At 69.3% G+C, this 113670-nt stretch carries 106 protein-coding genes and 8 pseudogenes (2 of these 114 running past the window's edge); 68 read left to right on the top strand and 46 right to left on the bottom strand.

From position 1 onward, the window contains the following. The 19 genes in view from OG456_RS47680 to OG456_RS47590 are tightly spaced (at most 29 nt apart) and all read left to right on the top strand, a layout consistent with a single transcriptional unit that may run on beyond the window. Positions 1-818, top strand: the 3' portion of a protein-coding gene (locus OG456_RS47680; protein ID WP_266571342.1) for a glycosyltransferase family 4 protein. The gene continues 463 nt to the left of window position 1, outside the view; only the last 818 of its 1281 coding nucleotides appear in the window; its start codon lies beyond the left edge, outside the window; it ends in the stop codon at positions 816-818. Further along, a complete protein-coding gene (locus OG456_RS47675; protein WP_266571341.1) occupies positions 815-2182 on the top strand; it encodes a Wzz/FepE/Etk N-terminal domain-containing protein in 1368 nt (455 codons plus the stop codon). Before OG456_RS47680 ends, OG456_RS47675 begins: the two co-directional genes overlap by 4 nt. Continuing rightward, positions 2179-3699 (top strand): Wzz/FepE/Etk N-terminal domain-containing protein, encoded by a 1521-nt coding sequence (locus OG456_RS47670; protein WP_266571340.1) that lies wholly within the window; start codon positions 2179-2181, stop codon positions 3697-3699. Before OG456_RS47675 ends, OG456_RS47670 begins: the two co-directional genes overlap by 4 nt. 3 nt (positions 3700-3702) lie before the next feature. After that, positions 3703-5637: an asparagine synthase (glutamine-hydrolyzing) gene (gene asnB, locus OG456_RS47665; protein WP_266571339.1), complete on the top strand. Its 1935-nt coding sequence runs from the start codon at positions 3703-3705 to the stop codon at positions 5635-5637. A 29-nt stretch (positions 5638-5666) separates the two neighbouring features. Continuing rightward, a complete protein-coding gene (locus OG456_RS47660; protein ID WP_266571338.1) occupies positions 5667-7850 on the top strand; it encodes a bi-domain-containing oxidoreductase in 2184 nt (727 codons plus the stop codon). Then, positions 7847-9796 (top strand): alginate lyase family protein, encoded by a 1950-nt coding sequence (locus tag OG456_RS47655; protein ID WP_266571337.1) that lies wholly within the window; start codon positions 7847-7849, stop codon positions 9794-9796. The genes OG456_RS47660 and OG456_RS47655 overlap by 4 nt, the downstream gene beginning before the upstream one ends. A gap of 25 nt (positions 9797-9821) precedes the next feature. Beyond that, a complete protein-coding gene (locus OG456_RS47650) occupies positions 9822-11363 on the top strand; it encodes a right-handed parallel beta-helix repeat-containing protein (RefSeq protein WP_266571336.1) in 1542 nt (513 codons plus the stop codon). 1 nt (position 11364) lies between these two features. Then, positions 11365-12669, top strand: coding sequence for an O-antigen ligase domain-containing protein (locus OG456_RS47645; RefSeq protein WP_266571335.1), 1305 nt, complete (start codon positions 11365-11367; stop codon positions 12667-12669). 2 nt (positions 12670-12671) lie between these two features. Continuing rightward, on the top strand, positions 12672-13949 hold the full coding sequence (locus OG456_RS47640; RefSeq protein WP_266571334.1) for a glycosyltransferase: 1278 nt from the start codon (positions 12672-12674) through the stop codon (positions 13947-13949). Continuing rightward, positions 13946-15181 carry a class I SAM-dependent methyltransferase gene (locus OG456_RS47635; RefSeq protein ID WP_266571333.1) on the top strand — a complete coding sequence of 412 codons (1236 nt, stop codon included), beginning with the start codon at positions 13946-13948 and terminating at the stop codon, positions 15179-15181. The genes OG456_RS47640 and OG456_RS47635 overlap by 4 nt, the downstream gene beginning before the upstream one ends. Then, positions 15178-15972 (top strand): glucose-1-phosphate cytidylyltransferase, encoded by a 795-nt coding sequence (locus OG456_RS47630; RefSeq protein WP_266571332.1) that lies wholly within the window; start codon positions 15178-15180, stop codon positions 15970-15972. The genes OG456_RS47635 and OG456_RS47630 overlap by 4 nt, the downstream gene beginning before the upstream one ends. Beyond that, entirely contained in the window at positions 15969-16616 is a 648-nt protein-coding gene (locus OG456_RS47625; protein WP_266571331.1) for a PIG-L deacetylase family protein, read from the top strand. The genes OG456_RS47630 and OG456_RS47625 overlap by 4 nt, the downstream gene beginning before the upstream one ends. A 3-nt stretch (positions 16617-16619) precedes the next feature. Next, complete coding sequence (locus OG456_RS47620; RefSeq protein ID WP_266571330.1) at positions 16620-17645, top strand: NAD(P)-dependent oxidoreductase; 1026 nt, start codon at positions 16620-16622, stop codon at positions 17643-17645. Further along, a complete protein-coding gene (locus OG456_RS47615) occupies positions 17642-18940 on the top strand; it encodes a DUF4910 domain-containing protein (RefSeq protein ID WP_266571329.1) in 1299 nt (432 codons plus the stop codon). Before OG456_RS47620 ends, OG456_RS47615 begins: the two co-directional genes overlap by 4 nt. A gap of 5 nt (positions 18941-18945) precedes the next feature. Further along, positions 18946-20244 (top strand): hypothetical protein, encoded by a 1299-nt coding sequence (locus OG456_RS47610; protein WP_266571327.1) that lies wholly within the window; start codon positions 18946-18948, stop codon positions 20242-20244. Next, positions 20241-21188 carry a glycosyltransferase family 2 protein gene (locus tag OG456_RS47605; RefSeq protein WP_266571326.1) on the top strand — a complete coding sequence of 316 codons (948 nt, stop codon included), beginning with the start codon at positions 20241-20243 and terminating at the stop codon, positions 21186-21188. The genes OG456_RS47610 and OG456_RS47605 overlap by 4 nt, the downstream gene beginning before the upstream one ends. Further along, the gene (locus OG456_RS47600; protein WP_266571325.1) at positions 21185-22423 is read left to right on the top strand and encodes a polysaccharide pyruvyl transferase family protein; all 1239 of its coding nucleotides are present in this window, start codon (positions 21185-21187) and stop codon (positions 22421-22423) included. Before OG456_RS47605 ends, OG456_RS47600 begins: the two co-directional genes overlap by 4 nt. After that, on the top strand, positions 22420-22971 hold the full coding sequence (rfbC, locus tag OG456_RS47595) for a dTDP-4-dehydrorhamnose 3,5-epimerase (protein ID WP_266571324.1): 552 nt from the start codon (positions 22420-22422) through the stop codon (positions 22969-22971). The genes OG456_RS47600 and rfbC overlap by 4 nt, the downstream gene beginning before the upstream one ends. Positions 22972-22978: 7 nt before the next feature. Beyond that, positions 22979-24304, top strand: a complete 1326-nt coding sequence (locus tag OG456_RS47590; protein ID WP_266571323.1) for a glutamate-1-semialdehyde 2,1-aminomutase — start codon at positions 22979-22981, stop codon at positions 24302-24304. Positions 24305-24311: 7 nt separating this feature from the next. Here OG456_RS47590 and OG456_RS47585 read toward each other — a convergent pair whose 3' ends face one another. Next, positions 24312-24947 (bottom strand): phosphatase PAP2 family protein, encoded by a 636-nt coding sequence (locus OG456_RS47585; protein WP_266571322.1) that lies wholly within the window; start codon positions 24945-24947, stop codon positions 24312-24314. A gap of 315 nt (positions 24948-25262) precedes the next feature. Further along, positions 25263-25625, bottom strand: a complete 363-nt coding sequence (locus OG456_RS47580) for a helix-turn-helix domain-containing protein (protein WP_266571321.1) — start codon at positions 25623-25625, stop codon at positions 25263-25265. Positions 25626-25680: 55 nt separating this feature from the next. Here OG456_RS47580 and OG456_RS47575 point away from each other — a divergent pair, with 55 nt between their 5' ends. Continuing rightward, positions 25681-26907 carry an MFS transporter gene (locus tag OG456_RS47575; protein ID WP_266571320.1) on the top strand — a complete coding sequence of 409 codons (1227 nt, stop codon included), beginning with the start codon at positions 25681-25683 and terminating at the stop codon, positions 26905-26907. A 351-nt stretch (positions 26908-27258) separates the two neighbouring features. Here the strand turns inward: OG456_RS47575 and OG456_RS47570 are convergent, their stop codons facing one another. The 4 genes from OG456_RS47570 to OG456_RS47555 are packed head-to-tail and all read right to left on the bottom strand — an operon-like array spanning position 27259 to position 31115. Further along, complete coding sequence (locus tag OG456_RS47570) at positions 27259-28197, bottom strand: hypothetical protein (RefSeq protein WP_266571319.1); 939 nt, start codon at positions 28195-28197, stop codon at positions 27259-27261. A 13-nt stretch (positions 28198-28210) separates the two neighbouring features. After that, complete coding sequence (locus tag OG456_RS47565) at positions 28211-29806, bottom strand: GMC oxidoreductase (protein ID WP_266571318.1); 1596 nt, start codon at positions 29804-29806, stop codon at positions 28211-28213. After that, entirely contained in the window at positions 29803-30522 is a 720-nt protein-coding gene (locus tag OG456_RS47560; protein ID WP_323136475.1) for a DUF5987 family protein, read from the bottom strand. The genes OG456_RS47565 and OG456_RS47560 overlap by 4 nt, the downstream gene beginning before the upstream one ends. Then, a complete protein-coding gene (locus tag OG456_RS47555) occupies positions 30519-31115 on the bottom strand; it encodes a hypothetical protein (RefSeq protein WP_266571317.1) in 597 nt (198 codons plus the stop codon). Before OG456_RS47555 ends, OG456_RS47560 begins: the two co-directional genes overlap by 4 nt. 279 nt (positions 31116-31394) lie before the next feature. Here OG456_RS47555 and OG456_RS47550 point away from each other — a divergent pair, with 279 nt between their 5' ends. Continuing rightward, positions 31395-31934 (top strand): hypothetical protein, encoded by a 540-nt coding sequence (locus OG456_RS47550; protein ID WP_266571316.1) that lies wholly within the window; start codon positions 31395-31397, stop codon positions 31932-31934. A 179-nt stretch (positions 31935-32113) separates the two neighbouring features. Here the strand turns inward: OG456_RS47550 and OG456_RS47545 are convergent, their stop codons facing one another. Further along, positions 32114-32785 (bottom strand): DUF4097 family beta strand repeat-containing protein, encoded by a 672-nt coding sequence (locus OG456_RS47545; RefSeq protein ID WP_266571315.1) that lies wholly within the window; start codon positions 32783-32785, stop codon positions 32114-32116. 364 nt (positions 32786-33149) lie between these two features. Here OG456_RS47545 and OG456_RS47540 point away from each other — a divergent pair. Then, positions 33150-33569: pseudogene (locus OG456_RS47540) on the top strand (helix-turn-helix domain-containing protein); the annotation flags it as partial. A 259-nt stretch (positions 33570-33828) separates the two neighbouring features. Here OG456_RS47540 and OG456_RS47535 read toward each other — a convergent pair. Both OG456_RS47535 and OG456_RS47530 read right to left on the bottom strand, forming a co-directional pair. Beyond that, the gene (locus OG456_RS47535; protein WP_266571314.1) at positions 33829-35250 is read right to left on the bottom strand and encodes a lipase family protein; all 1422 of its coding nucleotides are present in this window, start codon (positions 35248-35250) and stop codon (positions 33829-33831) included. Between the two features lie 28 nt (positions 35251-35278). Beyond that, a complete protein-coding gene (locus tag OG456_RS47530; RefSeq protein ID WP_266571313.1) occupies positions 35279-36886 on the bottom strand; it encodes a GMC oxidoreductase in 1608 nt (535 codons plus the stop codon). A gap of 285 nt (positions 36887-37171) precedes the next feature. Between OG456_RS47530 and OG456_RS47525 the strand changes: the two genes are divergently transcribed. Beyond that, positions 37172-37783 carry a TetR/AcrR family transcriptional regulator gene (locus OG456_RS47525; protein WP_266571788.1) on the top strand — a complete coding sequence of 204 codons (612 nt, stop codon included), beginning with the start codon at positions 37172-37174 and terminating at the stop codon, positions 37781-37783. 558 nt (positions 37784-38341) lie between these two features. On the opposite strand, the pseudogene OG456_RS47520 reads toward OG456_RS47525, so the two are convergent. Beyond that, positions 38342-39861 (bottom strand): annotated as a pseudogene (locus OG456_RS47520) (glycoside hydrolase family 127 protein); the annotation flags it as partial. 11 nt (positions 39862-39872) lie between these two features. On the opposite strand from OG456_RS47520, the gene OG456_RS47515 reads away from it, so the two are divergent. The 3 genes from OG456_RS47515 to OG456_RS47505 all read left to right on the top strand — a co-directional run bounded on the left by OG456_RS47515 (position 39873) and on the right by OG456_RS47505 (position 44179). Then, complete coding sequence (locus OG456_RS47515) at positions 39873-40259, top strand: substrate-binding domain-containing protein (protein WP_266571312.1); 387 nt, start codon at positions 39873-39875, stop codon at positions 40257-40259. A 342-nt stretch (positions 40260-40601) separates the two neighbouring features. Further along, positions 40602-40943 (top strand): hypothetical protein, encoded by a 342-nt coding sequence (locus OG456_RS47510; protein ID WP_266571311.1) that lies wholly within the window; start codon positions 40602-40604, stop codon positions 40941-40943. Positions 40944-41542: 599 nt separating this feature from the next. Beyond that, positions 41543-44179 carry a PEP/pyruvate-binding domain-containing protein gene (locus OG456_RS47505; RefSeq protein ID WP_266571310.1) on the top strand — a complete coding sequence of 879 codons (2637 nt, stop codon included), beginning with the start codon at positions 41543-41545 and terminating at the stop codon, positions 44177-44179. Positions 44180-44826: 647 nt separating this feature from the next. On the opposite strand, the gene OG456_RS47500 is transcribed toward OG456_RS47505, so the two are convergent. Beyond that, on the bottom strand, positions 44827-46044 hold the full coding sequence (locus tag OG456_RS47500) for an MFS transporter (protein ID WP_266571309.1): 1218 nt from the start codon (positions 46042-46044) through the stop codon (positions 44827-44829). A 399-nt stretch (positions 46045-46443) separates the two neighbouring features. Between OG456_RS47500 and OG456_RS47495 the strand changes: the two genes are divergently transcribed. Both OG456_RS47495 and OG456_RS47490 read left to right on the top strand, forming a co-directional pair. Beyond that, complete coding sequence (locus OG456_RS47495) at positions 46444-46671, top strand: hypothetical protein (protein WP_266571308.1); 228 nt, start codon at positions 46444-46446, stop codon at positions 46669-46671. A 2-nt stretch (positions 46672-46673) separates the two neighbouring features. Next, a complete protein-coding gene (locus tag OG456_RS47490) occupies positions 46674-47954 on the top strand; it encodes an MFS transporter (RefSeq protein ID WP_266571307.1) in 1281 nt (426 codons plus the stop codon). Between the two features lie 388 nt (positions 47955-48342). On the opposite strand, the pseudogene OG456_RS47485 reads toward OG456_RS47490, so the two are convergent. The 6 genes and pseudogenes from OG456_RS47485 to OG456_RS47460 all read right to left on the bottom strand — a co-directional run bounded on the left by OG456_RS47485 (position 48343) and on the right by OG456_RS47460 (position 52573). Continuing rightward, positions 48343-48693: pseudogene (locus tag OG456_RS47485) on the bottom strand (SCO5918 family protein). 53 nt (positions 48694-48746) lie between these two features. Next, positions 48747-49151 carry a CBS domain-containing protein gene (locus OG456_RS47480; protein ID WP_266571306.1) on the bottom strand — a complete coding sequence of 135 codons (405 nt, stop codon included), beginning with the start codon at positions 49149-49151 and terminating at the stop codon, positions 48747-48749. A gap of 46 nt (positions 49152-49197) precedes the next feature. Beyond that, complete coding sequence (locus tag OG456_RS47475; RefSeq protein ID WP_266571305.1) at positions 49198-50709, bottom strand: DEAD/DEAH box helicase; 1512 nt, start codon at positions 50707-50709, stop codon at positions 49198-49200. 325 nt (positions 50710-51034) lie between these two features. After that, positions 51035-51238 (bottom strand): cold-shock protein, encoded by a 204-nt coding sequence (locus tag OG456_RS47470; protein ID WP_030980875.1) that lies wholly within the window; start codon positions 51236-51238, stop codon positions 51035-51037. 553 nt (positions 51239-51791) lie between these two features. Continuing rightward, positions 51792-51995 carry a cold-shock protein gene (locus OG456_RS47465; RefSeq protein ID WP_266571304.1) on the bottom strand — a complete coding sequence of 68 codons (204 nt, stop codon included), beginning with the start codon at positions 51993-51995 and terminating at the stop codon, positions 51792-51794. A 242-nt stretch (positions 51996-52237) separates the two neighbouring features. Then, positions 52238-52573, bottom strand: coding sequence for a MerR family transcriptional regulator (locus tag OG456_RS47460; RefSeq protein ID WP_266571303.1), 336 nt, complete (start codon positions 52571-52573; stop codon positions 52238-52240). An 819-nt stretch (positions 52574-53392) separates the two neighbouring features. Here OG456_RS47460 and OG456_RS47455 point away from each other — a divergent pair. Then, on the top strand, positions 53393-53896 hold the full coding sequence (locus tag OG456_RS47455) for a hypothetical protein (RefSeq protein ID WP_266571302.1): 504 nt from the start codon (positions 53393-53395) through the stop codon (positions 53894-53896). Between the two features lie 461 nt (positions 53897-54357). Here the strand turns inward: OG456_RS47455 and OG456_RS47450 are convergent, their stop codons facing one another. Further along, positions 54358-55140, bottom strand: coding sequence for a hypothetical protein (locus tag OG456_RS47450; protein ID WP_266571301.1), 783 nt, complete (start codon positions 55138-55140; stop codon positions 54358-54360). 295 nt (positions 55141-55435) lie between these two features. Between OG456_RS47450 and OG456_RS47445 the strand changes: the two genes are divergently transcribed. After that, positions 55436-56416: a threonine/serine dehydratase gene (locus OG456_RS47445; protein WP_266571300.1), complete on the top strand. Its 981-nt coding sequence runs from the start codon at positions 55436-55438 to the stop codon at positions 56414-56416. A 63-nt stretch (positions 56417-56479) separates the two neighbouring features. Here the strand turns inward: OG456_RS47445 and OG456_RS47440 are convergent, their stop codons facing one another. Together OG456_RS47440 and OG456_RS47435 are read right to left on the bottom strand one after the other, a co-directional pair. After that, the gene (locus OG456_RS47440; protein ID WP_266571299.1) at positions 56480-56941 is read right to left on the bottom strand and encodes a pyridoxamine 5'-phosphate oxidase family protein; all 462 of its coding nucleotides are present in this window, start codon (positions 56939-56941) and stop codon (positions 56480-56482) included. An 89-nt stretch (positions 56942-57030) separates the two neighbouring features. Further along, the gene (locus OG456_RS47435) at positions 57031-57417 is read right to left on the bottom strand and encodes a dihydrofolate reductase family protein (protein ID WP_266571298.1); all 387 of its coding nucleotides are present in this window, start codon (positions 57415-57417) and stop codon (positions 57031-57033) included. A gap of 219 nt (positions 57418-57636) precedes the next feature. Between OG456_RS47435 and OG456_RS47430 the strand changes: the two genes are divergently transcribed. The 4 genes from OG456_RS47430 to OG456_RS47415 all read left to right on the top strand — a co-directional run bounded on the left by OG456_RS47430 (position 57637) and on the right by OG456_RS47415 (position 60621). Then, on the top strand, positions 57637-58464 hold the full coding sequence (locus tag OG456_RS47430) for an LLM class F420-dependent oxidoreductase (protein ID WP_266571297.1): 828 nt from the start codon (positions 57637-57639) through the stop codon (positions 58462-58464). Positions 58465-58497: 33 nt separating this feature from the next. Then, complete coding sequence (locus OG456_RS47425; protein ID WP_266571296.1) at positions 58498-58932, top strand: TIGR03668 family PPOX class F420-dependent oxidoreductase; 435 nt, start codon at positions 58498-58500, stop codon at positions 58930-58932. A gap of 119 nt (positions 58933-59051) precedes the next feature. Then, positions 59052-59819, top strand: coding sequence for an IS5 family transposase (locus OG456_RS47420; protein ID WP_266571295.1), 768 nt, complete (start codon positions 59052-59054; stop codon positions 59817-59819). 217 nt (positions 59820-60036) lie between these two features. Beyond that, positions 60037-60621, top strand: a complete 585-nt coding sequence (locus OG456_RS47415; RefSeq protein WP_266571294.1) for a hypothetical protein — start codon at positions 60037-60039, stop codon at positions 60619-60621. 217 nt (positions 60622-60838) lie between these two features. Here OG456_RS47415 and OG456_RS47410 read toward each other — a convergent pair whose 3' ends face one another. The 4 genes from OG456_RS47410 to OG456_RS47395 all read right to left on the bottom strand — a co-directional run bounded on the left by OG456_RS47410 (position 60839) and on the right by OG456_RS47395 (position 64860). Beyond that, complete coding sequence (locus OG456_RS47410; RefSeq protein ID WP_266571787.1) at positions 60839-61990, bottom strand: MFS transporter; 1152 nt, start codon at positions 61988-61990, stop codon at positions 60839-60841. A gap of 59 nt (positions 61991-62049) precedes the next feature. Next, the gene (locus tag OG456_RS47405) at positions 62050-62625 is read right to left on the bottom strand and encodes a Chromate resistance protein ChrB (RefSeq protein ID WP_266571293.1); all 576 of its coding nucleotides are present in this window, start codon (positions 62623-62625) and stop codon (positions 62050-62052) included. A gap of 103 nt (positions 62626-62728) precedes the next feature. After that, positions 62729-64144, bottom strand: a complete 1416-nt coding sequence (locus OG456_RS47400) for a HAMP domain-containing sensor histidine kinase (RefSeq protein ID WP_266571292.1) — start codon at positions 64142-64144, stop codon at positions 62729-62731. After that, complete coding sequence (locus OG456_RS47395; protein WP_266571291.1) at positions 64141-64860, bottom strand: response regulator transcription factor; 720 nt, start codon at positions 64858-64860, stop codon at positions 64141-64143. The genes OG456_RS47400 and OG456_RS47395 overlap by 4 nt, the downstream gene beginning before the upstream one ends. Positions 64861-64977: 117 nt before the next feature. On the opposite strand from OG456_RS47395, the gene OG456_RS47390 reads away from it, so the two are divergent. The 6 genes from OG456_RS47390 to OG456_RS47365 all read left to right on the top strand — a co-directional run bounded on the left by OG456_RS47390 (position 64978) and on the right by OG456_RS47365 (position 71410). Beyond that, a complete protein-coding gene (locus tag OG456_RS47390) occupies positions 64978-65676 on the top strand; it encodes a DUF4956 domain-containing protein (RefSeq protein ID WP_266571290.1) in 699 nt (232 codons plus the stop codon). Continuing rightward, positions 65673-66542 carry a VTC domain-containing protein gene (locus OG456_RS47385; protein ID WP_266571289.1) on the top strand — a complete coding sequence of 290 codons (870 nt, stop codon included), beginning with the start codon at positions 65673-65675 and terminating at the stop codon, positions 66540-66542. The genes OG456_RS47390 and OG456_RS47385 overlap by 4 nt, the downstream gene beginning before the upstream one ends. Further along, positions 66539-67417: a phosphatase PAP2 family protein gene (locus OG456_RS47380; protein WP_266571288.1), complete on the top strand. Its 879-nt coding sequence runs from the start codon at positions 66539-66541 to the stop codon at positions 67415-67417. The genes OG456_RS47385 and OG456_RS47380 overlap by 4 nt, the downstream gene beginning before the upstream one ends. Before the next feature lie 8 nt (positions 67418-67425). Continuing rightward, positions 67426-68424, top strand: a complete 999-nt coding sequence (locus OG456_RS47375; protein WP_266571287.1) for a hypothetical protein — start codon at positions 67426-67428, stop codon at positions 68422-68424. 572 nt (positions 68425-68996) lie between these two features. Beyond that, entirely contained in the window at positions 68997-70142 is a 1146-nt protein-coding gene (locus OG456_RS47370) for a PLP-dependent cysteine synthase family protein (protein WP_266571286.1), read from the top strand. Continuing rightward, entirely contained in the window at positions 70139-71410 is a 1272-nt protein-coding gene (locus OG456_RS47365; RefSeq protein ID WP_266571285.1) for an MFS transporter, read from the top strand. Before OG456_RS47370 ends, OG456_RS47365 begins: the two co-directional genes overlap by 4 nt. An 11-nt stretch (positions 71411-71421) precedes the next feature. On the opposite strand, the gene OG456_RS47360 is transcribed toward OG456_RS47365, so the two are convergent. Next, complete coding sequence (locus OG456_RS47360; RefSeq protein WP_266571284.1) at positions 71422-71658, bottom strand: hypothetical protein; 237 nt, start codon at positions 71656-71658, stop codon at positions 71422-71424. A gap of 186 nt (positions 71659-71844) precedes the next feature. Between OG456_RS47360 and OG456_RS47355 the strand changes: the two genes are divergently transcribed. The 8 genes and pseudogenes from OG456_RS47355 to OG456_RS51010 form a co-directional block, all read left to right on the top strand. Further along, the gene (locus OG456_RS47355; RefSeq protein WP_266571283.1) at positions 71845-72282 is read left to right on the top strand and encodes a hypothetical protein; all 438 of its coding nucleotides are present in this window, start codon (positions 71845-71847) and stop codon (positions 72280-72282) included. Between the two features lie 147 nt (positions 72283-72429). After that, positions 72430-73311 (top strand): hypothetical protein, encoded by an 882-nt coding sequence (locus tag OG456_RS47350; protein ID WP_266571282.1) that lies wholly within the window; start codon positions 72430-72432, stop codon positions 73309-73311. A 117-nt stretch (positions 73312-73428) separates the two neighbouring features. Further along, entirely contained in the window at positions 73429-74634 is a 1206-nt protein-coding gene (locus OG456_RS47345; RefSeq protein WP_266571281.1) for a permease, read from the top strand. A gap of 85 nt (positions 74635-74719) precedes the next feature. Continuing rightward, positions 74720-75361, top strand: a complete 642-nt coding sequence (locus OG456_RS47340) for a class I SAM-dependent methyltransferase (RefSeq protein ID WP_266571280.1) — start codon at positions 74720-74722, stop codon at positions 75359-75361. 250 nt (positions 75362-75611) lie between these two features. Further along, positions 75612-75770, top strand: coding sequence for a hypothetical protein (locus tag OG456_RS47335; RefSeq protein WP_266571279.1), 159 nt, complete (start codon positions 75612-75614; stop codon positions 75768-75770). A gap of 42 nt (positions 75771-75812) precedes the next feature. Further along, complete coding sequence (locus tag OG456_RS47330) at positions 75813-76280, top strand: cyclopropane-fatty-acyl-phospholipid synthase family protein (RefSeq protein ID WP_266571278.1); 468 nt, start codon at positions 75813-75815, stop codon at positions 76278-76280. A gap of 91 nt (positions 76281-76371) precedes the next feature. Then, positions 76372-77586, top strand: a complete 1215-nt coding sequence (locus tag OG456_RS47325) for a transposase (protein ID WP_266571277.1) — start codon at positions 76372-76374, stop codon at positions 77584-77586. Between the two features lie 39 nt (positions 77587-77625). After that, positions 77626-77718 (top strand): annotated as a pseudogene (locus OG456_RS51010) (SAM-dependent methyltransferase); the annotation flags it as partial. Between the two features lie 21 nt (positions 77719-77739). Here OG456_RS51010 and OG456_RS47320 read toward each other — a convergent pair. The 6 genes and pseudogenes from OG456_RS47320 to OG456_RS47295 all read right to left on the bottom strand — a co-directional run. After that, positions 77740-78047, bottom strand: a pseudogene (locus OG456_RS47320) (transposase); the annotation flags it as partial. 53 nt (positions 78048-78100) lie between these two features. Further along, positions 78101-80131 (bottom strand): glycoside hydrolase, encoded by a 2031-nt coding sequence (locus OG456_RS47315; RefSeq protein ID WP_266571276.1) that lies wholly within the window; start codon positions 80129-80131, stop codon positions 78101-78103. Positions 80132-80189: 58 nt separating this feature from the next. Next, positions 80190-82238 carry a beta-galactosidase gene (locus tag OG456_RS47310; RefSeq protein WP_266571275.1) on the bottom strand — a complete coding sequence of 683 codons (2049 nt, stop codon included), beginning with the start codon at positions 82236-82238 and terminating at the stop codon, positions 80190-80192. Positions 82239-82292: 54 nt separating this feature from the next. Continuing rightward, positions 82293-83633, bottom strand: coding sequence for an ABC transporter substrate-binding protein (locus OG456_RS47305; RefSeq protein WP_266571786.1), 1341 nt, complete (start codon positions 83631-83633; stop codon positions 82293-82295). A gap of 65 nt (positions 83634-83698) precedes the next feature. After that, positions 83699-84631 (bottom strand): carbohydrate ABC transporter permease, encoded by a 933-nt coding sequence (locus OG456_RS47300; RefSeq protein ID WP_266571274.1) that lies wholly within the window; start codon positions 84629-84631, stop codon positions 83699-83701. Between the two features lie 5 nt (positions 84632-84636). Continuing rightward, positions 84637-85563 (bottom strand): carbohydrate ABC transporter permease, encoded by a 927-nt coding sequence (locus OG456_RS47295; protein WP_266571273.1) that lies wholly within the window; start codon positions 85561-85563, stop codon positions 84637-84639. A 254-nt stretch (positions 85564-85817) separates the two neighbouring features. On the opposite strand from OG456_RS47295, the gene OG456_RS47290 reads away from it, so the two are divergent. The 5 genes from OG456_RS47290 (at position 85818) to OG456_RS47270 (ending at position 89641) form a co-directional block, all read left to right on the top strand. After that, a complete protein-coding gene (locus tag OG456_RS47290) occupies positions 85818-86822 on the top strand; it encodes a LacI family DNA-binding transcriptional regulator (protein WP_266571272.1) in 1005 nt (334 codons plus the stop codon). A gap of 331 nt (positions 86823-87153) precedes the next feature. Next, positions 87154-87369 carry a hypothetical protein gene (locus OG456_RS47285; protein ID WP_266571271.1) on the top strand — a complete coding sequence of 72 codons (216 nt, stop codon included), beginning with the start codon at positions 87154-87156 and terminating at the stop codon, positions 87367-87369. Between the two features lie 82 nt (positions 87370-87451). After that, on the top strand, positions 87452-87787 hold the full coding sequence (locus OG456_RS47280) for a VOC family protein (protein ID WP_266571270.1): 336 nt from the start codon (positions 87452-87454) through the stop codon (positions 87785-87787). A 478-nt stretch (positions 87788-88265) separates the two neighbouring features. After that, the gene (locus OG456_RS47275; protein WP_266571269.1) at positions 88266-89099 is read left to right on the top strand and encodes a PIG-L family deacetylase; all 834 of its coding nucleotides are present in this window, start codon (positions 88266-88268) and stop codon (positions 89097-89099) included. Positions 89100-89494: 395 nt separating this feature from the next. After that, positions 89495-89641 carry a hypothetical protein gene (locus OG456_RS47270; protein WP_266571268.1) on the top strand — a complete coding sequence of 49 codons (147 nt, stop codon included), beginning with the start codon at positions 89495-89497 and terminating at the stop codon, positions 89639-89641. A gap of 117 nt (positions 89642-89758) precedes the next feature. On the opposite strand, the gene OG456_RS47265 is transcribed toward OG456_RS47270, so the two are convergent. From OG456_RS47265 to OG456_RS47255, 3 genes are all read right to left on the bottom strand, one after another. Then, positions 89759-90070 (bottom strand): hypothetical protein, encoded by a 312-nt coding sequence (locus OG456_RS47265; RefSeq protein WP_266571267.1) that lies wholly within the window; start codon positions 90068-90070, stop codon positions 89759-89761. Positions 90071-90573: 503 nt separating this feature from the next. After that, a complete protein-coding gene (locus OG456_RS47260) occupies positions 90574-91113 on the bottom strand; it encodes a DoxX family protein (RefSeq protein WP_266571785.1) in 540 nt (179 codons plus the stop codon). A gap of 189 nt (positions 91114-91302) precedes the next feature. Further along, on the bottom strand, positions 91303-92028 hold the full coding sequence (locus OG456_RS47255; RefSeq protein WP_266571266.1) for a metalloregulator ArsR/SmtB family transcription factor: 726 nt from the start codon (positions 92026-92028) through the stop codon (positions 91303-91305). A gap of 130 nt (positions 92029-92158) precedes the next feature. Here OG456_RS47255 and OG456_RS47250 point away from each other — a divergent pair, with 130 nt between their 5' ends. From OG456_RS47250 to OG456_RS47230, 5 genes are all read left to right on the top strand, one after another. Further along, positions 92159-92701 (top strand): DUF2231 domain-containing protein, encoded by a 543-nt coding sequence (locus OG456_RS47250; RefSeq protein WP_266571265.1) that lies wholly within the window; start codon positions 92159-92161, stop codon positions 92699-92701. Positions 92702-92773: 72 nt separating this feature from the next. Further along, positions 92774-93199 carry a hypothetical protein gene (locus OG456_RS47245; protein ID WP_266571264.1) on the top strand — a complete coding sequence of 142 codons (426 nt, stop codon included), beginning with the start codon at positions 92774-92776 and terminating at the stop codon, positions 93197-93199. A gap of 2 nt (positions 93200-93201) precedes the next feature. Next, a complete protein-coding gene (gene folE, locus OG456_RS47240; protein ID WP_266571263.1) occupies positions 93202-93852 on the top strand; it encodes a GTP cyclohydrolase I FolE in 651 nt (216 codons plus the stop codon). Positions 93853-93906: 54 nt separating this feature from the next. Further along, on the top strand, positions 93907-94263 hold the full coding sequence (locus tag OG456_RS47235; protein ID WP_266571262.1) for an arsenate reductase family protein: 357 nt from the start codon (positions 93907-93909) through the stop codon (positions 94261-94263). A gap of 343 nt (positions 94264-94606) precedes the next feature. Further along, entirely contained in the window at positions 94607-95011 is a 405-nt protein-coding gene (locus OG456_RS47230) for a nuclear transport factor 2 family protein (RefSeq protein ID WP_266571261.1), read from the top strand. 61 nt (positions 95012-95072) lie between these two features. Here OG456_RS47230 and OG456_RS47225 read toward each other — a convergent pair. The 3 genes and pseudogenes from OG456_RS47225 to OG456_RS47215 all read right to left on the bottom strand — a co-directional run. Next, positions 95073-95373, bottom strand: a pseudogene (locus OG456_RS47225) (transposase family protein); the annotation flags it as partial. A gap of 69 nt (positions 95374-95442) precedes the next feature. Then, on the bottom strand, positions 95443-96102 hold the full coding sequence (locus OG456_RS47220; RefSeq protein WP_266571260.1) for a response regulator transcription factor: 660 nt from the start codon (positions 96100-96102) through the stop codon (positions 95443-95445). Then, positions 96099-97415: a sensor histidine kinase gene (locus OG456_RS47215; protein WP_266571259.1), complete on the bottom strand. Its 1317-nt coding sequence runs from the start codon at positions 97413-97415 to the stop codon at positions 96099-96101. Before OG456_RS47215 ends, OG456_RS47220 begins: the two co-directional genes overlap by 4 nt. A gap of 74 nt (positions 97416-97489) precedes the next feature. Here OG456_RS47215 and OG456_RS47210 point away from each other — a divergent pair, with 74 nt between their 5' ends. Beyond that, complete coding sequence (locus tag OG456_RS47210; RefSeq protein WP_266571258.1) at positions 97490-98080, top strand: DUF308 domain-containing protein; 591 nt, start codon at positions 97490-97492, stop codon at positions 98078-98080. Positions 98081-98124: 44 nt separating this feature from the next. Here OG456_RS47210 and OG456_RS47205 read toward each other — a convergent pair whose 3' ends face one another. Continuing rightward, on the bottom strand, positions 98125-98268 hold the full coding sequence (locus OG456_RS47205; protein WP_266571257.1) for a hypothetical protein: 144 nt from the start codon (positions 98266-98268) through the stop codon (positions 98125-98127). 513 nt (positions 98269-98781) lie between these two features. Here OG456_RS47205 and OG456_RS47195 point away from each other — a divergent pair. Continuing rightward, a complete protein-coding gene (locus OG456_RS47195) occupies positions 98782-100101 on the top strand; it encodes a transposase (RefSeq protein WP_266571256.1) in 1320 nt (439 codons plus the stop codon). 42 nt (positions 100102-100143) lie between these two features. Here OG456_RS47195 and OG456_RS47190 read toward each other — a convergent pair whose 3' ends face one another. Further along, positions 100144-100716 carry a TetR/AcrR family transcriptional regulator gene (locus tag OG456_RS47190; RefSeq protein WP_266571255.1) on the bottom strand — a complete coding sequence of 191 codons (573 nt, stop codon included), beginning with the start codon at positions 100714-100716 and terminating at the stop codon, positions 100144-100146. An 81-nt stretch (positions 100717-100797) separates the two neighbouring features. Between OG456_RS47190 and OG456_RS47185 the strand changes: the two genes are divergently transcribed. Together OG456_RS47185 and OG456_RS47180 are read left to right on the top strand one after the other, a co-directional pair. Further along, on the top strand, positions 100798-101571 hold the full coding sequence (locus OG456_RS47185) for an oxidoreductase (protein ID WP_266571784.1): 774 nt from the start codon (positions 100798-100800) through the stop codon (positions 101569-101571). 35 nt (positions 101572-101606) lie between these two features. After that, on the top strand, positions 101607-101975 hold the full coding sequence (locus OG456_RS47180) for a VOC family protein (protein ID WP_266571254.1): 369 nt from the start codon (positions 101607-101609) through the stop codon (positions 101973-101975). Positions 101976-102109: 134 nt separating this feature from the next. Here OG456_RS47180 and OG456_RS47175 read toward each other — a convergent pair whose 3' ends face one another. Further along, the gene (locus tag OG456_RS47175; protein ID WP_323136474.1) at positions 102110-102265 is read right to left on the bottom strand and encodes a helicase; all 156 of its coding nucleotides are present in this window, start codon (positions 102263-102265) and stop codon (positions 102110-102112) included. A gap of 594 nt (positions 102266-102859) precedes the next feature. Further along, entirely contained in the window at positions 102860-103465 is a 606-nt protein-coding gene (locus tag OG456_RS47170; RefSeq protein WP_266571253.1) for a hypothetical protein, read from the bottom strand. Positions 103466-103976: 511 nt separating this feature from the next. Between OG456_RS47170 and OG456_RS47165 the strand changes: the two genes are divergently transcribed. Beyond that, positions 103977-105157 (top strand): IS3 family transposase gene (locus OG456_RS47165; RefSeq protein WP_266571252.1). Its coding sequence is split into 2 segments (ribosomal slippage): positions 103977-104244 and positions 104244-105157, totalling 1182 coding nucleotides; the frame shifts between segments, so codons are not numbered across the junction. A gap of 713 nt (positions 105158-105870) precedes the next feature. On the opposite strand, the gene OG456_RS47160 is transcribed toward OG456_RS47165, so the two are convergent. Together OG456_RS47160 and OG456_RS47155 are read right to left on the bottom strand one after the other, a co-directional pair. Further along, positions 105871-106833 carry a hypothetical protein gene (locus tag OG456_RS47160; protein ID WP_266571251.1) on the bottom strand — a complete coding sequence of 321 codons (963 nt, stop codon included), beginning with the start codon at positions 106831-106833 and terminating at the stop codon, positions 105871-105873. A 284-nt stretch (positions 106834-107117) separates the two neighbouring features. Beyond that, positions 107118-107309, bottom strand: a complete 192-nt coding sequence (locus OG456_RS47155; protein ID WP_266571820.1) for a hypothetical protein — start codon at positions 107307-107309, stop codon at positions 107118-107120. A 907-nt stretch (positions 107310-108216) separates the two neighbouring features. On the opposite strand from OG456_RS47155, the gene OG456_RS47150 reads away from it, so the two are divergent. Beyond that, complete coding sequence (locus OG456_RS47150; RefSeq protein ID WP_266571250.1) at positions 108217-108480, top strand: hypothetical protein; 264 nt, start codon at positions 108217-108219, stop codon at positions 108478-108480. Here OG456_RS47150 and OG456_RS47145 read toward each other — a convergent pair whose 3' ends face one another. Next, complete coding sequence (locus tag OG456_RS47145) at positions 108481-108993, bottom strand: MarR family winged helix-turn-helix transcriptional regulator (protein ID WP_266571249.1); 513 nt, start codon at positions 108991-108993, stop codon at positions 108481-108483. A 91-nt stretch (positions 108994-109084) separates the two neighbouring features. On the opposite strand from OG456_RS47145, the gene OG456_RS47140 reads away from it, so the two are divergent. The 3 genes from OG456_RS47140 (at position 109085) to OG456_RS47130 (ending at position 112063) form a co-directional block, all read left to right on the top strand. After that, positions 109085-109969: an alpha/beta fold hydrolase gene (locus tag OG456_RS47140; RefSeq protein ID WP_266571248.1), complete on the top strand. Its 885-nt coding sequence runs from the start codon at positions 109085-109087 to the stop codon at positions 109967-109969. 1044 nt (positions 109970-111013) lie between these two features. After that, positions 111014-111202: a DUF6381 family protein gene (locus tag OG456_RS47135; RefSeq protein WP_266569845.1), complete on the top strand. Its 189-nt coding sequence runs from the start codon at positions 111014-111016 to the stop codon at positions 111200-111202. A gap of 672 nt (positions 111203-111874) precedes the next feature. Next, a complete protein-coding gene (locus tag OG456_RS47130; RefSeq protein ID WP_266571247.1) occupies positions 111875-112063 on the top strand; it encodes a hypothetical protein in 189 nt (62 codons plus the stop codon). A gap of 353 nt (positions 112064-112416) precedes the next feature. On the opposite strand, the pseudogene OG456_RS47120 reads toward OG456_RS47130, so the two are convergent. Together OG456_RS47120 and OG456_RS47115 are read right to left on the bottom strand one after the other, a co-directional pair. Continuing rightward, a pseudogene (locus tag OG456_RS47120) lies at positions 112417-112645 on the bottom strand (Tn3 family transposase); the annotation flags it as partial. 69 nt (positions 112646-112714) lie between these two features. Then, entirely contained in the window at positions 112715-113122 is a 408-nt protein-coding gene (locus OG456_RS47115) for an STAS domain-containing protein (RefSeq protein ID WP_266571245.1), read from the bottom strand. Between the two features lie 382 nt (positions 113123-113504). Here OG456_RS47115 and OG456_RS50725 point away from each other — a divergent pair. Next, a pseudogene (locus tag OG456_RS50725) lies at positions 113505-113670 on the top strand (transposase) (its annotated part continues 70 nt past the right edge of the window); the annotation flags it as partial.

The raw sequence follows: 113670 nt of genomic DNA, 5'->3' as shown, positions 1-113670 counted from the left end.
ATCTGCTCTACCGCGCCGTGTGCGCGCTGGAACGGCTGACCTATCGGGCCGCGGACGTGGTGCTCGCCACGAACGAGAGCTACCGGGACGTCGCCATGCTTCGTGGCGGTCGACGGCCTGAGGACGTCTTCGTGGTGCGCAGCGCGCCCGCGATCGAACGGTTCCAACCGGTGCCGCCCGAGCCCGAGTTGAAGCGCGGCAAGCCTCATCTGCTGTGCTACCTCGGTGTCATGGGCCCGCAGGACGGCGTCGACTACGCCTTGCGCGCCCTCGCCAAGCTGCGCGACGAGTTCGGGCGCACCGACTGGCATGCGGTGTTCGTCGGAGCCGGGGACGCCTTCGACGCGATGGTGGAACTGTCCCGGCGGCTCGGGCTGAGTGAGCAGGTGCAGTTCACCGGACGCATTCCGGACCCCGACCTGGTGCGCTACCTGTCCACTGCGGACGTGTGCCTTTCCCCCGACCCGCGCAATCCGCTCAACGACGTGTCGACCATGAACAAGGTCCTGGAGTACATGGCCATGAGCCGGCCGATCGTCTCCTTCGACCTTCGGGAGGCGCGCGTCTCCGCCGGCGACGCCGCGGTGTACGCGCCCGCCAACGACGAGGCTGCGTTCGCCGAACTCATCGCGCTGCTCCTTGACGATCCGGAGAAGCGGGCCCGGATGGGCAAGATCGGCCAGGAGCGGGTCAGCGGGCAGCTCTCCTGGCAGAACTCGCAAGCGTCGCTGCTCGCCGCCTACGCCGCTGCGTGCCGTGACCACACTTCGGTGTCGGCGGGCGACCCGGTCCGGGCACGGGGGAGGCGGCGGCCTTGAACGACGACACGATACGTCTGGTCACGCTCGGGCGGATTCTCCGTCGGCGCTGGCGGCTCCTTGCCGTCCTCACCGTGGTGGGCGCGCTCGTCGGCTACGGCACCTCGGTGCTGTTCCCGCCGCGGTACACGGCGTCGGCATCGGTACTGCTGCCTGGGCAGTGGGAAGAGCGCGAGCTCCTGACTCAGGTGGACCTCGCGACCAGTTCGCCGGTGGTCGACCGCGCGGCGGCCGACCTCGGCTGGAGGGGCGTCAGCGGCAGCGACCTGCGGGATCGAGTGAGCGCCAAGGCAGCCGACGGGAACATCATCAAGATCTCGGGTACCGCCGACACCCCCCGGCGCGCGCAGCAGTTCTCCGACCGGATGGCCCAGGAATTCGTCCGTTACGCCGCGCGGATCGCGGGGGGCAGCAGCGACCCCGACCCGGCCACGGGGACCGAGGCGCTGCGGAAGAAGGTGGCGGAGACCGACCGCCGCATCACCGACCTGGCCGATGCGGCCGATCCGGGGCAGACCGTGGAGAGCGTGCAGGCCCGCACCGAACTCGAGAAGCTGCGCACCTCGCTGGAGGAGGCCATGCAGAAACTGGAAGAGGCCGACCCGGCGACCGACAAGGCCGGCATGGTCGTCATGGGCCCGGCAGCCCGGCCGACCGGCGAGGTGCCGCCGACGAGGACGCAGCTCATCGCCGCCGGGGCGTTGCTGTTCTTCCTGCTCGCGATCATCGGCCATCTCGTCGCCGCACGGGTGAATCGCCGGCTGCGCACCGAACCGGAGATCGAGGCGGCACTGGGCTCGGTACTGCTCGGCACCGTCGACGTACCTGCTGAACAGCGCGCGCACCAGCCGCGAGACCGTGGCCAACGGGCCCGTATCCGCAGACTCCTTGGCGCCGACACCCGGTGGGACACACCGACCCCGCGGACGTCCGGCGACGAGGCCGGCAGGCGGATCCGCTACCGGCGGGTGTGCGCTCGCCTCCGGGAACAGCTACCGGCCCCCGGGCGACTGCTGGTTGTCGTACCGGACGGCGACGAGATCGCCCGCCGGGCCGCCGGGCAGCTCGTCGCCGAGGCCAAGAGCGAACTGCTGCTACGGGTGGTGGAGGTCTCCGTGGACCGACCGACCGTGCCGGACCGCGACACCGAGTCCGGTGCCCTGGTCGTCCTCAGCGCGGGCAGTTGGACCGCAGAGGAGCTCGCCGGCATCGCCGAGGCGTGTGCGGACGGCAGGCACGAGGTCGTCGGCATCGTCGTCGCCGGCATGGTCCGGGCCCGTCCGACGCGGTCTGCCGGACATCCTCCGGATGCCGCCACTGTGGCCCTCGCGGTTCACGGCCACGCGACGGGAGGCTCAGCGTGACGACGAGCACGAGTTCGGAGTCGTCGGCAGCCGCTCCGCTCTTCGACCTGCAAGCGCTGGTGGTGGCGGTGCGCAGGCGCCGCCGCCTCTGGTGCTCCCTGGCGCTCGTGGGGCTGCTGGTCGGCGCCGCGGTGGCGGTCCTGCGGCCACCGCCGCCGAGCGCGGTGGCCAAGGTGCTGGTCGCGCATCAGGAGGACCAGCCCAACGACACCGGAACGCTGATCCGCACCGACGTGGAGCTGTTGCGGACCACGCGGATCGCCGACAAGGCCCTGCAGTCCCTCAACTCCCCGGAAAAGCCGGAAGACTTCATGCGGGACTACCAGGGGACCGGCCTGACCAACAACCTGCTGCAGATCGAAGTGACAGGTGACAGCGACGCGCAGGCGGTGGCCCGGGCCAAGGCACTGGCCGACGCGTTCGTCGCGGACCACGTGAGGCGGATGCAGGAAGCCGCGAAGGCCGAGTCCAAGGCCCTGGCCGACCAGCGTGACCGCATGCGGGGCGAACTCGCCCAGGTCAACAAGGAGATCGGAGACCGGTCGCCGGAGAGCGACCCGAAGGCGTCGGCGAGCATGGAGTCGCTCTTCGCCCGCCGGGCCGAGCTCAACTCACGGATCGCCGATTTCGACCAGCGCGCCGAGGAGGCGCGCACCGGCACACCCAAGGTCATCGCCGGCACGCAGATCGTCGACGCCCCGCGCGCCGTGCACCACTCAATGCCCATCGCCGTTGCCACCAGCGCCGCGATCGGGCTCGTCCTCGGGCTCGTCCTCGGTCTCGCGTCGGCCGCGGTCGGCACGGTGGTGGCGGACCGCCCCGTGCTGCGCCGGGACATCGCGGCGAACCTGGGCGCCTCGGTCATCGCGGAGCTGCCCGGCAGGTCGGGCAGGCGGTGGCAGCGCCGACGGACCCGGGCGACACGCGAACGGCTCACCGCGACCCTTGCCCGTACTGTGCGCGACTGCGCGGAGCCGGTGTCGCTGCTGGAACTGGGCTGTGCGCGCAGCACGAGCGTGATCGCCATGGACCTCGCCAGGGCACTGGCGGCGGACGGGCCAGTGGTCGTCGTCGATGGTCTGCCCGGTCCGCAGCTCGCAGGCCGCCGCCCGAAGCCAGGAGACCCAGCCGTGGTCGGCGGCGAGCGCGCCGAGACCGTGCCGCATCAGGAGCGCCGGCTCGGCGTCGGCTCGGTCGCGCCCGGCACCGCGTGGACCGACCTCCAGTACCTCGGCACCCAGACCGTGCTCGTCGTGCGGGCCGGGCACGGCAGCGCCGCATGGCTGCACACCGTGGCGCGGCAACTCGCGGACCAGCGTATTGCGGTGATCGGCGTGGTGCTGATCGACCCCGATCACCGTGACCGGACCGACGGCACGCTGTGGGACGGGCTGCACACCGCGCTGCGCGGCCGCAGCGAGCGGCCTGCCGCACAGAACGGGACGGGCCGGCGGCGCAGGGAGCGGCTGCCGGTGTGGGCGGCAGGGGTCCCGGACAACGACCAGGAGGCGCGGTAAGACATGTGTGGCATCGCAGGCACGTACCGATGGCCGGACGGGAAGGTCGTGACCGACCGGCTCACCGATACCCTCGCCCACCGCGGTCCGGACGGGGCGGGCCGGTACGGCCACCCCGTCGGTGACGGCGAAGTGCACCTCGGGCACCGCCGGCTGGCCATCATCGACCTGTCCGAGACCGGCGCCCAGCCGATGGTCAAGGACGGTCTCGTCCTCACGTACAACGGCGAGCTGTACAACGCGCCCGAGTTGCGCGGCGAACTGTCAGCCGCCGGGGTGCGCTTTCGCGGTACCTCCGACACCGAGGTGCTCCTTGAGGCCTGGCGGCGCTGGGGCACGGACTGCCTGCACCGGCTGCGCGGCATGTTCGCGTTCGGGATCTTCGACGAGCGCACCGGTGAACTGGTGCTTGTCCGTGACCAGTTGGGTATCAAGCCGCTGTTCCTGCTCCGGCGCGGCGAGGGCCTGGTCTTCGCCTCCGAGCTCAAGGCGCTCGCCGTCGCGACCGGCGGGACGCTGGAGGTGGACCATGCGGCCCTCGTGGCCTCGCTGCTCTACTACTGGGTGCCGGACTCACGGTGCGCGTTCCGTGAAGCGGAGAAGCTGCCGCCGGGGAGCTGGCTGAGGTGCCGGCCCGACGGCCGGGTGGAGCGCGGCCGGTTCTGGCACCTGAAGGACGTCGCCGCCGAGGGCCGGGAGCGGGCCCGGGCCGGTGAGCAGCCGGACCTCGCTGCCATCGTCGAGGAGTCGACCCGGCAGCACATGCTCTCCGACGTGCCCGTGGCGACATTCCTCTCCGGCGGCCTCGACTCCAGCTACCTGACCGCGCTGGCGGCCCGCGACCAACCCGGGATCTCCGCTTACACGATCGGGTTCCGCGCCGAGGACGCCAGGTTCGAGGCGATGCCGGACGACCTGCGCTATGCCCGGCAGGTGGCCGAGCAGTTCGGCGTCGACCTGCACGAGATCGAGATCGCTCCGAATGTGCTCGACCTGCTCCCGCAGATGACGTACCACCTGGACGAGCCGATCGGCGACCCCGCCGCGATCAACACCTACCTGATCTGCTCGGCCGCCCGCGAGGCCGGGGTCAAGGTGATGCTCTCGGGGATGGGCGCCGACGAGCTGTTCGCCGGGTACCGCAAGCACCTGGCCAACCTCCTCGCGCTGCGCTACCAGCGCGTCCCGCGACCCCTGCGGCGCGGCTTGTCCGGGGCCGTGAACCGGCTGCCGGTCGCCACCGCCCGCCGGGGGTACCGGTCGGTGCGCTTCGCCAAGCGGTTCCTCTCCTTCGCCGATCTGCCGGAGGAGACCGCGTTCCGGCGCAGCTACACCATGTACGACCAGGACGAGCTGCTCGCCCTGGTCGATCCGGACCTGGCCGGGACGGTCGAGGACGTGCTGACCGAGCACGCGGACATCTACCAGGACAACGACCTCGACGACTTCGTCAACCGCATGTGCCTGGGCGACGCCCGGATGTTCCTGCCCGGCTTGAATCTCGCCTACACGGACCGGTCGAGCATGGCCGCCTCGACCGAGGTGCGGGTGCCGTACGTGGACGTCGAGGTGGTCAAGGCGGCGTTCGCCGTGCCCGGCGACCGCAAGATCGTCGGACGGCAGGGCAAGGCCGTCCTCAAGGAGGCGGCCACCTCGATCCTGCCCCGGGAGATCGTGTACCGGCCGAAGGGCCTGTTCAGCGCCCCGCTGCGCGCGTGGATGAGCCGGGATCTGGCACCGCTGGTGCGCGAGGTGGTGAACGACGGCGTGCTCGTGAGTTCAGGGCTCCTGCGCCGCGACGCCCTGGCGCGCATGGTCGCCGAGGACGCCGCCGGGCAGCGGGACTTCTCCAAGCATCTGTGGCATGTGCTGACGCTCGAGTACTGGTATCGCGGCGCGACCTCCGGGGCCGGCCAGAGCGCTCGCCTTTCGGCGTAGAAGACGACGTAGAAACAAGGGGACTTCGGGTGAAGCAGGTTGTGCAGAACTACAAGAGCGGCGAGCTGGCCGTCCTCGACGTGCCGGTGCCGGGCTGCAAGCCGGGCGGTGTGCTGGTCCGCACCGCCTACTCGCTGATATCCACCGGAACCGAGCTCATGAAGGTGTCCGAGGCCGGCATGTCGATGCTGGGCAAGGCCCGCTCCCGGCCGGACCAGGTGGCCAAGGTCGTGCAGAGCGTGGCCACCAACGGGGTGCCCGCCACCTACCGCAAGGTGATGGGCAAGCTGGACTCCTACACGCCGCTGGGCTACTCGCTGTGCGGGGTGGTCGAGCAGGTCGGCCCCGGGATCGACGACGTGGCGGTCGGCGACGTCGTGGCCTGCGCCGGCAACGAGCACGCGTTGCACGCCGAGCTGAACTGGGTGCCGAAGAACCTCTACGCCCGGGTGCCGGACGGCCTCGCGTCGCGGCACGCGGCCTTCGGCACCGTCGGATCGATCGCGATGCAGGGCGTCCGCCGCGGCGAGCCACAACTCGGCGACGTGGCACTGGTCATCGGCCTCGGGCTGATCGGGCAGCTGGTGGTGCAGCTTCTTGTTGCCTCCGGAGTCCGCGTCGTCGGGGTCGATCCCGACCCGACGCGCTGCGAACTCGCCGAGCGCCTGGGCGCCGCGGCCTGCGGCGACCCCGCGTCCGCGGCCGTGGAAGCCGCCGTCGCCGAACTCACCGACGGCCATGGCGTGGACCAGGTGTACCTGGCCGCCGGCGGCGGCAGCAACCAGCCAGTCGAGCTGGCCGCCCGGCTCTGCCGGGACCGTGGCCGGGTCGTCGACATCGGCAAGTGCCGCCTGGACCTGCCGTGGAACGCGTACTACGAGAAAGAGCTCGACGTCCGGTTCTCGCGCAGTTACGGCCCCGGGCGCTACGACCCGGAGTACGAGCTGGAGGGGCGGGACTACCCGATCGGCTATGTGCGCTGGACCGAGCGCCGCAACCTTGCCTGCTTCCTCGATCTCCTCGCCCGCGGCAGCGTCGATGTGGAGCCTCTGGTCTCCCACGTCGCCGACTTCGACGACGCCGTCGAGACGTACCAGAGCCTGAAGGACGGCGGCCTGAAGGCCGTGGCCGTGCTGTTCCGGTACCCCGAACACGCGGGAGAGGCGCAGGCCCCGGCGGTGGCCGTGCCCGCGGTCAAGCCACGCAGCAGCGGCGTGACCACCCCGGCCCGGTCCGCCAAGGCGCCGGTACGCCTTGCGTTCGTCGGCGCGGGAAACTACGCGACGTCGATGCTGCTGCCGCACCTGGCACAGCGCGACGGCGTCGAGTTGTCGACAGTCGTCACCACGACGGCGCTGTCCGCGGCCAACGCGCAGCGGAAGTTCGGCTTCGCCGAAGCGACCACCGATCTCGACGCCGTGCTCGGCGACAAGTCCATCGACGCGGTGTTCGTGGTCACCCGGCACAGCTCGCACGCCGAACTGACCCGTAGGGCACTCCTTGCCGGCAAGGCGGTTTTCGTGGAGAAGCCCCTGGCCCTCACCGAGGGCGACCTGGCAGGCGTACTCGCGGCGGTGGAGGAGTCCGGCAACGATCGGCTGCAGGTGGGATTCAACCGCCGGTTCGCGCCGTTGCTGAATGAGGCCAAGAAGCAGTTCGGCGCCCGGACCGGTCCGGCGAACCTGCGCTACCTGGTCAACGCGGGCCGGCTGCAGCACGGCAGCTGGTACCTCCAACAGGGCACGGAGGGCTCGCGGTTCGCCGGCGAGGGCGGACACTTCATCGACACGGCGAGCTGGCTGCTGGAGGCCGACCCGGTCTCGGTGTACGCGGTCGCCACGTCCGACAACGAGGACCTGCAAGTCGTGCTGCGCTACCCGGACGGGTCCACCGCCACCGTCAGCTACGTCACCACCGGCGCGCCCAGCTTCCCCAAGGAGACGCTCGACCTTGTCGCGGACGGCAAGGTGCTGCGGCTCGACGACTTCGTCCGTGCGTCGGTTTACGGCCGCAAGCGGTGGGTCAGTTCGCGGCTGCCCAAGGCGCGGGACAAGGGCCAGAACGCCGAGCTGGCCGCGTTCATCAAGGCCGTGCGGACCGGCGGGCCGATGCCGGTGCCGCTGGAGTCGCTGGTCGCCACCACGGCAGCCACGCTCGCCGTGCAGGCCGGCCTCGCCGGCGGTGCGCCGGTGACGTTGGCGAGGACGCGATGACCATGAGCGCGGGCTGGTACCTGCGACGCCTTTCCCGGATGGGACCGCGGGAGGTCGGCGGCCGGGCGGGCGACGCGGTGCGCAGGCGGCGGTGGCGGTCGGCGCGGCCGAACTGCCCGAGCGTGACCGGTGCCCGGTTCACCGCGGTGCTGCCCGCCGGGACGATCGCCTCAGTACCTCCGGACGCCGCGAAACGTCTCATCGCCGAGGCGGACCGGCTGATGTATGGGCACGTCCAGTATTTCGGGGTGGTGCGCGACGACCTGACCGACCCGGACTGGTGGTGCGACCCGAAGACCGGGCGCCGGGCTCCATGGGGCTACGCCTTCGACGTGCCGTACCGGAACGAGGACACGGTCGGGGACATCAAACAGATCTGGGAGCTGTCCCGGCACCAGTACCTCACCGTGCTCGCCGCCGCCTACGCGATCACCGGGAACGAGCGGTACGCCGAGCGCGTCGCCGAGCACCTGCGGTCGTGGTGGGCGGCCAACCCACCGCTGCGCGGTGTGCACTGGATCAGCGGCATCGAGCTCGGCATCCGGCTGCTGTCCTGGGTGTGGATCCGCCGGCTGCTCGACGGCTGGCCCGGCGTGGCCGGTCTGTTCGAGGGCAACTCGGTGGCCGTGAACCAGATCTGGCACCACCAGCGCTGGCTGGCCGCCTTCCCCAGCCGGGGATCCTCGGCGAACAACCACGTCATCGCCGAGGCCGCCGGGCAGTTCGCCGCGGCCTGCGCGTTCGACTGGTTCCCCTCCTCGGAGCGTTGGCGAGCCGACGCGCTGAGGTCGCTGGAGCGGCACCTGCGCGGCAACACCTTCGCCTCCGGCCTCAACCGGGAGCTGGCCACCGAGTATCACGGACTCGTGCTGGAGCTCGGCCTGGCCGCGCTGGCCGAGGCGGATGCCGCCGGCGTGCCGGTCCCCGCGTCCGTCCGCCTTGTGCTGCTGCGGATGTCCGACGCGCTCGCGGCCGTCGTGGACAGCCGGCTACGGCCGCCGCGCCAGGGGGACGCGGACGACGGGCACGGTCTGGTCGTGGACGGCTCGGGCACAGACCGCTGGGGCTCGCTCCTTGCCACCGGGGACGCCGTGTTCGGCCGTCTCGCCTGGTGGCCGACGGTGACCGGCACCGATGTGCGCACCCCGCTGCTTGCCGCGCTCATCAAACCCACCGAACTCTCCGTGACGCGCCCGGCAAGCCGACCGGCCCACTTCGCCGACGCGGGCATGACCATCCTGCGCGGCCCCGAAGAGATCTGGTGCCGCTGCGACGGCGGTCCGCACGGCTTCCTGTCCATCGCCGCGCACGCCCACGCGGACGCGCTGTCCGTGGAGGTCCGGCACGACGGCGTCGACGTGCTCGCCGACCCGGGAACGTACTGCTACCACGGGCAACCCGAGTGGCGGCAGTACTTCCGGTCGACCCTCGGCCACAACACTCTGCAGCTGGACGGCGAGGACCAGTCCGTCTCCGGCGGCCCGTTCCTGTGGACACGGCATGCCGACAGCCGCGTCCTGACCGCATCAGCGGACACCACCGAGGAGGGCGTGGCCCGCTGGTGCGCCGAGCACGACGGTTACCAGGGCTCCGTACACCGTCGTCGAGTGGAACTGACGCATGCGAGCCAGGAGTTGAAGGTGGTCGACGAGGTGCGCGGCCCGCGCCGGGATGCGCGCCTGGCGTTCCACCTCGGCCCGGCGATCGCCGCGGACCTGGTGGGGAGCCGGGCGGTGCTCACCTGGATCCGGGACGGCGAGGGGCGCTCCGCGACGCTCGACCTGCCCGAGCAGCTGAGCTGGCGGGCGCATCGCGGCGAGAGCGACCCGCCGCTGGGCTGGTACTCCGCCGGCTTCGGGCGCAAGGAACCCACCACCACGCTGGTCGGCACCGGCTTCGCCGACGGCACGGAGGCGTTCACCACCGTGCTCAGGTTCCGCGGCTAGGGGGTTTCAGATGGGGGGAGGACGCATGAGGATCAAGAGGCGGCACCGGGCGCTGGCGGCGGCACCGCTGGCGCTGGCCCTGCTGACGGCGACGGGCTGTGAGAGTACGCCGGGAGACAAGGCTGAGTCGAAGGCCGCGCCATCCGCGTCCGCCGCGTCCGCGGCCCGATCCGTGGCCCGGGTGTGCGACAAGCCCGCGGCCGGGCCGGCGAAGGCGCCGGCGGGCGCGGTGACGGTCGACCCCGCGAAGGTCGGTGACCTGGCGGCGAAGACCAAGAACAGCCCCCCGAACACCACGTTCTGGCTCCGACCGGGCAAGCACCGGCTCGACCCGGACCGCTACGCCCAGGTCATCCCCAAGGAGGGGGACCGCTACCTCGGTGCGCCGGGCGCGGTGCTCGACGGCCGGAAGAAGAACCAGTACGCGTTCGGCGGCACCGCCCGCAACGTCACCATCCGCTACCTGACCGTTCAACGCTTCGTGGCCCCGCCCGACGAGGGTGTGGTCAACCACGACTCGGCCGACGGGTGGGTGATCGAGCACGCGACGATCCAGGACAACTCCGGTGCCGGGCTGATGGCCGGAGCCCGCCAGCAGGTCCGCGCCAACTGCCTGCGCGACAACGGCCAGTACGGCATGAACGCGTACAAGGGCGGCGGCGCCCTCCGCGACCTGGTGGTCGAGGACAACGAGATCGTGGGCAACAACACCGGCGACTGGGAGCGGCGCAAGGAGGGCTGCGGCTGCACCGGAGGCATCAAGTTCTGGGCTGTCAACGGCGCCGACGTACGAGGCAACTGGGTGCACGACAACCGCGGAACGGGGTTGTGGGCGGACACCAACAACAACGACTTCCGCATCGAGAACAACGTGCTCGAGGCCAACGACGGTGCCGCGCTGATCTACGAGACCAGCTACAACGCGGTCATCCGGAACAACACGATTCGGCGGAACAACTGGGTCGAGGGCCGCAGAGAAGCCAAAAAGGGCGACACGTTCCCGTACGCGACCATCTACCTGTCCGAGTCCGGCGGCGAACCACGGATCAAAGCCCGCACCCACAAGATCGAGATCTACCGGAACGTGCTGGAGAACAACTGGTCGGGGATCACCCTGTGGGAGAACGCCGACCGGTTCTGCAACAGCCCGGCCAACACCTCGTCCGGTGACTGCACCTTGCTGGTCCCCAAGACCGGCCGCTGCGCGAAGCCGGCGATCGCCAAAGCACCGCTCTACGCCGACTGCCGGTGGAAGACCCAGCGGGTGGACATCCACGACAACCGCTTCGTGCTGGACAAGTCCGTCCTCAAGTGCACGGTGAAGTGCGACCGCATGGCCGTCCTCGCCAACTACGGCACGTATCCGGACTGGTCGCCCTACCAGGGCAAGCGGGTGGCTGACGCGATCACCACCGAGCAGCACAACCGCTGGCACGACAACGTCTACCTCGGGCCATGGCAGTTCGTCGCCCACGACCCGAGTCAGGTGCTCGACTTCGGGCAGTGGCAAGGCACGCCGTTCCAGCAGGACGCGGGCAGCACCCTCGACGCACGGGCCGGTGGTTGAGATGGGCGGAGACCTGCGGCGCGGCGCACTGCCGGGCGGACCGGACGCGGCGGGCACGACGCCCGGCGCCGAACGACGCCCGGCCGGCACACCGAAGCTCGTCGGGATCATCTGGGGGTTGCTGGTCCTCAACACGCTCGGCTCCGCCGGGGCGAAGACCATCGTCCCCCTGCCCCGCTCACTCATCCAGATGGTCACCATGGGCGCGCTGGTCGCCGCGTTCGCGCTGGCGCTCGCACTCAATCTCCGGCTGCGCATCCGAGGCAGCGCCTTCGTGTTCCTGCTCACCCTGCTGCTGGTGCCGAGCGTGATCTCCAGCGTGGACCTGGAGTCCGGGTTCGGCGCGCTGTTCCGCTGCGCCCGGCTGGCTCTCTTCATCGGCACGCTGTGGCTGCTCAGCCGCTGGTGGGACGGCGGCCTGACCTTCGTACGGCACCACATCCGGATGTACTTCGCGGTGCTCGGGTCGGTGGCCGCCGGCCTGGTCGTCTCACCGGGCGCCGCCCTGCCCGACCTCTACGGCGGACGCCTTGTCGGCGCGTTGTGGCCGCTCACCCCGCCGCAGATCGGACAGTACGCCGCGGTGATCATCGGGCTCACCGTGCTGCTCGTGCTCGGACGCCGCACCGACAGGGTCAGCGCGGCGGTGGTCATCGTGCCGTCACTCGTCCTGCTCGCGCTGACCCATACCCGTACGGCCACGCTCGGCCTGGTCATCGGCCTTGTGCTGGCGATCGGCTCGCTCCTGCTGACCAGCGCCGCAGCCCGGCGGTTCTTCACCTGGGCCGTGCTGTGCGCCGTGGTGGCCGCGGTGGGGTTCGCCTCCGCGCTCCAGACGTGGTTCCTGCGCGGACAGAGCCAAGAGAACTTTTCCAACCTCACCGGTCGGGCCAAGGTCTGGGACGCCCTGCTGGCAGCGCCCCGGACGACCACGGAGCAACTGTTCGGCGTGGGCCTGGGCGACAAGTCGTTCGGTGGGCTGCCGATCGACAACAGCTGGCTGGCCGTCTACCAGGAGCAGGGTCTGACCGGCGTCGCCTTGGTGGCGGCGATCATCATCGTGCTGGGCGGCGTCGCGTTGCTGCGGCCACCGTCGCTGCAACGAGCCTGCGCGATCTTCCTGATCAGCTACTGCGCGATCGCGTCGTACACCGAGGCCGGGCTCGGCGACGCCTCGCCGTATCTGCTGCATCTGGCAGTGGCCGCCTCACTGCTGGCGGCACCTGCCGCGGCAACCGGGCTCCCGACGCCCCCAGCTCCTCGACAACGCATCCCACGATGGGCCCGGAGATCGGAGGTGATCTGACCATGCACGTCCTCGTGGCGCACAACTACTACGCCTCGGCGCAGCCGAGCGGGGAGAACAAGGTCGTCGACCAGGAGGTGGAGCTGCTGCGCGCGGCCGGCCACCGGGTCGAGGTGTTCGAGCGGCGCAGCGACACCATCGCCGCGCGGTCCCTGCCGGGCAAGGTCGCGGTGCCGCTCCTCGTGCCGTGGAACCCGGCGGTCCGCAAGGAACTCGCCGCCCGCCTTCGCACCGAGCGGCCGGACGTGGTCCACGTCCACAACGTCTTCCCGCTCCTGTCGCCCGCGGTCCTCGCCGCCTGCGCCGACGCCGGCGTGCCCGCCGTCGCCACGCTGCACAACTACACCCAGATCTGTCCGCCCGGCACGCTGCAGCGGGACGGCCGCCCGTGCACCGAATGCGTCGGCAAGGCGCCGCTGCCCGCCGTCCGGCACGGCTGCTACCGGGGCTCCCGCCTCGCGACGGTGCCGCTCGCGGTCAGCCTGTCGGCCAACCGGCGGCGGTGGTGGTCCGGCGTGGAGCGGTTCCTGTGCATCTCCGCGGCACAGCGCGACGTCCTGGTGCGGGCCGGCATGCCCGCCGAGCGGCTGGCGGTGAAGCACAACTTCGTGCCCGACCCGGCCGACCGCCGGACGGACACCGGTGAGCATCTGCTCTATCTCGGCCGGCTCGCGGAGGCCAAGGGAGTGCGGCTGCTCATGGCCGCGTGGGACGAGTTGGCTGCGGACGGCGGTGTGGGCGTGCCGCTCGTGATCGCCGGCACGGGACCGCTGGAGCAGGAGGTGACCGCCTGGGCGGCCGGCCGGGACGACGTGCGCTACGTCGGCCTGTACGACACGGCGGAGTGCCAGAAGGCCATCGCACGGTCGGTCGCCGTGGTGGCGCCCTCGACGTGGCTCGAGGCATTCGGTCTGGTGGTCGTGGAGGCGATGGCGGCCGGGGTTCCGACCGTCGCCGCCGGGCACGGCGCCTTCGTCGAACTCGTCGAGGACGGCGTGACAGGGCTGCTGCACCGACCGGGCGAGCACGCCTCGCTCGCGTCCTGCATACGCCGGATCGCGGCCGAACCGGACCGCAACCGGGAGATGGGCCAGGCGGCCCGGCGCCGTTACGAGCAGGGCTTCAGCCCGGCCGTCGGCCTGGAGCGCCTGGTGGAGGAGTACCGCACCGCGATCGCGGGTCGGTCCGGCGGCGGGGACAGCCCGCCGCCGACAGGAAACGGAAACGCTGACTCGCGGCGGGGGGCCCGCGCGAGCAGGGGGGATGGGGACAGCAGATGACACGATGCCGACTGTGCGGCTCGGCGACGCTGGCGAGCGTCGTCGATCTGGGGGCGACCCCGCCGTGCGAGAGCTTTCTCGCCGCGGACCAACTGGACAGGCCGGAACCGGCGTACCCGCTGCACCTGCAGGTGTGCACCGCCTGCTGGCTCGCGCAGATACCGCCGCTGATCACGCCGGAGGACACGTTCAGCGAGTACGCGTACTTCTCCTCCTTCTCGACCTCCTGGGTGGAGCACGCGCGCACTTTCGTCACCGACGCCGTGCAGAAGGTGGGTCTCGGCCCCGACGCGTTCGTGGTCGAGGTCGCGAGCAACGACGGCTACCTGCTGAAGCACGTGGTGGACCAGGGGATCCGCTGCCTGGGCATCGAGCCGTCGGTGAACGTCGGCGCCGCGGCACGCGACGCGGGGGTGCCCACGCTCACACAGTTCCTGAGCCCGGACACCGGCTCGGCCGTCCGCGCCGAGCACGGCCCGGCCGACCTGGTCGTGGCCAACAACGTATACGCGCACATTCCCGACGTCGTCGGGTTCACCGAGGGCCTGCGCGCCCTGGTCGCCGACGACGGCTGGGTCTCCATCGAGGTGCAGCACCTGCTGACCCTGATCGAGGAGAACCAGTACGACACGATCTACCACGAGCACTTCCAGTACTACACGGTCGCGTCCGCGATCCGGGCCCTCGCGAGCGGCGGACTCGCCCTCGTGGACCTCGAGTTGCTGCCCACGCACGGCGGCTCCATCCGGCTGTGGGCCCGGCCGGCCGAGGTGGCCGGCGAGCCGACTGAGCGCGTGGCCGACGTGCTTGACCGGGAGAAGGCCGCCGGGCTGCAGGAGCTGTCCGGGTACACCGAGTTCTCCGCCCGGGTGGCCAAGGTGCGCCGGGACCTCCTGAGGTTCCTCATCGAGGCGGCCGAGCGCGGCGAGACGGTCGTCGGCTACGGCGCCCCGGGCAAGGGCAACACCCTGCTCAACCACTGCGGCATCCGGCCCGACCTGCTCGCGTACACGGTCGACCGCAACCCCTACAAGCACGGCAGGTTCACCCCGGGCACCCGCATCCCGATCCTGCCGCCCGAGCAGATAGCCGCCGACAAACCGGACTACGTCCTCGTCCTGCCGTGGAACCTGCGGGCCGAGCTGGTCGAGCAGCTGTCCTTCGTGCACGACTGGGGCGGCCGCCTTGTCTTTCCCATCCCGGAACTGAGCATTGTCGAGGGCACATCATGAAGGTCGTACTGTTCTGCGGCGGCTATGGGATGCGGATGCGCAGCGGCGCCGACGACGACGTGCCCAAGCCGATGGCGATGGTCGGCCCGCGACCGCTGATCTGGCATGTCATGCGCTACTACGCGCACTTCGGGCACACGGAGTTCATCCTGTGCCTCGGGTACGGGGCGAGTCACATCAAGAACTTCTTCCTCAACTACGAGGAGACGACGTCCAACGACTTCGTCCTGCGGGGCGGGAAGACGGAGCTGCTGTCCACCGACATCGCGGACTGGACTATCACGTTCGCGCAGACCGGCATCGAGTCACCGATCGGGGAGCGGCTGCGCCGGGTGCGGCACCACCTGGACGGCGACGAGATGTTCCTCGCCAACTACGCCGACGTACTCACCGACGCCCCGCTGCCTCAGATGATCGACCGGTTCGCCCGGCGTGATGCCGGTGCGTCGATGATGGTGGTCCCGCCGCAGTCCTCGTTCCACTGCGTGGACCTGGGCGAGGACGGCCTGGTGGGGGGTATCACCGCGGTGAGCGACATGCCGCTGTGGGAGAACGGCGGCTACTTCGTGCTCCGCCAGGAGGTCTTCGACCACATACCGGAGAACGGGGACCTGGTCGCCGACGGTTGCGCCCAACTGGCCAAGCAGGGCCGCCTCGTGGCGCACCAGCACCGCGGCTTCTGGAAGCCGACCGACACCGTCAAGGAGCGCGCCGCGCTCGACGACGCCTACGCCCGGGGTGACCGCCCTTGGGTCGTATGGGAACGGGACGGCGCGGGGGTGAGCGCGTGATACGGCTCGGCGCCGGGCGCCTGGACCGGATCGTCACGGTGGGCGCGCACTGCGACGACATCGCCATCGGTGCCGGCGGCACTCTCCTCACGCTGTGCCTCGCGCGGCCGGGTGTCCGCGTCGACGCACTGGTGCTCTCCGGCGGCGGCAGCGAGCGGGAGCAGGAGGAGCAGGCCGCGCTCGCCGCCTTCTGCCCGGGCGCCGACCTGCGCCTTACCGTGCTCAAACTGCCGGACGGCCGCATGCCCGCGCACTGGGACGAGGCCAAGGCCGCGGTCGAGGAGCTGCGCGGGCAGACCGAGCCGGATCTGGTGCTTGCGCCGCGTACCGATGACGCGCACCAGGATCACCGCGCCCTGGCTCAGCTGCTGCCCACCGCGTTCCGCGACCACCTCGTGCTCGGCTACGAGATCGTCAAGTGGGACGGCGACCTCGGCCGTCCGGTGGCGTACCAGCCGCTCTCGCCGGAGATCGCCGAGCAGAAGGTGCGGCTGCTGCAGGAGCACTACCCCTCGCAACGGCACCGGCCCTGGTACGACCGGGAGGCCTTCCTCGGCCTCGCCAGGATCCGCGGCATCGAATGCCACGCGCAATACGCCGAGGCGTTCGCCGTCACCAAACTCACTCTCAAGCTGGGGGATTGAACCTTGCGCGTACTGCTGACCGGACACCAGGGCTACCTGGGCACCGTGATGGCGCCCGTACTCACGGCCGCCGGGCACGAGGTCGTCGGGCTTGACGCCGGACTGTTCGCCGACTGCGTCCTCGGCCCGACGCCCGCGGACCCGCCGGGACCGCGGGTGGACCTGCGCGACGTCACGGCCGACCACGTGGCCGGGGTGGACGCCGTGATCCACCTGGCCGCGCTCTCCAACGACCCCCTGGGATCGCTGGCGCCGGAGCTCACCTACGACATCAACCACCACGCCTCCGTACGCCTGGCCCGACTGGCCCGCGACACCGGAGTGCGGCGCTTCCTGTACGCGTCGACCTGCTCCGTCTACGGCGCGTCCGGCGGCAGCGGCCTGGTGACCGAGGACGCCCCGCTGCGGCCGGTGACCCCGTACGCGGAGTCCAAGGTGCGCGTGGAGGACGACCTGCACGCCCTGGCCGACGGCGACTTCACCCCGGTGTACATGCGCAACGCCACCGCCTTCGGCTACTCACCCCGGCTGCGCGCCGACATCGTCCTGAACAACCTCGTCGGCCATGCGCTCCTGTCCGGCGAGGTGCTTGTGCTCTCCGACGGCACCCCCTGGCGCCCGCTGGTGCACGCCGCCGACATCGCGCGCGCCTTCACGGCCGCGCTGACCGCACCGCGCGAAGCCGTGCACGACCGGGCGTTCAACATCGGCAGCGAGACCAACAACGTCACGGTCGCCGAGATCGCCGAGCAGGTCGCCGAGGCGGTGGCCGGCGCGAAGGTGAGGATCACCGGGGAGAACGGCGCCGACCCGCGGTCGTACCGCGTGGACTTCTCCCGCTTCCGCGCCGCGATCCCGGGCTTCGACTGCGAGTGGACGGTGAAGCAGGGCGCGCTCGAACTCGCCGACGCCTACCGGAAGTTCGGGCTGACCACGGAGGACTTCGAGCGACGCTTCACCCGCCTCGCCGTGCTGCGCGCGGCGTCCGACGCCGGAACCGTCGACGACACCCTGCGGTGGCGCCGATGACCGCGACCGGTGAGCAGACGACGACCTCTGCGGGCGAAGAGATGCACGCGCTGGTGGAGCGGCTGTACCCGCTGTGCCGGAGCATCACCGGCGACGGCGTGCGCGCCACGCTGGACATCATCGGCGAGTACGTTCCGCTGCAGGTGCACGAGGTGCCGACCGGGACCCAGGTCCTCGACTGGACGGTGCCGCAGGAGTGGAACATCCGGGACGCGTACGTCGCCGACGCCGCGGGCAACCGGGTCGTCGACTTCGCGGCGTCCAGCCTGCACGTGCTCGGCTACAGCGTGCCGGTGTCGGCGACCATGCCGCTGGCCGAGCTGCGTGAACACCTGCACACCTTGCCGGACCACCCGAACTGGGTGCCGTACCGCACCAGTTACTACAAGCCGGAATGGGGGTTCTGCCTGGCCCAGGAGACCCTGGACGCGATGCCGGACGGCGACTACGAGGTGTGCGTCGACTCCACACTCGCCGACGGCCACCTCACCTACGCCGAGCACGTGGTCCCCGGGCAGGTCCCCGACGAGGTGATCGTCTCCTGCCACGTGTGCCACCCCTCGCTGGCCAACGACAACCTGGCCGGCATCGCGGTGGCGACGTTCCTGGCCCGCGCGCTGGCCGAGCAGACGCCGTACTACACCTACCGGTTCATTTTCGCGCCCGGCACCATCGGGGCGATCACGTGGCTGGCCCGCAACGCGGAGCGGGTGGAGCGGGTCAAGCACGGCCTCGTGCTGGCCTGCGCCGGCGACTCGGGCGACCTGACGTACAAGCAGAGCAGGCGCGGCGACGCGGAGATCGACCGGGTGATGCGGCACATCCTTGACGCCTCCGAACGCCCGCACCACGTCAACGAGTTCACTCCGTACGGCTACGACGAGCGGCAGTTCTGCTCGCCCGGCTTCAACCTCGGCGTCGGCTCGCTCAGCCGGACCCCGTACGCCGGGTACCCCGAGTACCACACCTCGGCGGACAACCCGGACTTCGTCTCCCCGGAGGCGATGGCGGACACCCTCGCAGTCTGCCGTGAGGCGTTCGGCGTCCTCGACCGCAACCGGCGCTACGTCAACCTCAGCCCCTACGGCGAACCACAGCTGGGCCGACGCGGGTTGTACGACGCGCTCGGCGGCCGCAGCGACACCAAGCAGGCCCAGATGGCCATGCTCTGGGTACTCAGCCTCTCCGACGGCGAGCACAGTCTGCTGGACGTCGCCGAGCGGTCCGGGCTGCCGTTCGGCGCCGTGGCAGGCGCGGCCGACGCCCTGCACGGCGCCGGGCTGATCAAGGCATGACGCCGATGACCACCGAGAAGGAGAATCCGAGGGCAGCGGAGCCACCGGCCGGGTCCGCCCGGCGGGCCCTCGTCGGCCGGCTGTCCTGGGGACTGGCAGACCAGGCCGCCTCCAGCCTGAGCAACTTCGTGGTGGGGATCTACGTGGCCCGCTCGCTGGGGGTGACCGCGTTCGGCGTGTTCAGCCTGGCCTGGGTGACCTACGGCGTGGTGCTCAACGTCTCCCGCGGCCTTGCCACCGACCCGCTCGTGGTGCGCTTCAGCGGTGTGTCGGACACGTCCTGGCGCGGGGCGGTGGCCCGGTCGTCGGGTACCGCGCTCGGCGTCGGTGCCGCGCTCGGCGCGGCGGCTGTCGTGGCCGGCCTTGCTCTCGGCGGCCGCGTGGGGCCCGCCTTCGCCTGCCTCGGCGTCATGCTGCCGGGGCTGCTGTTGCAGGACGCATGGCGGTTCTCGTTCTTCGCCGCCGGCACCGGACGGAAGGCGTTCGTCAACGACCTCGTGTGGGGCGTCGCACTCGTCCCGGCCTTGGTCGTGGCGGCCCACGTGGGCACCGTGGCCGCTTTCGTCCTCGCCTGGGGCGCATCCGCCACGGTGGCGGCGGGGTACGGCTGCCTCCAGTCCGGCATCCGGCCCCAGCTGACCGGAGCGCGCGGGTGGCTCCGTGAGCAGCGCGATCTCGGCTACCGGTACCTGGTCGAGAACGTCAGCCTCAGCGGCGCGAGCCAGCTGCGGGCGTACGGGCTCGGCGCGATCGTCGGAGTCGGCGCGGTGGGCGCGGTCCGGGGCGCCGAGCTCCTGCTCGGCCCGTTCCTCGCCGTGCTGATGGGTCTTTCGCTGGTCACCGTCCCGGAGGCGGCACGGGTGCTGCGACGGGCCCCGCACCGCCTCGGCCACTTCTGTCTCCTGCTGGGCGGCGGGCAGGCCGCCGCCGCGCTGGCCTGGGGCGGGGCGCTGCTGCTGATGCCGGAGCGGCTCGGCGACCTCGTCCTCGGCGACGTCTGGCACTCCGCCGCGGAGCTCATCGTGCCGGTCACGCTCAGCGTCGCGGGCGCCGGCCTCGGCACCGGCGCGGCGGCCGGGCTGCGCGCGCTCGGCGCGGCCCGGCGCAGCCTGCGCAGCCAGTTGTTCGCCTCCGCCTGTTACGTCGGCGGCGGGCTCGGCGGGGCGGCCGCCGCCGGCACGGTCGGCTCGGCCTGGGGCGTCGCCGCAGCGACCGTCAGCGCCTCGGCCGTGTGGTGGCTGCACCTGCGGTCCGCTCTGCGCGAGCGCCACCACAACCCCATCCCCGAAGTGAGGACTTCATGACCCCCCACCCCAGGCTGAGCATCGGCCTGCCCGTGTACAACGGCGAGGAGTACCTGGCCGAATCGCTCGACGCCCTGCTCGGCCAGACCTACGAGGACTTCGAGCTGGTCATCTCCGACAACGCCTCGACCGACGCGACCGAGGACATCTGCCGCCGGTACACCGCGCTTGACCCGCGCATCCGCTACCTCCGGCTGCCCCGGAACATCGGCGCCACACCGAACCACAACCGGGTGTTCGCCGAGTGCCGCGGCGAGCTGTTCAAGTGGGCCTCGCACGACGACCTGTACGGCCGGGACCTGTTGCGGCGCTGTGTGGAGGCGCTGGACGAGCGGCCGGACGTGATCCTCGCGCACTCCGGCCAGGCGGTCATCGACGGCGACGGCCGGCTGAAAGTCCCGTACGAGTACGGGCTCGCCACCGACTCGCCGCGTCCGCCGGAGCGCTTCCGCAGTCTCCTGTTCGAGCCCGGTGGCGACGACTTCTACGGGGTGATGCGGGCCGACATGCTGCGCCGGGTGAAGCCGCTCGACAGCTACCACCACGCGGACCGCACGTTCGTCGCCGAGATCACCCTGCACGGGCGCTTCCACCAGGTGCCGGAACTGCTGTACTTCCGCCGCGACCACCCCACCCGCGCCGAGCGGGCGAACCCGTCCAAGCGCGCCAGGTGCGTCAACCTGGACCCGCGCCGGGCAGGCCCGCTGCACCCCACGCCCCGGCTGCTCGCCGAGTACATGTGGGGTTTCGTCGCGGCGATCCGGCGGGCGCCGTTGTCCCCGGCGGACCGGCGCGCGTGCTACAGCCACCTGGCCGCATGGATGACCAGCCGGGCCCGGCCCGGCGCCGGCGAGCGGGTCGAGGACCGCGCCCCGGTCGACCCGGCCCAGCTCACCGTCTCCGTCGACGCCCTCGTAGCCGGCCGTGAGGGGAGGCAGGCATGACCTCCGCGGACGAAACCGTCGTGCGCGTCGGGGTGTTCGGCCTGCTCGGCTCCGGCAACCTCGGCAACGACGGATCGCTCGAGGCCGTGCTCGGGTACCTCCGCGCCGAGCACCCGGACGCGGTCGTGGACGCGCTGTGCGGCGGACCCGAGGCCGTCGCCGCTCGGTACGGGATCCCCGCGACGCGGCTGCACTGGTACCGCGGGGAGTACCGGACGGCGTCGCGTGCGGGCGCGATCGCGGCGAAAGGGCTGGGCAAACTCGTCGACGTCTTCCGCACCGCTGCCTGGGTGCGCCGGCACGACGTGGTGATCGTGCCGGGCATGGGCGTCCTGGAGGCCACACTGCCGCTGCGGCCGTGGGGCTTCCCGTACTCGCTGTTCCTGCTCTGCGCGAGTGGCCGGCTGCTTCGCACCCGGGTCGCCCTGGTCAGCGTCGGCGCCACGGCGATCGGCAACCGGCCGACCCGGGCCCTGGTGCGCTGGTCGGCGCGGCTGGCCACCTACCGGTCGTACCGGGACACCCAGTCCCGCGACGCGGTGCGGGCGACGGGCGTGAACACCGCGCGCGACGAGGTCTACCCGGACCTCGCGTTCGCCCTGCCGACGCCACCCGCGAGCACGCCCTCGGGCCCGCCGGGCCCGGTCTGCGTCGGAGTCATGGACTTCCACGGCGGCAACGACGACCGCGCCCGGGCAGAGGAGATCCACCGGCGCTACCTCGACGGGACGATCCGGTTCGTCCGCGCGCTGGTCGAGGAGGGCAGGCCTGTCCGGCTGCTCACCGGCGACGACTGCGATGCCTCGGTGGTCGCCGCGATCCTCGACGCGGTGGACTCACCGCTGGTCACCGCTGCCGAGCCGTCCTCACTGGCCGACCTGATGAAGGAGATGGCCGCTGCCGACACCGTGGTGGCAACCCGCTACCACAACCTGATCTGCGCGCTGAAGACCGGCACACCGACGCTCGCCCTCAGCTATGCGGCGAAGAGCGAAGCGCTCATGGATCGGATGGGCCTCGCCGCGTACTGCCACCCGGCCCGCGAGGTCGACGCCGACCGACTGCTCGTGCAGTTCCGGGAGCTGGAGGAGCGATCGGCGGAGCTGCGTCGGACCCTCGCCGAGCGGAACCAGGACGCCGCCCGGCAACTCAAGGGCCAATTCGGCGACTTGACCGCGGCTCTGTTCCCGGCGGCTGACCACACCCATGACCACGCCCTACGGGAGACCACATGAAGGCGACCGAAATCCCGGCGATCGACGGCGCGTACCTCTTCGAGCCGACGCCGTACGCCGACGAGCGCGGCTTCTTCTGCCGCACCTTCGACGCCGACGTGGTCCGCTCGGTGGGCCTCGACCCGGACGCCTTCGTCCAGGACAGCCTGTCCCGCTCGGTCCGGGGCGTGCTGCGCGGCCTGCACCTGCGCTCCGGCGCCGGCGAGGCCAAGCTGGTGCGGTGCTCGTACGGGAAGATCTTCGACGTCGTCGTGGACCTGCGGCCCGACTCGCCGACCTACCGCAACCGGGCCTTCTTCGAGCTGTCCGGCGAGACACAAGCGACCCTGTACATCCCGGCGGGGTGCGCACACGGCTTCCAGGCGCTGACCGAAACCGCCGACACCTCGTACCGGATCGACCGCCCGCACGATCCGGCCGAGGACGTGACGATCGCCTTCGACGACCCGGAGCTCGCCATTCCCTGGCCGCTGCCGGCCACATCGATGTCCCAGCGGGACCGCGAGGCGCCGAGCCTCGCCGAGGTCCTGAAGCAGAAAGAGAGCTGAAGTCGGCGTGGACACCGAAGAGTTCCCCCTGCCCCGGTCGCGGATGGCGAACGAGCGGCTGCACGCCATGATCCCCGGGGGCGCGCACACCTACGCCAAGGGCGACGACCAGTACCCCGAGAACCTTGCTCCGGTCATCAGCCACGGCCGCGGTGCCCACGTGTGGGACATCGACGACAACCGCTACATCGAGTACGGCTCGGGCCTGCGGTCGGTCAGCCTCGGCCACGCCCACCCGCGCGTGATCGAGGCGGTGCGGCGGGAACTCGACCGCGGCAGCAACTTCGTCCGGCCGTCCATCGTGGAGGTCGAGGCCGCGGAACGCTTCCTGGCCACGGTGCCGACCGCCGAGATGGTGAAGTTCGCGAAGAACGGCTCCGACGTCACCACCGCCGCGGTGCGCCTCGCCCGCGCCGCCACCGGCCGCCCGCGGGTGGCCATCTGCGGCGACCATCCGTTCTTCTCCGTCGACGACTGGTTCATCGGCACCACGCCGATGTCCGCCGGTATTCCGGCGGCGACCACCGAGCTCACCGTGGCGTTCCCCTACGGGGACCTGGCCGCCACGGAGCAGCTGCTGACCCGGTACCAGGACGAGGTCGCCTGCCTGATCCTCGAACCGGCTGGGCACACCGAGCCGCCGCCCGGATACCTCACCGGCCTGCGCGAGTTGGCCGACCGGCACGGCTGCGTGCTCATCTTCGATGAGATGATCACCGGCCTCCGCTGGTCCGAAGCGGGCGCCCAAGGCCTGTACGGCGTCGTCCCCGACCTCTCCACGTTCGGCAAGGCGCTGGGCAACGGGTTCGCCGTCTCCGCGCTGGCCGGGCGCCGCGACCTGATGGAGCGGGGCGGGCTGCGTCACTCCGGCGACCGGGTGTTCCTGCTGTCCACCACGCACGGTGCGGAGACGCACTCCCTGGCAGCCGCGATGGCCGTGCAGACCACGTACGTCGAGGAGGGCATCACCGCGCGGCTGCACGCCCTCGGCGCCCGGCTGGCCGCCGGTGTCCGCGACGCCGCGGCGAGCATGGGCGTCGGCGACCACATCGTCGTCCGGGGCCGGGCCAGCAACCTGGTCTTCGCCACCCTCGACGAGAACCGGCAGCCGTCGCAGCAGTACCGCACCCTGTTCCTGCGCCATCTCCTCGCGGGCGGGGTGCTTGCCCCGTCGTTCGTGGTGAGCAGCGCGCTCAGCGACGCCGACATCGACCGCACCGTCGATGTGGTGGCCCAGGCATGTGCGGTGTACCGCAAGGCACTGGACGCCGCCGACCCCACCCTGTGGGTGGCCGGTCGGCCGGTGAAGCCGGTATTCCGCCGCTTGGTGTGACGTGACGTCAGCGGCGCTCCCCCCGAGCGGCGTCGGCCACCCGATCGACCAGCCACGCGGTCGCCGGTGTCACCGTCAGCGCGGTGCACCAGCCGCCGAGGACGTCGGTCGGGTAGTGCGCGCCCAGGGCGACCTGTGCCCAGCCCATGGCGGCGCCTGCAACCAGCCCCGCGGCGAGCACGAGTGATGTGCCGACAGCCCTGCCGACGCCGAGCCGGCCGGTCGCCAGCAGCGCCACCACGAGGGCGAGCGCGGTGGCGAAGGCCGTGTGCCCGCTCGGATAGGACAGGTTGTCCTCGCCGTGGATGGTGCGCCCCACCAGGGACTTGAGCAACCTCGCCGTCCCAACGGCGACGCCGACCCCGGCAACGACGAACACCGCGGCGCGAGGACGCCGAAGCAGCAGGCAGCCCGTCACGGCGGCCACGACCAGTGCCGCTGCTCCGGCGGGTGCCCCCAGGAAGTCCAGGACCACAGCGACGCGCCGCCACGGCGGCCGCACACTGTCCGCCGTCGGCTGGATGATCCACCTGTCCACCGTGCCGGGCTCACTGTGGCCGGCGTACAAGACCCCGAGCACGACGACGACCAGCGCGGCAAGGGTCGCGATCAGCCCGAGCGACGCGCGCAGCGACGGAGGCATCACTGCGGGCGCCGGCCGCCCGGTTACGTCCAGGTCCGCTCCTGCAAGGCGATCCAACGCGAGCCCCCCGTCGTGTAGTTGCACTGAAGCCAGATGCACATCTTGGCGTACGGAGATGTACGGACCGTGTCAAAACAACTCATCAAGAGAGCCAACGACTTCCATTGAACCGGCAGGCGCCCCAACGGGCGGGACGTTCTGAGCTGGGGGCCGTCCACGTACCGGATGTCGAGTCGCCGGTGACGTGGTCGAGACCGAAGGCGCCGGCGGGCACGCCGTGGCGGACGGAGACGGTGCACCCATCGGCGAACGGGGTCACCGTCGCGCGTCGGCTTGTGCCCGGGCGCGTTCGATGTCGGGGACGTGGCTCTCGGCCCATTCCCGGACGGCACGCAGGGGTGCCAGCAGTGACCGACCGAGGTCGGTGAGGGCGTACTCGACATGCGGGGGAATTGCGGGAATCTCCGTGCGGGAGATCAGGCCGTCGTACTCCATCGCGCGAAGCGTCTCGGTGAGCGCCTTAGGCGTGATCCCCCGAATGTGCGCCTTGAGCTCGGTGAACCGCATCGGCCCGTTGTCCAGCGCGTTGACGATGAACACCGTCCAGCGCGCCCCGATCCGGTGCAGAACGGTGCGACTGGGGCAGGTCGCGGCCATGACGTTGTAGGCCTTACTCATGCACGACTCCCGGTAGCGTTGTGTATACCAGTATAGAATCTATACCGTTCGGGTTGTGTCTCTTCCCGATTGCACGGTCCGTCCCTCGACAGCTCGGCACGGACGCTTCGTCGCAGCGATCGTCATCGACTCGATCGGCACCGGCGTCTTCGTCCCCGTTTCGATGCTGTATTTCCTGGCCACGACATCGCTGACGCTGGTGCAGGTGGGCGCGGCACTGACGACGGCCGGGCTGCTGGCGCTCCCGGTGGGGCCTCTGGTCGGAGGACTGGTCGACCGGTACGGCGCCAAGCCGGTACTGCAGGCGGCAAACCTGGCCCAGGCGCTCGGCTTCGCCGGGTATCTCGTCGTGGGCCAGACATGGCAGATCGCCATCTGCGCCTGGTTGAACAGTGCCGGGCGGGCGGTGTTCTTCAGCTGCTACGGCGTGACCGTCGCGGCGCTCGCCGCGCCCGGCCAACGCGAGCGCTGGTTCGGTCTTCTGGGGTCGGTACGCAACCTCGGCTACGCACTCGGCGGCCTCCTCTCCGCCGTCGCCGTCAGTTTCGGCACCCACGGCGCCTACGCCGCGATCGTGGTCGTCAACGCCTTGTCCTATGTCATGGCCTTCGTTCTGATGCGGGCCGTGCCGAATGTCCGTCCCGAGGCGGGCCAGGACGCTGCTGGAGGCTGGGGGCGCGTGCTCCGGGACCGGCGGTACCTGTCACTGGTCGCGCATCAACTGTGCTTCGCGATCTCCTTGTTCGCCCTCAACATCGCGATTCCGGTCTACGCCGTGGACGTGCTGGGACTGCCCGGCTGGACTGCCGGCGCGGTCTTCGCGCTCAACACCCTGATGGTCGGCTTCGGTCAGGGCATCGTCATCGGGTGGCTCGGCGGGCGGATCCGCAGCCGCGTCCTCGTCGCCGGACACGTCTGGTTCGCGGCGGGCTACCTCCTGTTCCTCGCCGCCGACCGCGTGGCTGCGCTCGCCCTCGCGGTCGGCGTCGTGTTGCTCGGTGCAGGCAGCTACACCTTCGGTGAAATCCTCGGCGGCGCCGTCACGTCGACTGTCGCCGCGGAGAGCGCCCCAGATGCTCTCCGCGGCCGGTACTTGGCCCTCAACCAGCTCGCCGTGACTGTCGCAGGAGCGGTCGCTCCGGCCGCCCTCTCCGGGTTGCTGGTCACCGGGGCAGCCGCGATCTGGCTGACCCTGGTCGGCGTCAGCGTCCTCGGAGCCACGCTCGCCACTGCGATCGGCAGAGTGGTGCCAGCGGCGCAGAGCCGCATCGGAGGTGTCTAGTTCTACTGCCGTGACCGTATAGGTTCGCGGGGTTGGCGGTCATGGCGGTTGGACGACGCCTCCTATGTGCTGGCAAGCAAGGGGGCGTCGGCATCGGGCGAGCAGCAGGAATACGCCCTCACAGCCTGAACGGGATTCCCTTCAGAGGAACCGCACCCAACTCGGAAAGTGTCAGGCGGCGAGGGCGACCAACTGGTGCCGGACGGCGCCGCGGACCGAAGCGCCCGGCAGGTCGCCGACGCCGCGCTCGCTGCCCGGATACGGCCGCCCCACGGTGAAGAGAGGGGCGGCGTCATTGCTGCGCCGCTGGGAAAGTGGCGTCGTGGTGGAGATGGGCCGTGAGCGCTCCGCTCACGGGCGCGTTCCCACCTCCGCGTGACCCGTGCGATCCAGACGCCAGCGGTGTTCCACCTCGAATCGGTGCAGTGCGGTGCGGCGTTCGACGATCACGTCGACGGTGGCGCGTTCGGTGTTGGTGCAGGTGGCGGTCGTTCCGTCGGGGTCGGTGTAGGAGAGCGACACAAAGTCGGCCGGGTCCTGGGTCACATCGATGCGTACCCTGCGCCGCGCAGTGCCGCCTGCGACCGACCAGTCGGGCAGCCCGATCCGTGCGCGCAGCAGCGGCGCGGTCAGCAACGGGTCGCGCGGCCAGTCGGTGCCACCGATCCGCAGCTGAAGCATGGGCAGCGCTGGCAGCCACCGCATGGTGGGGCGGCGGGCGACGGCGGCCACCACTTCCAGTACGTCCCCGCCGCCGAGGCCCGCGTGGAGCCACGCCCATCGCTGGGCATTGCCGTGCCCGGCGATCCGGGCGACGCCTCCCACGGCGTCGGAGAGGGTGAACCGCCTGTCCCCGACGACGAGTTCCCCCGCGAAGCGGGCGTCGGGGGCGGGCACGATCTGGGCGGCGGGCAGCAGTTCACGCTGCCAGGACCAGCGCGGAAACGTGTAGAGAGGCTCACCGCCCCCGGTCACCTTCAGGCGCCAGGTGATCGCGCCCGCCGTGCCTTCCAGCAGCTGGGGCGATGCCCGCACCCCCGGCACCTCGAAGTACGCCTCGCCCTGGGGCGGCGGGGAGTCCGGGGCCCCGAACCGCTCGGTGACCGGCGGTCCGTCGGGTGGGAAGACGGAGATCCAGCCATGAGCCCGGGCCGGGCCGTCGTGCTTGGGCGCCACCACTTCGTGGTGGATCCACACGCCGGTCCCGGTGCGGGGATCGGTCAACGTCGCGTACCAGACTTCGAGCCGCCCTGGTCGGCCGGTCATCCGCGGCGGGTAGAGGGAGTTCACGAGGGGTTTCCTTTCACCGGGGCGTGGGGGCCCCGTACCGTGCGCGCACGCCTGCCTCGGCGGTGCTCTCCACGATGCCGGGACAGGCCCGTTCGGCCAGTGCCGCGATCGTCAGTGAGGGGTTGACGCAGAGCGAGGTCGGTACTGCGGAGCCGTCGGTGACGAACAGGCCGGGATGGCCTCGCAGTTCGCCGCGTTCGTCGAGTGCCGAGGTGGCGGGGTCGTCACCCATCCGGCAGGAGGCGAGGGGGTGCGCGCTCACGGACCCGGCAGGGTTCTCGCTCCAGGGCCGTATCCGCGCAAGACCGTCGCGCTCGAGCACCGCGCGGGCCTCGGCGTCCGCGGCGGCCCAGCCGCGCAGGGTGTTCGCTGTCGGCCGGTACGAGAGCGTGGAGAGGCAGAGCGATGTGGCCACGCGCGTCGAGCTTCCGGTGGGCGGCGGTGGGCCGAAGACGCCCTCGTTGTCGTCCTCGGTCATGGCGAGCACGGAGAGCCAGGACGGCCAGCGTGCCCGCATCTCTTTCTTGCGGACGCCGAACCAGCTCGTCGCCGGTATGTCAGTGGCCTGGGCCAGGAGGTCGGTGATGCCGGGGAAGTAGATCTGCTGCAGGGAGAAACGGGTGAACTCCGCCGTTGCCGCATCGAGCCGGTCGTACGACATCGAGCCGATGGGCTTCCCGATGGGGAAGCCCTGGTATGGGATGCCTGGGGCGCGCTCGAGGCCGAGGAGGTCGCGCACCTTGCCTTCGTCGACGTCAGCGATGGACACACGGTCGCCGTTGCCCGAGAAGTAGCGCCCGACGGCTTGCGGGACACCGCCGAGCAGGGGAGCCGAGCGCTGCAGCAGCACCGGGGTGGCCAGAGCTCCCGCGGCCAGCACCACGGTCTTGGCCTCGATCGCGCCCACACCGACCGGCAGCCGGTAGTCGCCGGCGTCGAGCTGCGTGTACGAGACGCGGTAGCGGTATCCGGGTGTGGTGGCAGGCGCGATGGTCTGCGCCTCGTGGAGTGGGCGGATCTCGGCGCCGTGAGCGGTCGCGGCGGGGAGGTAGTTCAGCAGCATGGAGCGCTTGGCGTCGAAGTGGCAGCCGTTGAGCATCCAGTTGCAGTTGGTGCAGCGGGCCAGGTCGACGGCGACGGGCACAGGATTGCAGGTGCGGCCCGCACGGGCGCACGCTGCGGCGAACAGGCCGCCGGGGTAGGGGACTTGGTCCCAGCTCTGCTCGGCGACGGGCAGAGCCTCCTCGACCCGGTCGTACCACGGGTCGAGTGCCGTGCGCGTCAGGGTCGAAGGCCACAGACGGTGGCCCAGACTTCCGTGGCGTTCGAACACGAAGCCCGGAGCCCGCAGCGAAGCGGCGAAGTAGACCACGCTGGACCCGCCGACGCAGTTCCCGGCGACGACGGTGATGCCGTCGCCCTGCACGAGGTCGACGATCCGGGTATAGCTGCCCAGGCGCAGGTCATGGGTGAAGTCCGGGGCGGTGAGGTGCGGTCCGCGTTCCAGGATCACCACCTTGGCGCCACCCGCAGCCAGATGGTAGGCGGGAATGGCGCCCCCGAAGCCGCTGCCGATGACCAGCACGTCGGTACGTTCGGTGACGCTCATGCGGGGTGCCCTCCGGGGGTGGTGAGGGGGTGCTCGGAGGCGAGCCTTCGGCCGTACGAATAGTCGGGGAAGCGCCACAGTCCGTCGGCGTCGGGCGCCGGGAAGCCGATCCAGGCCAGGCCCGGGTGGCGTTGCCGGATGGCTTCGGTGGTGTGCAGATGGGCTGCGGTGTCGAAGGCCGCGGCGGCGAAGAGCGCGAGCAGCACGTACAGCTGCCGGTCCGGGACGCCGGGCGTGAGCAGCTCTCCGGCGAGCGCGGTGCGGTCGGTGAACCGGAGGGCGACGAAGGGAGGTTGAGCAGGCAGCAGGACCTGGCCGTGGGTCGTCGCATAGGCGAGGGCGCGGGTGTTGACGAGCAGCGCAAGCTCGGGCAGCAGCACGCCTATTCCGAGATCGGGAAGGTTGAGCAGCTCGATGGCCCCCGCCTGCACGGCGCCGGGACCGGGCGCCGCTCCCGCGATTGCCACGTCCCCGCTGTGCCGCTTTTCGCCCGGGACCATGGTGTCCGCGAACGCCTCCAGCGTGGCCGTCGTCGGGTCGGGCAGCGAGAGGGAGGCGGGGAGCAGCCCGTCCCGGGCCACCGGGACCTGCTCGGGGACAGGACGCGCCGAGGGCGCGGCGTCGGCGGTCAGCTCCCCGGCCCGCAGGGCGGTGACGGCGGCAGTCAGCCCGACGAGCAGCCGGCGCCGAGTGGGCCGTGCGGGCGGTTCGCTCAACACAGCCCGCTCACCGGCAGCTGCACCCTCACACCCGCGGCGTCGCTCACGAGCGCGTCGGCGAGCTGGGCGTCGTACGGCCGGATGACTTTCGCGGCCTCCTCGGCCTGGGCGGGCTGCCCGGCGACGGTGATGTTGCGTACCCGCGCCGCGGCGCTGCCCTCCGCCTTGTCGAACCAGTAACTGCCGTCCCAGCCGACCAGTTCGGTTCCGCCCGGCGTGGCCTGCACGCTCCAGTGGTCCAACTGCCAGTATCGGCAGGCCGGTACGGCGATCGCGAAGCGCGCCGGCTCGGCCAGCAGAAAGCGCGCCGCGCCGCCGTTGGCCACGGTGATGTCCCGCTTGGCGTACTCCACGCACAGTGGGTCGGCGCTGAACAAGGAGAGCGGCGGCGTCTCGCCCTCGCCGTAGCGGTGGAAGGTGCACGCGGACGCGAATGACGGGTCGGCGTAACCGCCGACGCCTGGCTCTGCTGCCGAGGCGGAGGCGGCGGGGAGCAGAGCGGCGGCTGCCGCCACTGCGCCGAAGAGGGTGAGGCGGACGCTTGTCGAGAGGGCGCCGAGGGCGTTCGTCGTGTGGCGAAGTACGGGCACAGCAGGACCTTCTTCGTGTCCCAGCCCTGATGGGCGACGGTTACCGGCGGTCACATGCAGGCGTCATCTTGATCGCTGCGTGCTGTCAGCACAAGACGTGGGGCAGAGGTGATCCCGGTCGCTGGAGAGGCGACGGTGCCGGAGCGGCCCCCCGTTGGCGGGTGCGTCCCGGCGTAGATCTCCGTCGAGGTGTGCCAGATCGCCGACATCGCAGAGTGCGCGGTGTGCGAGACCGATGGGCCACCGTGCCCTTCCGTGCTGGGCATTAGGATTTCGATCATGGACGTAGACGGCTCTCGGCAATCCCGCGCTCTCCTGATCAACGGCACCGTAGGCGTCGGAAAGACGTCGGTGGCTGAGAGCGTGGGCAGTCTTCTCACCGATGCCGGAATACCCAATGCCGTCATCGACCTCGACTGGCTGCGTCAGGCCTGGCCCGCACCTTCCGGGGACCGTTTCAACTTCGGCATGATGCTGCGCAACCTACGCAGCGTGGCCGACAACTACCTCGCTGCTGGGGCGGCCCGACTGGTCCTCGCCGGTGTGATCGAGGACGTGGAGCAACGGAAACTGTGTGCCGAAGCGGTCCGCATTGGGCTTTCGGTGTGTCGGCTCACAGTCGACTTGCCCGTCAATCACCAACGCCTGATGCGGCGCCACGAGAACGAGCCGGAACTTTTGCGATGGCACCTGCACAGAGCCGGCGAACTGGCGGAGATCCTCGACCAGGCGGCAGTCGACGACTTCACCGTCGACGCCACCACGCGCTCGGTCGGTGATGTCGCGGCCGGCGTGATCGACAAGACCGGCTGGCTATGACCCGGCATCTTTGAGTGCGTGGGATCTTGCCGGTCAGTAACGCCACGCGGCGACTTCCGGACTCCCGTATGCGAGGTCGATGTCGTCGAGGACGGTTTTGTCGCCGTAGGACTTGCGCAGTGCGTTCGCTGCGATGGCCAGGTTGGTCATGGTGACTGCTCCTTAGGGAGTGCGGGTGGTTAGAGGCTGCGGGCGGTGATGTCGCCGTAGGAGGTGGTCGCCTGGATGTTCAGGCCGGCGGTGGCGCCTGCGGTGTTCTGGAGTGTGTTGTGGATGCGGCCGTAGGTGGTGCCGGCGTCGAGGGTGGCGGAGGTGCCGCGGGCGGCGCCGATGGTGATGTCGCCGGACTCGGTGCGCAGTTCGACGGTGCCGCCGGTGGCTTCGGCGACGTTGAGGTCGCCCTTCTGTGTGTTGATGTGTGCGGGGCCGTTCAGGCGGCCGATGAAGATGTCGCCGGCCTGGAGGGTGAGGTGGGCGCTGGCGGTCTCGTCGAGCTTGACCGAGGCGTGTGCGCCTTCGAAGGTGATCTCGCCGAGGCGTCCGACGCCGCGGAGTTCGGCAGCGGCGGCCTTGGCCTGGACGCGGGAGCCGGCGGGGAGTTGGACGGTGACCTCGACGGATCCGGAGTTGCCGAGGATCCGGTTCTTTGCCGGGGCCGCTTCGATGCGCAGGATGCCGTTGCTGTAGGCGACGGTGACCTGTTCCGCGGCCTTCGCGTCGCGGGAGTTGGAGGCGTCGGCGGGCAGGATCTCGACGGTGGTGTCGGCGCGGTCGGCGGCGATGAGCTGGATGCGCCCCGCGGGGATGTCCAGGACGGCGGTGATGGGGGAGGGGGTGTCGAACTTCTGCATGGTGTGCTCCTTCGATCCGTTGTTTCTGATGGGTGAAACGCTACGTTGCATTCAAGGATCGAGCAACAGTCTTGTTGCTCAAGAACCCTATAAACGCAGGTAGTTATAGGGATTTCATTGCAATGGTCTGGGCTCTAATGCAACAGGCCTCAGCCCTGGCCGTTGCAATGAAATGGAAGTGAACGCTATGGTCGATATCAGACCCCAGACCCCAGATGCGAACGCCGGACACGGACGCCGAACGCCGGAGGTGGGCGCCGAATACCGGGTGCCGGGTACGAGGCCGGAGCGCCGTCCGCACAGGAACGCCGAGCGCCCGGCGCCGGGGGGCCGTTGCAGGGCTGCGGGGGAGAAGGGGAGCGGAATGCCGGGAGGAAGACTCGCCCAGCCGGAACGCCGGCAGATTGCGCTGTGGTTGGCCGACGGCTTGGCTTTCGCCGAGGTCGCCAGGGAGTTGGACCGTCCGACATCGACGGTCACACGTGAGGTGGCGCAACGCTGATCCGACCGCCTACCCTGCGGACCTCGCGCACCGCGTCACGGAACAGCGCGCCCGCCGCGCGCAGTTGGTGCCCGTACGCGAGCACGCCTGAGCAGCCGAACGGGCGAGATGCCGAGACGCTGCGCGCGTACGAGCAGTCGTTCACGACCGTCCTCATACAGTGGGGCACGCCTTGGGCACGCCGAAGATGATGGCCCGAGTGATGGCCCGCCTCACCCTGATCGACACGGCAGTCTGGCCGCGGCTGAACTGGCCCGGCGCCTGCAGGGCAGTCCTGCCTCGACTTTGGCTCCGCAGGGAGTAACTCCGCCCGGGTACAGCCGAGTTGACGTGGTGGGGAGAGATGCAGGACGTCGGCGGCTCGCACCCCAGGGGTTCCCGGGGCTCCGCACGGATCCCCGGGAAGTGCGGAGAAGTGATCTGCCCCACTTGGGCGGTCCGGCGGGCCCGACGGGCTGAGCGAGGGCAGCCCGCCGAGCCGGAGTTCGTCCTGAGAGGGCCCCTTCCGCCGGAGCCGCTGTTCCGGCGGAAGAGGAGCGAGTCAGGGCTGGAGCGGCATCGCCTGGCAGTTGGAGGCGGCCGGCTTGCCGGAGAGCCGGTCCGTCAACCAGGAGATCGCGTCACCTTGGTCGGTGATCAGAGGCACCAGGTGGTTGGTGAGGATCTTGTCGCCGAGGTTGGGCAGCTTGATGGCCTCGTAGGTCACGTCGGCTTCCTTGGCGCACCAGTCCGCGGCCAGTTGTCGGGCCTGCGCGTGGGGCACGATGTCGTCCTGGACGCCGGTGGCCACACGCACCGGTCCGGCCGGCTTGAGTGTGCCGATGCGCTGCTTGTCGAGGGCGGCCTTCGCTCGGGGGTCGGCCACGATGATGTCCCCGATGGACTTGCCGTTGGTGGTCCACTTGCTGCTGTGGGTGAACCCGAGGCCGAAGAGCGCGTCGCCGACACACATGGTTGACGCGTCCTGCAGCGCGGCTTTGCCCGCGTCGCTGACGTTGGCTTCGACGACCGCCCGCAGGTCAGGGTCGGCTTGTGCGAAGCCGTTGATCGACCACGCCAGCGCTCCGGCCAGTGCGCTGCCGTCGATGCCCTTGATGACTGAGGTCAGGTTCGCGGGTGGAGCGCCGGCGTAGGTTCCGGCGAGCTTCACGTCGGGGGCGTAGGAGGGCTGGAGTTCGGCGGCGGCCGCGCTGGCGCCGCCGCCTTGGCTGTAGCCGTACAGGCCGGTGGGGGAGTTCGTGGTGACTGACGCCCCGGGGACGGCGCGGGCTGCGCGGGCCGCGTCCAGCAGGGCGTGCCCCTGGTCGAGCCGGTTGGCGTAGGTGTGCAGGCGGTCGGTGGCGCCGAGGCCGACGTAGTCGGTGATGACCACTGCTGCCCCGGTGGCCAGGATTCGGTAGATGGCGAGGGACTCGTAGCCCACGGACACGGTGTTGCCGTTGAGGGTCAGCGGATGTTGCAGCGCGAACGAGGGCGCGCACTGGTCGCCTTGGCCCATGGTGCCAGAAGCCACCGCCACCACGGGGCGCGGGCCGGGCTTCTTCCAGGTGGTCGAGGGCTCTACGTACGCCCCGGTCACCGCGACGGGCTGTCCGGCGGAGTCGGTGGACTTGTACATCAAGCGAGTCGCGGTGCCCGGCATGGGGCGGCCGTCCAGGCCGGGAATGCTGAGCCCGAGCGGCATCGCCTCGGTCCGGATCAACGCGCCGTCGGCGGCGGGCAGTTCGGTCGGCGGGTTGTAGAACGTGGGGATGGTGACGCCGCGGGACGCGACGGGCTCCGTGCCGGATGCCGAGGCCGGCGCCGTCGACAGGCCCACGCACACGGCGCCGGCGACGACGCCGGCCAGCAGGCTCACACGAGCCGGAACGGCACGGCAGGTGAGGGGCGTCGTCGAGCGGGTGGCGGGGCTGCCGGGGCGGATGGCGCGGGCGGAACGGGAACGGGTTTCTTCGCGGTTCATGGCTTGCTCCTCGCTCGTCGTTGAGAGTTCAGATGTATGTGTCGATGTCGTGAGCGGTGATGGCGTCCATCGCCCGTTCCGCGACCGCGGCGATGGTCATGGACGGGTTGCACGCTCCCGTCGTGCCCGGGATCAGCGCACCGTCGAGTACGTAGAGGCCGCGTTGGCCCTGCACACGGCCTTCCAGGTCGCACACCGTGCCCATCGGTGCACCGCCCAGGGGGTGCCAGGTGCTGTTGACAAGGGAGTTCGTGTCGGTCAGGACACCGATCCCCTTGGAGATGTCCGCAACCCGCTGCTGGATTTTGCGGTGGCTGCCGGTGTCGCCGTTTCGGGGCCAGTGCAGCGATACGGTGTCGGTGGCGGCGTTGTAGAGGAACCGGCCGCGGTCGGGGCTGACACCGAAGCCGACCAGCATCGTCGTCCTGGTGTCGAGGCCCAGCGGCGGGAGTGACGCCTGGATGACCGTGTTCGCGGTGGCCGGGTCCTCCCACGCCTTGCTGCCGAAGACCACCGGACCGCCCTGCTCGCTCCCGAAGTCCTCCCGCAGGTTCGACCACGCGTAGATCCGGTCCCCGTTGGTGCCCCAGCCCTCGCCGAGCCCGTCGGGCAGATCGGGGATGGCGCCTGTGGCCCCCGCGCGGACGAGGAGCTTGCTGGTGTTGATACTTCCTGCTGCCATGATCAGAGCACGGGTGGAGAGGACCTTCTGCTCCAGCACGCGCCCCGAGTCGTCGGTGCGGTCGACATGCACCTCCCAGCGGCCGTCGGCGGCCCGCGCCACGGATGTGACGTTGTGGTGGGTCGCGACGGTGACCTTGCCGGTCGCCTCGGCCTGACGGAGGTAGGTCACGTCGACGGAGTGCTTACCGCCGTTGTTGACACCGAGTGCGCAGTCGCCGTTCGTGTACGACGGCTTCATCTCGCCGCGCAGTTCGGCCAGGGCGTAGTCCCAGTCGATCGGCATCGGGATCTTCGAGAGGGTGTATCCGGCCTTGCGTACCCGCTCGGCGAACACCCGGGCCGCGTAGTAGGTGGAGGAACTGATCAGTTCCTCGGGCGCCGTCGCCACCCGGAGCATGGCGGCGACCCGCGGATAGTGGATCCGGTCCATGCGCCGGTAGTCGAGCTGTTCGGGCAGCCAGGTGTTGAACACCGGCTCCGAGGGCTGGAGGGTCATGCCCTGGTAGACGAGGGATCCGCCGCCGACCCCGGCCGCGCAGACGCTCAGGATGTTGTCGCCGAGGACGGGTTCCAGGAGCCCTGTGTAGGGAGTGAAGTCGAGCGGGGTGCCGATCAGCCGTGCGAGCGGCCTGGCGGCTGCCGGGAGGGTGCCGTACCAGAGCATCCGTTTGTCGAGCCCCGAGACATGCGGGAACGTCTCGGCGTTCGGCCCCGTCGGCCAGCGGCGGCCGCGTTCCAGGACGGTGACAGGCACGCCGGCCTGTGCCAGCCGGAGGGCTGCCACGCCACCCCCGAAGCCGGAACCGATCACGACGACTCGGTGGTCTTCTTCGGTCAGCCGTACACGGGTCGGAGCGGCGGAGGCGGGTGATGCGGCCGGCGGCGAGAGAGCGCCGGCGGCTGCGAGTCCGGCGGCGCCGGCGAGCAGGGCGCGCCTGCTGGGCATGGGCATGCGTGACTCCTTTGGGGGAGGGAGAAATGCCGCCGTCCGATCGGCGGCTGACCGTCCCCGACCTTGCGGGTTGGGGGACGCAGTAAGAGAAGTTGATGCGAGCATGCCAAGTAAGAGAGAACTGTGGTTACCCGCTGGTTACTTACGGCAGAGTAGGTTCGCGTGTCACTCACTGACAAGATGTCTGCATGCGTCAGTTCCGGATGCCTTCGCTATGCTGCGCAACCGACAGAAGGTGGTGGAGCGAGCGTGCGTGAGACGCCATTCCCGGACCGCGGGCGGACGATGGAGGCGGATGCCAGGCCACTCCTCGCTCAGCGGCGCAAGGCGGCTCTCCGCTTCGAAATCGCCCATGAGGCGGTCCGCATGTTCACCTCGCAGGGCGTCACGGCCACGACCGGGGAACAGATAGCCCAGGCCGTCGGCATCTCCGCCCGCACACTGTGGCGCCACTTCCCCACCAAGGAAAGCTGCGTCCTGCCCCTGCTTACCGCGGGACTCGACTTCGTCATGGACCAACTGCGCCACTGGCCACCGCAGTCGAGCCTGCTGGAGTTCTTCACGGACATCTGCCAGATCGGCAAGCTGCCCTCCACCACGCCGGTCATCCTTGACCTGATCCGCATGACGTCCACCGATCCGGCCCTGCGCTCCGTCTGGCTCCAGGCGCACGACGACGCTCTGTCCGTGCTCACTGAGCTGCTCGCCGAGCGATCCGGCGCAGGGCCGGACGACCTGCGCGTGAACGTACACGCAGCAACCCTCAACGGCGCGTTGCGCGCAGCGGCTGAGGACTTCGCCCGACGGTACGCGGCCGACCCCGACGCGTCCGGCAGCGAAATCACCGCATGCCTCCTGGCCGCCTTGCGCGCGGCGGCCGAAGGACTGCCGTACTAGGTCTGACGCCGCGCTCATCTTCGGCTGACCACGTGAGCGGTGAAGGACGTCAGTCCTTCACCGCGCCCATACGGTGATCGTACGAACGGCCGCATTCAATGTCGCCGGGAACACCCGCTCCCGGCTTCACCCCCACCCCCGGCGTCGTCCGCCTCCGCCGAACGACGCCACAAAGCCCTGCCCCGACGTGCCGTCGTCCGCCCGCCGGTGCCAGATCGGCTTCACCACCGGCGTGAACCTCGATGCATCGCCCATGAAACCCGACAGCGCAACCACCCCGCCTGAACCAGCCCTGCCCGGTTCCGCCGGGACGGGCCACTCCAGCACTCCGCGCCTCCCCTCTGATCCGCAGGCACGTCACCGCGACGCTCCGAGTCGCTATCGCGAGTTCGCTTCGCCACTGGCCTGAAGGGCCGCTGCACTGCGAATGAATCTTGCTGGCGTGCGGTGTCCTTCCGTGCGGGCACGGTGACGAACTCACCACCGGTCGTTACCGGAGCCGAACCGTCGTGCTGGCCTCGTTGTCATAGAAGGGGCGCGGCACATCCGGGCGGGATGTCATGTGGTGGGCAGCCAGACGCGCATGCCGCCGTCCTCGCGGTTGGCCCAGGCGTAGTAAGGGATCGCGGTCAGCTCGACCGCTTCGCCGTCGTCCGGAGCGGGGCCGGCGTCCGCCGGGGTGTACGGCCACCAGCCCCGGTCCGCGGCGGCGCGCCGGCGGCCCGCGGCCACGACCGTGGTGACACCGCCGAGCAGGTCCGGACGGTGTTTCACGCCGAGCGGTACTGTGGCGTCGAGGACGATGTCGTCCAGTCCGCCGGCGGGATGGTCGACGCCTTCGAGGCAGTACACGAGCGGTCCGCGTTCGATGGCGACGCAGCCGCGTACGGAGTCGACGCGCGGGTCGGCCACGGTGAGCCGCGGTTCCAGACCGAGATCAAGGACGACCCGGTCACCCGGTCACCCGGTGACCAGGTGCCTTCAAGGCACAGCCAGCCGCCGTCGAGGGGAGCGTCCGTCTGGTCGTAGGCGCGCGAGCCGCACATCACGCGGAACTCGCGGCACCACGAAGGGATGCGCAGGGCGAGGGTCCGGCGGGTGGTGGGGGCTTCCTCGACGGTGAGCGCGACCGCGCCGTGCCACGGGTAGTCGGTCTCGCAGCGGACCGTGATGCCGCCCTCGCCGTAGCGGCCGGCGATGTACTGATGGATCTGCAGACCGGTGTCGTCGGCGCTGGCCAGGTAGTGCTCCATGCTGGCCAGCAGGCGCATGGCGTTGGGAGGACAGCACGCGCAGCGGAATCAGCGGGTGCGGCGGGCCGATTTGTCGCCTCCCTGATCGGTGTGGCCGTCGCGGACTTGGAGGGGGTTGACGTACAACCAACGCTCGCCGTCGAGGGCGACCCCGGCGAGGAAGCCGTTGTAGAGGGTGCGCTCGATCAGGTCGGAGTAGCAGGACTCACCGGTGAGCAGGGCCATGCGCCAGCTCCACTGGATGGACGCGATGGCCGCGCAGGTCTCGCCGTAGGCACGCTCGTTCGGCAGTTCGTAGGGGTCACCGAAGTCTTCTTGGGCGTGGTGGGCGCCGAGACCGCCGGTGAGATGCGTCTTGGTGGCGGTCATCGCCCGCCACAACCGCTCGCCCGTGGCCCGGAGTTCGGCGTCCCCGGTCTCGGTGGCCAGGTCGGTGGCGGCGGCGAGCAGGTACAACTGCCGTACGGCGTGGCCTTCCACGTTCGTCGCCTCGCGCAGCGGGACACGGTCCTGGCAGTAGACCTCGCCGCCGAGCAGACCGTGGCCGCGCCCGTCGACGAAGTATCCGGCCAGGTCCAGGTAGCGGCGCTCACCCGTCTCCCGGTACAGCTCGACCAGGGCCGTCTCGACCTCGGGGTGGCCGTCGATCCCATCTATGGGTTTGCCGCTGCCGGGCGGGCCGAAGACGGAGGTGAGGTGATCGGCGAACTTGACCGCGACGTCCAGGAGTTCGGAGCCGCCGGTGGCACGGTGATGGGCGACCGCGGCCTGGATGAGATGGCCCGCGCAGTACAACTCGTGGCCCCACCGCACGTCCTCGTAGCGTCGGCCGTCCTTTGGCGAACGCCGAACTCCAACTGTCCACCGGACAAACCCACTTCGGGGAGTGGAGCGAGGCGTGGGGGCGCAGAGCTGCCGAAGCGGTGCTGCGCACGACACCCGACACGGACGGCTTCTTCTGCGGAAACGACCAGATCGCTCGGGGGGTGGCGGACACGCTCCGTGAGCGCGGCGTGGGGGTCCCGACAGACGTCGCCGTCGTGGGCTACGACAACTGGGACACCATGGCACTGGCCAGCCGTCCGCCTCTCACCACCATCGACATGAACCTCGCCGAGATCGGCCGCATCGCCGCCCTGGAGCTTCTGCAAGCCATCGAGGCCGAGCCACGACCAGGCGTGCACACGGTGCCGTGCCGCCTGATCGTGCGGGAGTCCAGTTGAACGCCTGTCAGGGGGACGGTTCCGAGCGGCCGCCTCACCGGCACCTGCGCGGTGGCGTCGGCACCCACCCAGAACTCGGCAGGCCCGTGCGTACACACCGGTGCCCGAAGCACGCGGCGTACAACCCGGTGTCCTGAGAGGAGCGGGAGCAGCCAGGTCAATACGGGGCCGCCGCCGCGTCCATCGACTGTGGCGGCCGGACACCGCCACCGGGGCCGGCGTTTGCACCGTCACGCCGAGGCGCAGTGAAGAGCAAGAAGGTCGATCAGTCGGCCGTCGTCGGCTCCGCTGTGCTGGGCACCGCGTTGGGGGCGTCGACCAAGGGAAAGGGCAATTGGCTCTATGGAGGAACAGACGCCTGCCGAGCAGGCCCTGAGCCGCTCGTACGTCACCGCTGACGGGCTCCGTCTCTACGTCATCCAGTTGTCGGTCGAGCACCATCAAGACCGCAGCGCGACGTTGACGTACCGGCTTACTGTGGGCCGCCGAGGCCGCCCGGATGAGGGTTGGGAAGTCGCACTGCCCTGGGACGACAAGTCCTGGACGGATGTGCTCACCTCGCCCGCGCCCCCTCCCGACCGACTGCAGCAGCTCGTACACCTCGTGCACACCCACCTGGAGGAGTGGTGGGACACGAAGGCGCACAACCGGCAATCGGCGAAGAAGGGGCACCGACTTACCTGACCCCCTCTCCCACGAATGTCCCGCTTGACTACCAGGGCAGTCGGGCGAGAGGGGCCGGTCGACATCTCAGGGGCTAGCTGCTGGATTGAAGCCGGTTCTCATCGTGAATCATGCGGCGGCTGGTGAGGCGGCGGCGAGGTCGTCCTCAAGCTCGGTGCCTCGCTGCCGGAGTTCCGCGTTCTGGGTCGTCGCCAGCCGTTGTCCCGGGCGGCTACACCACGCGGCGGGACACGTTGTTCGCCGTCCTTCGTCAGCCGGTAGATCTGCCAGAGATGGACCTTGGGCCGTGTGAAACGCGCTTCCTGCTCCCGTGCGCTGCCCAGCTCGTAGTCGCTAAGTGACTGCCAGGACGACAGCCCGAGGGCGGCGCGCTCGAGCTTCGTGCTCGGCCCTCCACCTTGTTCGTTATGGGAGAAACATAGCTATGTGTGAATGCACATAGGCGCCTGTCGAGGGCAGTGTGTGTCCCAGAAGGTCAGGTCTGCGCCTGGCGGTGAGGGTGGGGCCCGACGGATTGACGTTTGCCTTTATTCATCGCATGATGAATAAGGGCCCGGTCCAGCGTCACTGGACGGTCACCGCAGGCAGGAAGGAACGCCATGCCGCTCGTCCTCGACTTCAGTTCTATTGACGCCACGATGCTGGACACCGTGGGCGGCAAGGCCGCGAACCTCGGCGAACTGACCAGGGCCGGGCTGCCCGTGCCGCAGGGCTTCTGTGTCACCACTGACGCGTACCGGATGATCTCGGCCACGGACGGTCTCGCGGGCCTGCGGCCCGACAAGGCGAGGCAGCGGATTCTCGAGGCGGCGGTGCCCGGGGAGTTGAGGGAGGTGATTGTCGCCGCGTACGCGGAATTCGGCGACGACGTGTCCGTCGCAGTACGTTCCAGCGCCACCGCCGAAGACCTGCCGTTCGCGAGCTTCGCCGGGCAGCAGGACTCGTATCTGAACGTCGTCGGCGCGGACGCCGTCGTCGACGCGGTACGCCACTGCTGGGCATCGTTGTGGACCGACCGTGCAGTGAGCTACCGCGAGAGCAACGGCATCGACCACGGCTCGGTCCACCTGGCCGTCGTCGTACAGCGGATGGTGGCATCGGCGGTGTCCGGCGTGATGTTCACCGCGAACCCCGTCACCGGCAAGCGTGATCAAGTGGTCATCGACGCGAGCCCCGGCCTCGGGGAGGCCGTCGTCTCCGGGGCGGTCAACCCGGACCACTTCGTCGTAGAAGGGGCCGGCGGAGCGGGCGGCCCGGACGGAGCGGTCGGCGGCGAGATCGTCGAACGGAGTTTGGGCGACAAGCGCTTCCTCATCTGCCCGCTGGCCGGTGGTGGCACGGAGAAGGTCGACATCGGCGAGAACCGCGCGCCCTGTCTCACGGACCGTCAGATTCTCGAACTCGCCGATCTCGGCGCCAAGGTGCAGGCACACTACGGAAGTCCGCAGGACACCGAATGGGCGATCGACGCGTGGGGCGAGCTGCACCTCACCCAGTCACGGCCCATCACCACGCTGTTCCCGGTGCCCGAACGCGCCGACGACCGCGACGGCTTCCACGTGTACTTCTGCTTCAGCCTCGCGCAGGGCCTGGAGCGGCCGATCACCCCGGCCGGGCTCGCCGCGCTCCGGGAGATCGCCGGGGCCACCGGCCGGATCATCATCGGTGACCCGAGGCCGGACGGCTACACCGAGTCTGCGGGCCGCGTCTTCATCGACCTCACCAACGTCCTGCGCAGCAAGACGGGAAGAGCCTTCTTCCCGCGCGTACTCGACGTCATGGAGGCACGCTCGGCACAGGTCCTGCGCGGCCTGTACGACGATCCGCGACTGTCCCTGACGCATACGTCACCATGGCCCGCGGTCAAGCGAGTGGCGCGCCTCGCCCGCAGGTTCCACGCCCCCTCCACCGCGCTGCGCGCCCTTGCCAACCCCGAGGCGGCGGTGCGGCGCGCACGGCGCACGGAGATGAAACTCCTCCAGACGGCCGAGAAGAAGACCATCGAGGAAGCCCTGCGCGACTGCGTGGTCCCGGTGCTGCCCACGGTCGCCCCGACAGCCCTGGTGGGCTTCGCCATGCTGGCGCTCACCAGCAAGCTCGTCCATGCGGAACCCGGCGAGCTGCAGACGCTTCTGCGCAGCCTGCCGAACAACGTCACCACCGAGATGGACCTCGACCTGTGGCACCTGGCGCGGACGATCCGTGAAGACCCAGACGTGGTAAGCGCGTTCCAGGACGACGACGCCGAGGAGCTGGCGGCCCGCTATCGCGACGGTGCGTTGCCCGAGGCCGCGCAGCACGGCATCCGCGCCTTCCTGACCCAGTGGGGTCACCGAGCCGTCGCCGAGATCGACCTCGGTCTGCCGCGCTGGTCCGACGACCCCACATATGTCATCGGCGTCGTCCGCAACTACCTGCGCCTGGACGACGAACAGGCCCAGCCGGACGCGGTGTTCGCCCGCGGAGCGGCCGAGGCGGAGGCGATGATCGACCGGCTCGCGCGACGCGCGAAGGGGCGCGGCCGTCTGGTCCGGTTCGCGTTGCACCGCACCCGGACGCTGGCCGGCCTGCGCGAATACCCGAAGTATCTGGCGATCACGCTCTTCGGTGCCCTCCGCGAGCGCATCGCCGAGCAGGGAGCCGAACTGCACGCGCAGGGCCGCATCGACGCCGCACAGGACGTCTTCTTCCTGGACTTCGAGGAGATGCGTGCGACGCACGCCGACCTGCGCCAGAGGGTCGCCGAGCGGAAAGCGGAGTACGAGCGGGAGATGCGCCGCAGGCACATCCCGCGCGTCCTCCTCTCCGACGGCACGGAACCCGAGGCGACACAGCATGCCCACGCCACTCTCCACGCGCCCGGTGACCTGGTCGGCACCGCGGCGTCGGCGGGCGAGATCACAGGCCACGCACGCGTGGTGACCGATCCGGTCGGAGCCCACCTGGAGCCGGGCGAGATCCTGGTTGCCCCGTCCACCGATCCGGGCTGGACCCCGCTGTTCCTGACGGCGGGAGGCCTGGTGATGGAGATGGGAGGGGCCAACTCCCATGGCGCCGTCGTGGCCCGCGAATACGGCATCCCGGCGGTGGTCGGCGTACGGGACGCGGTGGCGCGGATCCAGACCGGCGACGTCATCACGGTGGACGGAAGCATGGGCGTGGTGAGGACGCACGGGGAGGAGGCTGCAGAGGAGCCGGGCGGTAGGGGAGCGGGGATGGGGGATAACTGTCCCTAATGGAAGCCGTTGACGCGGATACGCCGGTCGCGACCATGACTTGTGCCGGACGAACTGCGGTCGCTCATGCACCCGTTACTGCTCAAGGCGGGCCCGAAGCTGGTCGAGTCGAGGATCGATCGCGGGGCCGGAACGGCAAGTGTTCTGCGGGATCCTGTTCGTCCTGCACAACGGCATCCAATGGGAGTACCTGCCCCAGGAGTTGGGCTTCAGATCAGGCGTGAGACCGGCGCCCCGCAGTGCCGCGCCACCCGTCGGCTCGGCGAGAGTCCTGCCCGCACCACTTCCTGCGCTCCCGCCACCGCCCAAAACCGTCGTCCGAAACGGGGGGCATCGCCAAGTCCCGGCTGAGCGCCACCGTTGGAGCCCAGCGCGACACGCAACTGCCCACACTGCCAGCAGCCCATGGCCGTCGTCGCGCTGCAGGCGACCGCCCTGGAAGCCGCCCGACGGGCCAACCCAGGTCCCGGCATCGTCCCGTTGCGAAGGGCCCTTGAGTTCAGCGGCTGACTGTCACTGAGTTCAAGGGCCCGACGGCCAACGGTCGCCGGACCCTCAGCGAATAACTACCCGGAGACCGTGGCCCGGACCACCGCTCAGGCATCTCGTGCCCACCCCACGGCTACGGGCATCCAGCCTGCATGCGCTCATTGAGCCGCGGTGACCTGGTCGGCTTCCGTCGAGTGTTCGGCACGGGACGAGGTGACCACCTCCGAGCGTCGGGTGTCCCGGTCCATGAAGCCTCCCGTGAAGGCGAGGCCGAGGCCGGCCAGGGCGAGAGCCGCCCCGACCAGGTTGGGCGAGGTCCAGCCCCAGCCCGCCGAGATGGCCAGGCCGCCGAGCCAGGCACCGCCCGCGTTGGCGAGGTTGAATGCGGAGTGGTTGGAGGCTGCCGCCATGGTCGGAGCGTTCTGCGCCTTGGCCATGAGCAACATCTGGACGGGCGTGGTGATGAGGGAACCCATCGCACCGATGAAGGCGATCGTCACCAGGGCGGGCACGGTGCTGTGGACGGTGAAATAGAACGTCACCAGCGCCGCGGCGAGCAGAGCGAGCCCCGCGTACAGCGTCGGCCTCAGGGCGCGGTCGGTGAGCGGGCCCGCGATCACCGTGCCGAGCGTCATTCCGACGCCGTAGAGCGCGAGGACCAGTGTGGTGGAGGAGTTGGAGATGCCCGTCACGTTCGTGAGCATGGGCACCAGGTAGCTGTAGACGGCGAAGAACCCGCCGAACCCGACGACGGCCGTGGCCAGGCCGATCGCGACCTGCTTGTTGCCCATCGCCCGCAGCTCGTGCCGGATGCCGGACTGCCCGCCGCGTGGCTGGTGGGGAACGAAGAGGGCCAGCGAGGCGAGGGCGATGATGCCGATGACGGCGACCGCCCAGTAGGCGGACCGCCAGCCCAGGTGCTGCCCGAGGGCCGTACTCGCCGGCACACCGATGATGTTCGCGATGGTCAGCCCGAGGAACATCTTGGATACGGCACGGGCGGCCCGTTCGGGGGCGACCAGCCGGGAAGCGACGACGGCGCCCACACCGAACAGCGCTCCGTGCGGCAGGCCGGCCAGAAAGCGCGCGGCGAAGAGCAGTCCGAAGTTGGGAGCGAGCGCGGACGCGATGTTGCCGACCACGAACAGCCCGGACAGGAGCAGTAGCAGCCGCTTGTGGGGAACGCGCGCGCCGATGCCCGTCAGCACTGGGGCGCCGACGACGACACCGAGCGCGTAGGCCGATACGAGGTTGCCGGCATGCGGCACGGATACGTCGATGCCGTCAGCGATCTGGGGCAGCAGCCCCATCGTGGCGAACTCGGTCGTGCCGATGCCAAATGCGACAACAGCAAGGGCCAGCAGGGCCAGCGGCATGGTGCAGGAGACCTTTCGAAGACAGCGGTCCATCAATGGATGGGTGTGGAGGGGACCGGGAGGGTCTCCCACCCGGTGGTGTGACGTGGTGAGCACCAGGTCCGGCGCCACCTTGGAACAGGGATGGGCAGGGATGAGCCCACAAGGCTCAGCAGTGCGAGGGACCCGTGCATTCCAAGATCGACCGGAACGTGTCAGTGACCTCCGTCACCTGATATCGCCCGTCCTGTTGTGTACTGCTGCTGCCCGTCGCCCTTCGGTCGGCACGCCCCCGCCGGAAGGCCGATGCGCGGCAGCCGCACCGGATCTGCTCAGTGAGACGACCGCACCGGACGCCAGCCCTCGCGCGGTGCCGCATCCAACAGGCCCTGTGTGTACGGGTGTGCGTGCAAGTCCGGAATGGGCGGCACGGGTCGCGAAGCCGAAGGCCTCGTCGAGGAGGGCGTCGGTCCCGGCCGCGTGCAGTTGCATGAGCAGTTCGTCTGCACACCGCCAACGTCGCGCAGGCGGCCGTACGCATACCCCTGCCCCGGCTGGGTGCTCCTGGCGAGCGCCGGCGACGGAGTCCGCGTGACCGCGGACGACGCGATCCTTCCGGGCGACAGCACCGTGTGGTGGAGTGACTGACCATGGCCCTTGACCTCGCTGTGCGCCGACGTCGACGTTCGCTGTTCTTGTTCTTCTTCCTCCCCGGTATCGCCCTGTCCTCATGGGTGACGCGGACGCCGGACGTCCGCGACCAACTCGGCGTCTCGACCGGACAGATGGGCCTGGTGCTGTTCGGCCTTTCGGTGGGTTCGATGGCCGGGATCCTGTGCTCGGGTCGCCTGGTGGACAGGTTCGGCACGCGGCCCGTCATCGCGCTGGGCACCGTCCTCATCCTGGTGAGCATCGCTGTCATCGCCATCGGCAGTCTGACGGCATCCGCTCCTGTGGTGACGCTCGGGCTCTGCGCCTTCGGTGCGGGCATGGGTGCGGGAGAGGTCGCCGTCAACGTGGACGGCGCCGACGTCGAGCGCCTCACCGGCACCACCGTGCTCCCGACCTTGCACGGATGCTTCAGCCTTGGCACCGTCATCGGGGCGCTGGCGGGCATGACGGCGACGGCCGCCAGCGTGCCGACGCACTGGCATCTCGGCGCGGTGGGTCTGATCTCGACAGCGATCTTCCTGTACGCGATCCGCCACGTACCGGCAGGCACCGGAGCACACGCGGCGCTTCAGCACGCCGAGGGCGAAGCCACGGCCTCGCGCCCGGCGACCAAGGTGTGGAAGGACCGCAAGCTCCTCCTGATCGGCGTGATCGTGCTCGCCATGGCGTTGGCCGAGGGGTCCGCCAATGACTGGCTGCCTCTGCTGATGGTGGACGGCCACGGTCTCGACGCCACCGCCGGTTCGCTCGTTTATGTCGGCTTCGCCGCAGCCATGACGCTCGGCCGCTTCGGCGGCGGGTACTTCCTGGAGCGTTTCGGCCGACCCGCCGTCGTACGTGCGAGCGCCATCTCCGGTGTAGTGGGACTGCTCCTGGTGATCTTCTCGGACAACGTGGCGGTGGCGGGTGCGGCAGTGCTCTTCTGGGGGCTCGGTGCCTCCCTCGGATTCCCCGTCGCGCTGTCGGCCGCGGGCGACTCCGGCCCCGAATCCACCCAGCGCGTCAGCCTGGTCGCCACGATCGGATACGTGGCCTTCCTCGTCGGCCCGCCGGGACTCGGCTTCCTGGGGGACCACTGGGGACTGCGTTCGGCGATGCTCGTGGTGCTCGCCGTCGTCGCGGCGGCCATCTTTCTGGCCCCGGCCGTCGGGACGGGCAGGCCGGGCAAGCCAGCCCTGGCGGGAGAGGCGGGAGAGGCGGGAGAGGCGGGCGGTGGGCGCGCGGGCGAGCAGCGTTCCGCCAAGGAGATGAGGTCGTAGGAAGGTGTGTGGCACTGCGGGAGGCCCCTGCTGTGATCTGCCAGGGATGAGGAGGACGTGTATGCCCGCCGCGCCACCCATCCCGAGACCGAGGCCGTGATGGCCAAGCCGGTACCTGAGGGACTCGGGACGCATTGAAGCGGTCGTGCGCCCCACGCGTCCGCAACGTCGCCGGGAACCTTTCGCATTGCACCCCCTCCGTGCAGCAGCGCCGCGTGGGGCCATGGGCTTGGTCAGCTGTGGTGCCGTTGCCCCAGCAGGTTGGCCTGTTCCCTCTTGAGCGTCTGGACCATGAGGGCGACTTCAGCTGCTCCGACCACTGATGCTGTCGCGCAGAGAACCCTCGGTATGCGGGTGAGGGTCCTACCGGCGCATTCCGGTCGGACCCTCATGCTGCTTTGGTGACGGCTTGCGCCTGCGCGTCGGTCAGACGGCCGCAAGGGCGGCGAAGCATCGCGGATGCCTGTCGCAATGGGTCGAGAACGCGTGTGGGCGTGGCGGCTTGGGGAAGACCGCGGCAGGTGAAGCCGAGCTGGGTCATGGCCCGCAGGACTTCGCCGGCGCTGAAATCGCGGCGGTCTTGGCGTGTGACGACCTGCCCGACCTGCTTGATGGGTTAGGTGCGGCGGCCGACGATCACGGACGACCCGATGACTTCCTCAGGTTTGAACCGCTTCATCGATTCCATGACGTCGCCCTTGGTGAAGTCGAACGGGAAGCGGGCGATGACACAGCGCATGACGCCTCACAGGGAGGAGAACGAGGGGACAGTTCTGCTGTGGTTGAGGTGGTTCAGCGGGCAAGGGCGAGGACGCCCAGAGCGGTGCCGTGTTCGTCGATGACAGGCAGAGCATCGAGCCGGCCGTAGCGCATTGCGTGCTCGGCGTCGGCTACGGTCGTCACGGGTGAGATGAACGGTCCTCGATCGCCGAGGATGTCCCGCAGCTGGACCCGATCCGTGTACACGGAGCTGTCGCGAACCGCGGTGAGCTGCGCCTGGGTGACCAGTCCGGTGCACAGGCCATTGTCGTCGCGGACAAGCAGGTGCCCGGTGCGGGCGCTTGCCATGACGGACAGGGCCACCTCGACGGTCATGTCGTCGCAGACCTGCGGTCCGCCTGTGTCCATGGCGTCGGCCACCGTGCTGGCCACGTGGGCGGCACTCGTCGAGCGGGGCTGCATCTGAACCAGCGTCAAAAGGTGCCTCCTGCAGGCGTAGGTCAATTTCCGGATCACGAAGTCTTCAGGCCGCCGCGTCGAAGGAGGTCTGCCGCCCGCCCGCGCGCCGGGCAGCCGAAGCGGGGCTGCGTCGGCCGCGTGAGGCCGTGCTGCGCTTGCGTCGCTCGGCCACCGGCGCGGTGATCGTCACGGGGATGCCGGAGGGGGTCTGGGCGCCGGTGATCCGGCTGAGTGCCTCTTCGCCGGAGCGGACCTGGGTGGTCTGGGGCACGATGCCGGCAGCCGTCATGAGGCGGGTCATGTCGCGGCGTTGGTTGGGGGTGACCAGGGTGACGACGCTGCCGGATTCGCCGGCGCGCGCGGTGCGGCCGCCGCGGTGCAGGTAGTCCTTGTGGTCGGTGGGCGGGTCGACGTTGACGACGAGGTCGAGGTCGTCGACGTGGATGCCGCGGGCGGCGACGTTCGTGGCCACGAGCACGGTGACGTGCCCGGTCTTGAACTGGGTCAGGGTTCGGGTGCGCTGGGGTTGCGACTTCCCACCGTGCAGAGCGGCGGCCCGCACCCCGCTGTTCAGCAGGTCCTGGGCAAGCCGGTCGACGGCGTGCTTTGTGTCGAGGAACATGATTACCCGGCCCTCGCGCGCGGCGATCTGCGTCGTCGTGCGGTGCTTGTCGGCGCCGTGGACGTGCAGCACGTGATGTTCCATCGTGGTGACCGCACCTGCGGACGGGTCGACGGAGTGGACGACCGGGTCGGTGAGGTAGCGGCGGACCAGGCGGTCGACGTTGCGGTCGAGGGTGGCGGAGAACAGCATCCGCTGGCCCTCGGGGCGGACCTGGTCCAGGAGTGCGGTGACCTGGGGCATGAAGCCCATGTCGGCCATCTGGTCGGCCTCGTCCAGGACGGTGATCGCGACCTGGTTCAGCCGGCAGTCACCGCGGTCGATGAGGTCCTTGAGCCGTCCCGGCGTCGCGACGACGACCTCGGCCCCGGCGCGCAGCACATTGGCCTGCCTGCCGATCGGCATTCCGCCGACGACGGTGGCCAGGCGCAGCTTCACCGAGCGGGCGTAGGGGGTGAGTGCGTCGGTCACCTGCTGGGCCAGCTCCCGCGTCGGCACGAGGATCAGGGCCAGCGGCTGGCGGGGTTCGGCGCGCTGTCCGGCGGTGCGGGCCAGCAGGGCCAGGCCGAAGGCGAGGGTCTTGCCGGAGCCGGTGCGCCCACGTCCCAGGGCGTCGCGGCCCGCGAGGGTGTTGGGCAGGGTCGCGCCCTGGATCGGGAACGGGACGCTCACGCCTTGCGCGGTCAGCGCTGCCAGCAACTGCGCGGGCATGTCGAGGTCCGCGAACGCCTCGACCGCGGGCAGCGCGGGAGTGATTGTCTTCGGCAGGGCGAATTCGCCCTGGACCGCTGCGGGCCGCCGGGCCTGGCCGCCCGAGCGCCTCGGACCCCCTGAACGGGCCGGGGCGGGCGAGGTGGAGCGGCCGCCCAGCCTCGAACCGGCACTGGAGCCGACGGCAGCGCTGTCGGTCCAGCGGGGGCGGGAGGAGCGGCCGTTCGTACGTGTGGGGTTCATTAAGAACCTTCCTTGATAGGCACGTATCAAGGAACTCCCGCAGCGAAAGCAGCGCAGGAATCACAAGAACGGGCCGAATAGAATGCGAAAAGGAATCTGGCTTGCAGTGAATCCAGCGTGAGGCGCAAGGAACGAAATGGGTGACGTCATGTGGATGTGGAATCCTGGACGTTTACCGATGTAGCTCCGAAGAGCGCGCATCCCTGGGGGGAGTGGCTGCCGGCCGGCGCTGTTGTCCCACAGGTGACATCACTGCGGGAAACGCCCGCAGCTGGGGCCCGCACCCCGAGGGATGCGGGCCCCAGCTACAAAATGCGCGTCGGCGTCAGGCGGGAACGATGTTCTCGGCCGTCGGGCCCTTCTGGCCCGGCGCGATGTCGAAGGTGACCTTCTGGCCTTCGAGCAGCTCGCGGAAGCCCTCGGCGGCGATGTTCGAGAAGTGGGCGAACACGTCAGCGCCTCCACCGTCCTGCTCGATGAAGCCGAAACCCTTGGCCGCGTTGAACCACTTCACGGTGCCTGATGCCATGTCATATCTCCTTTGGGGCAGTACGCCGGGACCCACGATGCGCGGATACCGGGTCGCCGCGATGATGCCCCGTCCGGAAAATTACCGGCCATACAAAAACGCTTCCGGTGGCCGAAAATGCCCGCGAAGACGCTTGAAGTTTTGGGAACCACAACTGCAACTGAGATCGACAGTAGCACGAGGTAGCGGCCCGTGTACGGTAAATAATTCCGCTCGGTTAGTTGCGGTAAAAACACTCCCCGCGTGGAGCGTTAAACCCTCACGCCGCGGTCATAGATATTGACCCACCCGGAGCGCAGCGTTTCGGGAAGAGCGGCTGTTCACGGCTCGGAGAACACAACTTTTCCGGTGGCACCGTCGTGTCCGGCGTCGGCCCCATCGGCCCGTACACCAGCCTTCACGCAGATCAGGGCCGCGCAGCTGCTGCTGCGCGGCCCTGATCACGTACCGCCCAAGACACGGCCACCTTCACCTGAAGGCCGGCGCCCGCTGTTGCGGTGAACAGCTGGACCTGCCCGGGGGTAGCCGTACGCTCCGGCCGCGGTCGGGAAGGTCAGGCGAGGTTGATGTTCTCGGCCTGGGGGCCCTTCTGGCCCTGGGTGACGTCGAACGTCACGGCCTGGCCTTCCTGGAGCTCACGAAAGCCCGAGGAGTTGATCGCGGAGTAGTGGGCGAACACGTCCGCGCCACCGCCGTCCTGGGCGATGAAACCGAAACCCTTCTCCGCGTTGAACCACTTCACAGTTCCCGTAGCCATGTCTCATGCCTTCCAGTCGATGTACGCCTCCCGCAACGTACGGAAGGCGGAGGTGATCGCCCTGGTTCCTGCGGCACAGCACAACGCCCACGCCGAAGACGTGGGCGAAGGGAACTTCCGAACCATGACAGCTGACGCAGACGCTACACGTCCGCACACCCTGTCAGCATAGGAAACGACCCACGTGTCGCATCTGACGCGGCGTGGGGGCGCCCCTCCCGTACGCGGCGGGGCGCCCTGCCTCAGGCCGCCGACGGGCCGGACGATTCGGCGGCGCGGCGGTATTGGGCGTTGAGGCGCTGGGCTTCTTCGAGCTGGTCTTCGAGGATGACGATGCGGCAGGCGGCCTCGATGGGCGTGCCCTGATCGACGAGTTCGCGCGCGCGGGCGGCGATGCGCAGTTGGTAGCGGGAGTAGCGGCGGTGGCCGCCCTCGGAGCGCAGCGGGGTGATGAGGCGGGCTTCACCGATAGCGCGGAGGAAGCCCTGAGTGGAGCCGATCATCTCGGCGGCCCGGCCCATGGTGTAGGCGGGGTAGTCGTCGTCATCGAGACGTCCGAACGTGTCGTCTGCTGTCATTGCACCTCTCTGTGGAACGCGTGGAGGGGCCCTGGTGCCGTGTGGCACCAGGGCCCCGAAGGAACTGCTACACCATCTGCCGACCCTATTACTGCGTCGGCCTGCTGTTTCCGCAGACCCGGCCGAACTGCTGCCGGGGTTGCGGGGATCGCGGTTGCTTGACCGGAGACCACCTCACTATCGATGTCCTGCGGTACCCGGGCCCAAGACTTCCGCCCGGGCGATCCTGATGGCGCCTGGATCCTCCGTTCTTTCCCTCTGAACCAATCACTTACCGAAGGGGAACTGCGTACTGCTGGGTCCTGCGAACTGCTGGTGGCCTTCAACAGCGCCACCCTTCGGCAGCCAGCCCCGTCGCCCGTCCTGCATCTGCTCTGGCTTGGAACCCCACTGCCGAACCTCCCGGCACGCGCGCCCGCAGCCGACGCCTTTACCGGGGAACCACTGACAAACACACTGCTGGAACTGCGAACTACACCTACTGAACCGCTACTGCGGTACTGCTCACGGCGGCCCCTGATCACTGCGGGCCACCCGGTCCGGTCGTCAGTCCCGTCGCCGTCCTGCAACAACGCTGGCTTCGACACTCCACCACCGCACCGTCCTGCAAACTGCTGTACTGCTGCCCGGCAGTTCATCTCTGCCCGGCCTTCCTTGATCTCGGCTACGAGAGAAACCATAACCACGCCACCACCCAATGTCTACTCTGGACGACATAGATTTCCGCGTGTCAGTCAGAGAGATAGTCGGCCTCGATCACAGAAGGGGCATGCGGAGGCCTCGCTCCAGCCGGGGGCTTCAGCGGGCGAGGCCGTGCACATGCCCGAGGTTCTCAACTCGGTGCTGGGAGTGCACTACGTCTTCCCCAGCAAGGAGCTGCTGCTCCGCGCGGTCCATGAGGACGTGGTGTTCGAGCGCTCACGCATCCTCCAGGACGCCGCCGGATTCGCGGCCGACCTGGGGTCCGGCATGATCGAAGGGGCGCGCACGGCATGCACCAAGCTGATCGAGCCTGACCCTGGGCAGCCACTCAGGCAGTACGAGTTGACCGTCTGGGCGCTGCGCGCAGCGGGAATGGCAGAACTCGCCCGCTGGCAGTACGAGCGCTGCATCGAGCTGCTGACCGCCTACTGGGAGCAGCTCGCGGCCCGCGCCGAAGTAACCCTGGCGGTACCCACGGGTGTGCTCGCCCGGCTCCAGCTCGCCGGTGCCGATGGCTGCTGCTGGTACCTCGCCACTCGGGACCTCGACCGCACCGTGGCCGACCGGGACGCGCACATCCGCCATCTGGTGCGGTATGCCGACCCCCAACCCGCCGGGTGACAGAAGGCGGCCCGATCCCGCCCGGTTGCGACCGCACCCGGGGAGAGTGAACAGACCGCACTGTGCAGCCAAAGCGCTTCAATCGCCAATGGGTAGGGGCCGCGGGGCGACCCAATCCCGGCAAGCCACCGGCCGCCCTCACGCAGGCCCATGCGGCCCTCGCACAGGTCCGCGACCAGGGACTTGAGCGCCATTGACCTGGTCGAGGCGGCACACCACCGGGAAGTTGCGGGCGGTAGCCGTCGGAGTCCGGCCAGAACTGCGACCGTCAGCACGGCACCGTCGGGCAACGGGGCCGGGGAGCGGCGCCGCCAAAGCACACGCGAGAGCCCGCGGCCTGCGGTTCTTTTGCGTGTGTCAGGCGGTGGAGTCGCTTCTTTCGCCGGCTGGTCGGGGAGGGGTGCGGGGCTGTGGCAGGTGTTCGTGGAGGGCCGCGAAAGCCGTGCAGGTGAGGGGGAGTGTCACGGCCGCGGTGACCAGGATTCCGACGATGACGGGCGCGAGGATTCCGACGATGACGGGCGCGAGGATGGCGGCGTAGTACGCGGCGAAGTGAGTGACCAGGAACGGTGCAGGGCTGCGCGAGGGCTGAGGCCGGCGGCCGCGGCGGCCGGGGCGAGGGTGAGCGCGAGGCGCACCAGCACGGCGGCGAATACGGCAGCAGCAGGAGAGGCCGCGACGAGTGTGTAGGCCCACGATCCACGTTCCAGGGGCTCGGGGGTGTCGAGTTGGTAGCCGGTGAGGCGGTGAGCCGCGGCTGCGACGAGCAGCGGCAGGGGCCATACGATCAAGGCGCGCAGCGCGTACACGCCGAGTACCGGTCGCAGCCGCGCCGGGCCCGCATCAGGTGACCGGTCCGCTTGCGAAGGTCCTTGAGTCTCGGCTGCCACCGCCCGGGAACACACGGTCTGCAGGGCGGCGCTGCTGGTGCCGAGGAGGGCCAGGAAGAGGGGGAGGGTGCAGAGGGCGACGAGCGCCAGGTCGGTGTGGTCGTGAAGGTAGGGGTCCTCGACGTGGTGGTACCAGATGCGTTGGTTTCGCATGCGGGTGAAGACGGGCCAGGCGAGCGCGAATATCGCGGCCGTCATCAGTAGCCCGGCCAGTCCCGACAGACCGACGACGCGTCCCGTTGCACGTGCCAGAGTGCCCCGGTGCCGTCGCAGGACCGCGAACGCAGTGGTGGTGGCGCTGCGTTGCGGGCTGCCGCTCGTCAGTTGCACCTTGCGGTCGTGCTGTGTGGGCATGGGGCGAGCCTTCTTCACGTTCCGGGTCCGTTCCCGGCAAGGACGCTGGGCGGACCGGGTACGGTTCTGCGCAGGTGTCACGGCGTTGGCGGCACTGCTGGAAGCGTGCGGCCGCTGAGCTGGCGGCATCGGCCTGCGGAGCGCCGGTAAGACCAGAACCCGTTCTGGCACAGCGAGAGGAAACAGGAAGCCACGGCGTCCCAGCAGGAAGCCGCGCCGCGTAGCGGCACTGCAACCCGTGGGACGGCCAGAATCCTTGGGCTTCAGCCTGAGGAGCATGTCAAGCTGCTGTCTCATGCAGGAGACGCGCCTCGACACTGCTCGGATCCGGGAGGCTCGCCGGGTCATCGACCCGATGTTTCTCGACACTCCTCTGTACCGCTGCGAGGCGCTGGAGCCCGGCCTCGGGTGCAGGGTGAGTATCAAGCTCGAAACGGCGAACCCGGTCCGCAGCTTCAAGGCCCGCGGTACCGAGGTAGTCGCGAGCCTGCTCGCCGACAGTGGGTCGCGAGCTGTGGTGTGCGCCAGTGCGGGCAACCTGGGTCAAGCTCTGGCTTGGTCCGGTCGCGGCCGGGGGCTCGATGTCACCGTCGTGGCATCCCGCTTTGCGACTGCGGCCAAGCTTGATCGCATCCGCGCGCTGGACGCCAGGTTGGTCCTGGTGGACGGTGACCACGAGATGGCTCGCGAGCGGGCGGCGGCTATCGCGCGGCACGACGGCATCCGGCTGGTCGAAGACAGCCTGGACATTGAGACCTGCGAGGGAGCGGCGACCATCGGCCTGGAACTGGTGGACGCCGTGCCGTCGTTCGACGCCGTCCTGATCGCTCTCGGGGGCGGGGCGCTGGCCACCGGCGTGGGTCATGTGGTGAAGGCCTTGGCGCCTGAAGCCGAGGTGATCTGCATCCAGCCGCTGGGTGCACCGGCGATGACACACTCGTGGCGCGGGCGGCGCGTCGTCACCACCGACTCGACCGACACCATCGCTGATGGCGTCGCCGGTCGGTGTCCCATCCCGGCCGTCCTGAATGACCTCCTCCTGGTCGCTGACGACGCCGTCCTGGTCCGGGAGGCATCGATCATCGCCGGTATGCGGATGCTCCTCGACCGCGCCGGTCTTGTCGCCGAACCGTCGGCCGCGCTCGGCATCGCGGCGATCCTCGAAGACCGTGACCGCTTCGCCGGCCGACACGTAGTCACCATCGTGTGTGGCAGCAACGTCGATGTAGAGGCCTATCAACGCTGGGTCGGCGCGGCTCCCATCCACAGCTCTTGACGATTACCCCTCCCCGGGCGATCAGCAAGGGGTCAGGGCAGCGCGTCCGCTGCGGGGTGCCAGCTACGTCAGCCACGCACCATCACGCATGATGACCCTGCCGCGCAGTTCCGGCTCGCCGCGCCATGCACGGACCACCTTCGGCACTAGCCGCACATACACAAAGGGACCGTCCTCCGTGCGCGGGTCCCAGCCGAACTTGCCGGCGAATGCGTCTGCTGCGTCGGTCGGCACGTCCTGGTTCGGGAAGCACTCCGCCGCCCCTTGGAGCTGCACCACATCGAAGGTGTTCGGCAAGGACAGGCGCACCCGCGGTTCCTTGCGGATGTTGCGCACCGTCGCGGATGTCGCGCTGGTGCAGACCCACACCGCTTGCCCATCCCATGAGAACCACAAGGGGACCTGGTGGGGGCCGTGATCTGGATGGGCTGTCGCCACCCAGATGTCCCGCTCCGTGGTAAGGCGTTCCAGAGTCTCGTGCCTTCGTTCCGCCACCGAGCGATGGACGATTTCCGTGTTCTGCATAGTCGCCAACGCTAGCCAGCAAGATCGGAAAGCACATGGGGCTGCGGACCTAAGACCCTCGGCCGCCGACAGCCCCGTCGGCCTCAGCTTCAACCCGGCCGACCGAGGACGGGACGGCTTCTGACGGATGGGGACGGAGGTGGACACGCCTGGGGAACTCTTGAGCGTGGGGTGGGGAAATCAACGGAGACGGCGGCGGCGGCCCGCTCGGCCGACAGGCACTCCAGGTCAGTGTGCGGGCCGTCATCGGGGAAGAGCTGTTGGCCGGTGCCGAGGATAGAGGGAAAGGTCAACAGCCGGTATTCATCGATCAGTTCGTCGGCCATCAGCGCGTGTACGACGCTCAAGCGGCCGGTGATGAACACGTCGCGTTTCTCGCGTTTGACGGCGTCTGGATGATGTGCGGAGGTAGCCTCCGTTTTGTCGGATCGCAGGATTGCAGGATCACATGAGGCAGGAGGACGTATGACCGCCACCGCGCGACCCGCGTGCGATCGCCGGCGTTCTCGCCTCACCACTGCGGCGCTGCGCGAGGTGGCCCTGCAGCGGCCGGCGGACGCGCGGGTCGGGCAGTGGCAGTGGGCATAGGGTCCGGACGCCACGCCACGCCACGCCGCGGGAGGTCATGCCCGATGAGGAGCGACCGACCGCGTCACACTGACAACAGGTGTGCCGACGAGACGAGGTGGTCGCGGATGAAGTTCGGAGTATCGACATTTGTCACCGATGAGGGCATTGGCCCCAAGGCGTTGGGACCCGCCCTGGAGGAGCGGGGGTTCGACTCCCTGCTGCTGGCCGAGCACTCGCATATTCCGGTCAAGCGGGAGTCCCCGTACCCGGGGGGCGGTGAGCTGCCGCGGATCTACTACCGGACGCTCGACCCGTTCGTGGCGCTCGCCGCGGCCGCCTCGGTGACCCGTGACCTGCTCCTGGGCACCGGCATCGCTCTGGTGATCCAGCGCGATCCGATCCACACCGCGAAGGAGGTCGCCTCCCTCGATCTGATCTCCGGCGGCCGGGCCGTGTTCGGGGTCGGCGCGGGCTGGAACCGCGAGGAGATGCGCAACCACGGGACGGATCCGGCCGTCCGCGGGCGGCTCATGGACGAACGCATCCGCGCGATGATCGAGCTGTGGACCAAGGAGGAGGCCGAGTTCCATGGCGACTTCGTCGACTTCGATCCCGTCTACGCCTGGCCCAAGCCGGTCCAGAAGCCCCATCCGCCCATCTGGGTCGGGGGCGACAGCGAGCGCGCTTTCGAACGCGTCGCCGCGTACGGTGCGGCGTGGATGCCGAGCGATCTGCCGCTCGAGAAGCTGGGTGAACGCATCGCGCGTATGCGGCGGACGGCCGGCGACCGCCCGTCCGTCGTGGTGTACGCGGGCCGGCACGACCGGAAGACGCTCGACACCTACGCCGAACTCGGCGTCGAACGCGTCCTGCTGTATCTGCCGACCCTGCCGGAGAACGAGACGCTGCGCACCCTGGACGAACTGGCCGAGGCCACGTCCGGCCACCGGTGACAGCTCGCGGCTGCCGCTGAATAGGAGCTGACCGTGCCGGACATGGCCGGGGACGAGGCGCGCCGCCGGTTCATGACCGCGCGGGTGGCGCGCCTGGCGACGGTGGACGCGGGCCTGCGCCCGCATCTGGTGCCGGTCGTCTTCGCGGCCCACGGCGAGGAGATCGTCACCGCCGTCGACTGGAAGCCGAAGAGGTCGCAGCGGCTGAAACGGTTGGACAACGTCGCGGCCCACCCGGCTGTCTGCCTGCTCGTCGACGCGTACGACGAGGACTGGGAGCGGCTGTGGTGGGTCCGCGCGGACGGTGACGCCCGCGTGCTGCCGCCCGGCACCCAGGGCGAGTACCTGGCCGCCGTCGCCCTGTTGCGGGAGAAGTACGCGCCGTACCGGCAGCGACCGCCGACCGGTCCGGCGCTCGTGATCGCCGTCCGCCGGTGGCACGGCTGGCGTGCCGCGTCGGGGGGGTGACCGTAGGGCAGGAGACACGCCGCCCCCGGCGCGGTTGCAGAGCTTCGTTCTGCTCCATCATTCGTCTCCAGTCCGTCGGCTCGACGAAGGCACCCTAACCATCCTGCGATGATCTTCGCGTGGCTGGTGTGATCACGGCGTCGGAGCCGTCTTGGATAGCCCCGTTCACCGGGCTGAGTCGGCGCCAGTTCGGGAAACTGGTGACAGTTCTGCGGCGCGAGGGTGCGGACGCAGTCCGCAGGGGTCGGCCATGGAGCCTGCCGCTGGAGGACCGGGCGCTGCTGGTCGCGGCCTACTGGCGGACGAACCTGACCATGCGCCAACTGGCCCCGCTGTTCGAGGTTTCCAAGTCGGCGGCGGACCGGATCATCGATCATCTCGGGCCGATGCTCGCCCTCCAGCCCCGCAAGCGGTTCGCGAAGGACACCGTGCTCATCGTTGACGGCACTTTAGTGCCCACCCGCGATCACACCGTGGCCGAGCAGTCGAAGAATTACCGGTACTCCACCAACCACCAGGTCGTCGTCGACGCCGACACCCGCCTCGTCGTGGTGGTCGGCCGGCCCCTGCCTGGCAACCGCAACGACTGCAAGGCCTGGGAGGAATCCGGCGCGAAGGCTGCCGTCGGCACCACGATGACCATCGCCGACGGAGGCTATCCGGGCACCGGGCTCGTGATGCCCCACCGGCGCCGCACGGGCGAGGAGTTGCCCGGGTGGAAGCAGGCCCACAACAAGTCCCACAAACAGGTCCGCGCCCGTGTCGAGCACGTCTTCGCCCGCATGAAGACCTGGAAGATCCTCCGCGGCTGCCGCCTCAAAGGCGACGGTGTCCACCACGCCATGCTCGGCATCGCCTGGATGCACAACCTCGCCCTCGCCGGATAGACCGCCCGCCGCACAGCAGCCCACCATGCCCGAAGCACTCGTAGATCATTTACGGGACAACGCTTAGGGGGCGGCGCTGGGGCCACCCTCTCAACGGCGTGTTGCCATAACTTAGGGAGTCGCACTCATATAGTCTCATGCGAGCTGAATGCGTCTCTCGGATGCGGCGAATAGAAGATATTGCCCTACTGGCTTTATATTGAATTGGCGGAGAGCGATGACCCCCGGAGAGGCCCGCGACCCGAGCCTAAAGAATAAGCGCAGTCTACCCGAAATCCACTCGGTTCTGCGGGCCACCGCAACCGCTGCAGCGGGTGGAACTTTGGTTGTCTGGTGGCCCGCTTTCACGTTCGGTGCGTACAACGCCATCTTCTTCGACAATGTGCTGGCTTTGTGGGCGGTAGCCAGCGCCGTACTGCTCTCAGGCCTGGTGTTGCACAGAAGAGTTGCGGTGCCATGGCGCAGCTGGATCGCATTGCTACTGCCGTCCTTCTGGATCGTTCTGGGTATGACTGCACCGCGAAGCAAGGGTTTCCACTACCTCCATTACTTCGAGGTCGCGATTACCATCTTGAGCGCCCCATTTCTTACCTGGCTGCTCTCGAAAATTCTACTGTCCGACTACGATGAACTTCCGGCAGTTGAGCGCTTCGGAGCCGTCGGCATCACGGTTGTCATCGGGATCATCGCTTTCCTGCTCGGAAAATTCAACTATGCCTTCCTTACGTGTGCAGACTTCGACGTGAGCGGCAATAACACGCCACCCGGCTGCGCTCAAGGGCCACCTTTCCGTCTACGCTGAATGCTCTTGCAGAAGGCGAATTGGAAGGTGGTGTCGATCACCGTTCTGATTCGCGTCCAAGTCGATGCAGGCTATTTCCGTCGGCTGACGGTCAGGCATAACAGGCCACCGACTGCACGCAAGGGCCCCTCGCAGGGGGTGAGTTGACGGTGTCGCGTACGGGACTGTGAACCTGGCGCTGTGACTACGACGGAGGACGCTGTGAGCTGAGTGCTGGTCAGCGGATTTCGCCGCTTGCGGGGCGGGCGGCGATCCTTGCGGTTGTGATGAGGGCGGGTGCTGCGACGAGCAAGGCGATTGTGGCGTAGCCGCTGGTGAGGGAAGCGGCGGTGGCGATGGTGGCGACGATCAAGGGGCCGCCGGCGTCGCCGAGTTCGCGGCCGAGTTCGGCTGCGCCCATGGTCTGTCCGAGGCGTTCGGGCGGGGTTGCCGCGGCCAGGGAGGCGAAGCCGAGCGGGGTGATCAGTCCGGTGCCGGCTCCGATCAGGGCGGCGGCCAGCAGGACGCCGGTCAGGCCCGGCAGTATCGCGGCGGCCAGTCCGGCGGCGGTGATGAGCAGGCCCAGGGGCAAGCCGGTGCGGGAGGTCAGTCGTCCTGCGTCCAGTGCCCGGCCGGCGCGGGGCTGGACGAGTGCGGCGCAGGCTGCGAGGACGGATACGGCGGCGCCGGTGGCGAGTGGGCCCAGACCGGCGGCGGCTCCGGAGACGGGCAGGAAGCCCACGCCGACGGACAGGGCGGCGGTGGCAGCGGCCAGCGCCATGGTGGGCCGCAGGAAGGCGAGATCGGCCAGGCGCCGGGCGAGGTCGAGGACGGTCTGGCGGGCGCGGGGCAGGGGCGGTAGGGAAGGGACCGCGAGGGCCGCCCACCCTGCAACTGTGGTCGCGAGCACCGCCAGTACAGCGAACAGCAGAGTCAGACCGCCGGCCCAGACAAGGAAACCGCCCAGCAGGGGGCCGGCGGTGTAGCCGAGGCTCTTGTAGAAGCCGTAGGTGCCGAACGCGCGGCCGTGCTTGGCCCGCGGGTTGAGCCTGGCGACCAGGGCGGAGGCGGCCGGGGAGAACGCGGAGGCGGCCGCTCCCTGGCCCAGTCGGGCGGCCCACAGCCAGCTCGAATCCCGCACGATCACGAAGACCGCGGAGGCGGCGGCGAATGCGGCCAGCCCGCCGAGCAGGACGGGCCGGGCGCCGATACGGTCGGCCAGCGTGCCGAACACCGGTTTGAGGATCACCTCCGCCCCGTCGTACAGGGCCAGCAATAGCCCCAGGTACAGCAGTGACCGGGTCAGGTCGGGGTCCGCCTGGCCGAGGCTGGCAGCGATCCCGTGGGCTCCGAAAGCGGTGGTGAACCCGGCCGCGTACAGCGGCCACATCCTCCGCGATGCCCCGGGTGCGGGTATCTCTCCGCTGTCCCTGCTCGTTGAGGGCGTGGTCATGGCCGGCCGCCGTCCGTGCCCGGGCCGAAGGCGTGCAGGGCCGTGAAGACCCGCTCGGTGTAGTCCTCGCACCGCCGCGCGCATTCGGCAAGCCGCTGCTCGGCGGCGGCGGCGCCGGGGGCCCCGAACACGTCGCGGGCTTTGAGATCGCGGTGCCAGCGCCGCAGCCGCTCCAGGCTCTGTTCCTCCTCTTCGAGTTCGGCGAGGGTGAACTTGGCGGTGCGGATCTCCTTGTCGATCTCCGCCTCGTACTTGCCGCAGTCCGCCACGAACTCCGCCCAGTCCTCCTCGCGGGCGGCGGTGAACAGGGCCTGGAAACGGGCCGCATCATCTGCCTCGCGTCCACTGGCCCGCAGCACGATGGCCTCGCCGTTCGCGCGTTCGGTCAGTTCCAGCGCCCGCTGCACTCCGTCGGCGAATACCGACACCTCGGGTACCGCCCACACGCCCTGGCCCAGCGAGAGTGCGCCGACCCGGCGCAGCTCCCGCCACACCGCGACCCGGTGCCGCGAGGGCTGCGAGGGAAGCCGCAGCACGAGCACGACCCACTGCGTCATCGGTTCGTCATCCACCAGATAAAAGTAATACCCGTTACATCGTGCGAGGGTGTGGGTGTCACCTTGGGGAGAGGGCGGGGCCGTACAGGGCTTGTGTGCAGCTGCGGCTGCCCTGGGGTCAGCAGGGGATGTCGAGGGTGACGGCGGCACCGTTCGGAGTGTTCTCGGCGTGGGCTGTGCCGCCGTGGGAGGAGGCGACTGCGGCGACGAAGGCGAGGCCGAGGCCGGATCCGGGGCTGGTGCGGCTGGCCTCGGCACGGGTGAAGCGTTCGAAGGCTTTGGGCAGGAAGTCGGCCGGGAATCCTGGGCCTTCATCGGTGACGGTGAGGCGCAGGTGTCCGTCGTGGGTGGCCGCGGTGATGTGGACGTCGCCACGGCTGTGGCGCAGGGCGTTGTCGACAAGGTTGCCGATGGCCGGACGGATCCATGAGGCGTCCACGTCGACGGTCGCGGGTGCGGCGTCGATGGTGATGGTGCGGCGGTCGCGTGCGGCGGCCGGTCGGTGGGGGTTGACGGCGGAGGCGAGGAGTTCGGCCAGGTCCACGGGGGCGCGGGTGACGTCGTCGGTGGCGCCGAGCTGTTCGAGGTCGAGCAGGGCGTTGGTGAGGTCGATGAGGCGCTGGACCTCGGTGTCCACCGAGCGGAGGGTCCCGGTGAGTTCGGTGGCGGAGCGGGGGCGGTGCAGGGCGACGTCGAGTTCGGCACGCAGCAGGGAGAGCGGGGTGCGCAGTTCGTGGCTGGCGTCGGCGAGGAAGCGGCGTTCGCGTTCGGCGGCGGCTTCGAGGCTTGCGAGCATGTGGTTCAGGGTGTGCCCGAGCCGGGTGAGTTCGTCGTCGCGGTCGTCAGGAACGGGCAGCCGTAGGCCGGAGGCGCCGTCGGCCAGGCTCGCGGCGTGCCGACGGTAGCGCTCCACCGGGTCCAGGGCCGCTCGGGCCGTGCGGTAGCCGACGTAGGAGGCAGCGATCAGGGTGAGGCCCGCGGCGATGGCCAGCTGGGCGAGCAGTTCGCGCAGAGCTTCGTCGCGGTGCCCGCGGCGCAACGCGGCGACGGCGATCACCCTGCGGTGGTCGGGCAGACTGACCTGCTGGGCCTTGATCCGCAGTGTATGCGGGTCGAGCGGCAGCAGCCCTCCGATGTCACGGCGAATGGTGGCGCCGTCCGTGACGGAGGTGATGTCGGCGGGGGAGAGCAGTTGCTTCGTACGGACGAGGCTGCTGGCCTCGACGATCCGGCCGTGGCTGTCCAGGATCTGGTAGGCGCTGCCGTCCGGGCCGCCAAGTTTCCGCCCGGCATGGAGGTCGTTGAGGAGGTCGTGGTTGTAGGTGGCCAGGTCCGCGTCGAGCTGTTCGTCCAGGGCGTGCTGGACCCGCCAGTACACCAGACCGGTCGCTCCGCCCAGGACGACGGACATGGTGACGGCGACAGCCAGGACCAGGCGCTGCACGATCGGCAGCCGCTGCCAGCGCCGCAGGCCTCGCGGCCGGCCGGCCGGGGCGGCCACCACGTGCGGTGTCGCAGGCGGCGGCGCGCTCACGTCCGGGTCTCCAGGCGATAGCCGGTGCCGCGCAGGGTGGTGATGGTGTCCCGGCCGAACGGCTTGTCGATCTTCGCGCGGAGTTTGGAGATGTGGACGTCGACGGAGTTACTGGTGAGGTCGGCCTCGCCGTCCCATGCCTCTTCCAACAGCCGTGTCCGGCTGACCACCCAGCCGGCGTTCTCCATGAGGATTTCCAGGACGGCGAACTCGCGCCGGGACAGATCCAGCTCGATGCCGGCCCGCCACGCGCGTCGTTCATCGGGGTCGAGGACCAGGTCGCCGACTTCAAGTCGGGCGCCCAGGGCGGGGCGTCGGCGGGAGATCGCGCGGAGCCGCGCGCTCAGTTCCTCCAGAGCGAAGGGTTTGACGAGATAGTCGTCGGCGCCGGCGTCCAGTCCTGCGACGCGTTCGGTGATCGCGCTGCGGGCCGTCAAAAGCACCAGCGGGACGTCGTTGCCCTCGCGGCGCAGCGTGCGGCACACCTCGACGCCGTCCATGCCGGGCAGCATCACGTCCATGACGACGGCGTCCACCCGCGGATCGCGGGCCGCGTCGAGCCCGCTGGGCCCGTCATAGCGCCCCTCGGCGGTATGACCGGATTCACGCAGATATTGGACGATCAGGTCGGCCAGCCGAACCTCGTCCTCGACGACCAGGAAGTGCACGCCGAAGGATAACCCGGTGGGCGTGAGCCGCTTCGTGCTCCTCGGCACTCCGGGGCACCGTCAAGGCTTCATGGTCTGTTAATGCAACTTCTCTAGCGTGCGTCGCCTTACGGCAGGAGTCGGCTTCGACCGCCATCAGAGCGGCCACTGCCAGGAACGGAGACCATGATCATGCACGCCGCGACACTTCTGCTCGCCGACAAGTCCCTCGCCTCGGCACTCACGCCGGGAGACCTGATGGCCCGCGCCGGCCTGGATGTCCTGGTGCTGCTGGTGCTGGTCGGCTGGCTCTACCGGCGCCGCCGCTCGGTGCCGGAGATGCCGCTGGCCCTGGCCGCGCTCAACCTCGGTCTGTTCGCCGCGATGACCGCGATCAGCGCGGGCAAGTTCCCCTCCGGTGTCGGGTTCGGTCTGTTCGGCATTCTCTCCCTGGTCCGGCTGCGCAGCGCAGCCTTCACGGTCCGCGACGTCGCCTACGCCTTCATTGCACTGGTGATGGCGCTGAGCAACGGACTGCCGCAGCGCGAGACCTGGATGATCATCGGCATCGACGTCGTCCTGCTCCTCGCGGTCCTGGTGATCGACGCCCCGGCCTCACACCAGCCCACCCGCGTCATGAAGGTCACCCTCGACCGGGTCTACCGCAACGCCGAGGACATCCGGGCCGACCTGACGGCCCGGCTCGGCACCGCACCGCTCGCCGTCGAGGTCGACGAGATCGACTACGTGCGGGAGACGACCCGCGTCTCCGCCCGCTACGTCGTGGAGGACAGCGAGCGGGTCTTCGTTCCCGGACAGAGGGACGGGCAGGATTCCCCGGCGGTCCCGGTCGACCCGGCGGTCGATGGAGGGAAGTCGCTGTGACCATCACGCCCACCGCGGCACCGGATACCGGGGTGGCGGCCCTGCCCCGCGCACGGATCACCGAGCTCCTGCACCTGGCCGGGCTGCGACCGGCCTCTCTCGCCGAGATCGACGGCGCGGCCGCCCTCCAACACCGGGTGGACCGCAAGTACCTGATACCGGCCTACTCGGCGGAGCAGCTGATGTCCCAACTGGCCGAGACCCACCATGTCCTGGACATCCACGGACGCCGTACCACCGCCTACCGCACCACCTACTTCGACACTGAGCACCTGGCCGCGTGGCGCGCCCATATGCAGGGGCGCCGCCGGCGGTGGAAGGTGCGCACCCGGCTGTATGCCGAGGACCGGCTGTGCCGCATGGAGGTCAAGACCAAGGACGGCCGCGGCGCCACCGTCAAGCACGCCCATACCGTCGACGCGGGCGCCTACGGGCGCCTGGAGGCCGGCACCGGGGCCGCCGCCTTCGTCGACCGTGTGCTCTGCGACAGCGGGATAGAGGTCACCGCCGCCGACCTCACCCCGGCCGGCGAGATCCGCTACCTGAGGGCCGCCCTCGCCGACCTCGAAGCCGGCACCCGCCTCACCCTGGACGGCGCTCTCACCTGCCACCGCGACGGCCGCACCGCCGAGCTGGACCCCGGCTACTTCCTGGTCGAGACCAAGGGCACAGCCCGTCCCGCCCGCGCCGACCGCCTCCTGCTCGGCCTGGGCGCCAGGCCGGTGTCCATCAGCAAGTACATCGTCGGCCTGTCTCTGCTCGTACCCGGACTGCCCGACAACAACGTCCGCCGCCTCGCCCGCACCCGCTTCCACACCCTCCCGCACACCGAAGCGCCCCGCGCCGGAAGGAACTCCCCCGCATGAACAGCCCCCGCCGCCTGAAGTGGCAGTACCCCCTGATCGCCGTCGTCGCCGCCGGCGCCGCCGCCTTCGGCCTGGTCCACTCCACCGACGCAGCCCCGGCCGCCTCCTCCGCCTCGGCGAAGAAGAAGCCCGGCGCGACCGACCTGATCAAGGCCGACCCGCCGCCCGTGCTCTTCACCGACGCCCAGGTCGCCGATGTCGCCAAGCAGCAGGCGGCGCAGAAGCACACCGCGGACGCGCTGTTCGCCAAGTGGAAGGCCACGCACGGCTCCACCCGCGACGACAAGGCGTTCCTGACCTGGGCCGCACAGCAGGTCCCGGCCCCTCCGGGCAAGGCGGAGCGCACCACCGAACTGCACCATGTGCAAGCCCTCGCCAAGACCCGTACCGCCGCCGGGAAGAAGGCCGCGACCTGGCTCGAAACCCACGGAAAGAGCGACATCTGGAAGCTCTACGGCCACGACCAGCGCGAACTCCTCCCCAAGGAGCAAGGGGCCGTTGAGAAGACGGAGTTGAAGACCGCTCTCAAGCTTGCCAAGGCGATCACCGAGAAGGTGGCCGCCCGCGACAAGCAGCCCGCGCCTTACGTCCTCGACCCGTCGCTGCGCCCCGACAAGCACGTGACGGCCGGGCAGAAGGGCCCCTACTCCTACCCCTCGCGGCACGCCGCCAAGGCCGCCGCCGCCGTCACCCTCCTCGGCGACTGGGCCCCGCACCGCGCCGAGGACTACAAGGCGATGGCCGCCCAGGTCCTCTACTCCCGCCTCTACATGGCCGGTCACGTGAAAAGTGACATCACTGCCGGCACGCTGGTCGGCGACCTCGTCGGCGACTACTTCCAAAACGCCGCCGCCACGTCTGGCGCCGGGAAGTAGCCTCCGCCGTGCTCTCGGACGTGCAGGTACGGTCGCGGCCCCGCCCCACCCAGGAGGGATCGCGGCCGGCGGCGCTCTGCCGCTGGCGGCTGGCGACTTTCGCACTCGCCATCACCCTGGCCCAACTGCTCTTCGTGGCGCCCGGATGGCACTTCGCCCGGGACGAGTCGGTCTACGCCAGCTACGTCGCCCCGCACATCCGGTCCGCGTACTTCAGCGCGCCCCGCGTCCACGGCGTTCCCGTGCTGATCGCACCGCTCACCATCCTTACCTCGTCCATGCTCGCGCTGCGGGTGGTCTACCTCGCCGTGCTGTCCGGCACGGGGATCTTTCGTCGCCCTGTGGGCGTGGCGGTGGCTGCGTCCCATGCCGGTGCTCGCGCTGACCGGAACACTCTTCGTCGCCCTGTGGGTGACCCAGCTCTACAGGCCGCAGGCCATACCGAACCACTGGACCTCAGCGCCCTCAGCGCGGTCGGCTGCTTCTTGCGGGCGGCCGGGAACCGGAGCAATCGGCGGGCGCTCATCGGGCTGTGTCTCGCCCTCGCTGCCGCGGCGCTCTTCCGCCCCACGGATGCGCTGTGGCTGTCCCTGCCGATGGCCGCCGCCGGGCTGTGCGCACGCCGCTGGCGGCGCCCGGCACTGCTCACCGCCCTGTTCGCTGGACTCGCGCTGGGCGGCGCGCAGTGGGTCGTCGAGGCCTACTGTCCTACGGCGGCGTGGTCGCACGGCCGCACAGCGCCAGCGGCATCGAGGGCGGCATCGGCTGGCAAGTCGCGACCGGCGACCAACTGCGCACAGTGGCAGGCCGCCCCAACTTTGCCGCCCGTGCACGGTGCCCTGGAGACACCGCACGAGCGTGATCTGGGGGCTGGAATCCAAGCGGCTGCGACGTTCGGGCCGCTGATGAGATTCACCTGGGGGACGGTGTTCGCGGCACCCGGCTCGCGCAGGGCTGACGAATCCGGAGCGCGTCGACTCGGCGCGCCCGGTTGTGACACAACGTAATGCTTCGAATACGGTGTGCAGGTGATCGGACTGCGCCTCGGCCCCACCGCCTTCTCCGGGCGATGGGGCCGTACGGCTTCTCTGATCGCTCTCGTGGTGCTGGTTGTCGCACATCTCGCGGGAACCGTGCACGTCACGGCCCCTGACGGGAGTCACGTGGAACTCTCGGCAGCGAGTTCCCCCACAGCGGGGCATCCGCAGGGGAATCGTGCGGAAGGCCGGCTGCCGGTCCATCACCACTCCGCGAGTGACGGCCACATCGATCACCTGGTGGACCGGCCCAGAGATGTCAGGGGCGGCGCGTACGCGGCGCCAGGGGCAGATGTTCTGCTCCCGACGCAATCGCCGCGGCCTGGCGCAGGGTTGAACGCCCGTCGGGCGACCGGCCGGCCGCCATCTCCGGACGGCCCGGCGCCTCGTTCGCTCCTCTGCCTCTGGCGTCAGTAGGCGCGGCCTCGGCATACCCGTCCGCTCGTCAGAGAGGGCGGCTGTGTGCCCGCGTGCCACCGACACCCGATCACCCCACCGCCCTGAACCTTCCTGTGCCAGGGCGCGAAGGAGCCGTACCTCTCATGGAACTCTCCCTGCTTGACCTGTCGTCGACTCATGCACCCTTGCCTGCGGGCGCCCTCGCCCCCGCCCCGCCGTCCGCCCGGCGCGCCGTCCAACTGGTTGGGAACACCCCGGTGCTGTGGATCGACGAGCCGTTCGCACCGGCCGGCCTCGGCTTCCACGCCAAGCTGGAGGGCGTCAACCCCGGCGGCATCAAGGACCGGCCCGGTCTGCACATGGTCCGTGAGGCCCGCCGCCGCGGCGACCTCGCGCCCGGTGCACCGGTTGTCGAATCCTCCAGCGGCACCCTCGGCCTGGGCCTCGCCCTGGCCGGACTGACCTACGGCCACCCGGTCACCATCGTCTCCGACCCGGGCATGGAACCGGCTATGGTCCGCCTGCTCACCGCCTACGGCGCCCACGTGGAACACGTCAGCGCCCCGCACCCCGACGGCGGCTGGCAGCAGGCCCGCCGCGAAATGGTCACCGAACTGTTGGCCCGTACCCCGGGCGCGTACTGTCCAGATCAGTACCACAATCCCGACAACGCGGCCGCGTACGCACCTCTCGCCACTGAGTTGATCGCCCAACTCGGCCGCATCGATGTCCTGGTGGCGGCCGTCGGCACGGGCGGCCATTCGGCGGGCACGGCGAGGGTGCTGCGCCAGACGTTCCCCGCTATGGCCCTCCTCGGGGTCGACGCGGTCGGCTCGGCCATCTTCGGCCAGCCCGCCGGGCCGCGCCTGATGCGCGGTCTCGGCTCCAGCATCCACCCCGGCAACGTCGACTACGCGGCCTTCGACCAGGTGCACTGGGTCGCCCCGCACGAAGCGGTCTGGGCCTGCCGGCAACTGGCTCGCCGCCACTACGCCTCCGGCGGCTGGAGTGCGGGAGCCGTCGCGCTCGTCGCGGGCTGGGCGGCAAGGACGTATCCGCCTGGAACCCGGGTCGTCGCGATCTTCCCGGACGGGCCGCACCGCTATCTGGAGACCGTCTACAACGACGCCTGGTGTCACGGCCACGGTCTGCTCGGCCACGAACCGCCCGCCGAGCCGGACGAGGCGGCGGAGCAGGACGCGTACGCGTTCACCTCCTGGACCCGCTGCGCCAAGGTCCGCGACCCGCTCGGCCGCGCGACCACGGCGGCTCCGGAGGGCATGCGATGAAGGGGTTCCGTGCCCAACTGGCGTCCTTCGACCGACCGGCCCGGCTGTTGATGGCCAATCAGTTCGCCATCAACCTCGGCTTCTACATGCTGATGCCCTACCTCGCCGACCACCTCGCACACGGCCTGGGCCTCGCCGCGTGGACAGTCGGCCTGGTCCTCGGCGTCCGCAACCTCTCCCAGCAGGGCATGTTCCTCATCGGCGGCACCCTCGCCGACCGTTACGGATGCAAGCCGATGATCCTGGCCGGCTGCGCCCTGCGCACGGTTGCCTTCGCGCTGCTGGGCGCGGTCGACTCTCTGCCCGCCCTGATCGCGGCGTCGGCGGCGACCGGGCTGGCAGGCGCCCTGTTCAACCCTGCCGTGCGCGCGTACCTGGCGGCAGAGGCGGGCCAGGAGCGCAGGGTGGAGGCATTCGCCACATTCAACGTCTTCTACCAGGCCGGCATTCTCGTCGGCCCCCTCGCCGGACTCGCCCTGCTGGCCTGGGACTTCAGGGCGGTGTGCGCGTGTGCTGCCGTCGTCTTCAGCGCGCTGGCGCTGCTCCAGTGGTGCGCGCTGCCCGCACGCCCGCCGAACGATCGCACAGCCGAGCCCGCGTGGCGTGCCGTCGCAAGGGACTGGCGGACGGTCGCCGCGAACCGGCCGTTCCTGCTCTTCGCCGCCGCGATGGCCGGCTCGTACGTGCTGGCCTTCCAGGTCTACCTTGCACTGCCGCTGCGCGCCCGTGACCTGTTCGGCGACCGTACGGGGATGGTGACCGCAGCGGTCTTCGCGGTGTCGGCACTCGCAGCACTGTCGGGCCAGTTGAAGCTGACGGCCTGGGCGAAGCGCACCATGTCCGGGCCCCGCGCGATCGTCTGCGGGCTTGCGCTCATGGGAGCTGCCTTCCTGCCGCTGCTGCCCGGCCCTGGCGCCGACAGCGGGTTCGGCCTCGCACTCGGTGCACTTGCGCTGACCGCGTGCGCGGCGCTGCTCGCCTGGGGCGGGGCGCTCCTCTACCCGTTCGAGATGGACACCGTCGTACGGCTCGCCAGCGACCGGCTGGTGGCCACGTACTACGGCGCCTACAACACGGCCTCCGGCATTGCGATCTCCCTGGGGAACCTTGCTGTCGGGGCTCTCTTCGATACCGGCATCAGCTGGCTGCCGTGGGCAGCGTTGGCTGCGACGGGCCTGGCCTGCGCGGCCTCGGTGGCCTGGCTGCACCGTACGGGGCAGCTGGACCCCGGAGCGGCCAAGGGGGTGGAGGCTGTGCCGGTCGCCTGACAGGAGCGCGGTCAGAGGCGGGCGGGCGTGCAGCGCGTCCGCCAGGAGCCGGTGGCAGTGGCGCCGACCAACGCCGGTCGGGTGGACTTCCAAGGCGTCGACGCGGTTGACCAGGATGCGGCGCCCTGGGTGCGGGCGGCGATGACGACGTTCCGCTCGTCGAAGGTCCCGTAGAAGCAGATGACGCCGTTGAAGAGTTCGCGTCTCCAGGCGCCGGTGGGCCAGCGTGTGGGCGGCGCTGGCCCCACTCCGCCAGCTGACCAGCCGCCTGCGCTCCGTAACATCCCGCTGCCTCCTCTGGCTGCTGACTCGCCGCTAGGTCCTCGGATGCGGACTCGATGCGCACCCGAGGCGGTTCATACCCCGTCCCGGTATGGTGAGGTGGGCGAGCGCAGGCGGCGCGCCGAACAGTGAGGCAGGAAGGGGAACGGAACGTGGGCAGCGGACATGCGGGCAGGCGGGGCATCGCCCGACTGGTGGCCGTGTGCGCGGTGCTCTTCGGCCTGGTCCTCATGCACGGCTCCCCGGCGAGTGCCGCCGAGGGCTGCCACGGCTCCATGCCCGCACCCGCGCTGATGACCGCCGGCCACGAGGCCTCCCCGATGGCCACGGCCCACGCGCCCGCCACGCATCATCCAGGCCTGACCCTCCAGGCCGCCAGGGCTGGCGGGATGCCCGGGGTGCTGTGCGTGGCGACCCCGGCTCACGAGCGGATCCCCCTGCCGGCGCCCGGCCTCCTCGCCGTGGCCGCCGTCACCGTTCCGGCCGCATGGACGCCGGCCCGGCTGCGGGCACTGGGCGGGAGCGGGCTGCGCGGGCCGCCGGCCGGCGGTCGAGATCACCTGCTCCAGGCGTGCATCGCGCGGACGTGACAGGCACACGCCGAACCCGGCCACCGGCCGGGACCGGCACCGTGCCCTGCCCTCTCCGCGCGCCACCGGTGTGGTGCGCCCACCCGGAAAGATCCCCCTTCGATGATCTCCTCTTCCCAACTCATTGCACGCCGCCGCGTGATTGCCGTGAGCTGTGCCGCAGCGGCTCTCGCGCTGACCCTGGCCGCCTGCGGTTCTTCCAGCGACTCCGCGTCCACGCCGGGCATGGACCACGGCAGCAAGTCCTCCGCATCGTCCTCGTCCAGCGCGTCGCCCTCGACGGGCGACATGCCCGGCATGGGCCACATGGCTTCCGACAACGGCCTGTCCGACAGCCAGGACGGCTACCGCCTTACCTCGAAGGACGCCACGCTGCCGTCCGGCAAGCAGGCCGCGTACCGGTTCACGGTGACCGGCCCGGACGGCAAGCCGCTCACCGACTTCGCTGTCGACCAGACCAAGCGGATGCACTTCTACGCGATCCGCTCCGACCTGACCGGCTTCCAGCACGTCCACCCGACCATGGCCGCCGATGGCACCTGGAGTGCGGACCTGTCCTCCCTCACGCCAGGCTCCTGGCGCATGTTCGCCTCCCTCACCCCGAACACCGGCACGGGCAAGGGCAAGGACTTCGTGCTCTCGCGCACCGTGACGGTGCCCGGCGACGCCGCGAAGACCCCGCTGCCCGCACCGGCCACCAGCACGCAGGTCGACGGGTACACCGTCACCGTCAAAGGCGAGCCCATGGCGGGCATGGCACACCCGCTGACCGTCTCGATCGCCAAGGGCGGAAAGCCCGTCACCGACCTCGAGCCCTACCTGGACACCTACGCCCACCTGACCGCCTTCCACGAAGGCGACGCCGCGTTCGCCCACCTCCACCCGACCACCAAGGTGAGCGGCGACAACGGCGGACCGGAACTGTCCTTCCACGCCGAGCTGCCCACCTCCGGCAACTGGCGGCTGTTCCTGCAGTTCCAGACCGGCGGCAAGCTCCACACCGCCGCCCTGACCCTGCGCGTCGGCTGAATCCCGGCGGGGCGCCGCCGACACGGCGGCGCCCCGCCCCCCCGGTCCAACGGACGCGCACCCAAAGAGAGCGTGCCCTTGGGCGGCGGCCCCGTCCATACGGAGGAGGCTTCACAGATGCACGCCGTACTGCACGCACTGTCGATTGCCGGGTCGATGACCTGGGAGATCACCTGGGCCCTGATTCTTGGCTTCGCGCTGTCCGCTGTCGTCCAGGCCGTAGTCCGCAAGTCCACAGTGGTCTCGCTCCTGGGCGATGACCGGCCCCGCACCCTCGCCGCCGCCGCCGGCCTGGGCGTGGCGTCGTCATCCTGCTCGTACGCGGCGGTCGCGCTGGCCCGCTCACTGTTCCGCAAAGGCGCGAATTTCACCGCCGCGATGGCCTTCGAGATCGCCTCCACCAACCTGGTCATCGAGCTCGGCGTGATCCTGGCCCTGCTGATGGGGTGGCAGTTCACCGCCGCCGAATTCGTCGGCGGCCCGATCATGATCATCGTGCTGGCGGTGCTGTTCCGGATCTTCCTGCGTGACAAACTTCTGCACACCGCCCGCGAGCAGGCTGAACGCGGGTTGGCCGGCTCGATGGAGGGCCACGCCGCGATGGACATGTCCGTAGCAGGCGAGGGCTCCTTCGCCCGGCGCCTGTTCTCCCGCGAGGGTTTCACCTCGACCTCGCACGTGTTCGTCATGGAGTGGGCGGCGATCCTGCGCGACCTGATCGTCGGTCTGCTCATCGCCGGCGCCATCGCCGCCTGGGTTCCCGATTCCTTCTGGCGCACCTTCTTCTTCGAAGGCCACCCTCTCGCCTCCAAGCTGTGGGGCCCGATCGTCGGCCCGCTGGTAGCGATCGCCTCATTCGTGTGCTCCATCGGCAACGTGCCGCTGGCGGTGGTGCTGTGGAAGGGCGGCATCAGCTTCGGCGGCGTGGTGGCATTCATCTTCGCCGACCTGCTGATCCTGCCGATCCTCAACATCTACCGGAAGTACTACGGCGCCAAGACGGCCGCCTTCCTGCTCGGCACCTTCTATCTCGCGATGGTCATCGCCGGGTACCTCGTCGAATTCGCCTTCGGGGGACTTGGTCTGATCCCCGACCGGGCCGACGCGAAGATCCCCATGGAGGGCGTGAGCTGGAACTACACCACCTGGCTCAACATCGCCTTCCTCCTCCTGGCCGCGGTGCTCCTGGTGCGCTTCTGGCGCACCGGCGGGCTGTCCATGCTCCGCATGATGGGCGGCTCACCCGATACCGGCCACGATCACACCGGTTACCTGCAGCACGGACACCCAGCAGGGGACACGCACGACGGGCACCATCACTGAAACGTGGCCCTCCACCCGTGGGTGGACGGCCGGTTCTGCCCACGGGCCGATCCCTGAACCGCCATCGACATGCTGGAGTAGCGCTGTGACTGCCACCCTGCCGCGCGTCCTGCCCCGCCCGGACCGTAAACCGGTTCCGCCGCCCGGCACCGCCGACGTCTTCCGGGCCTTCGCTCATGACCTGGCTGCCGGCCGGCGGCCCTGGACGGCCGAGACCGCCCAGTTCATCGCCGCACAGTTCGACCAACTCGCCACCCACTGGGACACCACCCGCGCCACCGGCCGCGACGACCCCCTGCGCGACGCCCTCACCCGCAGCGGACCACTGCCATCGGGCCCATGCCTCGAACTGGGCTCCGGCACCGGCCTGTTCACCCCCCTGCTGAGCACCGCCTTCCCACAGGTGATCAGCGTGGACCTGTCGCTGCGTATGTTGCAGCAGGCCCACGGCCGCTCACCGGCGCGCGTCCAGGCCGACGCATGCACACTGCCCCTGCCCGACTCCTCCGTCGCCGTCATCGCCGCGATCGACACGCTGTTGTTCACCACCGAGACCGCCCGCGTCCTGGCGCACGACGGTGTACTGCTGTGGATCAACCAACTCGGCAGCGACGGCCCGCTGTACCTGCCCGCCACTGCCGTCGCTGCAGCCCTGCCCGGCACCTGGCAGGCGACCGAGTCCGAAGCCGGCTGGGGCAGCTGGGCCGTCCTACGCCGCACCCGCTGACACGCCTCCGCCCCGCCGGCGAGCTACATCCGGGCAGCAGGTCCCGATCACGGATCGTGAGTGTCTGCCTCCCGGCGGAGGGTCTACTCCTGACGGCCAGCGAGGAAGACGTAGCTGTCCGGGCGGGGGAGGGAAGACGGAAAACCCCGCCGAAGGCGACTTGACCGGCACGCGTCCTCGGGCACCGCCACCACTCAGGCCGAGGCACTGCAGCCCGACGATTTGGTGCGCCAGACCATTGGGGCCCACCGTGGCCGGGTCGCCCACCTTCGTGATCGACGGCTGCGACCCCTTCGCCGAACCCGGCCGCGCGCCGGGACTCGCCTGCCGGATGTACCGCACACCCCTCGGCCTGGCCGGTCTCCCCAGGCCTGAGCAACTGCGACAGGCCCTGACCAGCGCCCTCTAGGCTGGCGACGGCACCGGCCGGCGTACGAAAGGGAACGGGCAAGTGACGGACAGCGAACAGGACCTGGCCGAAGCCCAGCGGCGCCACTGGCAGAACACCTACACCGACCACCCGGGCATGTACGGCGAGCTGCCCTCCGCACCCGCCGTCCACGCCGCCGAATTGTTCCGCGCGGCCGGAGCCAAGGACGTTTTGGAGCTCGGTGCCGGGCACGGCCGGGACGCCCTGCACTTCGCCCGCGAGGGCTTCACCGTCCACGCCACCGACCTCAGCGCAACCGGCCTGGAGCAACTGCGGGACGCAGCCCGCGCCCAGGGCGTCGACCAGCAGGTGACGATCGCGACGCACGACGTCCGCGATCCCATCCTCCTGCCGGACATGTCGGTGGACGCGGTCTTCGCGCACATGCTGCTGTGCATGGCCCTGTCCACCAAGGAGATCCATCCCTTCTCTTGCGTGGGTATCCCCGGCTTCAGGCGGTGCGGGAAACGCATCTCGGGGCTGCTCTGACCGGTCATGTGTGCACGGGTGTTCTGTCTGTGGAGGGGGGTGTCAGTGGCCTCGGCTAGGTTGCTGACAAGAGCCGAAGGGGGTGGGTCGGGTGATTCGTGCGTACAAGTTCCTGATGCGGCCCACGGTGCGGCAGTCTCAGGCGCTGGGCGAGATGCTGCGTGATCACTGCTCGCTGTATAACGGAGCGTTGCAGGAGCGCCGTGACGCCTACCGGCACGCGTCGAAGACCAGCATTAAGTACGGGCAGCAGTCCGTACAGCTCAAGGACATCCGGTCCTTCGATCCGGAGCGTCAGGGCCGTTGGTCGTTCTCCAGTCAGCAGGCCACGCTCCGGCGGTTGGACAAGGCGTTTTCCGCGTTCTTTCGCCGGGTCAAGTCGGGTGAGAAGCCGGGCTATCCGCGTTTTCGTGGGGTGAACTGGTTTGACACGGTGGAGTTCCCGAGGGACGGGGACGGCTGCCGGTGGGACTCCACGCCGCACGATCCGGTGACGCGCGTCCGCTTTCAAGGTGTCGGGCACGTCAGGGTGCACCAGCACCGGGCTGTGGCCGGCAGAGTGAAGACGGTCAGCGTCAAGCGTGAGGGCCGTCGGTGGTTCGTCGTGCTGACCGTCGAGCAGGTCCAGCCCGAACCGCTGCCCGCGACGGGTTCCCTCGTCGGGATCGACCTGGGCATCGCCAACTTCCTCACCACCTCTGACGGCGAGTTCGTTCCCAACCCGCGCCACGGGCGCAGCAACGCCGCGAAGCTCGAAGCAGCACAGCAGGCCCTGTCCACGTTCCCGCGTGTGCGCCGCGACAAGCGGACAGCCAACCACCGGCGAGCGGTCGAGAAGGTCGCGAAGCAGCATCGCAAGGTCCGCCGCCAGCGCCTCGACCACGCACACAAAACCGCCCTTGACCTCGTGCGCAAACACGATTTCATCGCGCACGAAGATCTCAAGATTCGCAACATGGTCCGGCGTGCCACGCCGAAGCCCGACCCCGGGATACCGGGCGGCTTCCTGCCCAACGGGGCGAGCGCTAAGGCCGGACTCAACCGCTCGATCGCCGATGCCGGATGGGGGGTGTTCCTGACGATCCTGACCGCCAAGGCTGAAAGCGCCGGACGGGAAGTGATCGCCGTGGACCCCCGCAACACCTCCCGCCAATGCCCCGAATGCGGGCACACCAGCGCGGGGAACCGGCCCACCCAGGCGAAGTTCCACTGCGTCTCGTGCGGCCACACCGCGCACGCGGACACCGTGGGCGCCACCAACGTTCTACGGGCCGGGCTGGTCCGTCGCGAAGCCGTAGCGGCGTAGCGAGAAGCGCCCTCATTTATGAGGGGGAGGAGTCACGCCCTGGTCGGTGAGGTCCGCCGTGTCCTGCGGCCCGGCGGGCACTTCGTCTACACCGTCCGGCACACCGGCGACGCCCACTACGGCGCCGGCACCGAGGGGCCGACCTGCCCCCTCCCCTTTGAGGGCCCGGACCTGTGGGCCGTCCACGGCGCAGTCGTCCAGATCCAGCAGGTCGGCGCGACACGGTTCACTCGGCAGAGCGGCGCGCACAGGCGGGGCCGGACGCCTGTCTCGGTCAAGTCCCACAGGCGGCGCCAGGCCGTCACTCCGGAGCAGCCCACTCCCTCCGCGGGAACGTCCCGCCAGGTCGCACCGGTTCGCAGCACATACTTCACGTCGGCCGGTGCTGCCCGGTCGAGAACGCGCAACCGTCCCGGAAGGCGTCGGAGCCGCTCGGGAGCAGGTGGCAACAGCGGAGCAACCCCGAGAGGACGCGCTCCACGGCACGTGGCCGTGGGGCGCGCCTACGCGGTCCTCAGGACGTCACGTCGGTGACCTTCCACCGCTGATTGGAACCGGAGTTGGGCTGCCAGGTCCCGACGGGCGCGCCCTCGTGCGTGGCCTGTCCGCCGACTTCGAGGAGGCGGCCCGTACCGGCGTTGACGAGCGTGTACGTGCCGTCGCCCGTCGTCGACAGGATCCACTGCGCGGCCGCGTCCCGCTCGTGCGTGTCGGGTTCGACGGCGGGCACACCGTCGCGGACGGCGAGCCGCCTGCCGTCGGTGGTGCTGGTGAAGACGTGCCGCCTGCGGTTCGCCGGTCCTTCACCGCTGATCTGCGCGAGCCGCCACTGCTGACCGGCCGCGCCCGTCCCCGACTTGATGACGAGTGTGCTGCCGCCGTCGGCGACGGTGAGGTCCTTGTCGCTCTGCACGCCGGTCAGCTCGTACGTTCGTCCCTTGCGCAGCGTCGCGGCGTCCTTCGTGACCCCGGACACGCCCTTGATCACGAACGTGGTCACCGACTGCGCGGGCACCGTGAAGGTGGCCGTTCGGCCCGTCACGGCGATCGGCGCCTGCTCGGCCAGCTTGCCGTCCGTGCTGGTCACGACCGGGGTGACGGTCGCGCCCTGGCGTACGGTTGCGAACTTCGACAGGTCGAGCGTCACCGTGCGGGCGGACGTGGTGCTGTTGACGTGGACGACGGTGGCGCCGTTGCCGCCACGGGTGACGGCCGCGGTGCTGCTCGTGTCGTCGGTCTTGATGAGGTGGTCGCCGGGACGGATGTAGTGGGTGAAGTTCCGGGCGGTGTCGAACTTCGTGTTCGTGTGGACCGGGCAGGTCTCCAGGGTGTCGTCGGGGCCGGCGCTGAAAGAGACCTGGATCTCGCCCCAGTTGCCTCCCTTGGCGGATTCCCCGCCGGGCTTCATGTTGTCCCAGTCCTCGACGGGTTGCCAGAACACCCAGGCGCTGGGCTCCAGTTCGCGCAGGTCGTCGACGATGTGCTGGGCGAGCCCGAGTCCGGGCCGCATGTCGGTGAAGGACTGGCCGTCGCCCCAGTCGCCCTCGACCTCGCTCATCCACAGCGGCTTGCCGTCGGCCTTGGCGAGGTCGCGGACGGAAGTCCGGCCGCCGGTGCCGTATGTGTGGACGTTCATCTGGGCGACGTGGCTCTTCACGTCGGCCGGGTAGCTGGTCCAGTTCGTGGTGAAGGTCGTCGGGTTGGTCTCGTCCATTGCTGAGACGGCCGCCGTCGTTCGCGCCTTCTTGAGCGCGGCGTGCAGCGCGGGCACGATCTTCTGCTGGAGGGCGGGGCCGATGTGGCAGCCCTCCTGACGGCCACCGGTCGGATTCCCGTCGGCGCCCAACGTCGTACCCCAGTAGCTGGTGTTGGGCTCGTTGCACGGGTCGACGGTCTTCACCTTGATGCCGTGGGCCTTCTCCAGGCGCCGCGTCGCCCCGGCCAGATAGGTGGCGAAGTCGTCGACGGAGGTCTCCTTCAACTGGTCTCTCGACGCGTCGAAGCCGCCGGAGACGTAGCCGCTGACCGTCATGAAGTACGGCGGCGAGTTGGAGAACGTCTCCCAGTGGGTGATGTCCTTCTTGATCCGGTCCACCCACCAGCGCTGGGTGGCGTCGGCGTCCCCGTTCCAGTGGTCCCCGTTGTCGGGGTCCCACCAGTCGGTGTCGGTGCGGGTGGTGCCCTCGGGCGCCTTCCACCAGCCCTCGACGGCGCCGCCCGGCCTCAAGTAGTTCGGCACGTCGGGGGCGTTGCCGCCGCCGATGTTGTAACGGGCGATGTTCAGGGCGAGACCGTCACGGCCGAAGACGAGGTCGGCTATCCGCTCGCGGATCTCGTCCGGGTAGTGCCCGGTCGCGTTCGCGAACCAGACCAGGCTGGTGCCCCATCCCTCGAACCGCTCGTGCTGGTACGAGGGGTCGGGGGTGACCGTGACCGTCGCGCCGGCGGCCGCGGCGACGAGCGGTGCGGCCGAGAGCTGGGTTCCTGCGGCCGCGGCCGTGGCTGCGGCGATGCCGATGAACCGTCTGCGGGTCAAGCGCGCCAACGTGTGCTCCCAATGTCGTGGTGTGGGTGGGGTGTCGGTGGTGCGAGCGTGGGTGGATTCAGGAGGCGGACTGCCGCAGGACGGCGACCTGGCGGGGCGCGAGGACGAGGCCGTCGCCCTCGGTCTGCGGCGCGACGAGTACGTCACCGGTCAGACCCGGCAGCGCCACCTGCTCGTCGCTCCGGTTGACCAGGAACAGATAGCGGTACTGCGTGTCGCGCCGCACGGCGTGCTCCACCAACCCCCGTACGTCTTGAGGGAGTTCGCTGGTCACCCCGGCGGGGGCGAGCAGCTCGGGCAGCAGCACGGTCAGCCCGTCGACGCCGAGCCGGGTGGACACGTATGTGGCCGAGCCACGGCCCGTGCCGCGCCGGGTCACGGCAGGGCGCGACGCGTACGTGCCGGTGCGGTAGCCCGCCAGGACCTCGACGTCCGTGCCGGTGACGGAGATCCGGTCGGTCCACAGGCTGCCGGTGGTGCCGTTGTCCAGCTCGACGGTGTCGCCGTCGAGAAGTGGCCCGAACTCCTCGATGCGGATGCCGAGAACGTCGCGCAGCGCGCCCGGGTAGCCGCCGAGCCAGACGTGGTCGTTCTCGTCGACGATCGCGGAGAAGTACGTGGTGACGAGGTGGCCGCCCCCCTCCACGTACCGGGTGAGTTCCTTGGCGAGCGGCTGTGGCACCACGTGCAGGACGGGCGCGATGACGACGTCGTACGCGGACAGGTCGGTGCGGCGCGCGGGCACCACGTCGGCGCGGTGGCCGAGACGAAGCAGCGCCGAGTACCAGTCGAGGGCCTCGCGGTGGTAGTCGAGGCGGGAGGTGGGGTGGGAGTCCTGCTCGCCGGCCCACCAGGAGTCCCAGTCGAAGAGGATCGCCACACGGGCGCGTTCGCGCTCGCTGCCCGCGATGGGGGCGAGTGCGTCGAGGGTGCGTCCCAGCTCGACGACGGAGCGGAAGAGTTCACTGTCGGCTCCGGCGTGCGGGACCATCGCCGAGTGGTACTTCTCGGCTCCGGCCACCGACTGGCGCCACTGGAAGAAGCAGACGGCGTCGGCGCCGTGCGCGACGTGCAGCAACGAGTCGCGGGCCAGGTCTCCAGGCGCCTTCGGTGGGTTGACGGGCTGCCAGTTCACGGCGCTGGTGGAGTGCTCCATCAGGAACCAGGGGCGGTGTCCCGCGATGCCGCTGCTGAGGTTGGCGGAGAAGGAGAGTTCGTCGCGGTCCTGCGGCCCGGGGGTGACGTAGTGGTCGTTGGCCACGAAGTCCACCTCGTCCGCCCAGTCCGCGTAGTCCATGCCCTTGGTGCCCGGCATTACCATGAAGTTGGTGGTGACCGGCGTGTCCGGGGTGAGCTCGCGCAGGATCTCTCGTTCGGCGAGCAGGTGTTCCTTGAGCGCGTCCGACGAGAAGCGCTTGAAGTCGAGCTGCTGGGTCGGGTTCGGGTGCGAGGCGGCGAGCCGCGGCGGCAGAAGCTGCTCCCAGTCGCTGTAGCGCTGGGACCAGAAGGCCGTCCCCCAGGCGTTGTTGAGGGCGTCGAGCGTGGTGTAGCGGCGGCGCAGCCAGGACCGGAAGGTGCGGGCGGCGTCGTCGGAGTAGTCGTAGACGTTGTGGCAGCCCAGCTCGTTGTTGACGTGCCAGGCGACCAGGGCCGGGTGGTCGGCGTAGCGGGACGCGAGGCGGCGGACGAGGTTCAGGGCGTGTTCGCGGAAGACGGGCGAGGTGGGCCGCCAGTGCTGTCGGGCGCCCGGCCACAGTGTCTCGCCGCTCGCGGTCACCGGCAGGATCTCCGGGTGCGCGGTGGTGAGCCACGGCGGCGGCGACGCGGTGGCGGTGGCCAGGTCGACGCCGATGCCGCCCGCGTGCAGCAGATCCATGATCTCGTCGAGCCAGCCGAAGTCCCAGGTGTCGGCGGTGGGTTGGAGCCGCGCCCAGGAGAAGATGGCGAGGGAGACGATGTTCACCCCGGCCTCACGCATCAGCCGGATGTCGTCCGCCCACACCTCCCGTGACCACTGCTCGGGGTTGTAGTCGGCTCCGTAGCCGAGGCGCCGGGTGCCGTCCGAGCCCTTCGCGTACGGGAAACGGGAGGTGAGGGGGGCGGTCATGCGCGTCCTTTCGGGGAGCGGTCTTCCACAGGTGCGGTCGCGGGAGGCGGCGGGCTACTTATCGACGGTGAAGCCCTGCTCGGTGCCGTACTTGACGGACGCGTCCTGCCAGGCCTTCAGCCCGGCGGTGAGCTTGGTCGAGGAGACGTACGCCTTGCCGACGGTGTCGTTGAAGATCGAGTTGGAGTACACCTGGTACGGCAGGTACTTCCAGTCGGTGGGCACACTCTTCGCGGACTCGGCGAAGACCTTGTTGGCCTTCTGGCCGCCGAAGTACGGGAACTCGGTGTTCTGGAACGACGAGGAGTTCAGATCCTTCGTCGTCGCGGGGAACGCGCCGTTCTTGATGCGGGTCTGCACGCCCGCACCGGAGTTGGCGTACTCGACGAAGGCGTAGGCGAGTTCCTTGTTCTTGCCGAGCTCGGGCAGCGCGAGCGAGCTGCCGCCGTTCTCGGAGCTGGCGTTCGCGCCCTTCTCCCACTGCGGCATGGGGGCGACGCGCCAGTCGCCGGAGGCACCCTTCACACCGGAGGCGAAGTTGGCGGGCATCCAGGCGCCGGTGGGCAGCGTGGCGATGGTTCCGTCGCCGAGGCCCTTGTACCAGTCATCGGTCCAGCCGGTGACGGGCGCGACGAGCTTCTCGTCGATCAGCTTCTGCCAGGTGTCGGAGTACTTCTTCGCGCCCGCGTCGGTGAAGTCGATGCCGACCTTGGTGCCGTCGACCTTGTACGGGTGCGAACCAGCCTGCCACAGCAGGCTGGTGGTCAGGCCCGCGTCGCCGGCGTCGCTGGTGATGTACGCCTTCGGGTCGGCCTTGTGCAGCTTGCGGGCGGCCTCGACGTACTCGTCCCAGGTCGTCGGGACGGCGATCTTGTATTTGTCGAAGACCTTCTTGTTGTAGAAGAGCGCCATCGGGCCGGAGTCCATGGGCAGGCCGTAGACGCCGCTGCCGGACTTCACCGAGTTCCACGGCCCGGGCGAGTACGAGTCCGCCAGCTTCTCGGCGCCGTACGCCTTGAGGTCGGTGATCTGCTTCGTCAGGGCGTACTGGCCGAGCGCGTAGTACTCGATCTGGGCGACGTCCGGGACGCCCTTCTTTGCTGCGATCGCATTCGACAGAGCCTTGTACTGGTCGTTGTTGGTGCCCGCGTTGACCAGCTTGATGTCGACCTTCGGGTACTTCTTCTCGAAGTCGGCGGCGACCTGCTTCAGGGTGGGCTCCCACGCCCACACCGTGACGGTGCCGCCCTTCTTCAGGGCCGCCTGGATGTCGGCCGAACTGACCTGCTTGTCACTCGAGCTGTCGTTGTCGGAACCGCCGCATGCGGTGGCCCCGAGGGCGACGGCGCAGAGGAGACCTATGCCGCGCAGCAGGCGGCGGGAGTTCTTGGGCATGGGCATGCTTCCACTTCTTTGTGGTCCTACAGAGGGTGTACGCGGTGTGAACTGCGGTGCTGCGCCTACTCCTTGACGCTTCCGGCGGAGAGCCCGGACTGCCAGTACTTCTGGAGCAGCAGGAAGGCGGCGATCAGCGGCACGATGGTGAGCAGTGAGCCGGTGAGCACCAGGTGGGGTATGGCCTCGCCGCCGGCCGTCTGCGCCTGCTTGTTCCAGGAGTCCAGGCCGAGCGTGAGCGGATACCAGTCGGGGTCCTTCAGCATGATCAACGGCAGGAAGTAGTTGTTCCAGGTCGCGACCGTGGTGAAGAGCAGGACGGTGACGGTGCCGGGCGCGAGCAGCGGCAGGGCGACCTGGAAGAAGGTGCGCAGCTCGCTGGCGCCGTCGATGCGGGCGGCCTCCATCAGCTCGGTGGGGATCGCCTCGGTGGCGAACACCCACATGAGATACAGGCCGAACGGTGAGATCAGCGAGGGGATGATGACGGCCCATGGGGTGTCGGTGAGCCCCATCTTGCTGAACATCAGGAACGTGGGGACGGCAAGGGCTGTGCCCGGCACCGCGACCGCCCCGATGACGACGGCGAACACGGCGCGCTTGCCGGGGAAGGCGAACTTGGCGAGCGCGTATCCGCCCAGGACCGCGAGGAAGGTGGCGCCGCCCGCGCCCACAACCACGTACAGGAGGGTGTTGAGGAGCCAGCGGCCGAAGACACCGTCCTGGTACGCGAAGGTCTCGCCGATGTTGTGCCAGAGGTCGAAGTTCCCGTCGAACCACAGGCCGAACGAACGGGCCAGGCCCTGCTGGGACTTGGTGGCACTGATCAGGAGCCACACGAGCGGCAGCAGACTGTAGACGAGGACGACGCCGGTCAGCACGGTCAGCAGGATGCTGCGCCGGGGTCGGCCGGGTATCCGGCGGCGCGGTGAACGCAGGCGCGGGGCGGCGGACTTGAGCGGTGCCGTCGGCCGCACGGAACCGGTGGTGGTGGTCATCGCGCTCACGCTCCCTTGCGCATGCCGCGCAGCTGGACCACGTAGGCGACGATCATCGTGATCACGCCCATGACGATGGCGACCGTCGCGGAGTAGTTCTGCTGCTGGCCAGCGAAGGACAGCGAGTACGTGTAGAAGTTCGGGGTGTAGTCGGTGGTGATCGCGTTCGGCGCGAGCTTCTGGAGGATGGCGGGCTCGTTGAAGAGCTGGAAGCTGCCGATGATCGAGAAGATCGTGGCGATGACGAGGGCGCCGCGGATCGCGGGGAGCTTGATGGCCGTGATGACGCGCCACGGTCCGGCGCCGTCGATCTCGGCCGCCTCGTACAGCGAGTGCGGTACGACGCGCAGCGCGGCGAAGAAGATCAGCATGTTGTAGCCGACGAACTCCCAGGTCACGATGTTGCCGATGGACGCGAGGACCAGGTCGGCGGACAGCGGGTCGGGCAGCTTCACGCCGAACGCGTCGTTGACGTCGCCGACCAAGCCGTAGCGGGTGCCGTACATGAAGCCCCACATGAGGGTCGCGACGACGGCGGGTACCGCGTAGGGCAGGAAGACGGTGATCCGGAAGAAGTCCTTGCCGTAGAGGCGGCCGCTGTCGATCGCCAGGGCGACGAGCAAGGCAATGCCGAGCATGATCGGCACCTGGATCAGCAGAAACAGTCCGACGCGGAAGGCTCCGTCCCAGAACTGGCCGTCCTGCAAGGCCTGTTGGTAGTTGTCCAGGCCCACGAAGGTGGTGCCGCCGATGAGCTGTGTGCGGAACAGGCTCAGATAGACCGAGTACGCGAGCGGCGCCAGGAAGACCAGGGCGAAGACGAGCACGAAGGGGCCGATGAACCCCCATCCCGTCCACGAGCGGCGCGCCCTGCGCACCGGTGGCCCGGCCGGTCGTGGCCTTGCGGCGGCCGGCGGTTGAAGCGTCGTCATCTCGCGTCCCTCGCTCGTACGTGCCTCGCGGATGGTGCTCGGATGTTTGCGTAAACATTCCGGTGCGCAAGCGACCGACAGGTAATATGTTTGCGTAAACATCCGGTGGCGGCATGTCTACACTGCCTCGCAGAGGACGGTCAAGAGTCGCCCGTGAACGATCAACTCGACTGGTGAGGCCAACGGTGGGAGCAACGGACAGCGCGCCGGGGCGCGGCAGGACCGACGCCCGGCGCCGCGCACACAACGCGTCGATGGCCGACGTCGCCCGGGTTGCCGGTGTCTCGTCCCAGACGGTCTCCCGCGTCTCGAACGGCTTTCCCGGCGTCAACGAGGAGACACGCGAACGGGTCCTCGCCGCCATGAAGGAGCTCGGCTACCGCCCCAACAGCGCGGCGCGGGCGCTGAAACGGGGGGACTTCCGCACCATCGGCGTGATCACGTTCACGCTCTCCACGACGGGCAACATGCGCACGCTGGAAGCCATCGCGACCTCGGCCGCACAGGAGGGCTACGCGGTCACGCTCCTCCCCGTCGCGGTGCCCACCCAGGACGAGGTGCGCGGCGCGTTCTCGCGCCTCGGCGAGCTGGCGGTGGACGCGGTCATCGTCATCATGGAGGTCCATCTGCTCGACTCGGCGAGCCTCACGCTGCCGCCCCACGTGAAGGTCGTGGTCGCGGACTCGGACGCCGATGACCGTTACGCGGTCGTGGACACGGACCAAGCGGGCGGCACCCGCGACGCGGTACGCCACCTCCTCGACCACGGCCACCGCACGGTCTGGCATCTGGCGGGCCCCTCCGAGTCGTTCGCCGCACAGCGCCGAACAGACGCGTGGCGCAAGGCACTTGAGGCCGCGGGCCGCGCGGTCCCACCGCTGGTGCGCGGCGACTGGTCGGCCGATTCGGGCTACCGCGCGGGCCTGCGCCTCGCCGAACAGGACGACTGCACCGCGGTGTTCGCGGCGAACGACCAGATGGCGCTCGGCCTACTGCGGGCCCTGGAAGAGCGGGGCCGCAAGGTCCCCGACGACGTCTCGGTCATCGGCTTCGACGACATCCCCGACTCCGGCTCGTTCCAGCCGCCGCTCACCACGGTCCACCAGGATTTCGCCGAGGTCGGCCGCCGCTGCGTCGAGAGCGCACTGCGTCAGGTCCGGCAGGGCGAGACCGAACCGGGCGCCACGCTGGTGCCGACACGGCTGGTGGTGCGCGAAAGCACGGGGCGACCGCCGTCGCGAGAGGGCAGGCGGGGCTAGGAAGTTCCGTTTGGAACAGCTGGTCGTTGGTCCGGGTGCGCCGTTGACTGACGTGCAATGGGCGCGGATTGAGCCGATGCTTCCGGACCGGACCGGACGCCGAAGCCGGGTGGCCGGTGGCGGGATCGCCGTGAGGTGATCGATTCGATTGTTTCAAGTTCCAGACCGGAACGCAGTGAATTCATCTGCCCGAGAAATGCGACAACTGGCGGAACGTCTACAACGAGATGGCGCCATCCGGGTGTGCTGCGGCTGTGTCGGGCCGCGATCGCCGGACTGATTCATCATGCTGAGCCCGGACCAGCACCATGCCCAGCGAAGGGTGTTTAGCATGCCGAACGACTCAGTCGCACGCTTCCTGGCGGCCCTGGCGCCTGAGGACCGAGAGACCGTCGTGGCCAGGTCCGGGGAGGAGCAGGAGCGGCTCGCCGCAGCCTGGGAACGGGAGTTGGAGGGGGACGACGAGCTTGATGTCCTCGACGAGGTGTCCCCGCCGGCAGCCGAGGCTGAGGCGGCTCGCCGCGTCCTTCGACGGGAGTCGGACTGACCCGTCTGATGGGCTGTCGAGCGGCAGTGAGACCGTGTCCTGGATGGTGAGCTTGAGGAGCCGTTTCTAGCAGCAGAAAGGGATGCGAGTCCGAGACCCAGGTAGTTGCGCGGTTTCCGCGCAGTCGCGTTCTGGACGGAGGCGTTGGACGTGGTCGCCACCGAGGGAGAGCGAGGCGTGGCAGGCGCTCCATCACGCCGATAGCATTGGCAGGGCCCTCGGTCTGATGCGCAGCACGTCGCAGGCGGAGCCACGTCCCCGTCTTCACCTGAACCTCTTCACCGATACCACGGAGGAACAGGAGGCAGAGGTCCAGCAGCTTGTCTCACTTGGTGCTTGGCTTGTCCTCGCCGATCCGGACGGCAACCTCTTCTGTGTAGTCGACCTGAGCGCCCAGTGGCGGCAACCGGTCGCCTAAGGGCTGCTGGCTGTCGAGGCAGGTAGCGGCAGAGGTCAGAAGCTGTGGCAGAACCTTCGCCCGAAGACATTTCTCCTCCCACATTCCAGAGCCGGTAGATCACCACGTGCCTTCGGAAACTGTCCGCTGTCATCCAATTGAGCCCCTTGACAGGGATTCCGGCCCGGTGACGCTCGATGTCAGCGAATCCTTGCCGTCTGGCCCCCGGATGGAAGTCGGGCCGACGTGACGCTGAGACGTGCAGGTCATCGCTCCTGTACCTCGTTCGCGTTGAAACGCCGACGCCTCAAAGGTCAAGCGCCGCGCCGGGAACAGCCGGTCGTGCCGGCGCGGTTGCATCGAACGGGGGACCGGCATCGTACGGGCGGGGAGCACGGAGACCACAAGGTCGTCCGCCCCACCAGGATCCGGGCCCCGGGAGCGCGGCACGCCCGCCGCGCACTCGGACCGAGACGTATTTCTGCAGGAGGACTGTTTCATGACTGACCGGCCTTTGACGCTGATGGCAGTGCACGCTCACCCCGACGATGAGGCCACCGGAACCGGAGGGGTCCTCGCGCGGTACGCGGCGGAGGGCATCCGCACGGTTCTGGTGACGTGTACCGACGGCGGTTGCGGTGACGGGCCGGGGGGTGTGAAGCCGGGCGCTCCCGGGCACGATCCGGCGGCTGTCGCCGTGATGCGCCGTCAGGAACTCGAGGCGAGCTGTGAGGTGCTGAAGGTCAGCGATCTGGAGATGCTGGACTACGCCGACTCCGGAATGATGGGCTGGCCGAGCAACGACGCCCCCGGATCCTTCTGGCAGACCCCGGTGGAGGAAGGCGCCGCCCGGCTTGCGGAACTCATCCGGCACTACCGGCCCGATGTGGTCGTCACTTACGACGAGAACGGTTTCTACGGCCACCCCGACCACATCCAGGCTCACCGCATCACGATGGCGGCGGTGGAGATGACCGAGCTGACACCGAAGGTGTACTGGACGACGATGCCCCGCTCGATAATGCAGCGGTTCGGGGAGACCATGCGCGAGTTTCATGAGGACATGCCGGAGCCGGATCCGGCCGAGGCCGCCGCGATGGCTGAGATCGGCCTGCCTGACGATGAGATCACCACGTGGGTGGACACCACCGCTTTCAGCGGTCAGAAGTTCGACGCGCTGGCCGCGCACGCCAGTCAGGGCGAGAACATCTTCTTCCTCAAGATGGGCAAGGAGAGGTTCGGCGAGTTGATGGGCATGGAGACCTTCGTACGTGTCAAGGACGCCACAGGCGCGGCCGTCCCCGAGAACGATCTCTTCGCCGGATTGCGCTGATCCGCCCGTCCGACCGGGGCCAGGGAAAGCTCGTCGGCCGCATGGCGGGATCGTCCGCGTCACACACCCGGAGGCTTGTCCAGGCGAGTTCCGCGCCGGCAGCCCGCGTCCAGGCCCTGGTCGGCGGCGTCGACGCGTGCCCGCATTACCGGCCCGGCACCGCGTTGGCCCCCCAACCACGTGGCAAGCGCGCAGGTGGGAGACCTGCGGGCTGCTGACTCGGAAGGTGTGCGAGAGCCCATGGTCACAAGCCCGGCGGTCTGTCTGTTCCGTCAAGACAGACCGCTGAGGAAGCGACACGAAGCTGAGGCTCCAATGTCTGGCTTCGTTCACCTTCGGTGACAGCGTTTGTCGACCAGTTTGAGCGGCGGTTAGCGATCACTGTTTCTGCAGACGTGGCTGAGCTTGTCGAACTCTGCGCCGCCGGCGACCTGGAGGGGGAGGCCCGCCAAGCGGCACTCCTCCTCCAGGAAGATCTAGGGGCCAAGCGTCAGCGCTACACCGATGCGCTCGACGCCCATGGGGAGCGACGACCCTTCTGATCCGCAGCTCTATGCGGATCGGTCAGCGAGGGGCAAACAGGTCGTCAGCGGGCTTCACGGGGGCGTCACTGGATGCGATCGGCTGCTGTGGTTGCGGTGCTTCGCTGCTGTACCGCATCACAAGTCCACTCGGGACTCCGCTTCGCGGGACTCCCGTCGCAGCACCACGTGTGCAGGCCTGAACGGCAGGCTACGCAGTGTCGGCTCCATGATTTTGAAGAGCGCTTCGGCATCCGCACCGTAGGCATACAGCACGGCCTCACCTCCGCCGAACTCGTTCCCGTCGACCTCGCCGACTCCTGCATCCGCAACTGCGGCAGACAATGCCCGCTCGGCGGGTGAGCCGTACTGCTCATCGCTCAAACAGTAGTGAGCAATGACAGCCTGTTCCGGCGTCACCGGTTCGGGGAGATCAAAGAGTGCGTCCATAACCGCACGATCCCACCACGCACTGACACCGGGCTCTCAGCTTGGGAATCAGGGGGCTTTCCGCGGGCCTGCTGCCATCCTGACCTGCGGGAACACCGTGTCCGGCGGCTGCACACCCCAGCACTTCTCCGCCCCTGGTTGACCACTGTTTACCCCTGTTTCTGGCACGGCACTGGCACGGATTGCTGCGGGCGCCTCGGATGGGGAGGTCTGCGCCGGGACTGAATTGCTTGGCTTTGCTGGAGACTGCGGGATTGCGTGCGTGAGCGGGCACGCCATGCCGCCCGCATCCGCGTGGACGTCCAGGGATGTCATCCGCGACGTGGGCTTGGGGGCAGCTTTGTTCGATCCGGCGTGCAGAGGCCGGGGGCCGCGCGCCTTGTGTCCAGCTCGCCAGAGCGGCGCGGGGAAGCACGGCTGCACCCGCCGAAGGCTGGAGCGGTGGTGCCTGCCTCGCTCGCGAAGGACGTTGGCTGTGTCGCGGCGGGTGTGGGCGCGAAGGTTCAGATAAGCAGGGTGATCGCGGCGGCGATTCCGCCTAGGCCGAGTGCGAAGGCAGCCTCGGGCCAGCCGCCCGTACCCCAACGGAAGAACCGGTCCACGGCCAGGCGCCCGGGGCCGATCGCGGCGAGGGCCAGGGCAACCATGGCGATGCAGACGTTGTACTCCACTCCGCCGTCCGTCTCCCACAGGCCCTGGGCCCCGGTGACGGTTGCCATGGCGTTGATCATTACGCCGATGATGGCGGCGGCCGCGAGCGGCGTGAGCAGTCCGAGAGCCAGGCCGAGGCCGCCGAGGAATTCGGACAGACCGCCGATCAGGGCGAAGAGTTTTCCGGGATGGAAGCCGAGGGCAGCGAACCCCTTCCCGGTCTCCGTCAGGCCCTTGCCCCCGAAGATGCCGAACAGTTTCTGAGCGCCGTGCCCAGCCATCAGTAGCCCGAATGACAGCCTGATCAGCAGAAGTCCCCAGTCTGAGGCGGACGATTTTGCTGTGACAGTGCCTTGCCCTGCGGATTCCGTCGTCGCCGAAGGGCGGTGCATGTTCAGTTTGGTAACCATGGGAATGCTCCGGTCTGGGAACGCCGGGCCGGTCCCGTGGTCGTCGCCCACCGTCATCTCGGCGCCGCGGCCCTGGTTCTGCCGGCCGCGCTCAGTGGTAGCGCCAGGTGGCGTCGGTGACGTCCTCGGTCGGCAGCCCGACGACGTCGCTGTGGTGAACAGAGCCGCACATCACCCCCTGGTGGGGCCTAGTTGGACGCAGCATTGCCCGGGACGCGGGGCGAGGATCGCCTCTACGCCGGTTACCTCCAGGCCCTGCAGGTAACCGGCGATGAAGGCGTGGTTCATGCCGCACACCAGCTCGGGAGCCTTGGCTGACAGAGGGTGGAACGGGCAGTTCTGCAGTCGGAGTTGGGTGGGGGTTTCGCGGACCGGTTCGAAGCCGTGCTGGTCGAGCATCCGCTCGCAGACGCTCAGTCCACGTTCTGCGCCGAGTCGGCCGGGACGCGTCTGCTCCCGCTCCCTCTCGCCCAGTTCCCGGCCGCGCCGGCCGGCTGTGCGCACGGCGGCGTGGGCCGCGGATTCGCCGTCGTCTTCGGTCAGGACGGCCTCCAGCAGGAGGTCGGCCAGCAGTTCGTGACGGCGGTCGGGGATGCTGACGTGGATGTGGCTGTCGGTGGGTTCGTAGACCTTGGGCTGGCGGCCGACCTTCCGGATCCCGCCGGGTGATTCGTACCGAGCGTGCAGCAGGCCGGCGTCCACGAGCTTGTCGAGGTGGAAGGCGGCGAGCTTGCGCGAGATCCCCACGCTGGCGGCGGCCTCGTCCCGGGTCACGGGACGGCGCTGACGCCGGATGAACGCGAACATCTGCCGCCGGGAGTCCTCGCCGAGGACGCTGACGGACTCGATCGCCGCGTCACCTGCGGGGGAAGTGTGCGGCGCTACGTCAGAGGTCACACCTCCACAGTAACGCGTATGCCGATAGGTGCAACTGGCGAATCCTCGTACGGCTCGTCGCAGGGCTGGGTATCTTGACGCCTTCCGTGAATAAGACCAAGATTTGTTGGTGAAACTGGAGGTGGTCGGAATGGTGGATCCGTCGCATGAGCGGGCCAAGCGGCCGGTGAGCGCTGCGCTGGCCGGGCCGTACGGGCACCCCTTCCACCCGATCCTGGTCACCGTCCCGATCGGTGCGTGGGTGGGCAGCTTGGTCTTCGACATCGCCTCGCACCTTGTACGTGATCCGGATTTCCTGGTCCGGGGAGCGATGTGGCTGATCGCGCTCGGGGTGATCGGCGCTCTGGCCGCGGCGCTGGTCGGCGTCCTGGACCTGTTCGCCATCCCGCCGGGGACCCGGGCCTTCCGCGTCGGCCTCGTCCACATGACGCTGAACCTGCTGGTGACCGCCGCCTACGCCGGCAATTTCCTGTGGCGGCATGCCGACCACCGGCTCGCTGCCGGCGTGGGAGGCGGGATGCTCGCGCTGAACGCCGTGAGCCTCGTGGGCCTGGGGGTCTCCGGCTATCTGGGCGGAAAGCTCGCCTATCGCTACGGCGTGCGGGTGGCCGGTGAGACCACTCAGGCCGAGGGCTTCGTCCCCACGCACCGTCCGCCAGGCCCCACCGGCTGATCCTTCCCCCACCAGTGTGGCCACGCGCAGATGGGGCCGCGGTGGGTACTCACTTCGAAACGAGGAGTCCTCATGGACATCGCCGCACTGATCACTTGGGTGATCACTGCTCTCGGCGGCTTCTACATGCTCGGTACCTGGCTCTCCCGCGGAGGAGTCAAGGCGGGTAACAGTCGACTGCCCGTCCCCGTCATCTTCGGGCACTTCGCACTCGCCGCGGTCGGCCTGGTCGTCTGGATCATCTATGTGATCACCGACAAGGACGTCCTGGCCTGGACCGCGTTCGGCCTGCTGGTGCCCGTTGCCCTGCTCGGCTTCGCGATGCTTGCGCGGTGGCTTCCGGTCCACCGGGCCCGTTCCGCCGCGGCCGCCTCGGGTGCGGAGTCCGAGCCCGCTGAGCGGTATTTCCCCGTGTCGGTGGTTGCAGGGCACGGCCTCTTCGCCGTCGTCACCGTGGTCCTGGTCCTGCTCACCGCTCTTGGCATCGGTGGCAGCTGAACATGACCCAGCATCCCCGTACCACCCTGCACCTGGCGCCCGGTGATCCTGAGGCAGCGATACCCGGACAGGCTGCGCTGCGCGTCGTCCATGAAACCGACGGCCTCGACCTGGCTGCCGCTGAACGTGCCGCCGAACAGTTCCTGCAGGCTCTCGGCATCAGCACGGAAACCGAGAGCCTGCGCGGGACGCCGGGGCGTATGGCCCGCGCCTACGCCGAGCTGTTCAGCCCTCGCCCGTTCGACCTGACTACCTTCCCGAACGACGAGGGTTATGACGAACTCGTCCTGGCCCGCAACATCCCCGTGCGCTCGGTGTGCGAACACCATCTGCTGCCGTTCGTCGGCACCGCGCACGTCGGGTACCTGCCCGGTCGGCGGATCCTCGGCCTGTCGAAACTGGCCCGCGTCGTCGAGCACTTCGCCTGTCGTCCGCAGGTCCAGGAACGCCTCACCAAACAGGTCGCCGACTGGCTCCAGACTCAACTGGAACCCAAGGGCGTGGGCGTCGTCATCGAAGCTGAACACAGCTGCATGACCCTGCGCGGCGTCCAGGCCACCGGTTCCAGCACCCTCACCTCCACCCTCCTTGGCACCCTGCGCAACGATGCCCGCTCACGCAGCGAATTCCTGGCCCTGGCCGGCCTCACCTGACGGCACCTCGCCGGGCGGTGCCCCGTCCGGACAGAAACGAAAGACACCGACGTCATGGAAATCTGGATCAATCCCGCCTGTTCCAAGTGCAGCTCCGCCCTTTCCCTGCTGGACGCGGAGGGCGCCGCGTACACGGTCCGGCGATACATGGAGGAGCCGCCGACCGCGGACGAGCTGGAGCAGGTGCTGCGACGGCTCGGCCTGGAGCCGTGGGACATCACCCGTACGGGAGAACCCCTTGCCGCCGAGTTGGGCATGGCCTCGTGGGGCCGGGAGACCGACGACCGCAGCCGCTGGATCGCGGTACTGGCCGCCCACCCGACCCTGATCCAACGACCGATCATCACGGCGGACGATGGAACGACAGTCGTGGGCCGCTCGCCCGACACCGTTCGTTCGCTCCTTGCCTGACGGGTCGGTTTCGAGCACGCGCCAAACGGAACGTGCGCGCCGACAGGCGTCGGCACCCACGGGGCAGCGTGGTGGATGGCGTTCCGACGCAGAGGCTCAAGGAGTCCTGGCGAGATCGTCCGGGCGCGACACGCGCCGTACGTGGAGACGCTCCGGTTTCGGTTGCCCCAGGAGCAGCTGATGGGGTGAGCCGGGTGGCGGTCACTCGACGCCGTTGCCACTGTGGTCGGCTGCCGCCTTCCGATCCGGCCAAAGGGAGGACTTGGCAGCCCAGGTGCGCCTGGCCCCGGGCTGTCTGTGACCCGGAGTGCCTAGGCTGTCACCGCTACGGAAGGGTGGTGCCATGGATGCTGACTCCCGGACCAGGGTCGCGATCGAGGAGCATTGGCGGGCCTCGGAGCGCGGGGACATCGAAGCCGAGCACGCTATCTACGCCTCGGACGCGATCCTGGACTACCCGCAGTCAGGTGAGCGGTTCCGGGGCCGAGTGACGATCTCGGCGCAACGCGGCGGGCACCCGGCCGACCGGCACTTCACTGTCCAGCGGATCACCGGCCATGGGAATCTATGGGTGAGCGAATGCCTCATCACTTACGACGGTGTGCCTTCGTACTCGGTGAGCATCATGGAGTTCACTGACCAGCTCGTGGTGCACGAGACGCAGTACTTCGCCGAGCCCTTCGGCGCGCCGGCCTGGCGGGCCGCGCTCGCGGAGCCGATGCCGGGCCGGACCATCGCCGGAGCCTGATGCTTGACCCCGCTCGGGTCAGCCGGGTGGCCCGCCTGTCACTGAGCTCTCTCCAACCTCGGGTTGAGGCGTGGTGAAGGATGACGGTGGCCTGCACGATGTTGGTAATGCGGTTGGTGGTGCAGCGGAGTTTTCCGCAAGAGGCGCCAGCCCCTGAGGACTGCCATGGCCTGGTCGACCAGGCGGCGGATCTTGGCGTGGCTGCTGTTGCGCCGCCGCTTGCATCGCTCGAGCCGGCGGCCTCGGAACGGGACTCGTAACGGGTGTCCGGCGCCCTGGTAGGCCTTGTCCGCCTAGCACTTGATGTCGGCTTCGGCGAGTGCGTCGATGATCCCGTGGGTCCGTGCGGCGGTCAGGTCGTGAGTACGTCGCTTCCCAGAGTGTTTCGCCATCGGCTTGTGACTGCTGTTTCGGGGTTCCGCTCGGCAGGCTCAGGGGTAGAGGCCGGCCCGGAAGGTGAACGAGACGAGTTGCGCTCGATCACGTGCGCCGACCTTCGTCATGGCCCGCACCGCATGCGTCTTCACGGTGAACGGCGACACGGACATCTGTGCCGCGATCTCGTCGTTGCTCAGACCGCTCGCAACGAGAACGACCACGTCCCGCTCCCTGGGTGTCAGAGCGCCGAATCGTCGCAGCAGTTCCTGGTCGATCACCGGGGGTGGACTGTCGGTCATGTGACCGATGAGCGCGGCCGTGGCGGCGGCGGACAGCGCACCCCCACCGCCAACGACCTCGGTGATTCCGGCGACGAGTTCAGCAGGGCTCACCGTCTTGCTCAGGAAACCGTTGGCGCCCGCGCGAAGAGCCGCGAGAACGATGTCGTCCTGATCGAAAGTGGTCAGCACGATCACCCGCATCTTTTCGGGTGGGTGTTCTTTGCGGATCCGTCGAGTGGCTTCGACACCGTCGATGCCGGGCATCCGGATGTCCATCAGGACCAGGTCGACGGGGTGGTCTCGGAGGAAGGGGACGACCTGGAGTCCATCGGAGAGATCACCCGCAACAACGAGACTCGGGTCGAGCAGAAGCATCGCTCGGATACCGGCCCTGATGTCGTCCTGGTCATCGACAATCAGAATCTGTGTCATCGGACGACGGCTCCCCGGGGGCTGAACTCCGCACGGACCCGGAATCGCCCGCCGTCACTGTCGATCGTCAGTCGCCCACTGGAGGACTCGACGCGTTCGCGCATCCCCACGAGTCCGAGTCCACTGCCCGAGTCGGGGCCGCGGAGTGAATGACCGACGCGGTTCTCCACAGTGACGCAGATCCTGCCGTCGCGCTCGCGCACATCCACCGTTGCCGTCCCTTCTCCATGCCGGTAGGCATTCGTGAGTGCTTCTTGAACGACCCGGTAGACCGTCACGCCGACGCTGGGCTCCACGAAACCGGTGGGGATGTCGATGGAGGGCTGGATGTCGAGGCCGATGCTCTCGAAGGAAGCGATAAGCCCTTCCAGGCCGCTGAGCGCCGGGGTCGGCCGGAGCGCCTCGTCGTCGGAGATGTCGTCTCCGAGGCGGAGGAGCGCGAGGATCCGTTGCGTCTCGACGACGACGGTGCGGGCGCTGGACCTGGCTGAGACGAGGGCCTGCCGGGACGATTCGGCGCCTTCAGGCAGCCCGATCTCCGCAGCACCGAGATGCAAGCTCAGCATCGCGACTTGGTGGCCGATGACGTCGTGGAGGTCTCGGGCGATGCGCAGTCGTTCTTCGGTCACTCGTCGGGTGGCTTCGATCTCGCGGGTGGCGATGGCACTTTCGGCCCGTTCCTCCAGCATCCACCAGTGGTCTCGATGGATGCGGAGCGCGCCCCCTGTCGCACCTCCTGCCACGGCCGAGAAGAGGGCGGCGGCTCCTACGACCGCACCGCCACGGAATCCTCCCAGCGTCATGAAGGCCCCCAGGAAGAACGCCGCCACGACGACGGTTCCGGCCAGCGGCTGCTTTCCCCTGAAGGTGACCGAGAACAGCACGAGCACCGCCATCATCCACACCGATAGCGGGTCGTGGCCCACCGCTGTGACGGCGAAGGATGCTGCGCTCGTCACGACCAGTCCTGCCCACGGCCTCCACCATGAGAGGGCGACACCGCCACCGGCGAGCAGCACGGACAGGGCTGTCGGCCAATCCGATCCCCTCAGTACCACGGCCACGATCTGACCGGTGAACACCAGCGCAGCCACTGAATAAGCGACGAGGTGCAGCACCTCGGGGCGGCGGATCCACAGGGGTGCCGCGGGCCCGTCCTGAGTGTTCTGCGCCTTGACCATGACCTGATTCTCGTTCACGCGCGCTACGGCCGTGTACTTCGAACGATGTATACGGCGAACCTCCTCATCGATGGAGACGGCAGAACTCGTGCGATCGAAGTGGATGGCAGAACTACTTCGTTCGAAGTACACGGCCCTGATCGAGGCCCCCGAGACTCATCAGCGAGGCAACCACCTCACACCGTCGCGATCACAAGGGGAACCCCGTGACTCAGACCATCGAACCTTCCACCACGGCAACGCCGACGGCCTCCGGGCTCCGATCGCTCTACCTGATCCGAGTCATCTTCTCCCTGATCTGGGTGGCACTCGTCTTCACGACCTCCGCCACGCTCGTGTCGACGGACAGGCCCACAGCTGTCGCGGCCGTGCTACTCGTCATCTACCCCCTGTGGGACGTCATCGCCACGCTCCTCGAGCGTCGCATGGCCGGCACCGGCTCCACGAACCACATCAGCACCATCAACGTGGCTCTCGGCCTCGTCACCACCATCGGGATGATCATCGCCGTCCTATCCACCATCGGCACGGCCCTCCTCGTGTTCGGCGTCTGGGCCCTGCTCTCCGGAGCGATCCAGCTCGTCGTAGCGATCCGACGCCGGCGCACGGTCGGCGCCCAGTGGCCCATGATCATCAGCGGCGGACTGTCCGTCCTCGCCGGCCTCAACTTTGCTGCCATGTCCGCCTCGGCGACGAGCGGCCTGTCCACCGTCGCCGGATACTCAGCCTTCGGTGCCTTCTGGTTCCTTGTCTCCGTCATCGTCCTGAGCATCCGCAGCCGACGCGCAAAGCGCTGACCGCCGCCGTCGGGGCCACCGCCTTTCCAGGAGGCGCGGCGCCTTCACCAGAAGTGCGACCACCTGAGGAGGGTCCTGCGACCGGCGCCCACCGTCTCATCGTCTTCGCAGCCCTGGCGCCCCTGACTCCAGCAGCTCTCGTGCAGCGAGGTGAAGCCGACGCCGCGCTCGCGGAGTTCGGCGACCATGCGGTGGCTACCCGCAGGTGTTTTGAAGACTTCGCAGGCGCTCTGCTCAACGGATGACTTCGCTCGGGTGTGTTGCGGTCGATCTGCCTTTTGATCTTGGCCAGTGCTCCGGCGCGTACGCCGGGGGTGAAGGCCATCTCGGGACTGCTCTGACTCGCGGGTGAGCACGGGTCGGCACTGTTCACCTCGGCCTACGGGGCGCTTCTGGTTGTCGATGTATTGGCGTGCGACGGTCAGGGGCGCACCGTGGCAGCTTCCGGCGAAGTAGGAGCCGGACCAGAAGCGGCTGCCACCACAGGTGGCGGCGGAAATGCGTGTCGTGCTCCTGGCGCAGACGCCTGGAGGAGATGCCTTTGGTGGAGTTGACCAGCTTGGAGAGCTTCAGCTCGGCCTCGAAGTCCGTGCACGCCTCCCGCATGACGTGCGGGTTGGGGGCGACGTGCCGGCCGGTTCTGATATCGGGGTTCGGCTTCCATCGCGGTGGCATGGACCACCGGTAGTATGGTGATCACCGTGGGTGAACTGGGTTGGGAGAAGCGGCAGTTCGGGCACCGTGCCCGACTGGCACTGTCCCGTGCCGAGAATCTCCTTGTCGACGAGCAGGCGCATGCCGCCCGCGCGATGTGGAACTGCTTGCATGCGTGGTGGCAGATGATGCCGAAGGAGAAGCGGACTCTGGCGAACGCGGACGCCGCGATACGCCAGGCCCGCAAAGAGATCGATTTCCTCGCCGTCCTTCCTGCGCAGGCCGCGCAAGCGGTGCTCAAGACGTACTTCCAGGCCTGGAAGAACTGCTGGGACGGCCGCGCTGATGCTCCGAACTTCAAGGGCCGGTTGCGGTCCGTGATGAGCGTGGACATCCCGCAGCGCCGTGACCTCCAGATCAAGCGGGTGCACCGCCGCTGGGGCATGGCCAACATTCCCAAGGTCGGCCGTGTCCGCTTTTGCTGGACCAAAGACCTCCCGGTGGGCAACAAGGCGAACGCCGACAACCGGATCACCGGGGCACGGCTGGTCAAGGACCACCTGGGATGGCACCTCGCCTTCCGTGTGCAGAGCCTCGAAGCCAGGCCCTCATCCCACCAGGGGGCACAGGTCGGAATCGACGCCGGGGTGAACCTGCCCCTCGCCCTCTCGGACGGCAACCACCAGGACCACGGGCGTGCGCCTCGCCTCCCCGATGGCAGCGCCGACCGTGACAAGTGGCTGACCGCTGAGGAAAAGGGCAAGCTCTGGCGCCTTGAGCGCCGGGCCGCCCAGCGCACGACACACCGCAAGCCCGGCGAGCGCACCAGCCGCCGCCTGCACCACACCTATGACCAGATCCGAGGGCTGCGCGCAAAAGCCACGCGACGACACCAGGACTGGCAGCACAAGACGACCACCACCCTCGCCCAGACGTACGGCGTGATGGTGGTCGAAGCACTCACCATCACGAACATGGTCAAGTCCGCTCGGGGCACCACCGCCGAGCCGGGGACAGGCGTCGCCCAAAAGGCCGGACTCAACCGCTCCATCAGCCAGGAGGCATGGGGCAGGACGGTCACGATGCTGACGTACAAGGCCGGCCGGTACGGCGGCACCCTGCACAAGGTGCCCGCCCCGCACACCTCCCGACGCTGCTCTGCCTGCGGCTTCATCACGCCCGGCAGCCGACAGGACCAGGCCACGTTCGTATGCAAGAACCCGGACTGCGGATGGTCGGGCAACGCCGACCACAACGCGGCCCGCAACATCTTGCACCTGTACCGGATGGGCCACGCGCTCATCCCGGCTGCCGGGAGGGCAGTCGTCAGGCGCACCCGCGGCGTCAAGCCCGCCACCGCAAGGTAGACGGGAATCTCCTTCCTGAGCTTGCGAAGGGAGAAGAGCACTTCAACCGTGGTTCGCTGCACCGTAGCGCAAGCCGTCATACAGGAGCGTGGCGATGTGCAGCGCATCGTCCTTCCAGCCTTTGGCGCGCATCCCGCAGATGCCGCCGAGGGCGCGCAGGACGATGCGTCCGTTGACGTCGCTACGGATGAGGCCGGCTGCGACGCCTGGGGCGAGCAGTTCGTCGAGCGCGCGGGCCATCTCGTCGCGCGCATCGTCGAAGACCGGTGAGTCGGTAGTCATGATGTTCTCCAGCACCTCACCCATCCCTCTGCCGACTGCCGCGTGTTCCACGAGCAGCAACAGGAAGACGCGCAGTGCTTCGTCCGGGGCGTGTTGTGCGAGCAGTCGGGTGGGGGTGGCGCAGAGCTCGGCGGCTTCCTGGCGGTACACCTCCGCGACGAGCACTTCGCGCGTTTCGAAATGCCGGTAGAGGGTGCCGACAGACACGCCGGCTCTGCGTGCGATCTCCTCCACGCCGGCGTCGTCGCCGGTGAGGAACGCCTCTCGTGCTGCGGCCAGGAGGGCTTCGCGGTTGCGGCGGGCGTCGGCACGCAACGGACGTGATGGCGGCAAGGGTCCTCCGTAAGGTGAGTCGGACTCCGTTTGCGTGTAAGGTTTCCGGAGTCCGGTTCACCTTACTGAAGGGGCACGCCCATAACGATCGACCACGGAGAGTTCGCCGGTCTGCGAGTGCTGGTGACGGGCGGTAGCCGGGGGCTAGGGGAGGCGACAGCTCGTCGTTTCGCCGCAGCCGGTGCCACCGTGCTGACGGCCTCACGAACCGCGCCCCCGGAAGACCTGCCCGCCACCTTCATTCCGGCCGACCTGCGCTCTGAGGAGGGGGCGGCGGAACTCGGCCGACGGGTAGTGGACAGCGTCGGAGGCATCGACGTCCTGGTCAACAACGCCGGAGCCGCGACCGGACCCATGCCGACCCTGGAGCGGTCGGACGCGTCCTGGCTCGCCGACCTGGAGATGAACCTGCTCAGCGCGGTCCGCCTCGACCGGGCCCTGGTGCCCGGGATGGTCGAGCGCGGCTCCGGCGTCGTAGTGCACGTCTCCTCCATCGCCAGTCACCTCCCCCAGCCGGCCGAGGCGTCGTACGCCGCATCGAAGGCGGCGCTGAATGCCTACAGCCGCGAGTTGGCAACGGCGGTGGGCGAGCACGGCGTACGCGTGGTGTGCGTTCTGCCGGGCTTCGTCGTCACCGAGGGAGCGGCCAGCCACCTCCGACAGATGGCCGACAGCCAGGGCATCGGAATCGACGACGTCAAGCAGCAGATCGTGGACCACCTGAAGTTGCCGATGGGCCGCCCCGGCGAACCCGAGGACGTCGCCGAGATGATCGCGTTCCTCGCCTCCGCCCGCGCCAGATGGCTCACCGGCGCCCAGTTCCGGGTCGACGGCGGCATCATCCCCACGATCTGAACCACGCCCCGACATGCAATTCGAGGAGAGACGCCATGACCTTCAGCCTGACCTCACTGATTGTGGACGCCGCAGACCTGGAGAGCGAGAGCTCGTTCTGGCACCGGCTGCTCGGCGGCTCGATCACGAGGACGACCACGCATCACTTTCTGCAGCTCGACGGCTTCCCCGTGATCGTGATCCAGCACGCTCCGGGGCAGGTACCGCCGCAGTGGCCCGGCGGCGCCACTCAACAGATGCACTTCGACCTAGCCACGGACGATGCGGCCACCGCGGACACGCGGGTGCTCGACGCCGGCGGTCGACGGCTGCGACCGACTGACGATGTCGTCGCCTCCACTCAGCAGGGCTCCCGGGTGTACGCCAGCCCGGCCGGACATCCCTTCTGTCTCCGATCGGCCTGACCCGGCAACCCAGCACGAACAACCGCGCCTTCGTTGTCTCGGCGAACGTGCCACGGGTCCTGGCAGTGATCCTGTTGAGGCCGAGGATGTCCACCCTTCTGGACGAAGGCTTGCTCGCAACAAGCGGTCCAGCATCACCCCGCCGCCCATTCCAGTCCGAGGTCGGGTAGCTGCTGGAGTTTGACGGAGGTGAGCTTCGCCCGCCTGGTCGTGGTGTCGGTCAGCCACACACCGAGCCTCACCTCGGTCCCGTCTTCCAACTCCTCTACGTGGCCTCTGGGGACGGTCACCGAATCGGTGCGGGTCTTGTGTCACGCCCGCCCGAGCACGGCCTGCGCCGCATCATGGATGCCATCTGCCGGGTCGGAGTGCTGCCGACCGTGGTTCACGTGACGGCCGTCGACCGCCATGACCCCCGCTTGAGACCGGCTGGCTACCGCGCCCGCATCTGGCCGTGCAGGTGTTGCGCCGTGGCCTGTCCTACCGCGCGTTTCCGGACGGGAGCCATCTCGACGGCACGGGTCGGTGCACCATCTACCCCGGCGACGGGATTCCGTTCACCTTTGAACTCTTGAGGCGTCCGTGCGCGTCGCTCCGGCCGGGCGACGAGGTCGCCGACGTCGCCGACCGGGCATGGCGGTTCGACGGGCCCTGGGACTGGAGCGCCTTCGACGGGGAACCGGCCGACGCGGGCCCCGAGTGGCCGCTCGTCCTGCTCACCCGGGCAGAAGCGCTGTGCTCCGTCGAAGACGCGGAGGCAGTAGCCGCGAGCACGGCCAGATGCAGCACCCGATCCGTCGCCGAGGGAACGCCACCGTTGCCCACCGGCGAGCTTGCCCCCGAAGGGAGACGACTTGATCCGGGTCGCGCCTGCTGCTCACCTGTCAGGCGCGTAGACCCGCTTGCCGCAGGCCAATCTCCGCCAGGTCGGCGATGACCTGTTCGTCGCCGCGCCGCCACGCCTCTGCCAGGCCGCCGGGTGGCGTGGGCAGCGCTGCGAGTTTGTGCTGCGGGCCGGCGAGGACGCGCAGGGCGAGGATGTCGGCGCCGCCCGGATTGGTGGCGAGGCGCCGGGTGAGGGCGCTGCGGCGGATCCAGCGCAGGCGCGGGGGCAGCCACAGCAGGAGCACGATCACGACCGGGATGACGATGAGGGCGAGCGTGGACAGCGTCGCCACGTGGTTCACCGTGTCCTGAAGCGAACGGCCTGCGTCGGCCAGTCCGGTGCCGGCCTCGGCGGCGGACCTGAGCGGTTTCTTCAACTGGCCCCCGACGAAAGGCACCTTCGAGGCGGCGTCGCCCGCGTCGACGAGTCCGTTGGAGAGGCTGTTGCCGGCGCTTTCCGCCTTGCGGCCCGGATCGGCCAGTCGCTTGATCGCGTCGTGTGCGACCAGGGCCAGCTTCACCGCGGCGCAGATCAGGGCCACCGCGATCAGGTCTGCGAGGATCTGGCGGCTCCGACGGGCCGTGGTCTGGGCGTACAGGCGCATTGGCGTGCTCCTTCTTGCGGTAGGGCATCGGCGGTCGGCGGCTGCCCGTACGGCTACCCCGATAGGGAGGGCAGGACGCCGTGCCCACGTCGGCCCATGGGCCTTCAGAGATAGACCAGGCCCTGCTGCATTTCCGCGCGAGGGCGGACGGCACCGTCAACCGCACCCGTTCGCGAGCCTCGTGTGATCCGTGTGGACCTCTCGGTGAGCCAGACCGCTCGCTACTGCTACTGCCACTGCCACGGCGCCGCGCTGCGGCCGGGTGCCCCCTGCCGAGACAGGGATGGACTTCCTCGTGGGTTTTGAGCCGGGTGGGGAATGCCGTTGTTGGAACGGAGCCGTGATGCGGCGGAGTTCGCTGCGTTGTCAGTGGCGCGCGCTGGCCTCGATCGTTCATGAGTCCCCGTCAGCTTGCTGACGGGGATGTTGTGTCTGTGGGGTGGGGCGTTTCCCCTTGAGCGTGGACACCCTGATCATTGGATCGTGATGATCCATAGGACAGGAGTTCCCGTTGGGGACGTCGAAGTACTCGCCTGAGTTCCGGGCCGATGCCGTCGCGCTGTACCACTCGAGCCCGGGTGGGACATACGCGTCGGTGGCCAAGGACCTGGGCGTCAACCACGAGACGCTGCGCACGTGGGTGCGGGATGCCGAGCAGGCCGCCCGGCCCGGGGCGGTGGAGGCCACCGCGATGGAGAAGGAGAACCGGCAGCTGCGGGCGCGGGTGAAGGAACTCGAGCTCGAGCGGGAGATCCTGCGGAGGGCCGCGAAGTATTTTGCGGCCGAGACCAGCTGGTGAGCAGCCGCTTCCAGTTCGTCGAGGATCACCGTGGCGCCTTCGGCGTCAAGCGGCTGTGCCGGATACTCGCGGTCTCGCGGTCCGGCTTCTACCGGTGGCTGGCTGGCGCATCCGCGCGGGCCGGCCGGGCGAGGGCGGATGCCGAGCTCGCCGAGCACATCAACCGGATCCATCAGGAATCGGACGGCACCTATGGGGTTCCGCGCGTCACCGCCGAGCTGAAGGATGCCGGGAGGCCGGTCAATCACAAGCGGGTCGAGCGCGTCATGCGCAAGTTCCACATCGTCGGGCTGCACCTGCGCAAGAAGGTCCGCACCACCATTCCCGAGCCGTCGGCGACACCGGTGCCGGACCTGCTCCAGCGGGACTTTGCTGCCCAGGTGCCGAACACCAAGTACGTGGGCGACATCACCTATCTCCCGATCGGCAACGGCCAATTTCTTTATCTGGCAACGGTGTTGGACCTGTGCTCGAAACGCCTGGCGGGCTGGTCGATCGCCGACCACATGCGGACCTCGCTGGTCACCGACGCGCTCAGGGCCGCAGCGAGGGCCCGCGGCGGGGACGGTCTGCGCGGGGCGATATTTCACAGCGACAACGGGGCGCAATATGTGTCGAAGGAGTTCGCCCAGGTCTGCTCGGAGCTGGGCGTGACCAGATCGCGCGGCGCGGTCGGCACGAGTGCGGACAACGCCGCCGCGGAGAGTCTGAACGCGACCATGAAGCGCGAGACGCTACAGGGGCGGAAGCGGTGGAACGGGGCGCGTGAGGCCCGCCTCGCGGTCTTCCGCTGGGCGACCCGCTACAACACCCGCCGACGGCACTCCCGCCTCGGCCAGATCAGCCCGATCACCTACGAGCATCGATCAACTACGCTGGCCACCGCCGCATGACAACCGGTGTCCACGATCACGGGGAAGGCCCCGTGGGTCTTGTCGGGGATGGCGCAGCAGATCCCGCGGCGGCGCAGGTAGGCACGGTTCTTGCGGGAGGCGTACGCCTTGTCGGCGCGCTCGCTTGGGGCGGAGCGCGGCCGAACGACCCGATGCGGGGCACGCGGACCTCGTCCAGCACGGGTTCGAACGGCGGCGAGTCCCCGCGCTGCCCGGCCGTCACCATGATCGGCATAGGCTTTTGGCCCTGCTCGACGGTCAGGTGCAGCTTGGTGGTGAACCCGCCGCGCAAGCATTCCAGCCCGTGATCATGGGGCTCGGCAAAGACACCGCCTGGTGGCTCTTTCTGCAGATCACCCTGCTTGCGGGCCCCGGCTGCATGCTGATGGGCACGGCACGCCGTGGTCGACGCTCGGGTCCCACACGATCTCGCCCTTGGTGTCGGGCAGGCACTGGAGCCGGGTGAGGACCCGCTGCCAGGTGCCGTCCCGCTGCCATCGGCGAAACAGGTCGTAGATCCGGCCCCACGGTCCGTACCGGCGGGGACGCCTCGCCACGGATACCGTTACGTACCCGGATCCGCATGCCATTGATCAGTTACCGTCGGGGCCAGACGGGCGGCCGCCCTGCCTTCGTGCCCTTTCGGTACCGACGGCCCCAGCACCGCACACTGTTCATCCGTGGGATCTCCTCGCTCCATGAGCCGATATCGTTCATCGCTCAAGATCCACTTTCGATGCGCGGCCTGGAGTCTGTCTCTGGCGGATTTTGCTGGAAGCGACGGGGGTCTGGCACGCCGATCGGCGGCGTTGTCGTCGTGTGCCGACGCTCCGCGTGGTCGCCCTCCTCCGCTTGCACCTCGACGCACCAGACCCCGGGAGGCTGGCGGCGGTCAACCCGGTGGCGACGAGGGCCCGTTGGCGCCCGGCGGGGGTGCGCCAGGCGCGCAGCCCGTAGACCCAACCCGCCAGCAGGCTGGTGCAGTTGGAGACCGCGTAGAGCAGGGGCGCGCTGTCCGGGGTGCCCCGCCCGACGGCATACGCGGTGACGGACACCTGCATCGCGCCGAAGAAGACGCCCAGGGCGAGGATGAACGCGACCTGCCGCGCGAAGGCGGGGCGGAGCAGGGCGCGTCCGGCGGTGCGGTGCTCGGCGCGGCCCGCGACCTGCGGCGCGGTGCGGCGCTGCAAGGCGAACGCGAGGCCGCCGCCGACGACGAGGGCGGCGGCGAGCAGGGTGCCGAGCTCCGGGCGGCCGGCGGCGCCAGCCGTGCTGACCAGGGCTGGGCCGGCCAGGTAGGACAGGGCGTTGGCGAGGGCTTCGAGGGCGAACGCCTTCGGCAGGGCGGCCTCGTCGCGGGCGCCGCGCAGCAGGGCGGACCAGCGGGCGGCGGACATGGCGCTGAGCTGCGGCAGGGTGATACCGACGAGCGTCGCCGCGACGAGGTCGAGGACCGGCCCGCCGACGAGCAGCAGCCCTACAGATGCGGCGTGCGCTGCCAGGACGTACGGCAGTACGCGCCGCTGCCCCAAGAGGTTGACGACGCGGGCGACTTGGGGTCCGCCGAGTGCGTCGGCGACTGCGAAGCAGCCGACGGCGATGCGTGCGGCGCCGTACGAACCGGTGCGGTCGTGCACCAGCCAGACGATGCCGAGCCCGGTCATGGCGAGGCCCACGCGCCCGACGGCAGCGGGGGGAAGAAGGCGGCGGCGCCCGGGGTGCGCAGCAGGGTGCGATAGTTCGCCGTGGACACGACGCGTCCCTTTCGCCGCCCGGCGGGACGCGCCACACGGGGTCGTCGGCGTCCGAATGTGCCGACCCGTGGCTGCGCCTGAGGCCGTCCAGTAGCGGCGTGGAGCGGGGACGCGCGTCCCACGCCGGCTCCGTCACCGGGCAGAGTGTCCGAGGTCTGGGTGACTTGTGAAGGTGTAACGGCCCAAGGGTAGGCCGTAGTTGAGGCTCACCGCGAGAACTGCGCGAGCACGCTCTCCTTGAACGGCTCGGGGACACGGCGAGTTCGACGGAGGAGGGGGTGGCCGAGGGTGGGGCAGAGCAGCAGGCTCACGCCGATCAGCGTGGCGAAGGCCGTCACGAGCAGCAGGTGAGCGCGGCGACTGGGGAGGCCGTAGAGCCAGCTCAGCGGCAGCATCACGAGGGCTCCGCCTTACACGAGGGCGCTCAGCAGGACGGTCCTGGGCGAAGAAGGCCGCCGCTTTTCCTAGGAACTCGGTCTTCATACGGAGTTCCCGGTTCTCTCGTTCCAGCTCGCGCAGGCGGGCGCGTTCGCTGATGTTCAGCGGTGAAAGACTGATCGGCACCCGGGCCGTAGTCATGGTCACCGACCCCTCCGCCGTGGCGGGGGTGGCGGTGGGCACGACCTGTGCCGCCGCCGGCAGTGCCGCCGTGGCGAGCAGCAGCCCGGCACGCCGCGCGAGACCCCGCGACCGCCCACCCTCCGCACCAGGTCGCTCGGTACTCCTACCGCATGCTGCAAGGCCAGTGCCACGATCACCACTCCTCGACATACGGCCCGTCACATCTCGGGATGCGCCACGGACGTCGGCTGATTCACCCGGCCCCGCTGCCCGGGACGGCCCGGTGATCAAGCCACACCCGCCCGGTACGGCCCCCTCAGGCACACCGCCGTACCGCCCCCGATCCATCGACCAGCCGCATCCGGCCCCGCACGCGACGTGACAGGCCCACCGCGGGAACCCAGTGCGTGTACGAGAAGGGCAGCGTGCTGGCCGGCACGGCGCCGACCGGCTGCGCCGGGGCCCGTCTCGCCAACGGGGAGACGCGGGCCCTGGAGATGATGCGTGCGGTGCTGTCTGAGGAGGAGCGGTTCGGCGGCACCGGCGCGCGTTCGCTGGGGCCCGGCCGCCGGGAGCGGTGCGCCGCGGGGAAGGGCACACTCTCCGCACCCGCCTCGTCATCAACTAACACCGGCCTTCGGGCTGATACCGCGCTGAGCGTCCGAGTTGGCGAAGCCCGCCAACTCGGACGCTCAGTCACACCTCTTGGCGATGGCGTGGACGCTCTTGAGGTCCGTCCGTGCGATGACCTGGCGCGCCGGGGTGGCGGCATCGTCCGGGACCGGCCTGCATGTCGGTGAGGGGGCGGCAGCACGGCTTGGGGACATCCAGGACCGCGGCGCAGTGCGCGAACGTGTTGTGCGCCTCCGTCTCGTCCAGCCGCAGATCACGCAGATCTGGGCCGACCACGGCTACGTCGGCGAACTCGTGGGCTGGGCCCGCCGGCTTCCGCCCGAGGAGCATGTCAATGATCGATCCTTGATCGACGCCCAGCTCGAATCGATCTGATTACTGTGAGTTCTGATCGAGTGCGGCCACTCGGTTCTCCTCGCGGAGACCGTCATCGAACCGTGCCAGATCGTCGGCGCTCACGGGCCGGCGCTCGACTAGCCGGGCCAAGTGCCCTTCGAGGGCATCGAGCTGGCGGACCCCGATCTGCGCCGCCCAGCGATTGCGCACCTCGTCAAAGAGCGCCCCGCCGATCGCCATCATTTCGTGGCCACGGGGTGTCACCTGCACCCGCTTGCGCCGTGCGTCATCCGGGTCGGTTTCCCGGACTACGTATCCGAGCTGTTGGAGCGCGGCGATCGTCTTCGCGGCCGCCTGCTTGGAGACCGACAGCCGGCGGCCGAGCTCCGAGGCTGTGTCCGCTCCCGCGTCGATGGTCCGGAGCGCGAACTCATGGCCGGGACGGACGCCTTCGTGTCCGCGATGCGCCAGTTCGGCGTGCACCTCATCCGCCATCGAGTGGAAACCGCCGAGCAGGAGCAGCGCCAGCTCAGCGCCTGAGGAACGGGCCATGGTCCGGATCATACGGGAGCAACGAGATAGACAACGTGGTTGTCTAGTTATAGATTCGACAACCAGGTTGCCTAATGAGTGGAGAAGAATCATGAACGTCAGTCCTGGCGGAGCCACCATCCCCGGCGTCGACCACCACCGCGTCAGCGTGAACGGCACCGAGCTGCACTACGTCTCCGCGGGAACGGCCGGATCGCCCGTACTGCTGGTGCACGGTTTCCCGGAGACCTGGTGGGTGTTCCACAAGCTGATCCCCCTGCTGAGCGGGCAGCATCGCGTGTTCGCCGTCGACCTTCGCGGTTTCGGTGACTCCGCCACTGCCAAGCCGGAGCACGACAGCGCAACCTCGGCGCAGGACCTGAGCGAACTCATCGCGCGGTTGGACCTCGGCCCCGTCCACCTGACGGGCCAGGACATCAGCGGCCCCACGACGTTCCGCGTCGCAGCCACACATCCCGAACTCGTCCGAAGCTACGGGGCGATCGAGACCGGTCTCCCTGGATTCGGCGCCGAAAAGCTCGCCGACGTGACCCATGGCGGGGCCTGGCACATAGGCGTCCTCGTCGCCCCGGGGATCCCAGAAATGCTTCTCGCGGGACGGGAGCGCGCCTTCATCGCCGAGTACGCGTTCCCCTCCCTCAGCGCTACCTCTGATGCGTTCACCAAGGACGACATCGACGAGTTCACCCGCTCCTACACGCGGCCGGACGCCTTCACGGGCGCCTCCGGGCTCTACCGCTCGATGCTCACGGAAGGCGACGAGATCCTCGAGCTGGCAACCCAGAAGCTCAGCATGCCCGTGCTCGCAGTCGGGGGCCGCTCAGCAGCGTTCACGTCCGCGACATTGCGGCAGGTCGCTACGGACGTGAGTGCCGTGTCACTCGACGGTGTCGGGCACTACGCGGCAATCGAGGCACCCGACCGTCTCGCGGACGCCCTCCTCACCTTCTACAGGAAGATCGACAGCCCGGAATGACATGGGGCTCCTCCAACTGGGGTCGTTCGCGGGCGTCGTTCGTGCCGCCGTACCGAACCATCTCGGCCTCCTGGGCCGCAGAACCTGTCTCGAGCCACTGGGAGGGACCTGCCGGGGCAAGGTTGCGAAAGCGTGTGCAGAAGGCTGCCAGTCAGTTGGTCGGGTTCCCCGGGAACGGTGGTTGAGTCGGCGACAGGTAGAGCCGGTCCAGTACGCCACCGCCGGACGCCTCGCGCACAGGATGGGCTGAGATGCCGGCGCCCAGAGACGACCAGACCGCAGCAGAGTTCCTCCGAGGTGTCACCAGAGCTCCAGACAGCCCCACGATCCAGGCCACGCCGCACAAGTCTCCGCGTCCACAACAGAGTTCGGAAACCTGAACGAGATGCCGCGAGGACACTCAAGTTGGGCCAGCCGAACTCCCGCACTATCAGGTCCGGTTGCCGGAAGACTGGCTCGACGCCGAACGCATCGTTCCCGAAGAAGAGAACGCCAACATCTCGGATACCCCATAGTTATGCGCTTCCGATTGAAGCCACCGGGAGCATGCGCGAAGTCGGCCTCATGGAGCGGCGGAGAAACCGATCAGACCATGGAGCAGTCCTTCGCCCAGGTGTGAGTTCTCATCTCTTCTCAAGTGCAGGAAACTGGCTGCTCCTTCGGGCATCACCGGTGCCGGCAGAGCCGACGGCTCCGGAAGGCAGGCGCCCCCGGCCCCGGTCGACGGCAGTGTGTCCGGTGAGGTTCCGGGGCTGGGACAGGCCGACGCCGGCCGGCTCATGTCCGATTCCGTGGGGCCGGGGCCGTTGGGCGCGGCACCGCTACGGCCAGCGGTTCCTGATGGAGGCCGCTGGAGCTACTCACAGCATCTTCAGGTGTCTGGATCTTCAGGTGTCTGGTCGGTACTCCCGGGGCTGTGTTGTCGTTCGGTGAGGGCCTTTTTCAGCTGGGTAGATAGCGGTGGGTGACCGTTCGAGATGCCGGGGGTGGTGGGGCCTGTTTCTCTGATGTGGCCCGCTCTTCCTCATCACCCAAGGAGTGATCATGAGCGCTGCAGGTGAGTCCGGTCGTGTCCAGCAGATGCGTGCTAAGGCTCAGGATCTGGAACAGGCCGCGGAACGCGCTACTGACCCGCAGGAGCGTCAGCGTCTGAAGGACAAGGCCCGCCAGCTCAAGGAGCAGAGCGAGCATGCAGGCGGTACGGGCAAGCCGGACATCGACCCGACGATGTAGTTCGGGTAGTTCGGAGCACAGACACCGGCCGGTGGCTGGCCAGCGTGGCTTTCTGGCACGCGAGAGGCCGCCGGCCGGTCACTGCTGTCTGCGCTCAGTCGCCCGCGACCGGCCAGCCGGTCCTGCGCGGACTGACCGCCTACGACCACTCAACCCCTTGGAATCGACCGTCTCTAGATCCGTCACATCATCGATCATGTCGGCTCAACGAGTCGTCCTGCCGTCGACGGCCACGCCGATCGGCGTCTCGCTCCGTTCATCTGCCGTCGCTTGCTCGCTCCGGAGTCAGGACAGCCCGGCTCGGCCTCGCCTCCTGGGTGGTCGTCGCGTCGGTGAGCTACGCGGGTGTCCTGCGCACCACATGAGCGAGCACACCGCGCCCATGCCGCAACACCCGCGACGGTGCAACACCCCCACGGGTGTTGCGCCTACGGAAGTCAGGCCGGGTCTTTCTCCTGCTCGGGCAGCGGATATCTGAGGCTTCCCCGGGGTGCGCCATGCGGCGGTGCGCGTACGCCCAGCCGTCTTCCAGGAAACGCAGCACCATCTTCCCGGCGGCGCGCCACAAGCCCGGCTACGTCACGGAGTTTCTCTGAGGATCCGCGGAAGCGGTCACTCATGCCGGCGGGCGCATACTCGTCGTAGCAACCTCGACGGCCCGTTCCCGCGAAAATGGCACAACGTCCCGAGGAGCTGCGGGCCCGCGTCGAGGAGAACCTCGTTGTCGGGCTGGAGCAGCTCTCCATGGTCAACCTGCGCCGAATGGACGTCGGATTCACGCCGCCTATGCCGGACGACCAGCTCAGCTCGCTGAGATGGTCGCGCTGCGCGACGAGGGCAAGATCGGCGCGATCGGGCTGAGCAGCGTGTCCCTGGACGTACTGCGCCGCGCCCTACCGGCGGGTATCGTGTGTGTGTGCGGAACGCCTACAGTCTCGCGGCCCGCGAGGACGAGGTCCACTCAAACTCTGCGGTGCGGAACAGATCGCCTCGTGCCTTCCTTCCTGCCGGGCGGCTCGATGCCGGGGATGGCGAAGGTGACGACGAGGCGGCCCTGCTCGCCGCCGCCGAACACCTGGGGTGCTGCTCAGCGCACGTCGGCATGGCCTGGCTGCTGCACCACAGACCACAGCCCCCAGACCCTGCTCATCCAGGGAACCGTCAGCACCGGCCACGTCGAAGCGCACCTGGCTGTGGGCACGATCACCCTCGGATGCATCCGGGTCGCGCAGCGGGCGCAGGGCGTCAGAGCGGCCTGGGAGGAGGCCGTGAAGCTGTAGCGGCCGAGACATGGAGATTGCGGTGCTTGAGCGGGGAGAGCCGGGCGACGCCCGCGTCGCGAATTTCGTGTCCCTGGACACGGAGCTGGCCGACGGCGGCGTCGACGTGCCGGGTCGGCCACAGCACAACGGCATTAGGCACCAGGCCCAGCGCGCCGGGCTGCCCCCATGCCATGGAGGAGACCACGCCCCACGCGCGCCTGTAACACGCTCCGGATTGCCGCGCCGTTCCTCACTCAGAGGACGGCCGTGGCCAGTGGGCGAGGCTGCCGGGCGAGGGAACGGACTGTGTCGCTTCCCCTGCCGAGGGGAAGATCTCGTAGCTCTCCCGCATGCCGCTCAGGTCGAAGATCCGGAGTATCCGGCCGGAGGCGGACGCGATGCGCAGCGATCCTTCGTGCTCACGGATGCGTTTCGTAATCGCCACGATCACGCCCAGCCCCATCGAATCCATGAAGGTAACGAAGTTCAGATCCAGGACGAAGTGGTGGTGTCCCTCAGCGAGGAGGTTGATCACTACTTCCCGGATCATGGGGGCGGTGTGGGCATCCACCTCACCGTCGATCTCGACAACGGACCAGCCGTTGACCGCGTCGCAGCTCACCATCAAGCTCTCGCTCCGGACGATGTTGGTTCGCATTGCCATCCCTCTTCACGACTCGGACGGTGCAAGATCCCGGCACGGAGCGGCGGTCAGCCGACACGCAGTCCCAGCCCGCGCAGGGGCGAGTTCGCGTAAACGACGGTGACCGCCAGGCCACCGCCAGCGTTTCGCGTGCGGTCCCCGGCTCCTGGCCCACCACTCGGCCTGGTGTGATCCACATCCTTGGTTGCGGACAGCATCCGTCGGCCAGCCCGCCCTTGAGCACTGTGCCCTGCCGCGATCGGGTGGACTTGCTCATTTTATCGAGAAGCATGAGCTTGAGACGGCTCATGCGACCCGCCGGCATCCTGCTGGGCAGCCACGACGACCGTTTGCGGAAGTGTCACGCCTCTGGTGGAAGTTTTACGCGTGCCTGACCATGCGGGGTGACGCCCTGTTCGAGCTGATCGACGCACAGTTGTGCACGGACGGACCGGTGCGGGCGCTGGTCGACCTCGCCTTCGCACACGAACACCGCCGCGGTCACAGAGCACTCGATACAAGGCTCAATCAGAGTCGAGTTGCTGTCGCCCGGCTGCGACGAG

Origin of the sequence: Streptomyces sp. NBC_01446 (assembly GCF_026340095.1) — a bacterium.
Classification (GTDB): Bacteria; Actinomycetota; Actinomycetes; order Streptomycetales; family Streptomycetaceae; genus Streptomyces; species Streptomyces aureus.
The sequence above is the reverse complement of the archived record's forward strand: the minus strand, read 5'-3'. Positions and strand labels throughout refer to the sequence as shown.

What these genes read in the sequence shown, in the direction of transcription:
- asnB (WP_266571339.1), top strand. Translation starts at nt 3,703, where the DNA reads ATGTGTGGCATCGCAGGCACGTACCGATGGCCGGACGGGAAGGTCGTG.
- OG456_RS47655 (WP_266571337.1), top strand. Translation starts at nt 7,847, where the DNA reads ATGACCATGAGCGCGGGCTGGTACCTGCGACGCCTTTCCCGGATGGGA.
- OG456_RS47650 (WP_266571336.1), top strand. Translation starts at nt 9,822, where the DNA reads ATGAGGATCAAGAGGCGGCACCGGGCGCTGGCGGCGGCACCGCTGGCG.
- OG456_RS47645 (WP_266571335.1), top strand. Translation starts at nt 11,365, where the DNA reads ATGGGCGGAGACCTGCGGCGCGGCGCACTGCCGGGCGGACCGGACGCG.
- OG456_RS47640 (WP_266571334.1), top strand. Translation starts at nt 12,672, where the DNA reads ATGCACGTCCTCGTGGCGCACAACTACTACGCCTCGGCGCAGCCGAGC.
- OG456_RS47635 (WP_266571333.1), top strand. Translation starts at nt 13,946, where the DNA reads ATGACACGATGCCGACTGTGCGGCTCGGCGACGCTGGCGAGCGTCGTC.
- OG456_RS47630 (WP_266571332.1), top strand. Translation starts at nt 15,178, where the DNA reads ATGAAGGTCGTACTGTTCTGCGGCGGCTATGGGATGCGGATGCGCAGC.
- OG456_RS47615 (WP_266571329.1), top strand. Translation starts at nt 17,642, where the DNA reads ATGACCGCGACCGGTGAGCAGACGACGACCTCTGCGGGCGAAGAGATG.
- OG456_RS47610 (WP_266571327.1), top strand. Translation starts at nt 18,946, where the DNA reads ATGACCACCGAGAAGGAGAATCCGAGGGCAGCGGAGCCACCGGCCGGG.
- OG456_RS47605 (WP_266571326.1), top strand. Translation starts at nt 20,241, where the DNA reads ATGACCCCCCACCCCAGGCTGAGCATCGGCCTGCCCGTGTACAACGGC.
- OG456_RS47600 (WP_266571325.1), top strand. Translation starts at nt 21,185, where the DNA reads ATGACCTCCGCGGACGAAACCGTCGTGCGCGTCGGGGTGTTCGGCCTG.
- rfbC (WP_266571324.1), top strand. Translation starts at nt 22,420, where the DNA reads ATGAAGGCGACCGAAATCCCGGCGATCGACGGCGCGTACCTCTTCGAG.
- OG456_RS47585 (WP_266571322.1), bottom strand. Translation starts at nt 24,947, where the DNA reads ATGCCTCCGTCGCTGCGCGCGTCGCTCGGGCTGATCGCGACCCTTGCC.
- OG456_RS47580 (WP_266571321.1), bottom strand. Translation starts at nt 25,625, where the DNA reads ATGAGTAAGGCCTACAACGTCATGGCCGCGACCTGCCCCAGTCGCACC.
- OG456_RS47565 (WP_266571318.1), bottom strand. Translation starts at nt 29,806, where the DNA reads ATGAGCGTCACCGAACGTACCGACGTGCTGGTCATCGGCAGCGGCTTC.
- OG456_RS47550 (WP_266571316.1), top strand. Translation starts at nt 31,395, where the DNA reads ATGGACGTAGACGGCTCTCGGCAATCCCGCGCTCTCCTGATCAACGGC.
- OG456_RS47545 (WP_266571315.1), bottom strand. Translation starts at nt 32,785, where the DNA reads ATGCAGAAGTTCGACACCCCCTCCCCCATCACCGCCGTCCTGGACATC.
- OG456_RS47535 (WP_266571314.1), bottom strand. Translation starts at nt 35,250, where the DNA reads ATGAACCGCGAAGAAACCCGTTCCCGTTCCGCCCGCGCCATCCGCCCC.
- OG456_RS47530 (WP_266571313.1), bottom strand. Translation starts at nt 36,886, where the DNA reads ATGCCCATGCCCAGCAGGCGCGCCCTGCTCGCCGGCGCCGCCGGACTC.
- OG456_RS47525 (WP_266571788.1), top strand. Translation starts at nt 37,172, where the DNA reads ATGGAGGCGGATGCCAGGCCACTCCTCGCTCAGCGGCGCAAGGCGGCT.
- OG456_RS47510 (WP_266571311.1), top strand. Translation starts at nt 40,602, where the DNA reads ATGGAGGAACAGACGCCTGCCGAGCAGGCCCTGAGCCGCTCGTACGTC.
- OG456_RS47505 (WP_266571310.1), top strand. Translation starts at nt 41,543, where the DNA reads ATGCCGCTCGTCCTCGACTTCAGTTCTATTGACGCCACGATGCTGGAC.
- OG456_RS47500 (WP_266571309.1), bottom strand. Translation starts at nt 46,044, where the DNA reads ATGCCGCTGGCCCTGCTGGCCCTTGCTGTTGTCGCATTTGGCATCGGC.
- OG456_RS47495 (WP_266571308.1), top strand. Translation starts at nt 46,444, where the DNA reads ATGGGCGGCACGGGTCGCGAAGCCGAAGGCCTCGTCGAGGAGGGCGTC.
- OG456_RS47490 (WP_266571307.1), top strand. Translation starts at nt 46,674, where the DNA reads ATGGCCCTTGACCTCGCTGTGCGCCGACGTCGACGTTCGCTGTTCTTG.
- OG456_RS47475 (WP_266571305.1), bottom strand. Translation starts at nt 50,709, where the DNA reads ATGAACCCCACACGTACGAACGGCCGCTCCTCCCGCCCCCGCTGGACC.
- OG456_RS47470 (WP_030980875.1), bottom strand. Translation starts at nt 51,238, where the DNA reads ATGGCATCAGGCACCGTGAAGTGGTTCAACGCGGCCAAGGGTTTCGGC.
- OG456_RS47465 (WP_266571304.1), bottom strand. Translation starts at nt 51,995, where the DNA reads ATGGCTACGGGAACTGTGAAGTGGTTCAACGCGGAGAAGGGTTTCGGT.
- OG456_RS47460 (WP_266571303.1), bottom strand. Translation starts at nt 52,573, where the DNA reads ATGACAGCAGACGACACGTTCGGACGTCTCGATGACGACGACTACCCC.
- OG456_RS47455 (WP_266571302.1), top strand. Translation starts at nt 53,393, where the DNA reads ATGCCCGAGGTTCTCAACTCGGTGCTGGGAGTGCACTACGTCTTCCCC.
- OG456_RS47450 (WP_266571301.1), bottom strand. Translation starts at nt 55,140, where the DNA reads ATGCCCACACAGCACGACCGCAAGGTGCAACTGACGAGCGGCAGCCCG.
- OG456_RS47445 (WP_266571300.1), top strand. Translation starts at nt 55,436, where the DNA reads ATGCAGGAGACGCGCCTCGACACTGCTCGGATCCGGGAGGCTCGCCGG.
- OG456_RS47440 (WP_266571299.1), bottom strand. Translation starts at nt 56,941, where the DNA reads ATGCAGAACACGGAAATCGTCCATCGCTCGGTGGCGGAACGAAGGCAC.
- OG456_RS47430 (WP_266571297.1), top strand. Translation starts at nt 57,637, where the DNA reads ATGAAGTTCGGAGTATCGACATTTGTCACCGATGAGGGCATTGGCCCC.
- OG456_RS47415 (WP_266571294.1), top strand. Translation starts at nt 60,037, where the DNA reads ATGACCCCCGGAGAGGCCCGCGACCCGAGCCTAAAGAATAAGCGCAGT.
- OG456_RS47410 (WP_266571787.1), bottom strand. Translation starts at nt 61,990, where the DNA reads ATGTGGCCGCTGTACGCGGCCGGGTTCACCACCGCTTTCGGAGCCCAC.
- OG456_RS47390 (WP_266571290.1), top strand. Translation starts at nt 64,978, where the DNA reads ATGATCATGCACGCCGCGACACTTCTGCTCGCCGACAAGTCCCTCGCC.
- OG456_RS47380 (WP_266571288.1), top strand. Translation starts at nt 66,539, where the DNA reads ATGAACAGCCCCCGCCGCCTGAAGTGGCAGTACCCCCTGATCGCCGTC.
- OG456_RS47370 (WP_266571286.1), top strand. Translation starts at nt 68,997, where the DNA reads ATGGAACTCTCCCTGCTTGACCTGTCGTCGACTCATGCACCCTTGCCT.
- OG456_RS47365 (WP_266571285.1), top strand. Translation starts at nt 70,139, where the DNA reads ATGAAGGGGTTCCGTGCCCAACTGGCGTCCTTCGACCGACCGGCCCGG.
- OG456_RS47345 (WP_266571281.1), top strand. Translation starts at nt 73,429, where the DNA reads ATGCACGCCGTACTGCACGCACTGTCGATTGCCGGGTCGATGACCTGG.
- OG456_RS47310 (WP_266571275.1), bottom strand. Translation starts at nt 82,238, where the DNA reads ATGACCGCCCCCCTCACCTCCCGTTTCCCGTACGCGAAGGGCTCGGAC.
- OG456_RS47305 (WP_266571786.1), bottom strand. Translation starts at nt 83,633, where the DNA reads ATGCCCAAGAACTCCCGCCGCCTGCTGCGCGGCATAGGTCTCCTCTGC.
- OG456_RS47300 (WP_266571274.1), bottom strand. Translation starts at nt 84,631, where the DNA reads ATGACCACCACCACCGGTTCCGTGCGGCCGACGGCACCGCTCAAGTCC.
- OG456_RS47295 (WP_266571273.1), bottom strand. Translation starts at nt 85,563, where the DNA reads ATGACGACGCTTCAACCGCCGGCCGCCGCAAGGCCACGACCGGCCGGG.
- OG456_RS47290 (WP_266571272.1), top strand. Translation starts at nt 85,818, where the DNA reads ATGGCCGACGTCGCCCGGGTTGCCGGTGTCTCGTCCCAGACGGTCTCC.
- OG456_RS47285 (WP_266571271.1), top strand. Translation starts at nt 87,154, where the DNA reads ATGCCGAACGACTCAGTCGCACGCTTCCTGGCGGCCCTGGCGCCTGAG.
- OG456_RS47280 (WP_266571270.1), top strand. Translation starts at nt 87,452, where the DNA reads ATGCGAGTCCGAGACCCAGGTAGTTGCGCGGTTTCCGCGCAGTCGCGT.
- OG456_RS47275 (WP_266571269.1), top strand. Translation starts at nt 88,266, where the DNA reads ATGACTGACCGGCCTTTGACGCTGATGGCAGTGCACGCTCACCCCGAC.
- OG456_RS47265 (WP_266571267.1), bottom strand. Translation starts at nt 90,070, where the DNA reads ATGGACGCACTCTTTGATCTCCCCGAACCGGTGACGCCGGAACAGGCT.
- OG456_RS47260 (WP_266571785.1), bottom strand. Translation starts at nt 91,113, where the DNA reads ATGCACCGCCCTTCGGCGACGACGGAATCCGCAGGGCAAGGCACTGTC.
- OG456_RS47250 (WP_266571265.1), top strand. Translation starts at nt 92,159, where the DNA reads ATGGTGGATCCGTCGCATGAGCGGGCCAAGCGGCCGGTGAGCGCTGCG.
- OG456_RS47245 (WP_266571264.1), top strand. Translation starts at nt 92,774, where the DNA reads ATGGACATCGCCGCACTGATCACTTGGGTGATCACTGCTCTCGGCGGC.
- folE (WP_266571263.1), top strand. Translation starts at nt 93,202, where the DNA reads ATGACCCAGCATCCCCGTACCACCCTGCACCTGGCGCCCGGTGATCCT.
- OG456_RS47235 (WP_266571262.1), top strand. Translation starts at nt 93,907, where the DNA reads ATGGAAATCTGGATCAATCCCGCCTGTTCCAAGTGCAGCTCCGCCCTT.
- OG456_RS47230 (WP_266571261.1), top strand. Translation starts at nt 94,607, where the DNA reads ATGGATGCTGACTCCCGGACCAGGGTCGCGATCGAGGAGCATTGGCGG.
- OG456_RS47220 (WP_266571260.1), bottom strand. Translation starts at nt 96,102, where the DNA reads ATGACACAGATTCTGATTGTCGATGACCAGGACGACATCAGGGCCGGT.
- OG456_RS47205 (WP_266571257.1), bottom strand. Translation starts at nt 98,268, where the DNA reads ATGGTCGCCGAACTCCGCGAGCGCGGCGTCGGCTTCACCTCGCTGCAC.
- OG456_RS47180 (WP_266571254.1), top strand. Translation starts at nt 101,607, where the DNA reads ATGACCTTCAGCCTGACCTCACTGATTGTGGACGCCGCAGACCTGGAG.
- OG456_RS47170 (WP_266571253.1), bottom strand. Translation starts at nt 103,465, where the DNA reads ATGCGCCTGTACGCCCAGACCACGGCCCGTCGGAGCCGCCAGATCCTC.
- OG456_RS47150 (WP_266571250.1), top strand. Translation starts at nt 108,217, where the DNA reads ATGACCTGGCGCGCCGGGGTGGCGGCATCGTCCGGGACCGGCCTGCAT.
- OG456_RS47145 (WP_266571249.1), bottom strand. Translation starts at nt 108,993, where the DNA reads ATGGCCCGTTCCTCAGGCGCTGAGCTGGCGCTGCTCCTGCTCGGCGGT.
- OG456_RS47140 (WP_266571248.1), top strand. Translation starts at nt 109,085, where the DNA reads ATGAACGTCAGTCCTGGCGGAGCCACCATCCCCGGCGTCGACCACCAC.
- OG456_RS47135 (WP_266569845.1), top strand. Translation starts at nt 111,014, where the DNA reads ATGAGCGCTGCAGGTGAGTCCGGTCGTGTCCAGCAGATGCGTGCTAAG.
- OG456_RS47130 (WP_266571247.1), top strand. Translation starts at nt 111,875, where the DNA reads ATGGCACAACGTCCCGAGGAGCTGCGGGCCCGCGTCGAGGAGAACCTC.
- OG456_RS47115 (WP_266571245.1), bottom strand. Translation starts at nt 113,122, where the DNA reads ATGCGAACCAACATCGTCCGGAGCGAGAGCTTGATGGTGAGCTGCGAC.